Source organism: Rhizobium sp. BK379 (assembly GCF_014193955.1).
GTDB lineage: Bacteria > Pseudomonadota > Alphaproteobacteria > Rhizobiales > Rhizobiaceae > Rhizobium.
Window position 1 is genome coordinate 285232 of the sequence record NZ_JACIAD010000008.1, and the last position, 115343, is coordinate 400574.

Annotated in this window: 108 protein-coding genes and 2 riboswitches (1 of these 110 running past the window's edge); of the genes, 46 read left to right on the plus strand and 62 right to left on the minus strand. The window is 59.8% G+C overall.

Annotated features, from left to right (window positions below; all coding sequences use genetic code 11):
* The first annotated feature begins 460 nt into the window (after nt 1-460).
* From FHT93_RS29465 to FHT93_RS29475, 3 genes are all read left to right on the plus strand, one after another.
* A complete protein-coding gene (locus FHT93_RS29465; protein WP_112544266.1) occupies nt 461-1354 on the plus strand; it encodes a LysR family transcriptional regulator in 894 nt (297 codons plus the stop codon).
* A 101-nt stretch (nt 1355-1455) separates the two neighbouring features.
* Nucleotides 1456-2097 carry a DUF1007 family protein gene (locus tag FHT93_RS29470; RefSeq protein WP_112544268.1) on the plus strand — a complete coding sequence of 214 codons (642 nt, stop codon included), beginning with the start codon at nt 1456-1458 and terminating at the stop codon, nt 2095-2097.
* Nucleotides 2091-3161: a nickel/cobalt transporter gene (locus tag FHT93_RS29475; RefSeq protein WP_113117240.1), complete on the plus strand. Its 1071-nt coding sequence runs from the start codon at nt 2091-2093 to the stop codon at nt 3159-3161. Before FHT93_RS29470 ends, FHT93_RS29475 begins: the two co-directional genes overlap by 7 nt.
* Before the next feature lie 2 nt (nt 3162-3163).
* Here the strand turns inward: FHT93_RS29475 and FHT93_RS29480 are convergent, their stop codons facing one another.
* The 3 genes from FHT93_RS29480 to FHT93_RS29490 form a co-directional block, all read right to left on the minus strand.
* Entirely contained in the window at nt 3164-3370 is a 207-nt protein-coding gene (locus tag FHT93_RS29480; RefSeq protein ID WP_112544486.1) for a hypothetical protein, read from the minus strand.
* Between the two features lie 105 nt (nt 3371-3475).
* Entirely contained in the window at nt 3476-4195 is a 720-nt protein-coding gene (locus tag FHT93_RS29485; RefSeq protein ID WP_113117239.1) for a tellurite resistance TerB family protein, read from the minus strand.
* Between the two features lie 131 nt (nt 4196-4326).
* Entirely contained in the window at nt 4327-4965 is a 639-nt protein-coding gene (locus FHT93_RS29490) for a 2-dehydro-3-deoxy-phosphogluconate aldolase (RefSeq protein ID WP_183850780.1), read from the minus strand.
* Nucleotides 4966-5116: 151 nt separating this feature from the next.
* Between FHT93_RS29490 and FHT93_RS29495 the strand changes: the two genes are divergently transcribed.
* From FHT93_RS29495 to FHT93_RS29510, 4 genes are all read left to right on the plus strand, one after another.
* Nucleotides 5117-5605 carry a CYTH domain-containing protein gene (locus tag FHT93_RS29495; protein WP_037103413.1) on the plus strand — a complete coding sequence of 163 codons (489 nt, stop codon included), beginning with the start codon at nt 5117-5119 and terminating at the stop codon, nt 5603-5605.
* Entirely contained in the window at nt 5583-6491 is a 909-nt protein-coding gene (locus FHT93_RS29500) for a CHAD domain-containing protein (RefSeq protein ID WP_183850782.1), read from the plus strand. Before FHT93_RS29495 ends, FHT93_RS29500 begins: the two co-directional genes overlap by 23 nt.
* 73 nt (nt 6492-6564) lie before the next feature.
* Nucleotides 6565-7038, plus strand: coding sequence for a VOC family protein (locus FHT93_RS29505; protein ID WP_183850784.1), 474 nt, complete (start codon nt 6565-6567; stop codon nt 7036-7038).
* Nucleotides 7039-7113: 75 nt separating this feature from the next.
* Nucleotides 7114-8043, plus strand: coding sequence for a rhodanese-related sulfurtransferase (locus FHT93_RS29510; RefSeq protein WP_183850786.1), 930 nt, complete (start codon nt 7114-7116; stop codon nt 8041-8043).
* Between the two features lie 9 nt (nt 8044-8052).
* Here the strand turns inward: FHT93_RS29510 and FHT93_RS29515 are convergent, their stop codons facing one another.
* Complete coding sequence (locus tag FHT93_RS29515; RefSeq protein ID WP_183850788.1) at nt 8053-10242, minus strand: EAL domain-containing protein; 2190 nt, start codon at nt 10240-10242, stop codon at nt 8053-8055.
* A 193-nt stretch (nt 10243-10435) separates the two neighbouring features.
* Between FHT93_RS29515 and FHT93_RS29520 the strand changes: the two genes are divergently transcribed.
* Entirely contained in the window at nt 10436-10906 is a 471-nt protein-coding gene (locus tag FHT93_RS29520) for a MarR family transcriptional regulator (RefSeq protein ID WP_183850790.1), read from the plus strand.
* Nucleotides 10903-11367 carry a hypothetical protein gene (locus FHT93_RS29525; RefSeq protein WP_113015465.1) on the plus strand — a complete coding sequence of 155 codons (465 nt, stop codon included), beginning with the start codon at nt 10903-10905 and terminating at the stop codon, nt 11365-11367. Before FHT93_RS29520 ends, FHT93_RS29525 begins: the two co-directional genes overlap by 4 nt.
* Before the next feature lie 38 nt (nt 11368-11405).
* Here the strand turns inward: FHT93_RS29525 and FHT93_RS29530 are convergent, their stop codons facing one another.
* Complete coding sequence (locus FHT93_RS29530; RefSeq protein ID WP_113015464.1) at nt 11406-12779, minus strand: GH1 family beta-glucosidase; 1374 nt, start codon at nt 12777-12779, stop codon at nt 11406-11408.
* Nucleotides 12780-13022: 243 nt separating this feature from the next.
* Between FHT93_RS29530 and FHT93_RS29535 the strand changes: the two genes are divergently transcribed.
* Nucleotides 13023-13430: a DoxX family protein gene (locus FHT93_RS29535; protein ID WP_112544289.1), complete on the plus strand. Its 408-nt coding sequence runs from the start codon at nt 13023-13025 to the stop codon at nt 13428-13430.
* A gap of 80 nt (nt 13431-13510) precedes the next feature.
* Here the strand turns inward: FHT93_RS29535 and FHT93_RS29540 are convergent, their stop codons facing one another.
* From FHT93_RS29540 to FHT93_RS29560, 5 genes are all read right to left on the minus strand, one after another.
* Nucleotides 13511-14698: a Gfo/Idh/MocA family oxidoreductase gene (locus FHT93_RS29540; RefSeq protein ID WP_112544291.1), complete on the minus strand. Its 1188-nt coding sequence runs from the start codon at nt 14696-14698 to the stop codon at nt 13511-13513.
* A 27-nt stretch (nt 14699-14725) separates the two neighbouring features.
* A complete protein-coding gene (locus FHT93_RS29545) occupies nt 14726-15781 on the minus strand; it encodes a sugar phosphate isomerase/epimerase (protein WP_007817498.1) in 1056 nt (351 codons plus the stop codon).
* Between the two features lie 249 nt (nt 15782-16030).
* Nucleotides 16031-16978 (minus strand): substrate-binding domain-containing protein, encoded by a 948-nt coding sequence (locus tag FHT93_RS29550; protein WP_112544295.1) that lies wholly within the window; start codon nt 16976-16978, stop codon nt 16031-16033.
* An 87-nt stretch (nt 16979-17065) separates the two neighbouring features.
* The gene (locus FHT93_RS29555; protein WP_183850791.1) at nt 17066-18070 is read right to left on the minus strand and encodes an ABC transporter permease; all 1005 of its coding nucleotides are present in this window, start codon (nt 18068-18070) and stop codon (nt 17066-17068) included.
* Between the two features lie 84 nt (nt 18071-18154).
* Entirely contained in the window at nt 18155-19681 is a 1527-nt protein-coding gene (locus FHT93_RS29560) for a sugar ABC transporter ATP-binding protein (RefSeq protein WP_112544298.1), read from the minus strand.
* 164 nt (nt 19682-19845) lie between these two features.
* Between FHT93_RS29560 and FHT93_RS29565 the strand changes: the two genes are divergently transcribed.
* Both FHT93_RS29565 and FHT93_RS29570 read left to right on the plus strand, forming a co-directional pair.
* Complete coding sequence (locus FHT93_RS29565) at nt 19846-20877, plus strand: LacI family DNA-binding transcriptional regulator (protein ID WP_112544300.1); 1032 nt, start codon at nt 19846-19848, stop codon at nt 20875-20877.
* Nucleotides 20878-20969: 92 nt separating this feature from the next.
* On the plus strand, nt 20970-21356 hold the full coding sequence (locus FHT93_RS29570; RefSeq protein WP_183850793.1) for an ester cyclase: 387 nt from the start codon (nt 20970-20972) through the stop codon (nt 21354-21356).
* A gap of 19 nt (nt 21357-21375) precedes the next feature.
* On the opposite strand, the gene FHT93_RS29575 is transcribed toward FHT93_RS29570, so the two are convergent.
* From FHT93_RS29575 to FHT93_RS29600, 6 genes are all read right to left on the minus strand, one after another.
* The gene (locus FHT93_RS29575) at nt 21376-21996 is read right to left on the minus strand and encodes a class I SAM-dependent methyltransferase (protein WP_183850795.1); all 621 of its coding nucleotides are present in this window, start codon (nt 21994-21996) and stop codon (nt 21376-21378) included.
* Nucleotides 21997-22142: 146 nt separating this feature from the next.
* On the minus strand, nt 22143-23453 hold the full coding sequence (xylA, locus tag FHT93_RS29580) for a xylose isomerase (protein ID WP_183850796.1): 1311 nt from the start codon (nt 23451-23453) through the stop codon (nt 22143-22145).
* A gap of 35 nt (nt 23454-23488) precedes the next feature.
* Entirely contained in the window at nt 23489-24943 is a 1455-nt protein-coding gene (gene xylB, locus FHT93_RS29585) for a xylulokinase (RefSeq protein ID WP_112968733.1), read from the minus strand.
* A 21-nt stretch (nt 24944-24964) separates the two neighbouring features.
* Complete coding sequence (locus FHT93_RS29590; RefSeq protein ID WP_112968732.1) at nt 24965-25990, minus strand: LacI family DNA-binding transcriptional regulator; 1026 nt, start codon at nt 25988-25990, stop codon at nt 24965-24967.
* A 157-nt stretch (nt 25991-26147) separates the two neighbouring features.
* Complete coding sequence (locus tag FHT93_RS29595) at nt 26148-27749, minus strand: DHA2 family efflux MFS transporter permease subunit (RefSeq protein WP_113117226.1); 1602 nt, start codon at nt 27747-27749, stop codon at nt 26148-26150.
* 22 nt (nt 27750-27771) lie between these two features.
* On the minus strand, nt 27772-28974 hold the full coding sequence (locus FHT93_RS29600) for an HlyD family secretion protein (protein WP_112544314.1): 1203 nt from the start codon (nt 28972-28974) through the stop codon (nt 27772-27774).
* A gap of 152 nt (nt 28975-29126) precedes the next feature.
* Between FHT93_RS29600 and FHT93_RS29605 the strand changes: the two genes are divergently transcribed.
* The 3 genes from FHT93_RS29605 to FHT93_RS29615 all read left to right on the plus strand — a co-directional run bounded on the left by FHT93_RS29605 (nt 29127) and on the right by FHT93_RS29615 (nt 31601).
* Nucleotides 29127-29807, plus strand: a complete 681-nt coding sequence (locus FHT93_RS29605) for a TetR/AcrR family transcriptional regulator (RefSeq protein ID WP_113015458.1) — start codon at nt 29127-29129, stop codon at nt 29805-29807.
* 104 nt (nt 29808-29911) lie between these two features.
* On the plus strand, nt 29912-30751 hold the full coding sequence (locus tag FHT93_RS29610; protein WP_183850798.1) for an AraC family transcriptional regulator: 840 nt from the start codon (nt 29912-29914) through the stop codon (nt 30749-30751).
* Nucleotides 30752-30851: 100 nt separating this feature from the next.
* Nucleotides 30852-31601, plus strand: a complete 750-nt coding sequence (locus FHT93_RS29615) for a TerC family protein (RefSeq protein ID WP_112544320.1) — start codon at nt 30852-30854, stop codon at nt 31599-31601.
* Between the two features lie 39 nt (nt 31602-31640).
* Here the strand turns inward: FHT93_RS29615 and FHT93_RS29620 are convergent, their stop codons facing one another.
* On the minus strand, nt 31641-33014 hold the full coding sequence (locus FHT93_RS29620) for a pilus assembly protein TadG-related protein (RefSeq protein ID WP_183850800.1): 1374 nt from the start codon (nt 33012-33014) through the stop codon (nt 31641-31643).
* A 288-nt stretch (nt 33015-33302) separates the two neighbouring features.
* Between FHT93_RS29620 and gltX the strand changes: the two genes are divergently transcribed.
* Complete coding sequence (gene gltX / locus FHT93_RS29625; protein ID WP_113205759.1) at nt 33303-34757, plus strand: glutamate--tRNA ligase; 1455 nt, start codon at nt 33303-33305, stop codon at nt 34755-34757.
* A gap of 22 nt (nt 34758-34779) precedes the next feature.
* The gene (lysS, locus tag FHT93_RS29630) at nt 34780-36276 is read left to right on the plus strand and encodes a lysine--tRNA ligase (RefSeq protein ID WP_183850802.1); all 1497 of its coding nucleotides are present in this window, start codon (nt 34780-34782) and stop codon (nt 36274-36276) included.
* 76 nt (nt 36277-36352) lie between these two features.
* Here the strand turns inward: lysS and FHT93_RS29635 are convergent, their stop codons facing one another.
* Nucleotides 36353-37105 (minus strand): SDR family oxidoreductase, encoded by a 753-nt coding sequence (locus FHT93_RS29635; protein ID WP_113211887.1) that lies wholly within the window; start codon nt 37103-37105, stop codon nt 36353-36355.
* Between the two features lie 132 nt (nt 37106-37237).
* On the opposite strand from FHT93_RS29635, the gene FHT93_RS29640 reads away from it, so the two are divergent.
* On the plus strand, nt 37238-38128 hold the full coding sequence (locus tag FHT93_RS29640) for an AraC family transcriptional regulator (RefSeq protein ID WP_183850804.1): 891 nt from the start codon (nt 37238-37240) through the stop codon (nt 38126-38128).
* A gap of 12 nt (nt 38129-38140) precedes the next feature.
* Here FHT93_RS29640 and FHT93_RS29645 read toward each other — a convergent pair whose 3' ends face one another.
* Nucleotides 38141-38863 (minus strand): hypothetical protein, encoded by a 723-nt coding sequence (locus tag FHT93_RS29645; protein WP_183850806.1) that lies wholly within the window; start codon nt 38861-38863, stop codon nt 38141-38143.
* A 179-nt stretch (nt 38864-39042) separates the two neighbouring features.
* Between FHT93_RS29645 and FHT93_RS29650 the strand changes: the two genes are divergently transcribed.
* The 7 genes from FHT93_RS29650 to FHT93_RS29680 all read left to right on the plus strand — a co-directional run bounded on the left by FHT93_RS29650 (nt 39043) and on the right by FHT93_RS29680 (nt 46971).
* The gene (locus tag FHT93_RS29650; RefSeq protein ID WP_112968722.1) at nt 39043-39951 is read left to right on the plus strand and encodes a LysR family transcriptional regulator; all 909 of its coding nucleotides are present in this window, start codon (nt 39043-39045) and stop codon (nt 39949-39951) included.
* 120 nt (nt 39952-40071) lie between these two features.
* Nucleotides 40072-41232, plus strand: a complete 1161-nt coding sequence (locus FHT93_RS29655; RefSeq protein ID WP_183850808.1) for an ABC transporter substrate-binding protein — start codon at nt 40072-40074, stop codon at nt 41230-41232.
* Between the two features lie 208 nt (nt 41233-41440).
* Nucleotides 41441-42427: an ABC transporter ATP-binding protein gene (locus FHT93_RS29660; RefSeq protein ID WP_183850810.1), complete on the plus strand. Its 987-nt coding sequence runs from the start codon at nt 41441-41443 to the stop codon at nt 42425-42427.
* Nucleotides 42424-43386 (plus strand): ABC transporter permease, encoded by a 963-nt coding sequence (locus FHT93_RS29665; RefSeq protein ID WP_183850812.1) that lies wholly within the window; start codon nt 42424-42426, stop codon nt 43384-43386. Before FHT93_RS29660 ends, FHT93_RS29665 begins: the two co-directional genes overlap by 4 nt.
* On the plus strand, nt 43376-44191 hold the full coding sequence (locus FHT93_RS29670; protein ID WP_183850814.1) for an ABC transporter permease: 816 nt from the start codon (nt 43376-43378) through the stop codon (nt 44189-44191). The genes FHT93_RS29665 and FHT93_RS29670 overlap by 11 nt, the downstream gene beginning before the upstream one ends.
* A 60-nt stretch (nt 44192-44251) precedes the next feature.
* A complete protein-coding gene (locus tag FHT93_RS29675) occupies nt 44252-45679 on the plus strand; it encodes a gamma-aminobutyraldehyde dehydrogenase (protein ID WP_183850816.1) in 1428 nt (475 codons plus the stop codon).
* A 185-nt stretch (nt 45680-45864) separates the two neighbouring features.
* The gene (locus FHT93_RS29680; RefSeq protein WP_183850818.1) at nt 45865-46971 is read left to right on the plus strand and encodes a LuxR C-terminal-related transcriptional regulator; all 1107 of its coding nucleotides are present in this window, start codon (nt 45865-45867) and stop codon (nt 46969-46971) included.
* A 6-nt stretch (nt 46972-46977) separates the two neighbouring features.
* Here FHT93_RS29680 and FHT93_RS29685 read toward each other — a convergent pair whose 3' ends face one another.
* Complete coding sequence (locus FHT93_RS29685; protein WP_183850820.1) at nt 46978-47601, minus strand: YjbE family putative metal transport protein; 624 nt, start codon at nt 47599-47601, stop codon at nt 46978-46980.
* Between the two features lie 183 nt (nt 47602-47784).
* Here FHT93_RS29685 and FHT93_RS29690 point away from each other — a divergent pair, with 183 nt between their 5' ends.
* Nucleotides 47785-47958: a DUF1328 domain-containing protein gene (locus FHT93_RS29690; RefSeq protein ID WP_112544349.1), complete on the plus strand. Its 174-nt coding sequence runs from the start codon at nt 47785-47787 to the stop codon at nt 47956-47958.
* Between the two features lie 37 nt (nt 47959-47995).
* Here the strand turns inward: FHT93_RS29690 and FHT93_RS29695 are convergent, their stop codons facing one another.
* From FHT93_RS29695 to FHT93_RS29705, 3 genes are all read right to left on the minus strand, one after another.
* The gene (locus FHT93_RS29695; protein WP_183850821.1) at nt 47996-48454 is read right to left on the minus strand and encodes a DoxX family protein; all 459 of its coding nucleotides are present in this window, start codon (nt 48452-48454) and stop codon (nt 47996-47998) included.
* 62 nt (nt 48455-48516) lie between these two features.
* Entirely contained in the window at nt 48517-48990 is a 474-nt protein-coding gene (locus FHT93_RS29700; protein WP_113015444.1) for a tetratricopeptide repeat protein, read from the minus strand.
* A 20-nt stretch (nt 48991-49010) separates the two neighbouring features.
* Nucleotides 49011-49985, minus strand: a complete 975-nt coding sequence (locus FHT93_RS29705) for an MBL fold metallo-hydrolase (RefSeq protein ID WP_183850823.1) — start codon at nt 49983-49985, stop codon at nt 49011-49013.
* A gap of 298 nt (nt 49986-50283) precedes the next feature.
* Here FHT93_RS29705 and FHT93_RS29710 point away from each other — a divergent pair, with 298 nt between their 5' ends.
* Both FHT93_RS29710 and FHT93_RS29715 read left to right on the plus strand, forming a co-directional pair.
* On the plus strand, nt 50284-51039 hold the full coding sequence (locus tag FHT93_RS29710) for a sigma-70 family RNA polymerase sigma factor (protein WP_183850824.1): 756 nt from the start codon (nt 50284-50286) through the stop codon (nt 51037-51039).
* Complete coding sequence (locus FHT93_RS29715) at nt 51036-51836, plus strand: anti-sigma factor (protein ID WP_113116367.1); 801 nt, start codon at nt 51036-51038, stop codon at nt 51834-51836. Before FHT93_RS29710 ends, FHT93_RS29715 begins: the two co-directional genes overlap by 4 nt.
* On the opposite strand, the gene FHT93_RS29720 is transcribed toward FHT93_RS29715, so the two are convergent.
* Nucleotides 51833-52501, minus strand: a complete 669-nt coding sequence (locus tag FHT93_RS29720; RefSeq protein ID WP_112968710.1) for a DUF1345 domain-containing protein — start codon at nt 52499-52501, stop codon at nt 51833-51835. The genes FHT93_RS29715 and FHT93_RS29720 overlap by 4 nt on opposite strands.
* 97 nt (nt 52502-52598) lie before the next feature.
* The gene (tal, locus tag FHT93_RS29725) at nt 52599-53564 is read right to left on the minus strand and encodes a transaldolase (protein WP_112544363.1); all 966 of its coding nucleotides are present in this window, start codon (nt 53562-53564) and stop codon (nt 52599-52601) included.
* 446 nt (nt 53565-54010) lie between these two features.
* On the opposite strand from tal, the gene FHT93_RS29730 reads away from it, so the two are divergent.
* A complete protein-coding gene (locus FHT93_RS29730; RefSeq protein ID WP_112968708.1) occupies nt 54011-54994 on the plus strand; it encodes a sugar-binding transcriptional regulator in 984 nt (327 codons plus the stop codon).
* A 20-nt stretch (nt 54995-55014) separates the two neighbouring features.
* Here the strand turns inward: FHT93_RS29730 and FHT93_RS29735 are convergent, their stop codons facing one another.
* Both FHT93_RS29735 and FHT93_RS29740 read right to left on the minus strand, forming a co-directional pair.
* Nucleotides 55015-55887: a bifunctional helix-turn-helix domain-containing protein/methylated-DNA--[protein]-cysteine S-methyltransferase gene (locus tag FHT93_RS29735; protein ID WP_113015440.1), complete on the minus strand. Its 873-nt coding sequence runs from the start codon at nt 55885-55887 to the stop codon at nt 55015-55017.
* A 69-nt stretch (nt 55888-55956) separates the two neighbouring features.
* Nucleotides 55957-56454, minus strand: a complete 498-nt coding sequence (locus tag FHT93_RS29740) for a DUF2244 domain-containing protein (RefSeq protein WP_112544368.1) — start codon at nt 56452-56454, stop codon at nt 55957-55959.
* A gap of 22 nt (nt 56455-56476) precedes the next feature.
* Here FHT93_RS29740 and nth point away from each other — a divergent pair, with 22 nt between their 5' ends.
* Nucleotides 56477-57259 (plus strand): endonuclease III, encoded by a 783-nt coding sequence (gene nth / locus FHT93_RS29745; protein WP_113205749.1) that lies wholly within the window; start codon nt 56477-56479, stop codon nt 57257-57259.
* On the opposite strand, the gene FHT93_RS29750 is transcribed toward nth, so the two are convergent.
* The gene (locus tag FHT93_RS29750; protein ID WP_183850828.1) at nt 57224-57808 is read right to left on the minus strand and encodes a TetR family transcriptional regulator; all 585 of its coding nucleotides are present in this window, start codon (nt 57806-57808) and stop codon (nt 57224-57226) included. The two genes, nth and FHT93_RS29750, sit on opposite strands and share 36 nt — an antisense overlap.
* A gap of 82 nt (nt 57809-57890) precedes the next feature.
* Between FHT93_RS29750 and FHT93_RS29755 the strand changes: the two genes are divergently transcribed.
* Nucleotides 57891-58316, plus strand: a complete 426-nt coding sequence (locus FHT93_RS29755) for a VOC family protein (RefSeq protein WP_113205747.1) — start codon at nt 57891-57893, stop codon at nt 58314-58316.
* 50 nt (nt 58317-58366) lie between these two features.
* Here the strand turns inward: FHT93_RS29755 and FHT93_RS29760 are convergent, their stop codons facing one another.
* A complete protein-coding gene (locus FHT93_RS29760; RefSeq protein WP_113015435.1) occupies nt 58367-59080 on the minus strand; it encodes a sulfate transporter family protein in 714 nt (237 codons plus the stop codon).
* 233 nt (nt 59081-59313) lie between these two features.
* On the opposite strand from FHT93_RS29760, the gene FHT93_RS29765 reads away from it, so the two are divergent.
* Entirely contained in the window at nt 59314-60168 is an 855-nt protein-coding gene (locus tag FHT93_RS29765; protein WP_112544378.1) for a MurR/RpiR family transcriptional regulator, read from the plus strand.
* A gap of 1 nt (nt 60169) precedes the next feature.
* Here the strand turns inward: FHT93_RS29765 and FHT93_RS29770 are convergent, their stop codons facing one another.
* From FHT93_RS29770 to FHT93_RS29810, 9 genes are all read right to left on the minus strand, one after another.
* The gene (locus tag FHT93_RS29770; RefSeq protein ID WP_183850830.1) at nt 60170-61753 is read right to left on the minus strand and encodes an FGGY-family carbohydrate kinase; all 1584 of its coding nucleotides are present in this window, start codon (nt 61751-61753) and stop codon (nt 60170-60172) included.
* Entirely contained in the window at nt 61753-62442 is a 690-nt protein-coding gene (locus FHT93_RS29775; RefSeq protein WP_183850831.1) for an HAD family hydrolase, read from the minus strand. The genes FHT93_RS29770 and FHT93_RS29775 overlap by 1 nt, the downstream gene beginning before the upstream one ends.
* A gap of 91 nt (nt 62443-62533) precedes the next feature.
* Nucleotides 62534-64015 (minus strand): mannitol dehydrogenase family protein, encoded by a 1482-nt coding sequence (locus FHT93_RS29780; RefSeq protein ID WP_183850833.1) that lies wholly within the window; start codon nt 64013-64015, stop codon nt 62534-62536.
* Between the two features lie 106 nt (nt 64016-64121).
* Nucleotides 64122-65120, minus strand: coding sequence for an ABC transporter ATP-binding protein (locus FHT93_RS29785; protein ID WP_112544385.1), 999 nt, complete (start codon nt 65118-65120; stop codon nt 64122-64124).
* Between the two features lie 18 nt (nt 65121-65138).
* Nucleotides 65139-65969: a carbohydrate ABC transporter permease gene (locus FHT93_RS29790; RefSeq protein WP_112544387.1), complete on the minus strand. Its 831-nt coding sequence runs from the start codon at nt 65967-65969 to the stop codon at nt 65139-65141.
* A gap of 1 nt (nt 65970) precedes the next feature.
* A complete protein-coding gene (locus FHT93_RS29795; protein WP_112544487.1) occupies nt 65971-66843 on the minus strand; it encodes a sugar ABC transporter permease in 873 nt (290 codons plus the stop codon).
* Between the two features lie 134 nt (nt 66844-66977).
* On the minus strand, nt 66978-68288 hold the full coding sequence (locus FHT93_RS29800) for a sugar ABC transporter substrate-binding protein (RefSeq protein ID WP_112544488.1): 1311 nt from the start codon (nt 68286-68288) through the stop codon (nt 66978-66980).
* Nucleotides 68289-68433: 145 nt separating this feature from the next.
* The gene (locus FHT93_RS29805; protein WP_112968698.1) at nt 68434-69387 is read right to left on the minus strand and encodes a sugar-binding transcriptional regulator; all 954 of its coding nucleotides are present in this window, start codon (nt 69385-69387) and stop codon (nt 68434-68436) included.
* Between the two features lie 98 nt (nt 69388-69485).
* Nucleotides 69486-70064, minus strand: a complete 579-nt coding sequence (locus FHT93_RS29810; RefSeq protein WP_183850835.1) for an exopolysaccharide biosynthesis protein — start codon at nt 70062-70064, stop codon at nt 69486-69488.
* A 260-nt stretch (nt 70065-70324) separates the two neighbouring features.
* On the opposite strand from FHT93_RS29810, the gene FHT93_RS29815 reads away from it, so the two are divergent.
* Nucleotides 70325-71236 (plus strand): ROK family protein, encoded by a 912-nt coding sequence (locus FHT93_RS29815; RefSeq protein WP_113015431.1) that lies wholly within the window; start codon nt 70325-70327, stop codon nt 71234-71236.
* Between the two features lie 52 nt (nt 71237-71288).
* Here the strand turns inward: FHT93_RS29815 and FHT93_RS29820 are convergent, their stop codons facing one another.
* From FHT93_RS29820 to FHT93_RS29840, 5 genes are all read right to left on the minus strand, one after another.
* The gene (locus FHT93_RS29820) at nt 71289-73202 is read right to left on the minus strand and encodes a family 20 glycosylhydrolase (RefSeq protein WP_113015430.1); all 1914 of its coding nucleotides are present in this window, start codon (nt 73200-73202) and stop codon (nt 71289-71291) included.
* Between the two features lie 181 nt (nt 73203-73383).
* Nucleotides 73384-76530 (minus strand): efflux RND transporter permease subunit, encoded by a 3147-nt coding sequence (locus FHT93_RS29825; protein ID WP_183850837.1) that lies wholly within the window; start codon nt 76528-76530, stop codon nt 73384-73386.
* Between the two features lie 25 nt (nt 76531-76555).
* Nucleotides 76556-77695 (minus strand): efflux RND transporter periplasmic adaptor subunit, encoded by a 1140-nt coding sequence (locus FHT93_RS29830; protein ID WP_183850839.1) that lies wholly within the window; start codon nt 77693-77695, stop codon nt 76556-76558.
* 50 nt (nt 77696-77745) lie between these two features.
* Complete coding sequence (locus FHT93_RS29835) at nt 77746-78354, minus strand: TetR family transcriptional regulator (RefSeq protein WP_112544399.1); 609 nt, start codon at nt 78352-78354, stop codon at nt 77746-77748.
* A gap of 148 nt (nt 78355-78502) precedes the next feature.
* Nucleotides 78503-78934: an OsmC family protein gene (locus FHT93_RS29840; RefSeq protein WP_112544401.1), complete on the minus strand. Its 432-nt coding sequence runs from the start codon at nt 78932-78934 to the stop codon at nt 78503-78505.
* Between the two features lie 190 nt (nt 78935-79124).
* Between FHT93_RS29840 and FHT93_RS29845 the strand changes: the two genes are divergently transcribed.
* The 4 genes from FHT93_RS29845 to FHT93_RS29860 all read left to right on the plus strand — a co-directional run bounded on the left by FHT93_RS29845 (nt 79125) and on the right by FHT93_RS29860 (nt 82423).
* Nucleotides 79125-79865: a FadR/GntR family transcriptional regulator gene (locus FHT93_RS29845; protein WP_112544403.1), complete on the plus strand. Its 741-nt coding sequence runs from the start codon at nt 79125-79127 to the stop codon at nt 79863-79865.
* 61 nt (nt 79866-79926) lie between these two features.
* A complete protein-coding gene (dgoD, locus tag FHT93_RS29850) occupies nt 79927-81075 on the plus strand; it encodes a galactonate dehydratase (RefSeq protein WP_112544405.1) in 1149 nt (382 codons plus the stop codon).
* A 95-nt stretch (nt 81076-81170) separates the two neighbouring features.
* A complete protein-coding gene (locus tag FHT93_RS29855; RefSeq protein ID WP_113145444.1) occupies nt 81171-81566 on the plus strand; it encodes a DoxX family protein in 396 nt (131 codons plus the stop codon).
* A gap of 77 nt (nt 81567-81643) precedes the next feature.
* Complete coding sequence (locus tag FHT93_RS29860; protein ID WP_183850841.1) at nt 81644-82423, plus strand: SDR family NAD(P)-dependent oxidoreductase; 780 nt, start codon at nt 81644-81646, stop codon at nt 82421-82423.
* Between the two features lie 85 nt (nt 82424-82508).
* Here FHT93_RS29860 and FHT93_RS29865 read toward each other — a convergent pair whose 3' ends face one another.
* Both FHT93_RS29865 and FHT93_RS29870 read right to left on the minus strand, forming a co-directional pair.
* Nucleotides 82509-83726, minus strand: coding sequence for an adenylate/guanylate cyclase domain-containing protein (locus FHT93_RS29865; RefSeq protein WP_113118094.1), 1218 nt, complete (start codon nt 83724-83726; stop codon nt 82509-82511).
* 71 nt (nt 83727-83797) lie between these two features.
* A complete protein-coding gene (locus tag FHT93_RS29870) occupies nt 83798-84820 on the minus strand; it encodes a LacI family DNA-binding transcriptional regulator (RefSeq protein ID WP_183850843.1) in 1023 nt (340 codons plus the stop codon).
* Between the two features lie 94 nt (nt 84821-84914).
* On the opposite strand from FHT93_RS29870, the gene FHT93_RS29875 reads away from it, so the two are divergent.
* From FHT93_RS29875 to FHT93_RS29885, 3 genes are all read left to right on the plus strand, one after another.
* Complete coding sequence (locus FHT93_RS29875) at nt 84915-86102, plus strand: phytanoyl-CoA dioxygenase family protein (protein WP_183850845.1); 1188 nt, start codon at nt 84915-84917, stop codon at nt 86100-86102.
* Nucleotides 86103-86184: 82 nt separating this feature from the next.
* Complete coding sequence (locus tag FHT93_RS29880; RefSeq protein WP_183850846.1) at nt 86185-87006, plus strand: SDR family oxidoreductase; 822 nt, start codon at nt 86185-86187, stop codon at nt 87004-87006.
* 108 nt (nt 87007-87114) lie between these two features.
* Nucleotides 87115-88026, plus strand: coding sequence for an SMP-30/gluconolactonase/LRE family protein (locus FHT93_RS29885; protein WP_112968687.1), 912 nt, complete (start codon nt 87115-87117; stop codon nt 88024-88026).
* A gap of 2 nt (nt 88027-88028) precedes the next feature.
* Here the strand turns inward: FHT93_RS29885 and FHT93_RS29890 are convergent, their stop codons facing one another.
* From FHT93_RS29890 to FHT93_RS29915, 6 genes are all read right to left on the minus strand, one after another.
* Nucleotides 88029-88310, minus strand: a complete 282-nt coding sequence (locus FHT93_RS29890) for a MurR/RpiR family transcriptional regulator (protein ID WP_183850848.1) — start codon at nt 88308-88310, stop codon at nt 88029-88031.
* Between the two features lie 71 nt (nt 88311-88381).
* Entirely contained in the window at nt 88382-89131 is a 750-nt protein-coding gene (locus tag FHT93_RS29895; RefSeq protein ID WP_183850850.1) for a ThuA domain-containing protein, read from the minus strand.
* 16 nt (nt 89132-89147) lie between these two features.
* On the minus strand, nt 89148-90230 hold the full coding sequence (gene ugpC, locus FHT93_RS29900; RefSeq protein ID WP_183850852.1) for a sn-glycerol-3-phosphate ABC transporter ATP-binding protein UgpC: 1083 nt from the start codon (nt 90228-90230) through the stop codon (nt 89148-89150).
* Between the two features lie 19 nt (nt 90231-90249).
* A complete protein-coding gene (locus FHT93_RS29905; protein WP_183850854.1) occupies nt 90250-91161 on the minus strand; it encodes a carbohydrate ABC transporter permease in 912 nt (303 codons plus the stop codon).
* A 1-nt stretch (nt 91162) separates the two neighbouring features.
* Nucleotides 91163-92050, minus strand: a complete 888-nt coding sequence (locus FHT93_RS29910) for a sugar ABC transporter permease (protein ID WP_112968682.1) — start codon at nt 92048-92050, stop codon at nt 91163-91165.
* Between the two features lie 87 nt (nt 92051-92137).
* Nucleotides 92138-93430, minus strand: coding sequence for an extracellular solute-binding protein (locus tag FHT93_RS29915; protein WP_183850856.1), 1293 nt, complete (start codon nt 93428-93430; stop codon nt 92138-92140).
* Between the two features lie 202 nt (nt 93431-93632).
* On the opposite strand from FHT93_RS29915, the gene FHT93_RS29920 reads away from it, so the two are divergent.
* From FHT93_RS29920 to FHT93_RS29930, 3 genes are all read left to right on the plus strand, one after another.
* Complete coding sequence (locus FHT93_RS29920) at nt 93633-94637, plus strand: Gfo/Idh/MocA family oxidoreductase (RefSeq protein WP_183850858.1); 1005 nt, start codon at nt 93633-93635, stop codon at nt 94635-94637.
* Nucleotides 94638-94647: 10 nt separating this feature from the next.
* A complete protein-coding gene (locus tag FHT93_RS29925) occupies nt 94648-95646 on the plus strand; it encodes a LacI family DNA-binding transcriptional regulator (RefSeq protein WP_112544434.1) in 999 nt (332 codons plus the stop codon).
* A gap of 105 nt (nt 95647-95751) precedes the next feature.
* Entirely contained in the window at nt 95752-97995 is a 2244-nt protein-coding gene (locus FHT93_RS29930; protein WP_183850859.1) for a glycoside hydrolase family 2 protein, read from the plus strand.
* 25 nt (nt 97996-98020) lie between these two features.
* Here the strand turns inward: FHT93_RS29930 and FHT93_RS29935 are convergent, their stop codons facing one another.
* The 4 genes from FHT93_RS29935 to FHT93_RS29950 all read right to left on the minus strand — a co-directional run bounded on the left by FHT93_RS29935 (nt 98021) and on the right by FHT93_RS29950 (nt 102375).
* Nucleotides 98021-99136 carry an ABC transporter ATP-binding protein gene (locus FHT93_RS29935; RefSeq protein WP_112968678.1) on the minus strand — a complete coding sequence of 372 codons (1116 nt, stop codon included), beginning with the start codon at nt 99134-99136 and terminating at the stop codon, nt 98021-98023.
* Between the two features lie 3 nt (nt 99137-99139).
* A complete protein-coding gene (locus FHT93_RS29940; protein ID WP_112544440.1) occupies nt 99140-100087 on the minus strand; it encodes a carbohydrate ABC transporter permease in 948 nt (315 codons plus the stop codon).
* Nucleotides 100084-101037 (minus strand): sugar ABC transporter permease, encoded by a 954-nt coding sequence (locus FHT93_RS29945; protein ID WP_112544442.1) that lies wholly within the window; start codon nt 101035-101037, stop codon nt 100084-100086. The genes FHT93_RS29940 and FHT93_RS29945 overlap by 4 nt, the downstream gene beginning before the upstream one ends.
* A gap of 78 nt (nt 101038-101115) precedes the next feature.
* Nucleotides 101116-102375 carry an ABC transporter substrate-binding protein gene (locus tag FHT93_RS29950; protein WP_112544444.1) on the minus strand — a complete coding sequence of 420 codons (1260 nt, stop codon included), beginning with the start codon at nt 102373-102375 and terminating at the stop codon, nt 101116-101118.
* Nucleotides 102376-102686: 311 nt separating this feature from the next.
* Between FHT93_RS29950 and FHT93_RS29955 the strand changes: the two genes are divergently transcribed.
* Entirely contained in the window at nt 102687-103739 is a 1053-nt protein-coding gene (locus FHT93_RS29955) for a substrate-binding domain-containing protein (protein WP_183850861.1), read from the plus strand.
* Here FHT93_RS29955 and FHT93_RS29960 read toward each other — a convergent pair.
* The 7 genes from FHT93_RS29960 to FHT93_RS29990 form a co-directional block, all read right to left on the minus strand.
* On the minus strand, nt 103736-104983 hold the full coding sequence (locus FHT93_RS29960) for an adenylate/guanylate cyclase domain-containing protein (RefSeq protein WP_183850863.1): 1248 nt from the start codon (nt 104981-104983) through the stop codon (nt 103736-103738). The two genes, FHT93_RS29955 and FHT93_RS29960, sit on opposite strands and share 4 nt — an antisense overlap.
* Before the next feature lie 93 nt (nt 104984-105076).
* Complete coding sequence (nrdF, locus tag FHT93_RS29965; RefSeq protein WP_112968676.1) at nt 105077-106051, minus strand: class 1b ribonucleoside-diphosphate reductase subunit beta; 975 nt, start codon at nt 106049-106051, stop codon at nt 105077-105079.
* A gap of 16 nt (nt 106052-106067) precedes the next feature.
* Nucleotides 106068-108236 carry a class 1b ribonucleoside-diphosphate reductase subunit alpha gene (gene nrdE / locus FHT93_RS29970; protein WP_183850865.1) on the minus strand — a complete coding sequence of 723 codons (2169 nt, stop codon included), beginning with the start codon at nt 108234-108236 and terminating at the stop codon, nt 106068-106070.
* Entirely contained in the window at nt 108215-108616 is a 402-nt protein-coding gene (nrdI, locus tag FHT93_RS29975; RefSeq protein WP_183850867.1) for a class Ib ribonucleoside-diphosphate reductase assembly flavoprotein NrdI, read from the minus strand. The genes nrdE and nrdI overlap by 22 nt, the downstream gene beginning before the upstream one ends.
* Nucleotides 108617-108629: 13 nt before the next feature.
* On the minus strand, nt 108630-108851 hold the full coding sequence (nrdH, locus tag FHT93_RS29980; protein WP_007820342.1) for a glutaredoxin-like protein NrdH: 222 nt from the start codon (nt 108849-108851) through the stop codon (nt 108630-108632).
* Between the two features lie 262 nt (nt 108852-109113).
* Nucleotides 109114-109341, minus strand: a riboswitch (cobalamin riboswitch).
* 176 nt (nt 109342-109517) lie between these two features.
* Complete coding sequence (gene metE, locus FHT93_RS29985) at nt 109518-111842, minus strand: 5-methyltetrahydropteroyltriglutamate--homocysteine S-methyltransferase (RefSeq protein ID WP_183850869.1); 2325 nt, start codon at nt 111840-111842, stop codon at nt 109518-109520.
* 106 nt (nt 111843-111948) lie between these two features.
* Nucleotides 111949-112154: riboswitch (cobalamin riboswitch) on the minus strand.
* A gap of 40 nt (nt 112155-112194) precedes the next feature.
* Complete coding sequence (locus FHT93_RS29990; protein ID WP_183850871.1) at nt 112195-114498, minus strand: heavy metal translocating P-type ATPase; 2304 nt, start codon at nt 114496-114498, stop codon at nt 112195-112197.
* Between the two features lie 70 nt (nt 114499-114568).
* Between FHT93_RS29990 and FHT93_RS29995 the strand changes: the two genes are divergently transcribed.
* Complete coding sequence (locus FHT93_RS29995) at nt 114569-114991, plus strand: helix-turn-helix domain-containing protein (RefSeq protein ID WP_112544459.1); 423 nt, start codon at nt 114569-114571, stop codon at nt 114989-114991.
* Nucleotides 114992-115029: 38 nt separating this feature from the next.
* Nucleotides 115030-115343, plus strand: the start of a protein-coding gene (locus tag FHT93_RS30000) for a TIGR03862 family flavoprotein (RefSeq protein ID WP_183850873.1). Its footprint extends 898 nt past the window's final position; only the first 314 of its 1212 coding nucleotides appear in the window; it begins with the start codon at nt 115030-115032; the stop codon falls past the right edge of the window.

Sequence of the window (115343 nt, forward strand, 5' to 3'; positions counted from 1 at the left end):
GAACCAGCCGGTGGAGACCCCGGATCCTTGGCGGCGCTTGATGCGCAGATAGTGAACCAACGCCGCGAATGCGGTATGGGTTCGGCTTTGTCTGCCATGGATTGGAGGGAATATCCCTGCCGCACTTCCGGCAATGAAGGTGTGCCTCTTCAGTAACCCCCGCTGATGGAAAGCAGGGAGAGAACAAAAAGGCCCGCACCGTCGTTGCTTCAGGCGTCCTCGCATTTTCCGGTTGGCCGGAATAGCGACTGGAGGGGTTAATTCCAGGTACCTTACCGATTTCCTCACCAATTCGAGGGTTCGGCGGACACCCATGGGCACGTGCGACTTTGGGCTGAGTGGGAAATAAGAATATTCGCCTTCACAATCAAGAGAAATTTTGCCCTGCGGCCCAAAAAAGATAATTGAACGATGAAGGACAATTTGTTCAACCTCATTCAACAGATTTGGAGGACCGCCCATGGACACCCTGACCCGCATACGTGCCTTCATCGATGTTGTTGAAGCAGAAGGCTTTTCCGCCGCGGCGCGTCGTACCGGGCGCTCCAAGGCGCTGCTCTCGAAATACGTGCGTGAACTGGAGGATGAGCTCGGCGCGCTTCTGCTCAATCGCACCACCCGGCAATTCTCCATGACCGAGGCCGGCCATACCTATTATCGCACCGCTTCCGACATCCTGAAGGAGATCGACAACCTCGCTGATCTCGTGCGCGAGAACAACGCGCAGCTGAAGGGGCGCCTCAAGGTTTCCGTGCCACGCACTTTCGTCGATGCCGATGTCGGACAGTCCCTGATCGATTTCGCCAAGGAGAATCCGAACCTGCAACTGGAGATCGCCGCCGACGACCGTTTCGTCGACCTGATCGAGGAAGGCTTCGACGTCGCCGTCCGCGTCACCAAACTCGAAGATTCGGGTATGATTGCCCGCAAGATCTCCGATTTCCGCGTCCATATCTGCGCCACCCCGGAATTCCTCGAACGCTACCCAAACATCGAGCACCCGAGCGATATCTCCAACGTGCCCTTCATCGTCGATACCAATTCCCGCAACCAGGCAAGCATCCGCTTCTACAATCCCGACAGCACCTCCTTTGCGGTCGCAGTTTCCGGCCCGATGGAAGTCAACAGCCCGCACGCGACATTGCGCGCCGCGCTGTCGGGGATCGGTATTGCGCTGATTCCAGACTTCATCGCTCGCAAACCGATCGAGGACGGCAGGCTGGTGACCTTGTTCAATGACTATATTCCGACTGACCGTGGCATCTATGCCGTCTATCCCCACCGGCGCTATCTGCCGGCAAAGGTCAGGATCTTCGTCGACTACCTCTCTAACTGGTTCAAGAAACATCCCTGACCTCAGTGGATGGACGTGCCCAAGCGTCGCAGGTCCGGTCCCAATTCCGTCCCATTTTCTGGTGAGAAAATCACCCCAACCGAACAGGGCAGCGGGGCAGCATGAAACGATCGACACTATTGACGGCTGGGCTTTTGTCACTGGCCCCCGCCACCGCCTTCGCCCATCCGCATATTTTCGTGGAAGCAAGGCTCGAGGTTGTCGCAGCCCCTGACGGCAGCATTCAGGAGTTGCGCAACGTCTGGCGCTTCGACGAGGTCTTCTCCTCCTCCGTCGTCATGGACTTCGACAAGAATACCGATCTGAAGCTGGAGCCGAACGAGCTTGCCGAAGTGGGCAAGACCGTTCGGGATTCGCTTGCGGATTACGACTATTACATGAACCTGACGATCGATGGGAAAAACATAAAAGTCGAAAAGCCCGAAATCATCCATGTCGACTACAAGGAAGGGCAGCTGCTGATGTTCTTCGCCGTCAAACCGGTGGAGAAGATGCCGCTGAAAGGCAAGCTGACTTTCGGCGTCTATGATCCGACGCTCTATACCTCGATCGACTTCCCGACCGACAACGAACTCGCCGTGGTCGGCGACGGCTTCAAGACCTGCAAACACGCGGTCGTGCGCCCGGACGCAGACGAGGTAATTTCGGAAAACAAGCAGTCGCTGACCGACGCTTTCTTCAACGATCCAACCGGCACCAATATGTCGAAGCTCTTCGCCACACGGCTGGAGGTCACATGCTGATAAAGCGCCTGCCCCTTGCCCTGCTTGCGCTCGCCGTCGTGGCCACTGCCGCCCATGCGCAATCACCGCTTGGCATCGGCACGGCGGAGCCGAGCTTCCAGCCGACAGGCGGGCCGCTGGCACCTCTTTTCCTGTACGTGAACTACGAGCAGCAAGCCTTCTATCGCGCGCTGACCGGCGCACTGAAAGCCATGCGCGAAGACCCCTGGCAACTATCCTCGCTGATCGGTCTTTCTTTCGCCTATGGCGTGTTTCATGCCGCCGGCCCGGGCCACGGCAAGGCGGTCATCTCATCCTACATGATCGCCAACGAAGTCGAGCTTCGACGTGGCGTCGTCATTTCCTTCATCTCAGCCTTCGTCCAGGGCGTCATGGCCGTCGCACTCGTCGGAGCCGCGTGGCTGGTGCTGCGCGGCACCGGCATCACGCTGACCATGGCAACACAGGCCATGGAAATCGCAAGCTTCGTGATGGTCATCCTTTTTGGCTGCTGGCTGCTTTTCCGCAAGCTACGCTCGATGGCTGGCCAACTGCCGCGTCGCCGGCTCATGGCAACGCCGGCGGGGCCCGTCAGCATGATGCTGGACTGGAAGGACAATGCGAGCGAACGCCAGAGCGCCAGTTTCAGCTTCAACGGGAAGGCGCAGGCCGTGGACCCAGGCCATACCTACGTGCCGGGCATGGTCTGCGAGACCTGCGGCAATTCGCACCTGCCCGACCCCTCGCTGGTCAGCGGCGACAAGTTCAGCGCCCGTGAGGCGTGGTCTGCCGTTATCGCCGTGGGCTTACGCCCCTGCTCCGGCGCATTGCTGGTCATGACCTTCTCGCTGTTGAACGGGCTTTATCTTGGCGGCGTGCTCTCGGTCGTCGCTATGTCGCTTGGCACCGCCATTACCGTTGCGATTCTTGCCACGCTCGCCGTGACGGCCAAGAGCACGGCCGTACGCCTCTCCGGCCGTGGTTCGTCCGCCTCAATCTGGATCGGCAATACGATCGAGATAGCAGGCGCGCTTCTTGTGATCCTGATGGGTATATTGTTGCTCGGAGCCTCCCTGCAGGGATAGTCTCACGGCTTTCTGCTGCGCTGGTAGCGTGCCCGCAGCCAGAATATGCCGAAGAAACACATTAGCAGGCAGACGCCGACGATGACTGCCAATATCGGCGAAAAACTGCCGATCCACAGCACGATGGTCGGCAGGAAATAGATCACCAGCCCCGCAGAAACCAGAATGATAGCGGCTGCAATCGCCTGCGAACGGCTTTCCGGGCTCATGGCCATGGGTCACTCCTCTTGTCCGGGAGTGGATAGGCCAGCCGCCTCGCAAAGGCAACCGGCCCTGACGTCACCGGACCCGCAGATTGCTGCGAGCTCCCGGGATCACTGCGAGAGAGTGACCTTGGCAGATGAAACCGTCGCTTCGATGTGATCGACCAGCTGATCGGGCAGGCCAAGCCGGCCCGCAAGCAGATCGAGATAGCCGCGTTCGGCCCGTGAATCCGGCTCGATCGTCAGGCGCGAGGCGGTGTAGAGCTCGACTTTCTGCTCCTCCGTCACCGCCGCAGCGACAAGCGCATCGATATCGGTCGGCTCCGAAAGCTCACGTTCGATGAAGCTCGCCGCCTCGCCGCTGACGTCGGCGGCCTTGACCTTGTCCATGATGAGGACGCGTTCCGCATCGTCGATATGACCGTCGGCCTTGGCGGCAGCGATCATGGCGCGGATGAGGACGAGCACGAACTCATTGCTGGTCGCTGGTGAGGCCTTACCGAAGCCGGATTCTGCAGGCGGAGGCAAGAGAACGGGATTGTTTGCCGTCGGCGCATCGGAGGGTGCTGCAGGCGCCTGCCCTGCCTGATAGTTCTTCCAAGCCTGATAGCCGAGGCCCGCAATGGCTGCGAGACCGCCGATGGTAACGGCATTGCCTGCGATACTGCGGCCGGTCTTGGTACCGAGAAGCACAGCGGCAAGCGCACCGGTCTTTAATGGATTATCCTTCGCCACCTGGATCGCGTCGCCGGCACGGTCGCGTACGCTGCCGCCCACACCCGGGATTTGCGATCCCAGAAACTGGTCGAGTAGTTTCTTCGCGTCGAACATGTCCTCTGCTTCTCCCTATTTTAGAGGCTGGAGGAGAACATAGGTTTGCGACTGCCGAAATACAAACGAGGGCGGCATGGCCACCCTCGTTCAAAACCTGCAAGCTTTCAAAACCGGACGGCCTCGAGAACTCAGCCCTTCAGCGCAAAAGCTTCGGAAGCAAGCTTGGTAATGCCTGCCCAGTCGCCAGCAGCAACCAGTTCCTTCGGCGCGACCCATGAACCGCCAACGCAGATGACGTTCGGCAGCGACAGATAGTCATTGGCATTCTTGAGCGAGATACCGCCGGTCGGGCAAAAGTACGTGCCGGCGAGCGGCGACGACAGCGCCTTCAGATAGGCAGCACCGCCGGCCTGCTCGGCCGGGAAGAACTTCAGCACCTGATAGCCTTCTTCGCGCAAAGCCATGACTTCGCTTGCTGTCGCAGCGCCCGGCAGCAACGGCACCGGTGAATCGGCTGCGGCATCCAGAAGCTCCTGGGTCGTGCCTGGGCTGACGATGAACTTGGAGCCAGCCTGTACCGCGGCTTCCCAGTGAGCAGCATTGAGGATCGTGCCGGCGCCGACTTCAGCACCTTCCACTTCAGCGGCGACCGCGCGCACGGCATCGAGAGCAGCCGGGGTGCGCATGGTGATCTCGATGGCCTTGAGACCACCTGCAACGAGTGCGCGGGCAAGCGACACGGCCGACTTGGCGTCATCGACGATCAGAACCGGAACGACGGGCTGGAGTTTCAGAATAGAAAGGAGTTTCTCTGTCTTCTCGCCCATGGCCACGGTTCCCTTAAACGATTGAGATCGGCTTTCGAATAGCGCCCTCACAAGGGCTTGTCGAGATAAAACCAGCCCGTGCGACAAGACGGGTATTAAATCACTATAAATTGGGGTAGCGTACCCCGACCGTCACAAAAGGTTCATTCGTATGGCGAAAGAGATCGAACGGAAGTTCCTCGTACGCGGCGAAGCATGGCGCTCCGCTGTCGAGTCCAAATCGGTCCTGAAGCAGGGCTACGTCGCCTCGATGGACGACCGCTCCGTACGAATTCGCATCCTTGACGAGAAGACTGCGCGGCTGACGATGAAGATCGGCCGCAGCACCCTCACCCGCGACGAATTCGAGTATGAAATCCCCGTCTCCGACGCCGAGGAACTGCTGGAAAACGCCATCGGCATCGTCATCGAAAAGACGCGTTACCGCGTCCCCTATGAAGGTTTCGTCTGGGAAGTCGATGTCTTTGGCGGCGCCCATCGCGGCCTGGTCATCGCCGAAGTCGAGATGCAGGCCGAAACTGACAATCCTCCCCTGCCCGCCTGGCTCGGCCGCGAAGTGACGGGCGACTTCCGCTATTCCAATCAGGCGCTTGCTACAGAATTCGAGCACGACAGGCATGGGCTATCGCATACGGCCTGAGGCCGATTTTACCGACGAGTTCCGAAGCGCGGCCGAGGAGCAACTCACGCGTGCCATCACCGTTCTGCAAGAACAGCCGGAAGGCGCCCATGAGGCGATTCACGCTTTTCGTAAGAACATCAAGCGACTGCGTTCGCTCTATCGCCTCGTGTCCTGTGACGTGCCGGATTTCCAGAAGCGAGAGAACGCGCGGTTGAGGGACACTGCCAGGTCGCTCTCCACCATCCGCGATGCCGCAGCGATCGTCGATACCGCGCGTTACCTGCAGGACAATGCCCGCAACCTGGAAGAAGCCGAGGCGCTCGGTCGCATCGTTTCTATCCTGGAGGCCCGGCGCGACTGGATGGCGGAGGCTGAGAGCGGCCTCGACCAACGGCTGCACGACGCTGCCGACGCTTTACGGGAAGCGATCGCGGCACTCGATGATATCACCTTCGACAAGAGCCATCGCAAGAATGCCCGAATGCTGGCAAAGAGCTGGCGCCGGACGGCGTCGCGCGCCAGAAAAGCGCTGGATGCCTGTCATGAAGATGCGACAGCCGATGACTTTCACGAACTGCGCAAGCGCACCTACGACTATCGCCTCTACCACGCGCTTCTGCGCGATCTCTGGCCGAGTGCGATGAAGGCCAAACGCGACTTCGCCAAGGACCTCGTCGAACGGCTCGGACACATCAACGATCTCTCCGTACTTTCGGGTCTCGTTGAGGCAGAGCCGCAGCTCTTCACCCGCAACGACGATCTCGCCCATCTGCTGGATGCCATCATATTCCGTCAGCAGGAGGATCGGCGCGAAACGTTGCTCAGCGCCGAAACGCTCTACGGCGATGATCCCGATGACGAAGCGCAGCGTCTCGAGATCCTCTGGGTATCGATCCGCAATTGATGCATTTCGCCTGTTGACCTCAACATTGGTTGAGATCCTAGCCTCAGTCGGTCAATCAACCTCTGAGGACGATATGTCTGCTGACAAGGCCACGAAACCGCAAATCCAGGGCATCTACGAAACCCATCTCACCGTCGCCGATCTGAAGACTTCCATTGCTTTCTATCGCGATATTCTGGGCCTGGAGTTCGCCGCCGAATTTCCCGAGCGCCGCATTGCCTTCTTCTGGGTGAACGGCAAGAGGAACGCCATGCTCGGCCTCTGGGAAACTGGCACCGGCCCCTTGAAGATGCGCTTGCACTTGGCCTTCCGCCTGTCGCAGGAAGAAATGATGCAGGCGCCGGCGCTGCTGATCGGCAAGGGCCTGACGCCACACGGCTTTCACGGGGAGCCAATCACCGAACCGATCGTCATCGGTTGGATGCCGGCATTGTCACTCTATTTCAACGATCCCGACGGACACTCCATCGAATTCCTGAGCGTGCTCGATGACGAGCCGGATGCCGCTTTCGGCATGCGCTCCTATACCAAATGGAAAGCGCGCTGACAGACTATGGCGACACGGCAGCGGACTTGCGTAATATCATTGCGCAGGCCCGGCATATTCTGTATTTCCACGCGCATGACCGACAATGCGATCCAGACAAGCCCGTTCCTAGTGGCAGCACTTTACCATTTCGTCTCGCTGCCGCGTTACGAAAGCCTGCAGCCGCCGCTACAGGCGCTCTGTGAAGAGAATGGCGTCAAGGGCACGCTGCTCCTCGCCCATGAAGGCATCAACGGGACGATTGCAGGGCCGGATGCCGGCATTCGGAGCGTGCTCGCTTTCCTGCGTGCCCAGCCGGAATTTTCCGTGCTCGAGCACAAGGAAAGCCATGCTTCGAAAATGCCTTTCCTGCGGATGAAGGTGAAGCTGAAAAAGGAAATCGTCACCATGGGCGTCGAGAATATCGATCCCAATAAGGTGGTCGGAACCTATATCAATCCCGTTGATTGGAACGCGCTGATCTCCGATCCCGATACGATCGTCATCGACACCCGCAACGACTACGAGACGGCAATCGGCGTCTTCCGCGGCGCCGTGGACCCCAAGACCAAGACCTTCCGCGAGTTTCCGGATTGGGTGCGCAATAATCCCGGCCTCCATAACAAGCCGAAGATCGCCATGTATTGCACCGGCGGCATCCGCTGCGAGAAGGCAACGGCCTTCATGAAGGAACAGGGCTTCGAAGAAGTCTATCACCTCAAGGGCGGCATCCTGAAATATCTGGAGGAAGTGCCACAGGAAGAAAGCCTCTGGGATGGTGCCTGCTTCGTTTTCGACGAGCGGGTTTCAGTCGAGCATGGCCTGAAGCAAGGCGAACACAAGCTTTGCCATGCCTGCCGCAACCCGATCACGGCAGAAGAAGTCACCTCGCCCCATTACGAGGAAGGCGTTTCCTGCAGCAATTGCTATCACAGCCGCAGCGAAGAAGACCGCCTGCGCTATCGTCAGCGCCAGCACCAGATCGCACTCGCCAAGAAGCGCGGACAGAAGCACATAGGTACTTAACGCGACGGTTTAGCCGGCGATCCGGCGCAAGACCCGTGCTTCACGGTGCTCCTGCAATCGGTCATTGATGTGGTCGGCAGTCATCGGTTTGCCGAAGAAATAGCCCTGCAGACTGTCGCAGCCAAAGAGGCGCAGCGCAACCGCCTGCTCCTCCGTCTCGATGCCTTCGGCCGTGACCGGAATATCCAGCGCGCGGGCAAGTGCTACTGTCGCCTGCAGCATCTCCCGCTGCCGGCTGTCGCCGGTAATATCGGTGACGAGTGAGCGGTCGATCTTGATGCGATCGAAGCCGAACTGCCGCAAATAGCCGATCGAAGAAAAGCCGGAACCGAAGTCGTCGAGCGCCACCTTGACGCCGAGCGACTTCAATCGCTCGATCGATTGGCGCGTGCGCTGCGGGTTCTGGATCATGTAGCCTTCGGTGATCTCAAGCGTGACGCGGCTGGCCTCGATGTCCGTCTGCTTCAGTACATAGCGAACATAATCGGTGAAGGCCGGATTGCGGAACTGGCCCGGTGACACATTGACCGAGATCTTCAGTTCCGGCCACTGTTTTGCCGTTTCGCAGGCCTTGCGCAGCACGAAAAGGCCGAGGGATTCGATGAGACCGCTGGTCTCGGCGATCGGAATGAAAACCTCGGGCGAAACCGGACCATGGCCTGGCCGGTTCCAGCGCACCAGCGCTTCCACGCCATTCATCTCATGCGTCGCGGCATCGACGAGCGGCTGATAGGCAAGCGTGAGATCGCCGCTTTCGATCGCCATGCGCAGATCGAGCTCCAGCGCGTTGCGCTGCGCGCGATCGGTATCCATGGCCGGATCGTAAAGTGTCATGCGGGCGCGGCCGGCTTCCTTCGCCTTGTACATGGCAAGGTCGGCACGGCGTACCAGCTCCTCCCGGGCGATCGAACCGAGCGCTGACATGGCAATGCCGATGCTGGCGCCGACCACGACGATACGGCGGCCGACTTCGAGCGGTTCAGCAAGGAAATCGAGGATCTGCTCCGCAAGCTGCAATGCGGCCGCATTCTCCGCATCCGAAAGGAAAGCGATTGCAAACTCATCACCGCCGATGCGGGCGAGCACCGCGTCCTCGGGGATCAGCACGTCCAGTCCTGCCGCGACAGCGCGGATCAATTGGTCGCCGGTGCCGTGCCCGTAGCTGTCGTTGACTTCCTTGAAGCCGTCGAGATCGAGATAGAGTAGCAGCACGTTCCGCTTCGTCTGCCGGGCTTCCGCAACGAAGCGGTCGACGGCAAGCCCCAGGCCGTCGCGGTTGGAAAGACCGCTCAGGCGATCTCGAAGTGCTTCTTCACGCGCGCTGTTTTCCTCGGCCTTCAGCCGCCGGCCGGTCATCCAACCGATTATGAGGAGGACGACGAAGAACAGGCCGACAAGACCAAGCGCCTGGATGACCATGGGCCTCACCTGCGCGTAACCAATATCGCCGGGCGAACGCGACACCCAGACTAGCTTGCCGAGAACCGCCCGAGCAGGGTCTGCAATTTCCACCGAATAGGCCGCGGCAAAATCTGCGGGCACCAGTCGTAACCCGTTCAGGACGTAAGTCGTGCCGAGAGCGGAGATCTTGTCCTCGTCGAGATGCCGGGCGAAAACCAGATAGCGATGCTGACCGTCGGGCATATCAAGCTCACCCGACTTCTGCCGCACAAGCGCGATACCGACAGCGGCAATACCCCTGGCAGTCTTGATGAAACCGGTGGCCTGCGGCTTCTCGCCGGCATCAGGTGCGCGAACCTTGTCCAGAAGCCGCCAAAGCGAGGGGGAGAAGAAATCGTCTACCGGCATCTGCATTGGCAAACCGTCCTGATAGGCCATGACGGTTTTCTTCTGGTCATCAATGACGATAGCCATGTCGAAGAGAGGGCTGTTGAGGGACATCTCGCCGTAATTGCTGACCGTCCACGCCATGCCCTCCGGCGCGTAGACATTGGCAGCCGCATCATCCCAGGCGGCATAATCGTCAAGCGTCGCGGCAAGCTGGTCTTCGAAGGTCTTGAGTGCGCCGACGGTGGTTTCGCGCGAACGCTCGTCGTCGAGCACATTGGCATTTTCGGAGACGCGTTCCAGCGCCGTCAAAACCATGATGGTGACAACTGCAACAATGACCGCGAAGGAAAAAAGCACGCCAGTGACCGTGGTATGGCGGCCTAAACCCGATCCATTGTTTTTTGACATCAAGACTGCCGGCAACTCACACAACTCCCAGTTCCAGAAATCTTCGCAGTCAAGGGTCAAGAAACGCTTAAAATCATGAGAACAATCGAGAATCCGGCTCAGGATTTACTCGAATGCCGCATATTTTTGCAGATTGACAACCGGTTTCCAACAATGGTAACTGGTTTCCACAATGCAAATGGAGAACGGCATATTGAAACGGACGATCGAAGCAGACCTGCTGACGGATATCATGCTGATGATCTTCCGCATCAACGGACGACTATTGGACGGTGGCGACCGGCTCGGCGCACCACTCAAACTTACGAGCGCCCGCTGGCAGGTGCTCGGAGCGATCTCGCTGTCTTCCGGTCATGTCGCGGTGCCCGCCATCGCGGAGATGATGGGCATGACCCGTCAGGGAGCCCAAAAGCAGGTAAACAAGCTGGAGGAAGACGGCTTCGTCGAAAGGCGCCCCAACCCGCGCCATCAGCGCTCGCCCTTCTATGTGCTGACGCCCCAGGGCGCTGAGAGCTACGCGAGGATATCAGCGCTTCATACCGGCTGGGCCAATGCGCTGGCCCGCGGACTAGACGCACCGGAATTACAGGCGGCACTCGATCTTCTGAGCAGGTTCGACCAAAGGCTGGCGCTGGACGCCACGGAAAGCGAGGAACGGAAATGAAAACCTTCGTTCATGCCGGCGCGGGCACAATCGCCATGATCCTGATTGCGGGCTTTCTGACCGCAACACTGATTTCAGAGCTTCTATTGGATGCGACCGCAATTCTTGCCGTCAAGAAAGCAATTCTTGCCGGTCTCTGTCTGTTAATCCCGGCGCTCGCAATCACTGGCGGCAGCGGCTTTTCACTCGCCCGTGGCCGCCATTCGCCGGCTATCGACGGGAAGCGCTGGCGGATGAAGATCATTGTCGCAAACGGGCTGCTGGTCCTCTTGCCCCTGGCAATCCTGCTCTACCGTCGCGTGGATGAAGGCCTGCTTGACGGTGTTTTCTACGCCATGCAGACCCTTGAACTGCTGGCCGGCTCCACTCAGTTGACGCTACTTGCCCTCAATTTCCGCGACGGGCGGAAATTGAGCAGAGGAAAACGTCTCGCTGCGGCAAAGAGGTTGAACGCGATCTGAAACGGCAGGGCATCGATGCCCTGCCGAAATGCTTGGCCTCAAACGGCCTTGTGGTTGCCCTTAGGGAACTGGCTGGCGAGTTCGCGATACCACTTGCCACTCTTCTTGACCGTACGAACCTGCGTTCCATAATCGACATGAACGAGGCCGAAACGCATGCGATAGCCTTCCGCCCATTCGAAATTGTCCATCAGGCTCCAGGCAAAATAACCGCGCATCGGATATCCGTCCTTGATCAGGTCGGCGACGACATTGAGATGGTCACTGACATAGTCCAGGCGCATCACGTCATCGACCTCGCCATTGACGACATCGGTATTGTCGCAGGCGCCATTCTCGGTGATGTAGCATTCCGGAAGGTCGTAGCGGCGGTAGAGATCCTCGACGAGCAGCTTGAGGCCCGGCGAATAGACCTCCCAGCCGATATCGGTCTTCACGTCGCTGGCCGGAGGTGCTTCCACCGTCCAGGGGAAATCGCCCTTGCGGCTGGCATCATCGGCAACGCGCTCCGGCTTGTAATAGTTGAGGCCCCACCAATCGAGCTTCTGGCTGATGATCTTGAGATCGCCGTCCTCGATCACGGGCATACGATCGCCGAGCGCTTCGACGAATTCCTTGGGATACTCGCCCTTAAAGACCGGATCAAAGAAGGCGCCGTTGTGGAACTGGTGCGCGCGCTCGCCGGCAGCAAGATCGGCAGCGTTATCGGAGCCCGGAATGATCGAAGAAGCGTTGAGCACCAGACCAACAGGCACATTGGGCGCTTCCGAACGGATCGCTTCGACGCCAAGGCCGTGCGCCAGGTTCATGTAGTGCATGGCGTGAAGCGCGGCCTGCATGTCGCGCTCGCCCGGTGCATGAATGCCATAGAGGTGGCTGAGCCACACGATGCACCACGGCTCGTTGAAAGTGGCGACGCTGTCGAGACGGTCGCCAAGGCGGCTCATGACAGTCTTGGCATAGCGCTGATAGGCATAGGCCGTCGAACGTGCCGTCCAGCCGCCGTCGCCGGCAAGCAGCAGCGGCAGATCCCAGTGGTAGAGCGTCGCAAAGGTCTTGATACCGCGCGCCTTGCAGCCATCGACGAGCCGATCGTAGAAATCGAGGCCTTTCTCATTCACCGGACCCGTGCCGTCGGGGACGATGCGCGGCCAGGCGATCGAGAAACGATAGGCATCGACGCCCATATCCTTGATAAGATCGAGGTCCTGCTCCAGCCGGTTATAGTGGTCGCAGGCAACATCGCCGTTGTCACGGTTATGGACGCGGCCGGGCATGTTGCAGAAGGCATCCCAGATGGACGGCTTGCGGCCATCGGCCTTGCTGGCGCCTTCGATCTGGAAGGCAGCGGTGGCAACACCAAACGTGAAATCGCCAGGGAAGCGGGCGGCGAGCGCTTTCGGATCGATCATCTGTAAATCCCATCTCTCAGGTTGTGGACTGACCGTTTACGCGGGGTTTAGCCAAGCCTGACAGCAAAGTACAGGCCGGCAGAAGGAAAAACTGCAACGTTGCAGGAAGAATAACCAGACAGCGGCGAGCCTGCTACAGAACCCCGTACTGGAAGGTCATAACGCCAATGTCAGCAGTCGTGATTTGCTGTCGCGATGGCGATCCTTACACGGGAAAGGGCATCACAATATGAAAGGAACCGAATGCTTTCTTCGATCCATCTGCTGCAGCCGCATCTGCTGAGCCTGCTGCGCATCGTCTCGTCCCTCGTGCTTTTCAGCTACGGAACGCAGAAGATTCTGCATTTCCCGGCTGCAGCAAGCGTGCCGCCCGTCGGATCGCTGCCCTGGATTGCCGGCCTCCTCGAACTCACGCTCGGCTTTCTGGTACTCATCGGCTTCCAGACCCGCATCGCAGCTTTCGTGCTTTCGGGTCTGATGGCCTTTGCCTATTTCATCGGCCACGCATCGAAGAGCTTCTTTCCGGCACAGAACGGTGGTGTCGCCGCCATCCTGTTCTGCTTCGTTCTGCTTTATATCGTCGCTGCCGGCGCAGGCCCGTTCAGTGTCGATAACCTGCTGAAGCGCGGCCGTACTGAGGTTGCGGCCTGATTGCCACAAAACGTAAACGCCGGGGCGATATCGAACCGCCCCGGCGTTTTTGATCATACGGACCTGATCGGCACGTAAACTCAGACCTTGACCCAGGCGCCGTTGCGCTTGGATGAAGCCACGCAGGCTTCGACGAAGGCGACACCCTTCACACCGTCATCGACGGTCGGGTAGACCACGGCCTTGTCGACCGCCTTGCCCTTCTTGTGCGCGTTGATGGCATGTGCGGCTTCCGTGTAGATCGTCGCGAAAGCTTCGAGATAGCCTTCCGGATGGCCCGACGGGACGCGGGAAACGCGGGCAGCGGCCGCACCGGAGCCGGCGCCGTTGCGGGTGATCAGCCGCTTGGATTCGCCGAACGGCGTGTACCAGAGATAGTTCGGATCGGCCTGAACCCATTCGATACCACCCTTGGTGCCGTAAACGCGCACCTTGAGGCCATTCTCATGACCCGGCGCCACCTGGCTGCACCAGAGCATGCCCTTGGCCGGCTTTTCCGAACCCTTGGCCTTGAAGCGCAGCATCACATGGGCGTTGTCATCGAGACGGCGGCCCGGCACGAAGCTGTCGAGATCGGCAGCAAGGCTGTCGAGTTCGAGACCCGTGATGAAGGACGCCAGGTTATAGGCATGCGTGCCGATATCGCCGGTCGAGCCGCCGACGCCGGACTGCGCCGGGTCGGTGCGCCATGCAGCCTGCTTCTGGCCGGACTGCTCGATTGCTTCCGTCAGCCAGTCCTGCGGATATTCGGCCTGGACGATACGGATATCGCCGAGCTCGCCATTGGCAACCATTTCGCGCGCCTGACGAACCATCGGATAGCCCGTGTAATTATGCGTCAGGATGAAGAGCGCGCCGCTCTCGTCGGCAACCTTCTTCAGCTTCTTGGCATCGGCAAGGTTTGATGTCAGCGGCTTGTCGCAGATGACATGGATGCCGCGGCGCAGGAATTCCTTGGCAGCGTCATAATGCACGTGGTTCGGCGTCACGATCGAAACGGCTTCGATGCCGTTCTTCAGTTTCGCTTCGCGGATCGCCATTTCCCGGTAGCTGGAATAGGTGCGCGACGGATCGAGACCGAGATCGCGACCGGACTGGGCAGCCTTTTCCGGCGTCGACGAGAGCGCACCGGCGATCAGGTCATACTGATCGTCGATACGCGCCGCGATGCGGTGAACGGCGCCGATGAAGGCCCCTGCCCCACCGCCGACCATACCGAGCCGGATGCGCGGCTCGCGGGCCTGTTCGGATGATGCTTCGATTGCCATGATTTTCTCCTCGAAATCCTGATCCGCTTACGACAGACCCAGCATGCGCCGGTTGGCTGCCTGATCGGTGCCGCCGGCAGCGAAATCGTCGAAGGCCTTTTCGGTGACGCGGATGATGTGGGCCGCAACGAACTCAGCGCCTTCGCGGGCACCATCTTCCGGATGCTTCAGCGCACATTCCCATTCGACCACGGCCCAGCCGTCGAAATTATTGGCGGTCATCTTCGAGAAGACGGCGCCGAAATCGACCTGGCCATCACCCAGCGAACGGAAGCGGCCGGCACGTTCGACCCAGCCCTGATAACCGCCGTAAACGCCCTGACGTCCGGTCGGGTTGAACTCGGCATCCTTGACGTGGAACATCTTGATCCGGTCTTTGTAGATGTCGATGTTGTCGAGGTAATCGAGGCACTGCAGCACGTAGTGCGAGGGATCGTAGAGCATGTTGGCGCGCGGATGGTTGCCGACGCGCTCCAGGAACATCTCGTAGGTGATGCCGTCGTGCAGGTCTTCGCCCGGGTGGATTTCGTAGCAGACGTCAATGCCGTTTTCATCGGCGTGATCGAGAATCGGCTTCCAGCGGCGGGCAAGCTCGTCGAAAGCGGTCTCGACGAGACCGGCCGGGCGCTGCGGCCAGGGATAGATGAAAGGCCAGGCAAGCGCGCCCGAGAAAGTCGCATGCGCCTTGAGGCCGAGATGCTTGGAAGCGGTCAGCGCATACTTGACCTGCTGCACCGCCCATTCCTGACGCGCCTTCGGATTGCCACGCACTTCGGGTGCTGCAAAACCGTCGAAGGCTTCGTCATAGGCCGGGTGCACGGCAACGAGCTGGCCCTGGAGATGGGTGGAAAGTTCGGTAACCTCGACGCCGTTTTCACGCGCCTTGCCTGCGAATTCGTCGCAGTAATCCTTTGATGTCGCCGCCTTCTTGAGGTCGATGAGCTGGCTTGCCCAGGTCGGAACCTGCACGCCCTTGTAGCCGATATCGGCTGCCCATTTGGTGATCGCGTCCCATGAATTGAAAGGCGCGGTATCGCCAGCGAACTGTCCGAGGAACAGGCCTGGTCCCTTGATCGTCTTCATGTCAGTTTCCTCCCTGAATATCGATCGTAAACGTTTTCGAGAAATCTTAGCGCGCCGTTCGATAACGAAAAGGCGCCTCCCCGCCAATGCGAGAGATTTAAGCGGGTGGGCCGAAATCAACGCGGTCTGGACCTAATCACGCTCGCCGCGGATCGGCAAGAGGTACGTGCCGCATTTTGGCTTCAACTTGTCCCAAGGCATGAAAAATGCGCCCATCCTCTCGAATGGGCGCATGCGTGAAAGCCGATATCAGAACGGAGAATCCGGGAAGTAGAAGTTCTTGGCATTGTCCTTGGTGACGAGCGTTGCGTCGAGGATGTAGTTGCCGTGAACCGGAACCTGATCGTAGAGCGCAGCAGCCGTCAGTTCCATGGCCGTACCGACCATTGCCGGCGGATAGAGAACGTCGACCGGGATCAGCTTGTCGCCGTCCATGACCTTCTTGATCATGTCCTTGGAGCCGGCGCCGGCAACGACATACTGAATGTCGGTGCGCTTGGCCTGCTCGATGGCCTGCAGAACGCCGACAGCCATGTCGTCATCCTGGCACCAAACAACGTCGATCTTCGGATACTTGGTCAGATAGTCCTGCATGACCTTGAAGGCATCGTCGCGGTTCCAGTTGCCGTACTGGCGGTCGAGAACCTTGACCTTGGAGCCTGCAATGCCCTTGTCAAAGCCGTCCTGGCGCTGCTGGTCGATCGGGATCGGCAGGCCGCGGATGATGACGACCTCGGCTTCCGGGGTCTTTTCGGCAATGTACTTGCCGGCGACTTCGCCGAGCGCCGGGTTGTTGCCGGCAACGTAGAGGTCACGCACGGAATTGTCGTTGCTCGACGGTGCACGGTCGACGAGTGCAACGAACTTGCCCTTGCCCTTGACTTCCTTGATGGCGTTGACGAGCGGATCCGGATCCGACGGCAGGATGACGAGCGCATCGATGCCCTGTGTGTCGAGGTCCTGCACGGCATTTGCCTGCGTTGCGGCATCCGGCGAGGTCTTGACGATGACGTTCAGGCCCGGATGCTCTGCCATCAGCTTCTTGGCAATGCGCTCGGCGTGAAACACGACGCCCGACGTCCAGCCATGGTCGGCGGCCGGAATGGACACGCCGATCGTATAATTCTTGTCCTGGGCGTAGGCTGCGCCGGCAAAAGCCACCCCCGCAACAGCCAGACCCAACATGAGCTTGCGCATGCTATTTCCTCCCAAAAATATCAGGGACTTATTCAATCCGGGCCGGGTGCCCTGGATATCCCGGCCAATCCGAGAAGCAGGCCCGTCTTACGATTTGCGCACCAGCGACCGCTGCACCAGCATGGCGATGATGATGATCGCGCCCTGGATCGCACCGATGAGATATTCGCTGATGAAGTTCGAAAGCAGCATGATGTTGCCGACGAGCTCAAGAATGAAGGCGCCGCAGATCGTGCCCCAGACGCGGCCCGCACCGCCCTTCAGGGCCGTGCCGCCGACAACGACAGCCGTGATTGCCTGCAGCTCCCACAGAATGCCCGTCGTTGCCGAAGTCGAGCCGAGACGCGGCACATAGAGCAACACGGCGATCGCCACGCAGAGTCCCTGAATGACGAAGGCGATTGTGCGCACCCGGTTGACTGCGATGCCGGAGTAGCGAGCAACATCGCTGTTCGAACCGACTGCCACGACGTGACGGCCATAGCGCGTACGGTAGAGAATGAAAGCGGCAATGGCGGTAACGACCAGGATAACGACGATCGGAACCGGGACACCGAAGATACTGCCGAAATAGGCTGGCCGATAAAGCGTCTGAATATCAGCCGAACGCAATGTGATTGCTCCGCCCTGCGACAGCCACGTCGTCAGACCGCGATAGATGCCCATCGTACCGAGCGTGGCGATGAAGGGCTCGATCTTGCCGACAGTCGTGATGAGGCCGTTTGCGAGACCGCAAAGCGCACCGGCGACTATGGCGAAGACGACGGCAGCAGTCAGCATAAGCACCGGATCGGCAATGACGTCGGAATTGATGAGCAGGATCATCAGGCTCGCGACGAAGGCCACCATGGAGCCCACGGAAAGGTCGAGGTCGCCTGCCGAGATCACGAAGGTCGCACCGACAGCGATGATGGCGATGAAGGCACAACGCGTTGCAACGTTCGTAAGATTGGTGATGCCGATGAAATTCGGATTGACCAGTGCGCCCACGATGAGGAGCAAGGCCAGTGCGGCGAAGGGGGCAACCGCGCGCAGATCGACGTCACGCCAGGATCTGCGCCGGATCTCCCTGGTCTCCTCGTTAACACTCATGTCCAAAACCAACCTCCCGTCCCATGATTGCTGGGCATCTTGTTTGTCTCGCGCGCGGTCCGCTCGCGTCGCGCCTCGCCGGCATCAGGCAGCCGCTTGACGCTTCAGCCCCGCGGCGTAACGCATGATTTCCTGCTCGGAAATTTCATCGCCTTCGAGGATGCCGACGATCCGGCCTTCGCGCATCACGGCAACCCGCGTGCAAAGCCCGATGACCTCAGGCATTTCCGAGGACACGACGATGATCGACCGCCCGTCGCGGGCGAGCGCCGAAATGAAATGATAGATCTGCTGCTTGGTGCCGACATCGATGCCGCGCGTCGGCTCGTCGATGATGATGATCTGCGGCTCGGTCTCCATGACCTTGGCGAGAAGCAGCTTCTGCTGGTTGCCGCCCGACATGCGGCCGGCAATGATATTGCCGTCGCGTACGCGGATGTCGAAGCGCCGCTTGGCCTTGGCAAGCGCTGCCGCTTCGCTGTTCGGGCTCAGATAGCCATGGCTGACATGGCGTTCGAGCGATTGCAGCGTCAGGTTGGCGATCATGCCCGAGCCAAGCAGCAGCCCTTTGGACTTGCGGTCCTTGGTCATATAGGCAAGGCCGGCGCGATTGGCGGCACGCGCATCACCCGAAGACACGCTTTCGCCGTGGATGACGACCTCGCCGGAAAGGCGCGAACGCAGACCGGCGATCGCCTCCATCAGCTCGGTACGACCCGAACCGATAAGTCCGGAAAATCCGATCACCTCGCCCTTACGCACTTCGAAGCTCGCATCCTGCACGTAGCCGGTCGAAACCGAACTGACGCGAAGCACGACTTCCTCGTCGACATTGGGCTCGACCTTGGCCGGATAGAGGCTCGAAAGCTCGCGGCCGACCATGAGCTGCGCAATAGATTCACCATCCAGCATGGAGGTAGGAGCCGTCTTCACCCACTGGCCATCGCGAAGGACCGTGACCCTGTCGGTCAGCTCCATGACCTCGTCAAGCTTGTGGGAAACGAAGACGAAACTGGTGCCCTGATCGCGCAGCTTACGCACCTGCTTGAAGAGCATATTGATTTCCTCGCGCGACAAAACGGCGGTCGGCTCGTCCATGAAGACAACGCGGGCATCGCGGCTGATTGCCTTGGCAATCTCGACCATCTGCTTGTCGGCAATCGACAGCGAACTGATCATCGCGTTCTCGTCGACATGCGAACCGAGCACATCCAACACGCGACGCGTCTCCGAGCGCATGTATTTGCGGTCGAGCACCCCGAAATGCGTGACCTCGCGACCGAGGAACAGGCTTTCAGTGACCGTCAGATGTTCGGCCAGATTGAATTCCTGGTGAATGATGACAATGCCGAGCGCTTCGGCTGCGCCGTTCGGAGGCAGCACCACTGGCTCGCCGTCGAGCAGGATCTCGCCGGAAGTTGGCTGCTCGAAGCCGGAGAGAATCTTGACGAGAGTGGATTTTCCGGCGCCATTTTCGCCCATTAGCGCATGGATTTCACCGGCACGGAGATCGAAGTTGACACTGAAGAGAACCTGCACGCCGCTGAAAGACTTGCAAATGCGCCTGGCGGACAACACCACCGGTGCAGCCTCTGCGGTATCCACGGTCATGATTTCCTCCTGCGGCTCCCATCCGCTTATGTTGGCATATGTAAACCTTTACATCAGGCATGTAAAGGTTTACATCGTGGATTTACACAGATCTGTTGTGCGGTGACTTTGACCTGTCGACAAGTCTGTGTAGTGTGCGGCGAAGACAGCCCAAGGCAGACCACGTGTCGAATTCCACGCCCGCTACAATCGAAGACGTCGCCCGGATCGCCGAGGTTTCCATCGCGACGGTATCGCGGGCGATCCACATGCCCGAAAAGGTGGCCAATTCCACGCGCCTGAAGGTCAATCAGGCGATTGCCATCACCGGCTATACGACCAATGCCATGGCGCGCAGCCTGCGGCTCGGTCGTTCCAACATGATCCTGGTCGTGGCGCCCGATATCGGCGACCCCAACTTTTCCAACATCCTCATCGGCCTGGAAAACGAGGCACGGGCCCATGGCTACGGTGTCCTGATCGGCCATACGCAAAATGATGCGCAGCGCGGCCTGGAATATCTGAAATTTTTCAATTCGAACCAGGCGGCCGGCCTGATCCTCTTTACCGGCATATTGCCGTTCGGCCATCAGATGGTTACGGCGCAGCTACCGCCGAGCGTCGGCGTCTTCGAACCCGTCTTCAATGGTGGCATCCCCTATGTCGGCGTCGACGACATTGAGGGCGCAAGGAAAGCCGTCGACCTGCTTCTGGCGGAAGGTCACCGCAAGATCGCCTTCATCGGCGACTCCCGCACCCGCCTTGCCTACAGCCGCCGCCGGCAGGGCTATGACGCGGGCCTGGATGCTGCCGGCGTGCCGAAAGACACGCGTATCGTGCTGGAAGGCGATGGCACGATCGAAAGCGGCCGCCATGCTGTGGAGCAGCTTTTCATGCGCGACACGCTGCCGACCGCCTTCATGTGCGTCAACGACCAGACAGCGATCGGCGTCATGATCGGCTTGAACGCCCGCGGCTACAATATCCCGCAGGATTTTTCGGTCACCGGCTTCGACGACGTGCCTCAAGCCGTCTTCATGAGCCCGTCGCTGACCACCATCCGCCAGCCGCGCACGGCAATCGGCAAACAGGCCATGGCACTGCTCCTGGAACTGCTGGGTGACGGCCGTCCCGCCGAGAAAGAGATCTTGCTGCGGCCGGATCTCGTGGTGCGCAATTCCGTCTCCGCACCGCCACGCAACTGGCAGAAGCGCTAGCCTCGAAGCTTGAAGCCATCGATCTGTCATTGCCCGAACGCCACGCCGTTCTAAGTTGACAACGGACCCTTTCGTTAGGCGAGGCAAACGAGATGACGCAAGATCAACTGGCCGACAGATACCAAGGCTATATTGCCTGCCTGAATGGCCAGGATTGGGCCAATCTCGGAAATTTCGTCCACGAGGACGTTCGTTACAATAGCACGCGCATCGGCTTGTCCGGCTATCGTGAGATGCTCGAAGGTGACTTTCGCGCCATCCCGGATCTCTTCTTCGATATCCAGCTGCTGATCTGCGAGCCGCCGCGCGTGGCAAGCCGCTTGCAATTCGACTGCACGCCGAAGGGAGAGCTTTTTGGCCTACCAGTCAACGGCAGGAAGGTGCAGTTCGCCGAAAATGTCTTCTACGAGTTTCTGGATGGAAAGATCGAAAACGTCTGGTCCGTCATAGACAAGGCCGCCATCGAAGCCCAACTTTGAAGCTGTCGGGTTTCGCGGGTTATGCGACCCGCTGGAACGTGCTGAACTGGAATCTCTGCACACTGTCCCAGGGTGTCGAATGATCATGGCGGCGGCTATCGATCAGTTTAAATCCGGCACCCAGCAAACTTGCGAGGCTCTCGGCACTGTGTCGCGCAACCGGCAGGCCGCTGCACTTTTCCGGTCCATCAAGGGCGAAAGTTCCCATGATCAAATGCCCGCCGATTTTCAGCGCGCGTTTCAACCGCTCGATATAAGCCGCTTGCTCGACCGCGTCGGTTAGGAAATGAAAGGCCGCACGGTCATGCCAGATGTCATAGGCCTCCGGTGGCTCCCAATGGGTAGCGTCACCAGCAATCCAGGTCACCCGGTTGCCCGTGGCGCCAAGCCGCTTTTGCGCCTTGTCGAGCGCAGCCGCCGAGAGATCGAGTACGGTCACATGGCCCAACCCTTCGGCAAGAAGGCTGTCGACGAGCCTTGAAGCTCCGCCGCCCACGTCAACGATGGCATCTGATTGCTTTGCCTGAACGAGATGGATCAGGTCTAGAGAGGGTGCTGGGCTTTCCTGAAACCAGCTGACATCGGCCTCGCCCTTGGTCGAATAGACGTTTTCCCAATGCAGCCTACGATCGTCAGACATGAAGCGCTCCAACCATTTTCGGCATCGCCGCTGATGCATGCCAGATTTCTATGGGACCGACCAGCACAATGAGCCGTATTCACCTTCGCAAACGAAAGAGCCGGGAAGCTTTCGCTCCCCGGCTCCTCAAAAAGTCCAACCACTAATCAGACGTAGCGGTTGACGATGTTTTCGAGCAATTCCTGCTTGCCGGACTTCGGCTGCGGGTTGACGTCCTTGCCTTCGACCCACTGTGTAATCTCTTCCAGCGAATATTCGCCGCGGAAGAGCTTCTGGCCTTCAGCCGAATTCCATCCGGCATAGCGGTCTGCGAGCGGCTGCGACAGAGCCTTGTCTTCGAGCATCTTGGCAGCAGCCTTCAGGCCGCGGGCGCAGCAATCCATGCCGCCGATATGGCCGATCAGCAGGTCTGCCGGATCAAGCGACTGACGGCGCAGCTTCGAATCGAAGTTGGTACCGCCCGTCTTGAAGCCGCCGCCCGCCAGAACGTAGTAATAGGCCAGAGCCATTTCCGGAACGTTGTTCGGGAACTGGTCGGTATCCCAGCCGGACTGATAGTCGTTGCGGTTCATGTCGATCGAGCCGAAGATGCCGAGCGCATTTGCGAGCGCCAGCTCATGCTCGAAGGAATGGCCGGCGAGGATCGCATGGCCCTGCTCGATGTTGAGCTTCACTTCGTTTTCGAGGCCGTGCTTCTTGAGGAAGCCGTAGACCGTCGCGACGTCATAGTCGTACTGGTGCTTGGTCGGCTCTTGCGGCTTCGGCTCGATCAGGATCGTGCCCTTGTAGCCGATCTTGTGCTTGTACTCGACGACGAGGTTGAGGAAGCGACCGAGTTGGTCGAGCTCGCGGCCGATATCGGTGTTGAGGAGGGTTTCATAGCCTTCGCGGCCGCCCCACAGAACGTAGTTTTCGCCGCCGAGCTTCTGCGTGGCGTCGATGCAGGTCTTCACCGTCGCAGCGGCGAAAGCAAAGACATCCGGATCCGGATTGGTTGCTGCACCCGACATGTAGCGACGGTTCGAGAAGAGGTTCGCCGTGCCCCAGAGCAGCTTGGTGCCAGTGGCGGCCTGCTTTTCGGCGAAGTAGTCGACGATCTCGTTCAGCTTCTTGGTGTTTTCGGCAAAGTTCTTGCCTTCCGGGCGCACGTCGGCGTCGTGGAAGCAGTAGTAGGGCGCGCCGAGCAGCGAGAAGAATTCGAAAGCGACGTCAGCCTTGAGCTTGGCAGCCTTCATCGTGTCTTCGAACCAGGGACGCAGGAAGGTCTGACCGCCGAAGGGGTCGCCGCCCGGCCAGGTGAAGGTGTGCCAATAGGCAACCGCGAAGCGCAGATGGTCTTCCATGCGCTTGCCGAGAACGATTTCGTCCGGCTGGTAGTAGCGGAAGGCCAGCGGATTGGTGCTGTCTGGGCCTTCGTACTTCACTTTCTGGATGTCGCCGAAAAATCCGGTGCTCATTTGGGTTCTCCTTGGGTTCACTTCTTATGGATGGATCAATGGACCAGCGACTTGATCGCCGGGTAGGTCGCGCGATAGCGCTTGTAGGCATCCTCATAGGCGCCGCTGAGTGCGGCGACCGGTTCGATTGTACCGGCCGTAACCGGCGGGGTGCAGACGGCAACCGGATCGGCGCCTGTTGCAGCAATGAGGCCAAGGCGGGCAGCACCAAAGGCGGCACCGAAATCGCCATCCGCCGGCAGGTCGACGGGAACGCCGAGCGCAGTGGCGATAGAGGCCAGCCAGTAGCGCGAACGCGAACCGCCGCCGATCGCCGTGACGCGGGAAATATCCGTGCCCGCAGACCGCAGCGCTTCGAGATTGTCGCGGATCGCGAAGGACACGCCTTCCAGCACTGCCTGCGTCAGCACCACACGGCTGCTTTCATGTCCGAGGCCGATAAAGGCGCCGCGGATGACTGCATCATTGTGCGGCGTGCGCTCGCCCGAGAGATAGGGCAGGAAAGTCACGCCGGTCGGCGCCTTCAGGCTTTCGCCAAGTTCGCTGGTGAGATCGGCGGCCGATTTTCCGGTAACCGACGAATGCCAGTTCAGCGCATCGGTGGCCGACAGGATGACGCCCATCTGGTGCCAGGTGTTCGGCAGAGCATGGCAGAAGGCATGGACGGCGCTTTCCGGCTTCGGCAGGTAGGCGGCATTGGCGGCAAACAGAACACCCGATGTGCCGAGCGAAACGAAGGCAGCGCCATCGCTGACCGTGCCCATGCCGCAGGCCGAAGCCGCATTGTCGCCAGCACCGCCGGCAACGACGACATCGCCTGATATGCCCCAGGCCGAAGCGAGCGCGGCGCGCAGCTTGCCGCCCTGCTCCGTGCCTTCGACAAGTGTCGGCATCTGTTTTTCATCGAGATTGGTGGCAGCCAGAAGCTCGGACGACCAGGCGCGCTTGCCGGTATCGAGCCAGGACGTACCGGCCGAGTCAGACATTTCCGAAATATGCTCGCCTGTCAGCCAGAGGCGCAGATAGTCCTTCGGCAGCAGAACTTTTGCGACCCTGGCGAAGATCTCGGGTTCGTTCTTGGCAACCCAGGCAAGCTTCGGCGCGGTAAATCCGGGAAATACGATATTGCCGGTCAGCTTGCGGAAGCGCGGATCGGCGTCGAGCGCGGCAGCCTCGATATAGGAGCGCGTATCGTTCCACAGAATGCAGGGACGCAGCACCTTGTCGGAAGCGTCGAGCAGCGTTGCACCGTGCATCTGGCCGGATAGGCCGATGCCCTTGACCGCGGCAAGCTCCTTCGGATGCTTGGCCTTGAGGCCGGCGACGGCCTCTTCCGTGGCGCGTACCCAATGGGCAGGTTCCTGTTCGGACCAGCCGGAATGCGGGCGCGAGACGTCGAGCGAACCATTGGCCGAGCCGATGATCTTCTGATCGCCGTCGATCAGCATCGCCTTGACGCCCGAAGTTCCGAGATCGAGACCCAGATACATGTGGTGTTTCTCCCTTTGCCGTTACGGCAGATTGTCTTTCAGGAATATGTCGAGGCGAATGCGCTCCTGCGCATCGATGACGGCAAGCCCGTCCGCCTTTGCCTTGAGAACACGGATCGCGCTGCGCACCTCATGGCCGGCATCCTGGTTGAGGATTGCGTCGATAGTGCCATCGAGAACGGCAGCGCGAGTATGTGCCGTCAATTCATGGGCAATGACCGTCAATGCCCTGTCGGCAGCCTTTTCCTTCAGTGCGCGGATCAGGCCGCGATTACCGGCACCGAGGCTGTAAATGCCGATGATGCCGTCGTTCTTCCCAAGTGCATCCGCAATCAGCATATGGGCAACTTCAGGGTCATCCCGGCCTTCGAGCACCGGCAACAGATGCAGCGCCGGAAACTCCTGCGCCATGACGGACGCAAAGCCCTCCAGGCGCTCACGATGGTCGCGCACCAACATGGAACCCGCCAATACGGCGATCTCGCCTTTAGCGCCGCCAAGGAAACGGCCGAGCAGGCGGGCGGCGGTGCGCCCTGCTGCGATATTGTCGACGCCGGCATAATGATGACGCAGCGATCCCGTCAGATCGGAAACCAGTGTGACGACGGGAATTCCGTCATGGACCAACCGATCCACAATCGCCTTCACCTCAGGCGCGTCGGTGGCCACCAGCGCGATCCCCGAGGGCTTTTCGGCCGCGACTGTTTCAAGCTCGCGCACGAGTGCCTGCGGGTCGAAGGCGGGCACCTCGACGATCCGAATGTCCGTACGCTCGGCGGCCGAGCGCGCAATCGCCGCGCGGATTTCGGCATTCAAGCCATGCATGAAGGAATTGTCACTGGCGGGCAAAATGAAGGTCAGCGGATAGACGCGGCCCTTGGCGAGATTTGCAGCTGCCACGTCGCGCACATAGCCGAGATCGCGGATCGCGGTTTCCACCTTCTCCCGCGTCACATGGCGCACACCCGGCCTCTGGTTCAGAACCCGGTCCACAGTCGCAAGACTAACGCCCGCCGCAGCGGCGATATCATGAACGGTTGGCCTCATCACTCCTCCTGGAGGAGACCATTAGCGCCAAATTTGATGTACGTAAATCAAAAAATGATTGCGTGGCGAAACACCTGCTCATGGATCGGGAAAACCCGGGCGCAGAAAAACAAAAAGGCCCTCCGAAGAGGGCCTTTCTTGCAATGACGGCCGGAGGTCAGTGGCCGCCACCGCCTCCCCCGCCGCCTTGCGGCGCGGGTTTCTTGATCATGACGACGCCAAGGATCATCGCCAGGAAAAGCACTGTCAGCATCAGGAAGATATCGCTGAAGGAAAGGATCATTGCCTGCTTGGTCGCAAGGCCGACCATCTGCTTGACCGCGACATTAGCGCCATCCAGGCCCCAATTGTTGAAATTGGCGGTCATATTGTTCATCTGGTCGATTGCAGCCGTATTGCCCCAATGAACGTTCTCGCGCAGCCGCTCGTAATGCACATCCTGCCGGGTGGTGAGCACGGTGTTGATGACAGCAAGGCCAACGGCGCCGCCAAGGTTACGCGTCAGGTTGAAGAGACCCGAGGCGCCTCGGATACGCTGCGGCGACAGGGTGCCGAGCGCGATATTGTTGATCGGCACCATGCACATCATCAGGCCGAAGCCGCGCAGGATCTGCGGGATGAACAGCTCGTAGAAGTCCCAGTCCTGCGTCAGATGCGTCATGATATAGGTACCTGCCGCAAAGCTGACGAAACCGATCGCCATCATGAAACGCAGGTCGAGCTTGGTCGACAACCGGCCGGCGATCGGCGCGGTGAAGAACATTGCGAGGCCCGACACGAACATCGTCTCGCCGATCATCTGTGAATCGTAACCACGGATGCGGCCGAGATACACAGGATAGATATAGGTAAGACCATAGAGGCCGATGCCCATGACGAAGGAGAAAACCGAGCCAAAGGAGAAGTTTCGGTTCGAGAAGGCCGTCAAATCGACCACCGGGAACTCCACCGTAAAGGCCCGATAGAAGAAGACGATGCCGGCAACAACCGATGCGACGGCTCCCATGACGATATAGCTATCGTTGAACCAGTCGTTCGAATTGCCTTCTTCCAGCACATATTCCAGTGCGCCAAGGAAAACACCCATAGACAGCAGGCCGTACCAGTCGAACTTCTTGAAGAGCGACAGTTCCGGTTTGTCGAAATCGATGAAATTCCAGGTGACGATCGTGACGATGATACCTGGCACGATATTGACCAGAAACAGCCAGTGCCAGGAGAAGGCATGGCTGAGGTAACCGCCGACAGTCGGGCCTATGGTCGGCGCCAGCGTGGCGATGAGGCCAATGATCGGCGAAACGATCGCACGCTTCGACGGCGGGAAGATTGTGAAGGCGGCCGCGAAGACCGAGGGGATCATGCCGCCGCCGATGAAGCCCTGAATGACACGGTAGACGATCATCTGGTCGATGTTCGTCGCCGTTGCGGCCAGGGCGCTCGCCATCGTGAAACCGGCAGCCGAGATTGCGAAGAGATACCGTGTCGAGATGATACGCGCCAGCGTGCCCGACAGCGGGATCATGATGACTTCGGCGATCAGATAGGCCGTTTGCACCCAGCCGATTTCGTCCGAACCGGCAGATAGGCCTGCCTGGATTTCGGCGAGCGAAGCCGACACGATCTGAATGTCGAGGATCGACATGAACATGCCGAGCACCATCGCGAAGAAAGCGATGAGCCTTTTGGGATCCATGCGATCGGCGGCATGCGCAGGTGCTGCCGGGATCGAACCCGCCGTTGCTGTCGCGCTCCCTGCCATGGGACTACCTCCGCCCTAGGGCTTACTTCACCGGTGCCGTACGGGTGTCGACGTCGACGACAACGCTGAGACCGGCGCGCAGGCGACCGCTGTCAAGCGCATCCTGCGGCAGGGCGATGCGAACCGGCACCCGCTGGATGATCTTGGTGAAGTTACCTGTCGCATTTTCCGGCGGCAGCATCGAGAAGACCGATCCAGAGGCCGGCGCGATCGATTCGACAGTGCCGACGACAGGATAGTCGCTGTAGGCATCGACATGGACGTTGACCTTCGAACCCGGAACCAGATGCTGGATCTGCGTTTCCTTGAAGTTGGCGTCGATATAGAGCTGGTGCGTCGGCACCAGCGCCATCAGCCGCTGACCGGGCGAAACGAGATCGCCTTCCTGAACCGAACGGTTGCCGACCACGCCGTCATAAGGTGCTTTCAGAATGGTGAAGGAGAGATCGCGTGCGGCCTTGTCGCGCTGGATTTCCATCGTGCGGACAGAGCCTTCGGCTTCCTTGCGCTGAGCCTCGAGGATCGTGATGTTGGCCTGCGCGAAAACGATGTTGGCATCGCCGCCGGCAAGATTTGCCTTCGCCTGATCGAGAGCCGTATTGGCATCATCGAGATCTGCGGTGGTGCCGACCGACTTCGCCTGCAGGTCGCTCTGGCGCTTCTGCTTGATCTCCGCGCCGCGCACTGTGGCTTCGAGGGCAGTCTTCTGGGCCTGGGCCTGCACAAGGCTCGCCTTGGCGCCTTCGATCTGCGCATCGATGCGGCTGAGCGACAATTGCTCGGTTTCGATCTGCGCGTTCGCCTGATCGAGGGCGTTCTGGTAGTCACCGTTATCAAGGGTAGCGAGAACCTCGCCTGCCTTGACTTCCTGGTTGGCGACAACATTCACCTTCGCGACATAGCCGGTGACCTTCGGCGAGATCGTCGCAATGTCACCCTCGATATAAGCGTCGTCGGTCGACACAAGGAAGCGGCCGTTGGTCCACCAGTCGTAGCCGTACCAGCCGGCGCCGCCCAGAAGAGCGAGCACGACGACGGGCAGCACGAAACTGCGGCGCTTCTTTGGAGCAGCCGGTGCGACAGCAGGCGCAGACTGCGCGGGAGCCGTCTGCGGTGCCTCGGCCTTCGGGGCTTCGGCAGGAGCTGCAGCTTCCGCTTTCACCTCTTCGGCGCCGGCATTTTCGCTGACGATGCGCGCGACATTGCTTTTCTGGTTTGTCGACATATACAGGCTACCGATCTGGAGTAAAATAATCGAACTGAACGGTTCGGTTCAGTTGACATAAAGGGTTTTTGACTTCATATCAAGATGCATAGAACCAATCGGTTCGATTTCTTTAAAAGAAAACACGAATTCGCGAAGACGGTTAAGGAGACATGACACTGAAGCCCGAGGATACCGCCGTATTGAGCCCACCCAATCAGGGAGGCCGCTTTGCTGCGGGCGAGGATCCGGCCAAGCGCCAGCAGATCCTCGATGGTGCCAGGCGCGTGTTCCTGAAACTGGGCTTCGATGCGGCCAGCATGAATGATGTGACCCGCGAGGCCGGCGTTTCCAAGGGAACGCTCTATGTCTACTTTGCCAACAAGGAAGAGCTCTTCCACGCCATGGTCGAGACCGAGCGCGCCGCCTTCGTCGCGGCCGTGCGCACGGTCCTTGCTGAGCACGACGACGTCGAGGCGGGGCTGTACGAATTCGGGATAACTTTCGTTACCCACATGACCGAAGACAAGGTCATCGACGCCATGCGTACCGTGCTCGGTGTGCGTGAGCGAATGCCCCTTCTCTGTCAGCGCTTCTTCAAGGGGCCGCAGAACCTGCGCACCATCATGCACGACTTCCTGGAGCGGCATGTGCAAGCCGGCACCCTGAAGATCGACGATATCGATCTCGCCGCCGGTCAGTTCCTCGACCTCGCAAGCGGCAGTTTCTTCAAGTTGCGCCTCTTCGGCAATATGGAAGGCCCGCCGCCGCGCAACGAGATCGAACGCGTCATTCGCGGCGCAATTCATGTCTTCATGGCCGCCTACGGCGTGCGCAAGCGCGAGAACATCTGATCCCATCCTGACCCTGATTGGTTTTCTGCCGGATTTGCGCAATAGCGATCAAATCCGGCCGCACCATTTCCTTTAGGAATGAAGCGGCAACCAGGGGAGAAGAGATGAGCGCTATCGGACGAGCGATATGGTTCATCGAGAGCCATTTCGAAACCGAAATAAACCTCGACGAGATCGCAGAGGCAGCCGGATTATCGCGCTACCATCTGTCCCGCGTCTTCGGATTCGTGACGGGCCATTCGATCAGCACCTATATCCGCGCACGGCGTCTCAGCGTTGCCGCGCTATCGCTCATCTCGGGCTCATCGAGCATTCTCGAGGTTGCCCTCGGCGCGGGCTACGGCTCGCACGAGGCTTTCACCCGTGCCTTCCGCGACCAGTTCGGCATGACGCCCGAGGCGGTGCGCCGACAGGGGCACGTTCGCAATCTCGCATTGATGGAGCCCATCAGGATGAAAACCGCAACTCTCAACGATCTTGAACCGCCGCGTTTCGAAACCCTTCAGCCGATGCTTTTCGCCGGCCTCCAGGAAACCTATGCCTATGGCGGGAATGCCGCGATCCCCTCGCTCTGGCAAAAGTTCAACCAGCATTTCGGCCATATTCCCAACCAGAAGGGCAATGTCGCCTACGGGATCTGTATCCATATCGACGGCGAGGCCGAGAAATTCCGCTATATGGCGGCGACCGAGGTCTCCGATGCCGATGATCTGCCGGAAGGCTTTGCAACACTGAAGCTGCCGGCCCAGCGCTACGCCGTCTTCTCCCACCGCGGTCATGTTTCCGGCATACCGGCCACGATGGACCTGATCTTCGGTAACTGGTGGCCGACGTCAGGCCTCGAACATGGCAGCATGCCCGACATGTTCGAACGCTACGATGAGCGTTTCGATCCCTATACGGGAATGGGGCTGACGGAAATCTGGTTGCCGATCAAGGAATAAAAGCCCGACCGTTTTCGTATATCCCCTTGCGGTGCTTGCGCGACAGGTCCGCAACGATACATTGTCCGCGTCCATATGCGACGCAAGGGGAAATATGCCGATGCAGGATATCATGACGCTCATTCAGGACCCGGCTGCCTGGGTGGCGCTCGTCACGCTGGTGGTGATGGAAGTTGTTCTCGGGATCGACAACCTGATCTTCATCTCCATCCTCACCAACAAGCTACCGCCTGAGCATCGGGAAAGGGCTCGCAAGACCGGTATCGCCCTAGCCCTCATCATGCGTCTTGCCCTGCTTGGCACCGTCGCCTGGATCGTCCAGCTCACCGAACCGCTCTTCGAGCTCTTCGGCCATGGTTTCTCCTGGAAGGATCTGATCCTGATCGCCGGCGGTCTTTTCCTCGTCTGGAAGGCCACCAAGGAAATCCACCACAATGTCGATCCGGAGGATCATCAGGAGAACTTCATCGCCGGCGCGACAGGCACGAGCTTCGCCTCAGCGATCGGCCAGATCCTGCTGCTCGATCTCGTCTTCTCGGTGGACAGCATCATCACCGCCGTCGGCATGACCCCGCACCTGCCGATCATGATCGTCGCTGTCATCGCCGCCGTCACGGTCATGCTCGTCGCCGCAACGCCACTCGCCAATTTCATCGAGCGCAACCCAACGATCGTCATGCTGGCGCTCGCATTCCTCTTGATGATCGGTACGACCTTGATTGCAGACGGTATGGGTTTCCACGTGCCGAAGGGCTACGTCTACGCCGCCATGGCCTTCTCGGCCCTCGTCGAGGTGCTGAACATGTTCGCGAGAAACGCCCGCAAACGAAAGCGTGAAGGCGGCCACTAAGGTCGCCCCTCGGTTCAATCTTCGCTGAGCGGCTCCGCCTCACTGAGTGAGGCGGAGATTTTTCTCAGCACCGGCGGCTTTGCTGAACAGGACCGACATCGCCTGCTTCATGTCGTCGCCGGGCTTCACTTCGAAGAACAGATCGTCGGAAGCACATTGCTTGAGCTTCGGGCCGATCTGCGTGCCGAAAGTCGGATTGATCGCCCGGTTCCAGATCGGATCCGTCGGGATCGGAAGATAGGTCGTGTAAAGGATCGCGAGCTTGATGTTCCGGCTTTTCAGCTGCGAACAATACTTCAAGTCGATCGGTTCGAGACAGCGGTCGGCATCGGCCCATCCGAGGTAACCAGTGCAGCCTGATGGTTTGCGGCTGTCGCCCAGACCGTCGGTCACGAAAAAAATGACAGTCTGGCGATCGCTGGTACTGGTGCCGGTGCCGCCATTTCCCTTGATCTCGTTGCCCATATTGGTCAGCGCCGTATCGAAGCTCGTCAGCGCATCCTCGTTGTAACCATGATGGTCGGTCGTCATCAGCGTCACCTGCCCAACCGCATTGGCGATACTTGCCATGTCGATGGTCGGTGCCGAAACCTTCATGATGCCATAACCCGGTTCCTTTGCCGCCTTGCCGAAGCTGTAGGCGGCAACGCGAAACTGGTCCGGTGAGGTGCGCAGACTGGTGACGTCATCCATGAGCGCCTTGGCAGCCTGCGCCACGACGTCGATGCGCAGCGTCACGTCATTCTGGCGGGCAATATAGAAATTGCTTCCCTTGTCATCATGCACGACACCATCGCTGCCAGTCCAGGACATGTGACAGGCAAAAGCGCAATTGCGGCCGGCCGCATCCTGGGCGTTGGCCGAGACGGCGACCAGCTTGTCGATATCCCCTTGCGTCGCACCGATTCCCATCGACGGCGTATTGTCGAGCAGCATGTAAAAGTCGGTATAGACGCGGCTCTCCGTGCCATAGATCGCTGTTGCCACACCGGTAACCGTCATCGTCTCCTGACCGAGAACCCGCATGAAAGTCGTCGGAACCTGTGCCGTGAAGGTCACCTTGGAGCTGATATCGCCACCCGACTTGATAACCTTGACGTCAACGTCGAGCGAAGCCGCGCCAAGATGCACGTCGCGCTGCGACAGGAAGAGCGTCTTGCCGTCAGCATCGCCGACAGTGACTTCGCCGTCCTGCTTCATCTGCTGGGCCGCAAGCAGGGCCGGCGATTTTGCCGCTATCGCGCCGAGCGCTGCCGCATCCGCAGCGCCCATCAGATCCGAGTGAATTTCGAGAACACTGCCATAATCGACTGCAATGCCGGCAGCACCAAGCAGCGGGACGATCGCCAGGGCCGTCAGGACACCGAAATTACCACAGCGATCGGCGAGGAGACGCATCAAGAAAACACGCATAATATGACTCATAAAAACAATGGATTGTTCAATGCCTGAAGTAATGCACGCGAGAGCTTAATATATTGCCCAACGGCCTCGCGCGGGCGGGTCCGCAGAAGCCCGCCAAAAGCGGTTTTTCTTGACGTTCCCCTTTGAATATGGCCTAAGCGCAGCCATACGGATAATCGGCGGAATATGCGGGCAGATGCCCTTCTCCAGCCGGCTTCCGAAAGATATCTGCGTTCTCCAGGCCGACGTCGCTTTCCCTGAAAAGCCGCTCGGCATTCATTGACGGGCACATAAAAAATGACAGCTTCCGGCGTCCGCGTCCGCATCGCTCCCTCGCCGACCGGCGAGCCGCATGTCGGCACCGCTTACATCGCTCTCTTCAACTACCTCTTTGCCAAGAAGCATGGCGGCGAGTTCATCCTGCGCATCGAGGATACCGATGCGACGCGCTCGACACCTGAATTCGAGACGAAAGTGCTGGATGCGCTGAAGTGGTGCGGGCTGGAATGGAAGGAAGGTCCCGATATCGGCGGCCCCTACGGCCCCTATCGCCAGTCCGACCGCAAGGACATGTATCAGCCCTACGCCCAGGAATTGCTGGACAAGGGCCATGCCTTCCGCTGTTTCTGCACGCCCGAGCGGCTGGAGCAGATGCGCGAAAGCCAGCGTGCCGCCGGCAAGCCGCCAAAATATGATGGTCTCTGCCTGACGCTGAAGGCCGAGGAAGTCACTTCGCGCATGGCCGCCGGCGAAACCACCGTCATCCGCATGAAGATCCCGACCGAAGGCTCATGCGACTTCACCGACGGCGTCTATGGCGACGTGTCGATCCCGTGGGATTCCGTCGACATGCAGGTCCTCATCAAGGCCGACGGCATGCCGACCTATCACATGGCAAACGTCATCGACGACCATCTGATGAAGATCACCCATGTGGCACGCGGCGAGGAGTGGCTGGCCTCCGTGCCGAAGCACATCCTGCTCTATCGCTATTTCGGCTGGGACCAGCCGGTATTCATGCATCTGTCGCTGATGCGCAATGCCGATAAGTCGAAGCTGTCGAAGCGCAAGAACCCGACCTCGATCTCCTACTATTCCGCGCTCGGCTATATCCCGGAAGCGCTGATGAATTTCCTCGGCCTGTTCTTCATCCAGATTTCCGAAGGCGAAGAACTGCTGACCATGGACGAGCTCTCCGAAAAGTTCGACCCGGAAAACCTGTCCAAGGCCGGCGCGATCTTCGACATCCAGAAGCTCGACTGGCTGAATGGCCGCTGGATCCGCGAAAAGCTCTCGGAAGAGGACTTCCGCGCCCGTGTCCTCACCTGGGCGATGGAAAACGATCGTCTGATGGCTGGCCTGCGCCTGTCGCAGACGCGCATTTCCAAGCTCGGCGAACTGCCCGATCTCGCAGGCTTCCTGCTGAAGTCCGATCTGGGTCTGCAGCCGTCCGACTTCGCCAAGATCAAATCGCCGCCGGAAGAGATTCTCGAGATCCTCAATACCGTCCAGCCGGATCTCGAAAAGATCCTGGAATGGAACGTCGAGACAATCGAAGCTGAACTGCGCGCCATCGCCGATCGCATGGGCAAGAAGCTGAAAGTCGTCGTCGCTCCGCTCTTCGTTGCCGTTTCCGGCTCGTCGCGCTCGCTGCCGCTCTTCGATTCCATGGCGATCCTCGGTCGCTCCGTCGTGCGTCAGCGCCTGAAGCTTGCCTCGCAAGCAGTCGCCGCCCTCGTCGGCTCGAAGTAAGAACAGTCAGAGGATCCAGACAATGGCTGACAACAAGACCGAAAACACCCTTTCCTCCGACGCAACGGAAGTGCGCGCCCAGAAGTTGAAGCTGCTGCGCGAGCAGATCGGCGACGTCTACCCGGCGCATTTCCACCGCACGCTGACCAATGCCGAGCTGGCCGCGAAATACGAGAGCCTGGAACCCGACGTCGAGACACAGGATGTCGTGACGGTCGCCGGCCGCGTCTACTCGTCGCGCAACTCCGGCATGTTCATGGACATCCACGATGCCGGCGGCAAGATCCAGATTTTCAGTCACAAGGACACGACCCCGGAAGAAGCCCGTGCGCTGCTGCCGATGATCGACATCGGCGATATTATCGGCGTCACCGGCGTTGTACGTCGCACCAAGCGCGGCGAACTGACCATCAACGCCCAGAAGATCGAGATGCTGACCAAGTCGCTGCTGCCGATGCCCGAAAAGTGGCACGGCCTCTCCGACATAGAACTGCGTTACCGCAAGCGCCATCTCGACATCATGACGAATGAGGAATCGAAGCTCCGTTTCCAGCAGCGCTCGAAGATCCTCTCCGGCATCCGCCGTTTCATGGAAGACGACGGTTTCATGGAAGTCGAGACACCGATGCTGCATTCGGTCTACGGTGGTGCGACCGCCGAGCCGTTCAAGACGCATCACAACACGCTGAAGCTCGACATGTACCTGCGCATCGCGCCGGAACTGTTCCTGAAGCGCACGTTGGTTTCGGGCCTCACCGACAAGGTCTTCGAGATCAACCGCAACTTCCGCAACGAAGGCGTCTCCACCCGGCACAATCCGGAATTCACGATGATGGAGTGCTACTGGGCCTATGCCGATTACGAGGACATCATGGACCTCGTCGAGCGGTTGTTCGAGAGCTTAGCGCTCTCCATCCACGGTACGACGGAATTTCCCTTCGGCGACAAGACGCTGTCCTTCAAGGGTCCGTTCAAGCGCGTGCCGATGCCCGACGCCGTCAAGGAAGTGACCGGCATCGACTTCCTGGCGATGAAGACCGACGAGGAAGCGCGTGCCGCCGCCAAGGCTGCCGGCTTCGCGGTCGAGAAGGATTGGACCTGGGGCGAATGCCTTGCCTTCATCTTCGAAGAAAAGGTTGAGCAGACGCTGATCCAACCCTCGCACGTCACGCATTTCCCGAAGGACATTTCGCCCTTCGCCAAGGAAGTGCCGGGCGAGCCCCGCCTCGTTGAACGTTTCGAGACCTATTGCAATGCCTGGGAACTGGGCAATGCTTTCTCCGAACTCAACGATCCGGAAGAACAGCGCCGCCGCATGGTGGAGCAACTCGAGCAGGCCCATGCCCGCGGCGAGAAGGAAAAGCAGCTCGACGAGGAATTCCTCGATGCGATCGACCAGGGCATGCCGCCCGCCGGCGGTCTCGGCATCGGCGTCGACCGCCTGATCATGCTCCTCACCAACGCGCCGTCGATCCGCGACGTCATCCTGTTCCCGGCCCGCCGCGCCAAGGCCGACTGAGAAACGCACAACCTGAACAAGGAAACGGAGCGCCCGAAAGGACGCTCCGTTTTGCTTTTTCCTGAAACATTCCGCCTCAGATCATGTAGCCGCCGGCGACCTCGATTGTCTGCGCATTGATCCAGGCACCCTCCTCCGACGCCAGCATGGCGATCACCCGGCCGACATCGTCGGATTCTCCGATACGGCCGAGTGCCGTCTGCGAGGCAAGCAGCGCTGCAAATTCCGGGTTTTTGTCCAGCGCGGCATCAGCCAGATTGGTGCGAATAGCGCCCGGCGAGACCGCATTGGCGCGGATCCTGCGGTTGCCGAACTCCTTCGCCTGATACCGCGTCAAGGTCTCAAGCCCAGATTTGAGAGCGGCATACGGCGCCACACCGGCCGTTGCGACACGCACCGAGGCGCTCGTCACATTGAGGATCACGCCACCATCCACCATCAGCGGCAACAGCGCCTGCGTCAGGAAAAACGGGCCCTTCAGGTGCACGTTCATCAGCGCGTCGAACTGGTCGGTCGTCACCGTCTCTATCAGATTGAACATGCCGAACCCGGCATTGTTGACGAGGCAATCGAAATCACTGCGGCCCCAATAGGTGGAAAGCAGTCGCTTGACCTCCTCAACGAAGGACGGAAAACTTGCGGCATCGCCGACATCCAAAGCCAGCGCGACCGCCTGGCCGCCCGCAGCCTTGATCTCGGCCACAGCTTCATCGGCGCCGGGCTTGTGGCTGTTGTAGGTGAGGATAACCCCCATGCCGCGCCGCGCGCATTCCTGAGCTGCCGATTGACCGATGCCCCGGCTGCCACCGGTAATGATTGCGATTTTCATCTGTGTCTCCTTGCTTTCGATGGCCGGAAGCTAGGGGAAACGGGAGGCCTCTACTCCGCCGGAAACTGCCTCGTTCTTGCCTATTCCTGCTTTTGTCTTGCGCGCAATGACGAGCTAGGTCAGGATTCCCCCATGCAGACAATGTTCGAAGAGATGCGCCGCCTGACGGCCCGCGCCGAAAACCGCCCGACGGAAACCGGCATACCCGGCATATTGATGGTCAAGGGAGAGATCCCTGAGCACAGACTCGGGGCGATCTATGAGCCGATGGTCAACCTGATCGTGGATGGCAGCAAGACGCTCACCATCGCCGGCCAGGACTATTATTACGACCCCACCACCTATTTCGTCATCTCGGTGGATATGCCCGCAACTGGCAAAGTGCGACAAGCCGGTCTCGACAGACCTTATATCGGTGTCAGTCTATCGCTCAATCCGGCAAGGGTCGCATCCCTTCTCATCGACCTCCCGCCACAGACCTATCAGGAGGGGCAAGGCGGCGGTTATTCCGTCTGCCGCATGACGCCGGAACTTCTCAGTGCCTGGCTGAGAATGCTGCAGCTCATGGAACGGCCGCAGGATATCCCGGCTCTTGCGCCTGCCTATGAACGCGAAATCCTCTATCGCGTGCTGCAGGGGCCACAAGGCTGGATATTACGTGATATTGCGGCACCCGACAGCGCACTCTCGCGGATAAGACTCGCCATCCGCTGGGTACGCGATCACTACGCAGAGGCGGTCGAGGTCGAAAAGCTTGCCGGCCTCGCCTCGATGAGCGTGTCCGCCTTTCATCGCCATTTCAAGGCAGTGACGGCGATGAGCCCGATCCAGTTCCAGAAACGCATCCGATTGCTGCAGGCTCGCCAGCTTCTGATTGGCCAATCCGGAAATGCATCCTCGGTCGCCTACACCGTGGGCTATGAAAGCGCCTCGCAATTCAGCAGGGAATACGCACGCTTCTTCGGCCAGCCGCCGGCGCGCGATGCCTCACTGATAAGGGAAAATATCAAGCCTGCCGCCTGATCGTTTTCGGAACTAGTGGCCGCTCTTGACAGGCGGCTCCTCTGCGGGAGCGTCTACTGCCGGAGTGGCTGCATCCTTGGCAGCCTGCTCTTGAGCAGACGGTTCCTCAGCCTCCTTGGGAGCAGCGCCCTTTTCCGGCTTGCTCTCTTTCTTGGTGGAGGCGACGGCCACTGGATCGATGCAATCGGCCGGGTCCTTGAGGCTCGCATTCAGCGTTGCGATCCGATCGTCCGGCAACTCGATGCGTTCGCCGTAGAAGAGGCCCTGTTCACTCGCCTTGCCGTCGTAATAACGGGCCGTATAGGGCTTGTCGTCGAGACCTTCGACCATCTTGTCGGGATGCGCAATATAGACCACGTCGGCGCCGATCGCCCGGCCGCGAATGTCCGAGCGCAGGGTCGGACCGTTCTCGTCGAGGACGACGACCTGCACCAGATCGGGCTTTTGCGCTTCATAGACGGCCTGGGCGACGCGCAACGCCGTCTTGACGCGCGTCATGCCGTCGACAGGTTCGGTCTTGATGTATTTGCGGACCCAGACATGATCCTGCTTCTTGATCGTCACGAGATTGACGTCGGTGCAGGCCACGCCATCAGCGGGTTCCTCGTCACCCAGCAGCCTGTCTTTGCCAACATAGACCGCAGCACCGCCGGAAACGCCCGCTAACAGGGCGCTACCACCGATGATCAAAGCCAATTTCCGGGAAGGCCGGAATATGCGCAGTAAGGCCTTCACGCCAACTGCTCCGCCATCTGAAAACTCCAACGCAATACAAGTGACTGTTAAGCTAGGGAAATGACGTTTCCGAATGTTTAAGTGGGCCTTCCGACTTTGTCTCGAAGTGACAAAATACCAAAAAAGGTCCGGCTGCTCCTGCGCTTGCCAGAGCGCTCACGCGCATGCTCTAAAATGCCATGGCTTTCACGCTTCGCCAGATACAATATTTCGTCGCCGTTGCAGAACAGGGCTCGGTCACACGCGCCGCGCAGAACCTGTCGATCTCCCAATCATCGATAACGGAGGCGCTGAAAGAACTCGAAAGCGACCTCGGGGTCGTGTTGTTCGAACGCCACCCGCGGGGGCTCTCGATCACCCACAATGGTCACCAGTTCCTGCGGCACGCCACGAAAATCCTGGCAACGGTCTCCGATGCCCGCACCAGCTTTTCCGCCCAGCAGAACATACCTTCCGGCACGCTCAATATCGGCGTTACTTCGCTTGTTGCCGGCTATGTACTTTCGGACCTGCTGGCCCGCTATCGCCGGGCCTGCCCCGGCGTCGAAGTCAGCGCCATCGAGGACAATGGCAGTTATCTCGAACATCTGCTGGTCGGCGGGGAGCTGGATGTTGCCGTCATGGTGATTTCAAATCTGCGTGATCGCATGGCCCTCCAGGCAGAAATTCTGGAAACATCCCCCTATCGCCTCTGGCTGCCGATGGGGCATCCGCTGGTCTCGGCCGATATTATCTCGGTTGCCGATATTGCCCGCGAACCGCTGATCATGCTGACGGTGGATGAAATCGAGGAGAATACCGGCAAACTATTGACCGCACTCGGCGCCCGTCCACACGTCGCCTTCCGCACTCGCTCGGTGGAAGCCGTGCGCAGCCTGGTTGCCACGGGCGCGGGCGTGGCGCTGCTGCCCGATCTTGTCTATCGCCCCTGGTCGCTGGAAGGCGACCGTATCGAGAGCCGCGACGTTTCCGGTTCTCTGCCCGTCGTGCAGGTCGGCATGGTCTGGCGCAAGGGCTCCAGCCTGCCGCAGGCGGCGCGCGATTTTGTGGCTATCGCCGAGAACATGCGATCGGGAAGATCCCGCTAGGTATCGGAATTTCCGATATCGGCTTTCTGATAAATGAATTTGCGAAACCGGCCTTTCCGCGTCACCTTTTCTTCCGGGAACAAAACGCCGCAAAAGCGGCACCGAACCGGGAGACAGACGATGAAGCATCTTCTGAAATCGTGCACTGCTGCCCTCGCGAGCCTGAGCTTCGCGACGCAGGTTATCGCTGCCGAACCGCTGAAGGAATTGGGCAAGGGAGAAGGCGCCGTCAGCATCGTCGCCTGGGCCGGCTATATCGAGCGCGGTGAAACCGACAAGAATTACGATTGGGTCACCGACTTCGAGAAGGAAACGGGCTGCAAGGTTTCCGTAAAGACCGCCGCCACCTCGGATGAAATGGTGGCGCTGATGAACGAAGGCGGCTTCGACCTCGTCACAGCCTCGGGCGACGCATCGCTGCGCCTTGTGGCCGGCAAGCGCGTCCAGCCGATCAACACCGACCTGATTCCGAGCTTCAAGACCATCGACGAGCGCTTGCAGAATGCGCCCTGGCATACGGTGAACGGCGTCCACTACGGCGTGCCTTATCTCTGGGGCCCGAACGTACTGATGTACAACACGGACACTTTCAAGGATAAGGCGCCGACGAGCTGGAACGTCGTCTTCGAAGAGCAGAACCTGCCTGATGGTAAGTCCAACAAGGGCCGCGTCCAGGCCTATGACGGCCCGATCTATATCGCCGATGCGGCCATGTATCTGATGGCGCACAAGCCCGATCTCGGCATCAAGGATCCTTACGAGCTCAACGAGGATCAGTACAAGGCCGCCCTCGACCTGCTGCGTGGCCAGCGCAAGCTTGTTTCGCGCTACTGGCATGATGCGATGATCCAGGTCGACGACTTCAAGAACGAAGGTGTCGTTGCCTCCGGCTCCTGGCCGTTCCAGGTCAATCTGATGCAGGCGGACAAGCAGAAGATCGCTTCGACCTTCCCCGAAGAAGGGGTAACTGGCTGGGCTGACACGACCATGCTGCACGCCGACAGCGAGCATCCGAACTGCGCCTATATGTGGATGGAACACTCCCTGAAGGCGAAAGTACAGGGCGATGCCGCCGCCTGGTTCGGCGCCGTTCCCTCGGTTCCGGCAGCCTGCAAGGGCAACGAGCTGCTGACCGACACCGGCTGCAACGGCAACGGTTACGATCACTTCGAAAAGATCAAGTTCTGGAAGACCCCGATCGCCAAATGCACGACCGAGAGCGAATGCGTGCCCTATCATCGCTGGGTATCGGATTATATCGGCGTGATCGGCGGGCGGTAACGCCAGGCCGATCAACGTAAGTGCCTTTCCCAACTCCTCGCGAAGTCGAGGGGCCGGAGTGGCACCGCCGCATTCCTGCTGAAACGCCGAAAGGTTTGAGAGTGGGCGCCGCAGGTTAAGCCCCTCCCCCTTGTGGGGAGGGGTTTGGGGCAGCGCGTTTAGAACGAAGGCCAATGCCTCCCTCGAATGATACAGGTCCGGAGCTTCCATGACGTCAGCCGTCCGTTTCCAGAAGGTGTCTCGCCATTTCGGCGCGGTGCGCGCCGTCGATGGCGTTGATCTTGAAATCGTGCCCGGCGAGTTCTTCGCCATGCTCGGCCCGTCCGGTTCCGGCAAGACAACCTGCCTGCGCCTGATCGCAGGCTTCGAACAGCCGACATCGGGACATATCGAAATCTTCGGCGAGACCGCCGAAGGCGTTCCGCCCTATCGCCGCAACGTCAACACCGTCTTTCAGGACTACGCGCTCTTCCCGCATCTCGATATACTCGACAACGTCGCCTACGGGCTGATGGTCAAGGGCGTCGGCAAGAAGGAGCGGATCAAGGAAGCCGAAAAGGCGCTGGAACTGGTGAAGCTGCCCGGCTATGGCAGCCGCCGTCCCGGCCAGCTCTCCGGCGGCCAGCGCCAGCGTGTGGCGCTCGCCCGTGCACTCGTCAACAAGCCGCGGGTACTCCTGCTCGACGAACCGCTTGGCGCCCTGGACCTGAAACTGCGCGAGCAGATGCAGGAGGAGTTGAAGAGCCTGCAGCGCGCGCTTGGCATCACTTTCATCTTCGTCACCCACGACCAGGGCGAGGCGCTCTCCATGGCCGACCGCGTCGCGGTCTTCAACAACGGCGGCATCGTCCAGCACGGCACGCCTCAGGACATTTATCGGCGTCCGAAAACACGTTTCGTTGCCGATTTCGTCGGCTCGTCGAATGTCATCGCCCCCGATGTCATGACAGCCCTTGGCGGCGAGAAACGCTGGGCGAGCCTGCGGCCGGAAGCAATCCACATCGCAGCTGACGGCATTGAAGCCAGAGTCGAAAATGCCAGCTTCCTGGGTGCGGCGACCCGGCTTGCCGTCGAGACCAGGGGATCGCGTCTTCACGTCATGCTGCCGGCTGGCAGCGACGTGCCCGATATCGGCACCGCCATCCGCCTTTCCTGGCAGCAGGGCGACGTGCACTATATGGATGATGCGGCATGACGGCGCTGGCAATCACCAAGCCCGAAACTTCGATCCTGCCGCAACGTGGTGGTTTCTTCGGCCGCCTTTCGGACAGCTTGTGGCGCCACCCGAAACTGCTGCTCTTCCTGATGCTGACCCCGCCGCTTCTCTGGCTCGGCATCATCTATATCGGCTCGCTGATCGCGCTGCTGCTGCAGAGCTTCTTCTCGATCGACGATTTCTCGGGGATGGTGAATTACGAGTTCACCCTCGACACCTATGCCCAGCTTCTAAACCCCAGCAATTTCGACATCATCATCAGAACAATCCTGATGGCGGCGCTGGTGACGGTCGCCTCGGCCCTCGTTGCCTTTCCAATCGCCTATTATGCGGCCCGCTATGCGCAAGGAAAATGGAAGGCCCTCTTCTATCTTGGCGTCATGATGCCGCTCTGGTCGAGCTATCTCGTCAAGATCTACGCCTGGAAATTGATCCTCGCGAAGGAAGGTATCCTCACCTGGTTCTTCGAGAGGTTCCATCTGTCCTGGCTTCTCGACGGCGTACTCGCTTTGCCCATCGTAGGCGGCAATTCGCTCTCCGTCAGCTATCTCGGCACCTTCATCGTCTTCGTCTACATCTGGCTGCCCTATATGATCCTGCCAACGCAAGCAGCCCTCGAGCGCGTGCCCGGCAACCTGATCGAGGCCTCAGCCGATCTTGGCGCTACGCCACGCCAAACGTTCCGAACCGTGCTTTTCCCGCTGGCGCTGCCCGGCATCGTCGCAGGCTCGATTTTCACCTTCTCGCTGACTTTGGGCGATTACATCATCCCGCAGATCATCGGCTCGTCCCGTCTGTTCATCGGCCAGGCGGTCTATACGCAGCAGGGAACGGCCGGCAACGTACCGCTCGCTGCTGCCTTCTCCGTAGTGCCGATTGCCATCATGGCGATGTATCTGTGGCTCGCCAAACGCATGGGAGCCTTCGATGCGCTCTGACCGCGGGCAGAAATCACCCCTCGTCCTGAAGATCGCAGCCGCCGGCGGCCTGCTCTTCCTGCATTTGCCGATCTTGCTGATCTTCGTCTATGCCTTCACGACGGAAGAGAAGAGCTACCAGTGGCCACCGCCAGGCCTGACGCTGCAATGGTTCGGCATCGCCTGGAACCGCCCGGATATCTGGTCGGCTCTTGGCCTCTCGCTGCAGGTTGCCTGCATCGCGACCGTGATTGCGCTGATCCTCGGCACACTCTGTGCGGCCGCCGTGAGCCAGACGAAATTCTTTGGCCGTGAAGCGATCTCGCTGCTCGTCATTCTGCCGATCGCGCTTCCCGGCATCATCACCGGCATTGCGCTTCGCTCCGCCTTCAGCCTCTTCGACATCCCCTTCTCGGTCTGGACGATCGTGCTCGGTCACGCCACCTTCTGCGTTGTCGTCGTCTACAACAACGCCGTTGCCCGCTTCCGGCGGACATCGGCCTCGCTGATCGAAGCCTCGATGGATCTGGGTGCCGACGGCTTCCAGACCTTCCGCCATGTCATCCTGCCGAATATCGGCACCGCGCTTCTCGCCGGCGGCATGCTCGCCTTCGCCCTGTCCTTCGATGAGGTGATCGTCACCACCTTCACCGGCGGCCAGCAATCCACGCTGCCGATCTGGATGCTCGAAGAGTTGATCCGCCCCCGTCAGCGCCCGGTCACCAATGTGGTCGCCATGGTCGTCGTGCTCGTCACCTTCCTGCCGATCCTGGCAGCCTATTACCTCACTCGCGACGGCGACCAGATCGCCGGCGCCGGCAAATAAACCGGAGCGGGATGCGGAACCCCCTCCGCCCCACTCGATCAACCACAAGGGAGAACGCCCATGGACACGCAAATGCTGATCGGTTCCCGCTTCGAAAGCGGCACGGAAACGGAAGAGCACATTCTGAACCCGAAGACGGGCGAAACGGTGCTGAACCTTGCGGAAGCCTCGCTCGGCCAGATCGACGCCGCCGTGGATGCGGCCGAGAAAGCCTTTGTCGCCTGGTCGCAGACGACACCATCCGAACGCTCTGCCTACCTCCTGAAAATTGCCGACGCCATTGAAAAGGATGCGCAGGGCTTCGCCACGCTCGAGGCGCTGAACTGCGGCAAACCGATCAATGCAGTTCTGAATGATGAAATCCCGGCCATCGTCGATTGTTACCGCTTCTTCGCCGGTGCCGTGCGCAATCTGCACGGACCGGTCTCCGGCGAATATCTTCCCGGCCACACTTCGATGATCCGCCGTGACCCTGTCGGCATCGTCGGTTCGATTGCACCCTGGAACTACCCGCTGATGATGATGGCCTGGAAGCTCGCACCCGCCATCGCCGGTGGCAATACCGTGGTCTTCAAGCCGTCTGAACAGACACCGCTGACAGCGCTGAAGATGGCAAAGCTCCTTGCCGATATCCTCCCCGAAGGCGTGGTCAACATCGTTCTCGGCCGTGGCGAGAGTGTCGGCAACGCCCTGATCAACCATCCGAAGATCAACATGGTATCGATCACCGGCGACATTGCGACCGGCAAGAAAGTGCTGCAGGCCGCTGCCAAGACCGTCAAGCGCACCCATCTGGAACTTGGCGGCAAAGCGCCGGTCATCGTCTTCGACGACGCCGATATCGATGCAGTCGTCGCCGGCATCCGCACCTTCGGTTACTATAATGCCGGCCAGGACTGTACAGCCGCTTGCCGGATCTACGCTGATGCGAAGGTCTACGACAATTTCGTCGCCGACCTGACATCGGCCGTCTCCAGCATCCGCTTCAACCAGGCTGACGACACCGAGAACGAAATTGGCCCGTTGATTTCCAAGCGCCAGCGCGACCGTGTTGAAAGCTTCGTCACCCGCGCCTCCGAACATAGGCATATGGAAATCACCACCGGCGGCAGGATCTCTGGCGATAAAGGCTTCTTCTTCGCGCCGACGGTCGTCGCGGGTGCAACGCAGGAAGATGAGATCGTCCGCCGTGAAGTTTTCGGACCCATCGTCTCTGTCACCCGCTTCACCGAGGTAGAGGATGCGGTGAACTGGGCAAACGACAGCGATTACGGCCTCGCCTCATCCGTCTGGACCAGGGATGTCGGCCGCGGCATGAAGACTGCTGCTCGCCTGCAATATGGCTGCACCTGGATCAACACGCATTTCATGCTGGTCAACGAGATGCCGCACGGTGGCCTCAAGCAATCAGGCTACGGCAAGGACATGTCCGTCTACGCTCTGGAAGACTATACCGCCGTCCGTCACGTTATGATCAATCACGGATAGTTGAACGGCAAAATCTTGATCTGATTCAAAAGTCACTGTCGCCATCAGTGACTTTTGTCACTTTGTCGTAATACAACTGCAAATACTATTTCTAAACGTGGAATTGCCGTTTCACACTATTTGTCGGCTCGCGATAAGTGTGCTTCCTTGTCGGATGAAAGAGATCAGTCAGGCATTACCTACTCATGGCGACGCGCATTGATATCTCCGAGCTTGAAACGGCTTTAGACGGGTTGCTGGAATCCGCTCTTATGCCGGCAAGCTGGGAGCGCACGCTGGAGCAGATCAGCCGCGCCACCGGTTCCATCGGCACGCATATCATGCCGGTGCGCGGGAAATTCCCCGCCGGCTTCCTGACGACCCCGAACTTGCTGGAGGCCTTCAAGGTTTATTTCGACGAGGAATGGTATCAGCGTGACTTCCGCGAACGCGGCCTGGCGGTTGCGATGGCCAAGAGTGTCGTCATCGAACACGACATCGCCGGCGAGGAAGAATTCAAGCACGAGAGCTTCTACACCGAGTTCCTGGCCCGCTTCCGCTTCCGCTATTCCGCCATGGTGGGCTTCACCTCCGGTGATACGATGCTGAGCCTCAACCTGCAGCGCCGAATTCAAGACCAGCCCTTCGATCGCGATGATGAGCGCGTGCTTGTGAAGATGCAGTCGAGGCTGACTGCCGCCGCCGACATCATCCGCGCGCTGCATGTCGCCAAGATCGACAGCATGAGCGAGGCATTCGAGCTCGCCGGCACCGCCGTGGTCTTTTTCGACCGTTTTGGGCGCATCACCAGGCTGAACCAGCGGGCAGAGATGCTGCTCGACGACAACATCCGGATTGCCGATCGCGAACTCGTCACTCTCCGCCAGGAAGAGACGGGGCTCCTGCGACGCCACCTGCAGGCAACCCTTTCGAAGGAACCGCTCACCAATCCGGCCGCTTCCACGCCGGTCCTGTTTTCCCGTCCCGGAAAGGCGCCGCTGATAATCCGTGCCCAGCGGCTGAACGGTATACCTGCCGAACTCTTCTCGCATTCCGCCGCAGTCGCGATCATCACGGATCTCTCGGAGCGAGTGGCCCCAAGCCGCGACTTGCTGCGCCGGCTCTTTTCGCTCACGCCTCAGGAAACGACGGTCGCGCGCCTGCTGATGGATGGTTCATCGCCACGCCAGATCGCCGAGATATCCGGCCTGACCTATGAGACGACGCGCGGCTATGTGAAGAAGGTTCTCGCCAAGACGGGCACACAGCGCCAGTCCCAGCTCATATCGCTGCTATCAAGCCTGAAAATCTAGACCCGGCTATTGGGCCTGACCATAAATCGCGAACAGCTCCATGCCGCCTTCCCATATCATGTCGAGCGCCACATAGACGATGATGGCGAGGCCGATCCAGCCGATCCAGCGGAAACGGTTAAGCAGTCTTGCCACGAGGCTGGATGCGACACCCATCAGGATGACGGAAAGGATAAGGCCGAAGATCAAGGCGTGCATGTTCGACTTCGCGGCACCGGCGACGGCCAGGACATTGTCGAGCGACATGGAAAGGTCCGCAAAGATGATCTGGCCGATCGCCTTCCGGAAAAGTTTAGGCCTGTGAGCGTGGTGGCCGGCTTCCTCCTGAGCCCCCTCTTCGCCCCTCTCCCGCAACTCGCCGAACATCGTCCAGCAGATCCACAGAAGCAGCAGGCCGCCGACGAGCGTGATGCCCTTGATGAAGAGCAACTGGGCGGCGATAACGGCAAAAACGATGCGGACGACGGCGGCTGCGGCAATGCCGGCGACGATCGCTTTCCCGCGCAAATCGGCGGAGAGGCCGGCGGCTGCCATGCCGATGACGATCACATTATCCCCCGACAGGATGATGTTGATCATGATCACTTGGAGATAGGCGGATATGACCTGGGGGTCCAGAAAGGCATTCATGGACGATGGCTTTCGTCGATGGGGCAAATCGATGACGATCCCTTCAAACAGATCGGGACCTCTTTGAAAAGCCTTTGCGAGGCAAAGTAATGCGCCTTCAAGGAAGGGCGTTCCATTTTAGCAATTTGGAACAAAATCGGCTTTGGCGCGTCTTCTCCCGGCAATCACGGAAGGAGGATATCCATGTTAAAATGGGCTCTGATATTTCTGGTAATTTCGATCGTCGCCGGCTTTTTCGGCTTCTCCGGCATCTCCGCGGCGACCGCGACGATCGCGCGCGTACTCTTCGGCATATTCCTCGTTATCTTCCTGATTTTCCTTATCCTCGCGTTGATGGCAGGACAGGCGATCTTCTGATCGCGGGTGTGACGGCGGTGCTGGAGACTTCCGTTGGCTAGAGCACCGCCTTGAGCCAGGGATGCAACTCCTTCACCTGTCGCTTCACGAGATTGTCGATTGATATCGATCCAGCGCCCCTCACCGCCAGGACGAGCATGCCGCCGGCCATTGCAAGATCCTTCTCGAAATGCAGCAACTCGTTCTGGCTCGCAAAGTTGGTATGAAACAGAAAGGCCGTAGCGAGGCAGAACAGCCCTAGCGCCGCCGAGCCGAGCCGGCTCAGCAGGCCGGCGGCAACGGAGAGACCGGCGCCGAGCTGCAGGGCGACGACACCAAATGTCACGATCGCCGGCAATCCGAGCTTCTGAAAGGCAGCGAGCGTAGCAGTCATATCGGCCGCAAGCGTCGCGCCTTCATGCAGGAAGATCAGGGCCAGCAGGAACCTGCCAAGTAGAAGAATGAGATCGGCCAGCCGAACCCGGCCCGAAGCGTTTTCCGCTAAAGCGTTTTCCATTGTAACCTCCTCTTCGAAGAAAGCAGGCGGTAGACCCGCCTGCCTTGCAGTCTACATGCCGTTTAGTTGCCTCCTTTCGCTGCGATGGCATCTTGCAGGTCCTCAAGCTCTTCGCAGCCCGTAGGGCAGAGCTGCTTGAGCACGGACACCTGCTCCTCGGCCTTCGCCATGTCGCCGGTCTCGATATAGAGTTCGCCGAGATATTCGCGGGCCGCTTTGTGATCCGGCTGAAGTTCCAGCGCCTTGGTGTAATAGGTCAGCGACGTCTTGAAGTCGCCGGTCTTGCGCAGCGTGAAGCCCATCAGATTATACACGTCTGCCTGCTGGTTATCTTCAGCGAGGTCGCGGAGCTCCTGGAGCGCGCCGGCATAGTCCTTGGCGTCGATCTTGGCACGCACCGAAGTAAGGTCCGGTGCGTCCGTCGATTCCATGTTGTCGACGGCAAAAGCCGGCAGCGCACTGATCGCCGTAAAGCCGGCGGAAGCGGCACAAAGGCCGATGAAGGTTAGAACCACGTATTTGCTGGTCTTGATCATGATCGTCTCCTTGGAGCCTTTCAGGCCTGGATTGTCGGGGTAAAGCCATAGGCGCTTCCGTCCTTGACGAAGGTGCCTGAGCCGGGGAACGGAAAGTGCGAACCGCAGATCGCGATATTGTCTGCGATGACGCGATCGATGAGACGGCGGCGCGTATCTATCGCCGTCGGTCCGTCCTGATCGTAGCTGCCCTGCCAGTCGGGATGCGGCGCGAGCAGCGCAGGCACGTACATGATGTCTGCGGAGACGAGCAGCTGCTTGTTTCCGGAGCTCACCAGATAGGTCGAATGACCAGGCGTATGGCCGGGCGCCGACAGCAGCCGGACGCCGGGCGCGACGTCGGCCCCGTCATCCACCAGCTTCCAGTTCTTCCATTTCGGGAAGACGGCGGCGATGCGCTTGCCGGCCGGCTTTCTGCCTTCGGCAAGCTTCTCGACGCGGCCGGGCTCCGTCCACCAGTTGTATTCCATCGCGTTGACGATGAGTTCTGCATTCGGGAAAACCGGGTTGTTCGTTCCCTTTTCCATCAGGCCCCAAACATGATCGGGGTGGAAATGCGAGATCATGATCGTATCGATCTTCTTGTAGTCGATACCGGCCGCCGCCATGTTCGCCGGCAGATGCGTGGCATTCTCCTGCCACTGACCGACGCCGGAGCCGGCATCCATCATGATCGTGCGACCACCGACCTTCAGCACGACCACCGTCAGCGGGATCGGCATGAATTCGGTCGTGAGCCCGGCCTTGGAAAGCGCCTCCTTGGTGTCTTCGATCGAGGCGTTCTTGATGAAGGCTGGGTCGTGCGGCTTTTTCCAGATACCGTCATAGATCGCCGTGACCTCGATATCGCCGACCTTGTATTTGTAGAAGCCGACTGTCGGTTCCAACGGCGTCTCGGCAAATGCCGGCATGACGAATTCGATCTTCGAAGACAGACCGAATGCGGCCGCAGCGGCAGCCGATCCCAGGACGGCGCGACGTGACATTGACAACATGATTATGCCTCCTCTTGTTGATGGCATTTCGACTGGCGAAGACTGCGATTGCTCTGACGTCCCCGCTGACGAACTAGATCGAAGGCACCGGATGCTTATTCCCGATTTCCCGGAAATTTCTTTCAACCCATTGGAAAAACGACATTATTTTTACTACCCAGAGCTGACATCGATCCCAGCGCAAATAAATCGAGATTTTCTGGAATAAAACTGCGCGCCGATCGGTCTAGACTGCAGGAGGCCGCATCCAATACCTGCGGCTCTCACGTCCCAATCGGCTGCTGTTGAGGCAGGGAGGATGATGACAAACGCTCAGATCACCTATCCCGTCGGATCGATCGACTGGACTTTCCTGCTCGGCGGCCAGGCGCCGCGCGCCCATGTTCGACCATCACCGCTACAGGTGCTGTTCGCCGGCGTGACGCGACTGTTCCATCTCATGGCTGCAGAGAAATCCGGCAGCGAACGGATTGCCGCAAAGATCGACGCGGCGACCCAGCATGAATTCATGCATCGCTTTCAGGACGTGATTATCCCGCATCTCGACGCGGCCTATAATTTCGCCCGCTTCCTTAGCCGCGACGCCGAGGCCGCGCAGGATATCGTCCAGGAAGCCTTTCTGCGCGCCTACCGCAATTTCGAAACATATCGCGGCGGCGATCCGCGCTCCTGGCTGTTTGCGATCGTCAGGAATTGCTGCCACGTCTGGCGCCAGCAGGATCGCCGCAAGGCCCGTTTCGAACGGCATCTGGACGAGACCGGCGGTGCCGATCCCGATGAAGACGAAGGCTATCAAGTCGCATCGGAAGAGGATTCTCCGGAAACAGCGATGATCCGGCAGACGGAGCAGCAGCGTGTTCGCGACGTCATCAGCAAGCTTCCCGAAACGATGCGGGAAATCATCGTGCTGCGTGAACTCGAAGACCTCTCCTACCGACAGATAGCAGAAATCATCGATGCGCCGATCGGCACCGTCATGTCGCGCCTTGCCAGGGCGCGGCGCGAGTTCGCCGACATCTGGGATGCATGCAACAAGAGCGAGGCGGAAGGATGAGCGAAGCCCATCAAAATGCCTGCGCCGAATGGCGCATCATGCTCCACGGCTTCGTCGACGGCGAACTCGATGGCGTCCATGCCGCGCAATTCGAGGGTCATCTGGCGACCTGCGAGAGCTGCCGGACGGAGATGGAAAGGGTTACGGCGGTGAGAAAGATCATCGACCAGGACGGCGTCCGATGGAGGCCGCCCGAAGCCCTGCGTTCACAAGTCTTGTCCATGCTGTCCTTCGAACAGACAGCGGCCGCCTCCAGCTTGCCTCGAGCACACCGGCCGCCCTTCTGGCGCCGCGCCTTTGACCTCGCGCGGCAGTGGAGTTTCATTCCCTCGCTGGCGGTCTTGGCGGCAAGCGCTTTCCTGTTCATCAACACTCCATCGCAGACCCTCATCCTGCAGGACGAGATCATGGCAAGCCATGTCAGGTCGATGATGGCCGACCATCTGACCGACGTCCTGACCTCGGACCAGCATACGGTGAAGCCCTGGTTCAATGGCAAGATCGATTTCTCGCCGCCAGTCAGCGATCTCACGAAGGACGGATTTCCGCTAGTCGGGGGCCGCGTGGACTATATCGGCGGCCGTGCCGTTGCCGCCCTTGTTTACAGGCGCCACGGCCACGTCATCAACCTGTTCATCTGGCCCACGGCTTCGGGCACCCAGACGACGACAGAGCGCGACGGCTACAACATGGTACAATGGTCGGATGGCGGACTGACGTTCTGGGCGATTTCAGATGTTGCTTCGGGTGACCTCGCAGAGTTCGAGAGATTTTTCCGATCCGCGGAGAGACTCTAAAGCAGGCTTGCGCCGACATTGATCGCAAGTGCGAGAATGGTGGTGTTGAACAGGAACGACAGCAGCGCATGCAGCAGGGTGAACTTGCGCATCGTCGTCGATGTCACGGCCACATCGGCCGTCTGTGCCGCGACACCGATCGTGAAAGAGAAATAGAGGAAGTCCCAATAGGCGGGCTCCTCGATTCCATCAGGGAATTTAAGCCCTTCGCACTTATCCGAACCGCCATAGAAATAGTGGGCGTAATGGATCGTGAAAAGCGTGTGCAGGAAAAACCAGGAGATCAGAATAGTCAGGATCGCAGCAGCAGCGCGCCACAGCGCGACATCCGCCGGTGCATCCTTGATCGAATGAAGCTCGATGCCGATTCCGGCAATGCTGGCGAGAGCCGCTGCAATCGATAGGAAAAGCAGGAAAGTATCGGAAAAGTCGAGATCTTCGGATCGTTTCCTGATGCTTTCAACGGTCGCCCGAAGCATCTTGCGCCAGCTCAGCCCGATGAAGATGATTGCCGAGGCATTCCAGCCAAACAGGATATTGCTGGCGCTGACCTCCCGCGAGGTCAGCAGCAGAAAGACTATGAGACCACCGAGCACCGAAAGGATGAAGCTTGCGTGCTTGTAGGCAAGCGAGACCAGCGAATTTCCGTCATCCTCGTCAGCCACGTCAATCCTCCGAGCCTCTATGCCCTTGATATCAAGATGAAAAAGGCGCGGATGCCATCGGCACCCGCGCCTTTCATCAAAGTGCGGCTTGGCAGCCTTATGCAGCAGCAAGCTGCAGTTCCTTGCGGACCTGGCTGCGCAGTGTGCCGAGATCCTTTGCGAATGCGCGGATGCCTTCTGCGAGCTTTTCCGTCGCCATCGCATCTTCGTTCATCATCCAGCGGAAGGTCTTTTCATCGACCGTGACCTTCGGGGCCGGCTTGATCGTTTCGGGCGATAGCTTGCGCTCGAGCTTACCCTGGTCGTTGGACAGTTCATCGAGCAGGTTCGGAGCGATGGTCAGACGGTCGCAACCGGCCAGCGCTTCGATTTCGCCGGTGTTGCGGAAGGAGGCGCCCATGACGACGGTCTTGATGCCATTGGCCTTGTAGTAATTGTAGATGTCGCGAACGGACAGAACGCCCGGATCTTCTTCGGCAGTGAAATCCTTGCCGGTCGACTTCTTGTACCAGTCGAGAATGCGGCCGACGAAGGGCGAGATCAGGAACACGCCGGCGTCAGCGCAGGCAATAGCCTGGGCCTTGGAGAAAAGCAGGGTCAGATTGCAGTCGATGCCTTCCTTCTGAAGGATTTCGGCGGCGCGAATGCCTTCCCAGGTGGAAGCGAGCTTGATGAGGATGCGGTCCTTCTCGATGCCGCGCTCCTTGTAGGCGGCGATGATGCTGCGCGCCTTCTTGAGCGAAGCTTCGGTATCGAAGGAGAGGTCGGCATCGACTTCAGTCGAAACGCGGCCGGGAACGAGCTTTACGAGGGCAGAACCGACGGAGATAGCGAGGCGATCGGCAACGGCTGCGGCCGCTGCATCGGCGTCACCGCCGAGCTTCTTGCCCCAGGCGATCGCTTCCTTCATGTCATCGGCAAACATCTCGGTACCGAGTGCCTTGAGAACGATGGATGGGTTGGTCGTGCAATCAACCGGCTTCAGGCGAGCAACAGCCTGAATGTCACCGGTATCGGCAACGACGGTTGTGATCTCGCGGAGTTGGTCAAGCTTGGACGTCATGGTCAAAATCCTTTTTGAACTTGGACTGCGGACCGGCGCGAGTTCCGCCCGGCAAAGAGGTGATCTGAGGACCGATGGTTTGCATGCTGCAGGCGAAAAGACGCGCCACCGTCACGGATGAGTCATAAACGTGAGAGACATTGGCGGTGTTCCCAGGCGCGTTGGTCCAACCGCCGGAAAACGACAAGCGCCTTACAAGCGCTGCCGCGTGCGGCTGATGGGCCGATCGTGACTTTCCGCATGCCCGCACATTGCCCTCCTCGGACGGACAAGAACGACATTGTCGACCATGACTATCGCCGCTCCCGCAACGAAAAGTCAAGGACATTTGTGCATTTCAATTGACATAAGTGTCACACCCGGCATTATCGCGGGAACAAAGCCGATGCCCCAATCTTATGCCATCGATGGCAAAGATCTAGGGCGAAATCGGCGCGGGAGGAGATGTGGTCAAGCTGAAACGCGGCACGCACACTGCTTATTCCGAAGCCTCCTCACTCCGGCTGCGGGCGGCATGGCTCTATTACAACGAGGGCCTGACCCAGAAGGATGTTGCCGAACAGCTCGGGATCAGTCGCACGACCGTCATCCGGCTGCTCGACGAGGCGATGAAACGCAGCGAAGTACAGATCTGGATCAACGACTCGATCGGCGACTGTGTGGAGCTTTCGGTCAAGCTGGAACGGGCCTATGGCCTGGACGAGGCGATCGTCGTGCCGGAGCCCGCCAAATGTGATGTGAATTCACTGGCAAAGAATGTCGGGCTGGCGCTGGGCCAGTTCCTGTCGGAGGCCATTCCGGACGATTATACGATAGGCGTCGGTTGGGGCCGCACGATGACGGCTTCTCTTGCAAGCTTCCGCCCGCCGCGCCGCGACAACTGCAAGATCGTTTCCCTGCTCGGCGGTATCGTCGCCGTTCACCAGACGAATCCAATCGACTACACTTGGCGCCTCGCCAATCAGCTCGGCGCGGAGTGTTATATGTTTCTCGCCCCGTTGCTCGTCGATTCTATCGAAACCAAACGCAATCTCATCGAAAAATGCGGGCTCGATACGATCTACCGGCTGGCGGAAAACCTTGATCTCGCGATCGTCAGCTGCGGCGATATCGGTCCGCATTCGACCTCGCTCTCCGAGGGGTGGATTTCAAAGGCCGAGCTGCAGCAGCTGATCGATGCCGGCTGCGTCTGCGACACCATGTTCAACTTTCTGGACAAGGACGGCAACTCCGTCGATCACTCGATCAATCAGCGGGTGATGTCGGTTGATCTCGATACACTGAAGGAAGCAAAACACATCGTACTGTCCTCCGGCGGCGCCCATCGTGCCGTCGCGATCCGTGCAACGATCAAGCGCATCGGCTGCAATACGCTCATAACGGATGAAAGTGCCGCAAAGGCATTGCTGGAGCTCGCCGAAGCCGCCTGAGCGGCTTCGGTATATTTCGTTCAGGCGTGTGCCGATTCCCAGCCGAGCATGGCCCGCTTGCGGGTCAGACCCCAATGGTAACCGGTCAACGCGCCATTTTTCCCAAGTGCGCGATGGCAGGGCACGACGAAGGAAATCGGATTGGCCCCGACTGCCGCACCGACGGCGCGCATGGCAGTCGGTCGGCCGATGTCCTTGGCAATGTCGCTATAGGTCACGGCCTTACCGAAGGGAATTTTCAGAAGGCTCTGCCAGACGTTGACCTGGAAATCCGTTCCGATCAGCACGACCCGCAACGGCTGGTCGGATGTCCAGCGGCCCGGTTGGAAGATGCGTTCGGCATAAGGCGCCGTCGCCTCGCGGTCTTCCACATATTCCGCATTTGGCCAACGGCAGGTCATATCCTCCAGGCAAGCCTTCTCATCACCGGAATCGCTGAAGGCGAGACCCGCAAGGCCGCGGTCCGTGACCATGACGAGCGCCGTGCCGAAGGGACATGTGTGGAACCCGTAGCGGATCGTCAGTCCGCCGCCCTTCGCCTTCCATTCGCCCGGCGACATTGCCTCATGCGTCACGAACAGGTCGTGCAGGCGGCTCGGGCCGGACAGACCGACCTCGATCGACGTTTCAAGCAGCGGCATTTCTTCCTGGCGCAAGAGCCGCTTGGCATGGTCCAGCGTGACGGCCTGCAGAAAGGCCTTGGGCGAAAGGCCGGCCCAGCGGGTAAAGGTCTTCTGGAGTTGCGTCGGCGATTGGTTCAGCCGCGCGGCGATCGCTTCCAGCGACGGCTGGTCGCGATATTCCTCGCTGATCAGTTCAATGACCCGACGGACGGTGTCGTAATCGGGTCCATCAGGGGTGATGTCTGTTTCGAGCTTCGCGATCATGTTCATCGTTTTTCTCCTTTACAAAGGAGATAATCAAGGCCGGCGAACCAAACCACCCGTTTCTTGCGTGATCTCTCAGAGACGCTGTTTTACCGTTGCCAGCGCGCCCTTGAAGGCCTTGGCGAAACTTTCGCGATCGTCAGGATTGAGAAAGGAGCCGACATCCGTGCGCTTGCCCTCGCCGAAAATATGCATGGAGAGAATGCCGATCTCCTGATGCCGGCGCACGAGGAAACGCGTCCAGAACGGATTGAAATGATGCTCGATCATGCGGCCGGACGGAGAGAACTTGCGCACGGAGACATCCGTACGCGAAACAGTTACCTCTTCCCGCACCCTGCCGGAGCGATAGTTCAGCCAGAAAGCCCCGTAGAGAAGTACGAAGTCCAGGCCGAAGAAAAAGCCGATCGGCCAGGCGCCGGTGACGATGAAGAACATGCCGTACATGAAGCAGATCGCACCCGATATGGCGAGCAATAGCTTGAAACCCTTCCGCCCAAGCGAGCGATAGGGAAAGAGTTCGGCCGCAAAAACAGGCTGCTCGTTTCGGCTGTCGGCGTTGCTTTCCATCATGGCGACTGAGTATAGATTTTCCATGGCCAATCCGAAACTCAAATCCAATACCAAACCGTCGCTAAACTCGAATGTGATCACCCGCCGCAAGCCGGCGGTGCCGGTCAAGACAGCCTACTCGCTGGCCGAGCGTGAAGAGATCTTTCGCCGCTTTTCCGTCCAGCGGCCGGAACCGCGCGGCGAGCTGGAACATAGCAATCCCTTCACGCTCGTCGTGGCAGTCGCCCTCTCCGCCCAGGCGACGGATGCCGGTGTCAACAAGGCGACCCGCGCGCTGTTCAGGATCGCCGATACGCCACAGAAGATGCTCGATCTCGGCGAAGAAAAGGTCCGCGACTACATCAAGACGATCGGCCTCTATCGCAACAAGGCGAAGAACGTCATTGCGCTCTCGCAAATGCTGGTCGACGAGTTCGGCGGCAAGGTGCCGGAGACGCGCGAGGAACTGGTGCGCCTGCCGGGCGTCGGCCGCAAGACCGCCAATGTCGTCCTGTCAATGGCCTTCGGTCAGGCAACGATGGCGGTCGACACCCATATCTTCCGGATCGCCAACCGCATCAGGCTCGCGCCCGGAAAGACGCCTGACGAGGTTGAAGACCGGCTGATGAAGGTAGTGCCGAAACAATATCTCTACCACGCTCATCACTGGCTGATCCTGCACGGCCGCTATACCTGCAAGGCCCGTCGGCCCGAATGCGAGCGTTGCGTGATTGCCGACATCTGCAAATCGCCGGAAAAGAGCAGCGATATCCCGGCGCCGCTGGTCGAGCTACCGCCGCAGCTGATCGGCGAGACCGTCGAGTAGGGCAGCTATTCCCCGCTCATAATCTTCACGACTGCCGCCTGCTTCGATGGCGATCGCAGCGCGATCGAAAGCTGCCGAGAGCATGGCGGTCAATGGCTCGAGCAAATCGCTGGCACTGGCCTGTGGCAACAAGGCTTCGAGCCCTGCCCGCAATGTCGCCTCGGCATTCTCCGCGTCGATCTTTGCTGTCGCGGGCAGGCCGATCACGGCCGGTGCCTCGAGCAGAAGCAGCCGTGTTCGCCCTTCCATTTCCATTGCATCGAAATAGGCCGCAGCACCTTCAAGCAGCGCTTCACGCGGTGCGGTTTGCCGCGTTGCGCGCCGCTCGATCTCGTCGGCGACACCGGCCGCCTCCCTTTCGATCACCGCCCGGAAAAGCGCTTTCTTGTCTTCGAAGTGATGATAGAGCGCACCGCGCGTTACACCCGCCTCTGCGACGATCTCGGGCGTCGCCGTCTCGGCATATCCCTTCTCGACGAAAAGCCGGCGCGCGGCATCCATCAGCGCCTGTCTCGTTTGCTCGGTTCTCTCGCGGTTACTGCGACTCATGATCTCGGTTTACATACAATCAGCATGTATGTTAATAACAAAAACATACAGAATGTACGTAAAATCCAGAAAGAGGAACGTGATGAAATCGACGAGCTATTATCCCGTGATCATGACGGATGATGTTGCCGGGACGTCTGCCTTCTATTGCCGTCATTTCCGTTTCCAGCCTCTCTTCGAAAGCGACTGGTATGTCCATCTGCAATCGATCGAGGATGAGCATGTGACGCTTGCCGTGCTCGACGGTAGCCACGAAACCATCCCGGCCGCCGGCCGCGGCAAGATCTCCGGCCTTCTCCTGAATTTCGAGGTCGAGGATGTGGACGCGATTTACGCCATTTGCACGGAGGCAGGGTTGCCGATCCTGCGCACGATCCGAGACGAGGATTTCGGCCAGCGCCACTTCATTACCGCCGATCCCAACGGCGTCTTGATCGACGTCATCAAGCCGATCCCGCCAAGCGCCGAATATGCGGCGATGTATGAAGCGCCAGCGCTGCCCGGCTAAAGCAATTCACCAAAGGTGTAGCGCGGTTTTCGTTCGGATTTGCGTGAAAGCTAGGCTCGGAAATCGGGATCGCGCGCGGAGATCAACTTGTGCAGGTGCACCATCATGCCGGCGGCAAAGAGAGGCGTGAGCAGGTTGACGATCGGGATCGCCAGAAAGAGTGCAATCACCAGGCCACCGAGAAAGACGGTTGGACCATGTTTGGAGCGAAACAGTCGCGCCTCCGGAGGAGAACGGAAGCGCATGGCCGCAAATTCAAAGAATTCCCGCCCGAGCAGGTAGCCGTTCACAAGAAAGAAGGCCACGAGATTGACGCCGGGAATGAAGAGCAGCAAGAGGGCGATAATATTGCCGACGATCACCACCCCCAGGAACTTGATTGAGCTTGCCATCGCAGGTCCGAGCGGCATGGCCTTGCCGGCCACATCCTGCGGATAGTCCCGCTTCTCGATCACCTCGGCGACATCGTCGAGAAAGAGGCCGGCAATCAGCGCAGTCACCGGCGAAAGCAGCAGCGCCAGCGCGAGCGCAAGTCCGATCCCGGCGGCGACAAGGAAAACGAAGCTGAGCCAGCCGGCCCAGTCGGGCATCTCGGGAAAGAACCCGGTCACCCAGGGAAATACGAGACTGATGAACAGGCCGCGCAAGGCGAACCACAAGCCGATCAGCACCAGCACGGTCAGCCCCAGAACCTTCCAGAAAGCCGACCGGGTCTCCGGCGCAAAAAGGTTGAGGAGAGAAAGGCGAGCGGCGTCAAGGATCATTCTCTGGCGTCTCCGTTACGCAGCGTGATGTAGGAAGCCCGCGGTCTCGCGGCAAGTCGGTTGAAAATTACATGCTTGAATAGAAAACTTGTCGAAAATTACATGCTAATATATAGTTCGTAACGTTCGATATACGTGTGGGCCTAAGAAGAGCTTCCGGACAATATTAAAAAACAGGGATTCGGCTCCACGAATCCACGGGAAGCCTCTGAGGATATGGGGGAGGCTGCGACGTGGAAGATTTTGTAGACAAGCTTAGGCAATACGCGAAGTCCGGCACGCCCGCCGAACGACGCATCGCGAAATATTTTACTGAACATTTGAACGACCTGCCGTTTGAAACCGCTGCATCGGTTGCCGACCGGCTTGATCTCTCGCCGATGACGGTCGGCCGTTTTTTGCGAGCGCTCGGCTACCAGGGACTGGACAGCGTGAAGGTGGAAATCCGCGAAACGGCAACGACCTCTCCGGTCCAGTTCCAGAGTTCGATGACGGAACTGCAAACCGACGCATCGGATGGTAAGCCGCTCGCCGTTCTCGTGGCGGAGCAGATACAGGCACTGCATCACATCTATCATCTGACCGCCCAGCCGCATTGGGGCGAAGCCGTCGCGATGATCGGCGCATCCAAAGAGGTCTTCGTCGCCACCCACGCAAGACTGTCAGGCTTCTCCAGCCATTTCTGCCAGCGACTGACCCAGGCTCGCGACAGTGTGCGTGCGATCGACGGCGCAGGTAATCGCTTCGCGGAGCTTTTCGCCCGTGCCTTCGTCGAGGATGCCGTGCTCGTCATCATAGATTGTCGGCGCTTCGCCAGGTCACGGCTGCTTGCGCGCACTGCCCGGCGTTACGGTTATAAAGTGATCCTGATTTCCGCTCAGCATGCGGACTGGCTGCCGGAACAGTCGAATGTCGTCCTGCCGTTACCGCCTGCCCGCGCGCCTGATATGGATAACCTGCCGCCGCTGATCGCCCTGCTCGACTGCCTGTCCGAGGCGGTCATTTTGAATGCTGGCGAAGAGGCAAGCCAACGCCGCCGCCGCATGGTGGAATTTGCGACCATCCTTGGGGAAACGGCTAACCGCTGAATTATTCGACCGCTTCCAGTTCGGCCCGGTGGCGGTACATCGCGAGAAAGCGGCGATAGTCGCGGTCGTAAAGCGCCTGTTTGCTCCTGTTGGGAAGACGCTCGGAGCCGCCGGGATACATCTCCCTCCCCGCCGCCGCCAAATCCTTGTGCGAGCCGCAGGCAACTGATGCAGCGATCGCAGTGCCAAGCAGGACCGCCTCGTTCATGTCAGGCACGATGACCTTGCAACCCGTCACGTCCGAATAGAGCTCCATCAGAATGGGGTTCTTCACGTGCCCACCAGCCACATGCAGCGTATCCGGCATGTAACCGTGATCTCTCATCTTTTCGAGAATGTGACGGATACCGAGCGCAATGCCGATGGCGGTCCGCCAATAGAGCGCGCAGAGACCGTCGAAGGACGTATCGAGCGTCAGCCCGCTGACGACACCGACAGCATGCGGATCAGCCAATGGCGACCGATTGCCGTGAAAATCCGGAAGGACGAAGATCCGTGCACCGAGCGCGTCACCCGCTTCTGCTCTCAGTTCCGCGATGCGGCCGACGATCTTCTGATGCAGCGCCGCGGTTGGCTCACCGCCGGTCGCGTGCATGCGCACGATATGATCGAGGAGTGCACCGGCCGCGGATTGACCGGCCTCGACGAGCCACGATTGCGGAAAAACCGCCTCGTAATAGGGCCCCCACATTCCCTGGCTTGGCTTTCGCTCGGGGGAAAAGGCAACGACGCAGCTCGATGTCCCGGCAATGAGCGCAAGCTGCTGCTCGAGCTTCTCCGGATCGCCGGCATAGCCGCTGAGTGTACCGAGCGCGCCGGCATAGGCATCGATCATCCCGGCCGAAACATGGCAATTGGAGGTCAGGCCCAACGCTTCGGCAGCATCCGGCGTCAGTTTGCCGACGCTTTCTCCAACCGCCACCGAGTCCTCCGGCAGCCTGCCACGAAGCAGCAAATCCTCAAGGCCGATCTGCTTCAGGAAGTCTCCCTGCCAGCCCCTTTCCTTATGGGCTAGATAATTCCATTTGGCCGTCAGCGTGCAGCGGGATCTGGCAAGCGAGCCGGTTGCCTTCCACGTCAGGAAATCGGCAAGGTCGAAAAGGTATCCGGTGTTCGCCCAGGTCGCCGGCAGCTCCTTCTTCAGCCACATCAGCTTCGGCATTTCCATTTCCGGCGACATGACGCCGCCGGAATGTTCCAGCACTTCATGCTTCGTCGCCGTACAGAAATCTGCCTCCTTCAGCGCCCGGTGATCGAGCCAGACGACCGTATCGAAGCGCCTCTCACCGCTGGTGGAAACACTGATCTGCCTGCCTTCGGTATCGCGCACCACAAGCGAACAGGTGGCGTCGAAACCGATCGCGCCGATTGCGGCAGCCTCAATGCCGGACTGGCCCAAGGCTGCACGCACGGCAATACAAACGGCCGACCATATATCCTCAGAATCATGCTCGGCATGGTTCTCGCGCGGCCGGTTCATGAGGATTGGATGTTCAGCCTTGGCAAGCAGGCGGCCATGCGTGTCAAAGACACCGGCGCGTGCGCTGCTCGTGCCGATATCCACCGCAACCACATGATCACGCATCAATGCTGAGTCCCGTCCAGCTTTTGTTTGCGGACAAGTTGTATCAATTCCGGCATGGCGTCAAACACGACTTCCGGCGAAAGACGATCGAGTTCCTCGCGATATCCAGCGAAATTTGCATGCGAGCCGCCAGTGAAGGCAAAGACTGTCATGCCCGCCGCCTTGGCTGCAGCAATACCTGCCGGACTGTCCTCGATAACGACACAGTCACGCGGCTCCACACGCATCTGGTCGGCAGCATAAAGGAAGAGATCCGGCGCCGGCTTGCCGCGCTTGACCATGCTGGCACTGAAGATGTTCGGCAACTTTGGCAAGAGCCCGGTGACCGAGAGCGATAGCCTTATCCGTTCGACCTGGCTGGACGAGGCGACACAGCAGGGAATGCCAAGTGCATCGATCGTCTCGTCAATGCCTGGCATGGCTTTCAGCTCAGTGCGGAATCGGGCGTAGAGACTGGTGCGGATGCCTTCCAGGAATTCCTCGTGGGCATGCACGTTGAACTCCGTCTCCAATATGTCGATCAGAGTTGCCAGGCTCTTGCCGAGGAAACGCTCATAGGCCTCGTCCTCGGTAATCGTCACGCCGAGATCGGCCATCGCCTTGACGAGAACGGAGATCGAAATCGGCTCGCTGTCGACGAGTACGCCGTCGCAATCGAAAATGACCAGCCGTGGTTCAGCATCAGCCATGAAAGACCCAACCTGAGTTCAGTTCGGAAGAGACCGTCCTGCTTTGTACGCAAGGCCGGGATGGCGGCAGAAACGCCGCCATCAGGATTTCTTACACCGCGAGTTTGCCGTCGAGATAGAGCTGCAACGTTTCCTTCGTGCCCTTTTCCCACAGGGTTTTCAGCGCATGGGCGAAACGTTTGCGGAAAACATCGGATTTCGCCACTTCGCCGAAAATATCGTCGAAGACGAGGAAGGCGGCTGGATCGTCTTTTGCCTTGACGGCCGCCTCATGCAGGCGCTCAGCGCTGGCATCGTTGAAGACGATCTCCTTGCCGCTGTCGCTCTTGCCGAAGAAGTAGCGGCACCAAAGCGCGGAGACGAGCGCAAGGCCGACGACATCCCGGCCCTGGCTGAGATTGTCGAGCGTCGACGGCAGGATGAATTTCGGCTGACGGTTGGAGCCGTCCTGCGCCAGACGCGGGATCGTGTCGGCAATCTTGGGATTGAGGAAGCGGCGCTCGATCAGCTTGAAATAATCGGCGAGCGACGTATCCGGCACCGGCGGCACGATAGGGATGATTTCCTCATTTTCGAGCTTGGCGAGGAAGGCGCGTATCAGATCGTTTTCCATCGATTCATGCACGAAATGAATATCCATCAGTGCCGCCGGATAGGCGATCGCCGCATGGCCGCCGTTGAGGATGCGGATTTTCATGTGCTCATAGGGCGTGACGTCAGGTACGAAAGTGACGCCGACCTTTTCGAGCGCCGGACGCCCCATCGGGAACTTGTCTTCCAGCACCCACTGCTTGAATTCTTCACAATAGACCGGCCAGTTGTCCTCGATATCGAAATTCTCCTTCAAGAAATCGATCTCGCGCTGGCTGGTGGCCGGCGTGATGCGGTCGACCATGCCGTTCGGGAAGGAGACATTTGCCTTGATCCAGTTCGCAAAAGCCGGATCGGAGAGCTTCGCCGTGCCGACAACCGCATTCGTGGTCACAACGCCATTATGGGGAATGTTGTCGCAGGACATGACGGTGAAGGGCGCGATGCCCTTGTCCTTGCGTGCCTTCAGACCGGCAACGATCAGACCGAAGACCGTTTTCGGCGCAGACGGGTTCTGCCCGTCGGCGGCAATCGCCGGATGCGCCGGATTGAACTTGCCGGACGCGTCGATGAAATAGCCGCCCTCGGTGATCGTCATCGAGACGATGCGGATCTCGGGATCGGCGAGCTTGGCGATGACAACGTCAGGTTCGCCGACGGGCAGGATATCGATCATCGGCGCGGTCACACGCGCCGCCGTCCTGTTGTTGTCCTGCTCGACGACGGTCGTCAGGAAATCCTGCGCGGCAAGCTTGTCGCGCATGGCCGCGTCTGAGGGCAGAACGCCGGCGCCGATGATTGCCCAATCATGGTCGCTGCCGGCATTGAAGAGATCGTCGAGATAGATCGCCTGATGGGCGCGATGGAAATTGCCGACGCCGAAGTGCACGATGCCGGCTTTCAGCGACGCCCGATCGTAAGCCGGAATGGCCGCGGTCTTTGCCGCCTCGTCGAGCGTTGCCAGCGATAGTTTGCACGTCATGTTTCAGTCCTCTTGAAGGTCTTTCGAAAGAGCCCTAAGCCCTCCCGTTAGCACGGGCCGGACGAGATTGTCCGCTCCGCATGTCTGCCCCCAGCCGGCGGTCGCTTCAGATAGCAAGGCCGCTCTCATTGAATTTATGGATACGCGTCTTGTCCGGCGTCAGGTAGACCGTGTCGCCGGCCTTGGACGCAAAATCGCCGTTGCTGCGCGCCGTCACCATCCCGATACCTTCGACATCGACATGCAGGAACGTGTCGGAGCCGAGATGTTCGGCCACCATCACCCTGCCCTTCCAGTCGCCGCTTTCGGTCGACAGCAGCACATGTTCCGGACGGATGCCGATCGTGTGCGCATTCATCTGCGCAGCATTCTGCCCCTTGATGAAATTCATCTTGGGCGAGCCGATGAAGCCCGCAACGAAGAGGTTTCGCGGGCTGCGGTATAACTCCAGCGGCGAACCGACCTGTTCGATATTACCCCTGTTCAGCACAACGATCTTGTCGGCCATGGTCATCGCTTCCACCTGATCATGGGTGACGTAGACCATGGTCGTCTTGAGTTGCTGGTGCAGCTCGCTGATTTCAATGCGCATGTTGACGCGCAGCGCAGCATCGAGGTTCGACAGCGGCTCGTCGAAGAGGAAGGCTGAAGGCTGGCGCACGATAGCGCGGCCGATGGCGACACGCTGACGCTGGCCGCCCGAAAGCTGGCGCGGCTTGCGATCCAGATAGTCGCCGAGATTCAACACGCGGGCGGCATCATCCACCTTGCGGTCGATCTCTGCCTTGTCCATGCCCGCCATCTTCAGCGGGAAGGCGATGTTATTGCGCACGCTCATATGCGGATAGAGCGCGTAGGACTGGAAGACCATCGCCAGACCCCGTTCGGACGGAGCCTTCTCGGTCGCGTCCTTGCCATCGATGACGATCTTGCCGCCCGAGACATCCTCGAGGCCGGCTATCAGCCGCAACAGAGTGGACTTGCCGCAACCGGACGGGCCGACGAAGACGACGAACTCGCCATCGCGGATATCGAGATCGATCGAAGGGATGACCTTGGCTTCGCCGAAGACCTTCGAAACCTTTTGAAGGGTAATGCTGCCCATGTTTCTCTCCCTATGATCTTATTTCACCGCGCCGAAGGTCAGGCCGCGGACAAGTTGTTTCTGGCTGAACCAGCCGAGGATGAGGATCGGCGCGATCGCCATGGTCGAGGCCGCCGAGAGCTTGGCGTAGAACAGGCCTTCCGGGCTTGAATAGGAAGCGATGAACGCCGTCAGCGGTGCGGCCTTGGAGGCCGTCAGGTTCAGCGTCCAGAAGGCTTCGTTCCAGGCAAGGATGATGTTCAAGAGCAGAGTCGAGGCAATGCCGGGCACGGCCATCGGCGTCAGCACGTAGACGATTTCCTTGACGAGCGAGGCGCCGTCCATGCGGGCGGCTTCCAGGATTTCGCCGGGAATTTCCTTGAAATAGGTATAGAGCATCCAGACGATGATCGGCAGGTTGATGAGCGTCAGCACGATCACCAGGCCGGTCCGTGTGTCGAGCAGGCCCGAGTTGCGGAACATCAGGTAGATCGGGATGAGCGCGCCGACCGGCGGCATCATCTTCGTCGACAGCATCCACATCAGCACGTCCTTCGTCCGCTTGGTCGGCGCAAAGGCCATGGCCCAGGCGGCCGGAATGGCGATGATGAGACCGATCAGCGTTGAGCCGAAGGAGATCACGACGGAATTCATGAAGTGGCTGAGATAGTTGGAACGGCTCTGCACTTCCGAATAATTCTCCGTGGTCCAGTGGAAGAACAGGAACTGCGGCGGCGAGGCGATGGCATCCGCCTCCGACTTGAAGCTCGTCAGGAATGTCCAGAGGATCGGGAAGAAGATCAGGATGCCGAGCGCCCAGGCGATCGCGGTCATGATGACCTTGCGTTGGGTGGTAACCTTTCTAGCCATCTCAAGCCTCCAGATTCTTGCCGACGAGGCGCACGAGGAAGATCGCAACGATATTGGCAAGCACGACCGCGACGATACCGCCCGCAGAAGCCCCGCCGATATCGAACTGCAGCAGCGCCTGCGCATAGACGAGATAGGTGAGGTTGGTGCTCTGCGTGCCGGGGCCGCCATTGGTGGTGACCAGGATTTCGGCGAAGACCGAAAGCAGGAAGATCGTCTGGATCAGGATCACCACCGTGATGGCGCGGGCCATATGCGGCAGGATGATGTAGATGAATTTCGAGATCGCCCCGGCGCCGTCCATTTCGGCGGCTTCCTTCTGCTCTTCATCGAGCGACTGCAGCGCGGTAAGCATGATGAGCGTGGCGAAGGGAAGCCACTGCCAGGCGACGATCAGGATGACCGAAAACAGCGGCACGGTCGCCAGCCAGTCGATCGGCTGCAGGCCGACAGCCTTTGCCATATAGGCGAAGAGACCGTTGACCGGGTTCATGAACATGTTCTTCCAGACAAGGGCCGCCACTGTCGGCATGACGAAGAAGGGCGCAATGACCAGGATGCGTACGATGCCCTGGCCATAAATCGGCTGATCGAGCAGGAGTGCAAAGAGAATACCGCCGACCACGGTGATGACAAGTACGCCGGCAACCAGCACCAGCGTATTGATGAGCGCGGCGAAAAAGGCCGGGTCGGTAAGGAAGTATTGGTAGTTTAAGAGACCGACGAAACTCTCCATGCCCGGGTTGAGCAGATTGTAGTTCAGCAGGGAGAAGTAAATCGTCATCGCGAGCGGGACGATCATCCACGCGAAGAGCAGCACCACGGACGGTGCAATCATAAAACGTGCTGCGGAGCGAGTGTGAAACGTTGCCATGGCAAACCACCGGTCTGATCTGAAGCGGAAACGGCTGAGAAACAGCTTTGAAAAAAGCGGCCGCCGATGCAGTTCGGGCAATCGGCGACCCAGAGGTGCGGAATGTCAGACATTCCGTACGTTCTCAGGAGGTTTTACTTGATGTAGCCCGCCTTGGTCATTTCGCGGGTAGTCAGCTGCTGCGCGCTCTGCAGAGCCTGGTCGACCGAGATCTGGCCGGCAAGAGCCGCGGAGAACTGCTGGCCGACGGCCGTACCAATGCCCTGGAATTCCGGGATCGCCACGAACTGGACGCCAACATAGGGAACCGGCTTGACAGTCGGCTTGGTCGGGTCAGCGGAGTTGATGCTATCGAGCGTCATCTTCGCGAAGGAAGCGGCCTTCTGGTAGTCGGCATTCGCATAGAGCGAGGTGCGGGTGCCGGGAGGTGCGTTCAGCCAGCCTTCCTTTTCGGCGACGAGGTTGGTGTAGTCCTTGCTCGTTGCCCAGGCGATGAACTTCTCTGCTGCTTCAGTCTTCTGCGAGCCTGCCGGGATGGCGAGGTTCCAGGCCCAGAGCCAGTTGCCGCGCTTGCCGAGGCCCTTGTCCGGAGCCAGCGCAAAGCCGACCTTGTCGGCAACCTGCGACTGCTTCGGATCGGCTACGAACGAAGCAGCAACCGTTGCGTCGATCCACATGCCGCACTTGCCGGTCTGGAAGAGCGCCAGGTTTTCGTTGAAACCGTTGGAAGAAGCGCCGGGAGGGCCGGCTTCCTTCATAAGGTTGACGTAGAAGGTCAGCGTGTCCTTCCACTCGGGCTGATCGAACTGCGGCTTCCACTGTTCATCGAACCAGCGAGCGCCGAAAGAGTTCGACATAGCCGTCAGGAAGGCCATGTTTTCGCCCCAGCCGGCCTTGCCGCGCAGGCAGATGCCGTAGATTTCCTTGTCCTTGTTGGTCACCTTCTTCGCAGCATCTGCGATGAAGTCCCAGGTCGGCGCGTCGGGCATCTTCAGGCCGGCGGCGTCGAACAGGTCCTTGCGGTACATGACCATGGAGCTTTCGCCGTAGAACGGAGCTGCATAGAGCTTGCCGTCCTGGCTGATGCCGCTGCGGATGGCCGGCAGCAGATCGTCCACGTCATAATTGGCGCCGAGGTTGTCGAGCGGCAGGAGCCAGCCTTTCTTCGCCCAGATCGGAACTTCATAGGTGCCGATCGTGAGCACGTCGTACTGGCCGCCCTTGGTCGCGATGTCGGTCGTGACCTTCTGGCGCAGTACGTTTTCTTCGAGGGTTACCCATTCAAGGTCGATGCCGGGATTCTTCGCCTTGAAATCATCCGTCAGCTTCTGCATCCGGATCATGTCGCCGTTGTTCACGGTCGCGATCGTCAGCGTCTCGGCCGAAGCCATGCCGGCAAACGCCATTGCTGAGCAGGCGCCCAGCAGGAGAGTTCTCAATGTCATATCTTCCTCCCAGAAGATGAGTGTGAGCATTCGCTTTGCTCATGGGCAATTACTCATCAAAGGGAAAAATTTGTCAATTGGCAATCGTTGCTGCGATGCCGAACAATCGAGTTATGTTATTGAACCAAAAAGGAAATATTTTTGCTCAGCTAGTGAGCAAAAACTCAGCAGTCTCTTCGTCGGTAATCAAACCGTTCACCTGATGGCCGGTGATGGCAGCTCGGATCGCCTTGAACTTGCGTTTTCCCTTGGCGATCCCGATCACAGTCGAGGAATCGCGTGGCGGGATCGGAGCGGATGCGACGCGTTCATTGATCGGGTTGTCGAGCAGCTTTCCGTCGGCGTCGAAAATCCAGCCGCAGATCTCGCCTGCCGCGCCCCCACGCATCAGTTCCATCATCTCGTCTTTTTCCAGGAAACCATCGACGCAGAGCGGGCCATCGATGCCGAGTTCGCCGATACCGACGAAGGTTACATCCGCCTGCGCGCTGATTGCGAGCGTCGAGCGCACGAGTTGCTGGCCGTGCAGAAGCTCCCGCTCCTCCGCCGACGTGACGAGAACAGGCAGCGGCATCGGAAAGTGCCGCGCCTTGACGGCGTCGGCCATGCTGAAGATGACGTTGTAGTAAGCGGCTGAACCGTCAGGGGCGATATTGCCTGTAAGCGACACGATCCGATGATTGGGACATTCGATCGCCGGCAACTGGTCCACAGCCGCTTTCAGCGTTCGCCCCGTGCCGACGGCAAGTACGATCGGATCTGGACGTTTCAGCCAGCGCTCGATTTCGGAAGCAGCCGCCTCGGCAATTCCGACCGTCGTCGACGATGAACCCGGATCGCTGGGAACGATCTCGACATGCCTCAGACCGAATTTCTTGCGCAACTGATTTCCGAGTTCGAGGCAGGCGGCGATCGGGTGGTCGAGCCGCACCTTGATCAGCCGTTCGGCCACGGCAAGCGAAACGAGCCGCTGCGCCGACTGGCGCGAAATACCCATGGCGGATGCAATTTCATCCTGTGTGCGGCCGGCGACATAATAAAGCCAGCCGGCGCGCGCCGCATCGTCCAGCCGCCCTGATGTCTCCGATCTTTTTACCATCTATCGCCGCCAATTAATTTTTTTGAGTCTATCTGGCGCAGATCAAAACAAAAATCGGGCAAATGTCGAGGGCGTTGAATAAGCAAGCAGTCGCTTCCTTATCCAAACCACCGCATGACGATGTAGATGGCCGCCTTGACGAGACCGTAGATCACCCCGCCGGCAACGACGAGCGAGACGGCTGTCATCGCAAAACCGAGAAGTGAAAACAGCCCGTCCCGACCGAGAATCGCAAAGGCAAAGAGCGAAATCGCAATCGCCGGCAGGATATTGCCGAGCGGCACCGGCAGCACGAGAACAATCGCCAGCACCAGACAGCAGAAGCCCGCCAGATATTCCGCCGGCGGCTCGACGAAAATGCTCAATCGTGGCTGCAGCATGCGCTCTGCCCAGGCGAGCCAGGGGTGAATGCGCCCGACGATCGTCTCGAAATCCTCTCGCCGCATGGAGCGCGCCGCAATCGCCTTCGGCAGCCACGGCTTCAGGCCGAAGGTCAGTTGTGCGGCAAGGAAGATCAGTGGCGCGCCGAGCAGCGAGGAGGTGCCGGGCGGCGTCGGAAAAGCGTTCGGCAACGCAAAGATCAGCATCAGCGCACCGATCGCCCTGTCGCCCATCGTCTGGAACAGGTCGCCGATCGATACGCGTTCGCGGCTTCGGTCCGCTGCCATCTGTCGCAAAATGGAGGAGAGCCGCCGACCTTTTGGACGTGGCCTGCGGACGGTGGTTCTGCGAGTTTCGGTATTTTCGATTGTCATGAATCCGGCATCGGAAGGTGAATGATGGAAAGCTTGCCCATGCAATATGCCAATAGCATGACCTTGGCGGACGAAATTGTCGCCTCATGGCGATCAGGCTTAGTTCATTTATCGAATAATCCTTGTAATTCGCCGCCAGGAGTGCGAGCAGACGCCAAGCACAGACAATTTGCAGGCATCAGATGATTATTTCATTCGATATCGGAGGCTCCGCCATCAAGGGCGGGATTGCGCGTTCGGAATCCGACATCATACCGCTTGGCCGCCGCCCGACCCCGAAGGATGACTTCCCGGCCTTCGTCGAGACGCTAAGGAGCATTATCGCTGAGGCTGGCGAGCGCCCCTCGCGCATTGCTCTCTCGATTGCCGGTGTCGTCGACCCGGATACGCAGCGCCTCATCGTCGCCAATATCCCCTGCATCCACGACCGCAACCTTGCCGCCGACCTCGAGCGTGAGCTCGGCCTGCCCGTGCTGATCGCCAATGACGCCGATTGTTTCGCCATGGCGGAAGCCGAACTTGGCGCCGGTCGCGGCCACCGCATCGTCTTCGGCGCCATTCTCGGCACGGGCGTCGGGGGCGGCGTCGTCTCGGATGGTCGTCTCATCAATGCCTCAGGCGGCTTTGCCGGCGAATGGGGCCATGGCCCGATCATCGCATCACATGCCGGCACTCCGCCGGTCGCCATCCCCGCCTATGCCTGCGGCTGCGGCCAGAAAGGCTGTGTCGATACCGTCGGCGGCGCTCGCGGTCTGGAACGCCTGCATAAAACGCTGCACGACCGCGATTTCTCCAGCGAGGAAATCATCACCGACTGGCGCAACGGCGAGGAAAAGGCCAATCGAACGATCGACGTCTATGTTGATCTCGTCGCCTCGCCGCTGGCGCTCGCCATCAACATCACAGGCGCAACCATCGTGCCCGTGGGCGGCGGCCTCTCGAATGTCGAGCCGCTTCTGGCGGAACTGGATCACGCGGTGCGCGCCCGCATCTTGCGTAAATTCGACCGCCCGCTGATCGTGCGCAGCGAATGCCGTATCGAGCCGGGCCTGATCGGTGCTGCTCTTTTGGGCCTCAAGGCCGAAGCCGCATAGCGCAGTTCCAATAAAATCCTGCCGCGACTTTGGATTGCGGCAGAACAGATTTCTAAAGCGTCGGCCACATCCGGACGATCGCGGCAAAGCGCAGCCAATCCTTTCGCAGAAAGGGCGTCCAGGCTGCTTCCGCGACAGCCGACAGCCGCGGAAAGACCAGCCGGTTGAAATAGCTCCGCGAGGCGAAATTCTCGCCCCAGATGCAGGCCTGGATACCGCGCATCCGCTCCCTGAGCTCCTCCGGCAATTCGCCTTCGGCTTCGTAGGAATAGGTCTTTTCCGGTGGCGTGAAGCCGGCCCAGCCCGCGCCGGGCTCTCCCCAGTCTTCGGCCTGCGCCATGTCGAGATAGTAGGCCTGCCCAGGCGTCATGACGATATCATAGCCCTCACCCGCAAGCTCGATACCGACCTCCGGCTTCTCCCAGGCCATCAGCAGCGTGCCGTCGCGATCGACACCACCGCCATGCGAGACCTCGTTCCAGCCGACAAGTTTCTTGCCGCGCTCGACAAGCATCGCCTTGATCCGCCGGAGGAAATAGGATTGCAGCTCGGCCGTGCCCGCAAGCTTCTCACGCTCCATCAGCATTTTGCAGAGCGGCGAGGCAAGCCAGGAACCATGCGGCACCTCATCCCCGCCGATATGGATATATTGGGACGGAAAGAGCTGGAGCATCTCGTCGAACACCTTGCCGAGGAACTCGTAGGTGAATTCGACCGCCGGATTGAGCGCATTGTTGGGATTGTTCGGCTCGGGGTGATAGCCGCCCGGCGCCTCCTGTCTCTCGACGAGTTGTGGCAGGGAGAGCAGTGCTGCGGTGCTGTGACCGGGTATATCGATCTCCGGCACGACGTCGACACGCAACATGCCTGCATGAGCAACGATTTCCCGGACATCATCCTGGCTGTAAAATCCCGAACGGGGCTCCGCGCCATCGCCGAATTGCGGTAGAAGCACTTCGTCAGGTCCGTGCTTTGCACCGATCTTTGTAAGCTCAGGATAGGCCTTGATCTCCAGCCGCCAGGCTTCGTCGTCGGTCAGATGCCAGTGGAAAATATTGAGCTTGTTCCAGGCGAGGATATCGATCAGCCGTTTGACATCTGCAACCGGGTAGAAATGCCTGCTGACGTCGAGATGACAGCCGCGCCATTCGTAGCGCGGCTGATCGGCGATGGTGCCGAACACCGGAAACTGGAAGGTTTCCGGCTCGTGACGTGCTCCGTGCAGCAGTTGCGCAAGACTGATCAACCCATAAAGCAGGCCGCTCGCATCGTCGGTGCCAAGAATAATCTCCTTCCCCGTGAAACGCAGTTCGTAGGCCGCATCCATGATCGAGGATTCCCCTTTGAAGCGGATCTGCCGTCCTCCCTCAACCGGCTGAAGCGCGAAAGGCACGTCGTCGTCAGGAAAGAGCCGTTGGTAAAGCGCGAGCACTTTCGCCACGGCCCTGGTATTCTTGGCACTGGTGCCGGCTGCCGGATAGAGTGCGATGGGCGGCATATCGCCCGGCCGTAACGCCTGGTGCAAGGGCCAGGGCAGCAGCGAATACGGCTCGCTCACTTCACCCTTCGGCAGAAGCTCCGGCAACGCCCCCTGTTCCATGCCATCAAGCATCAGATCGCCAAAACTGACGGGTGCATGCCGGCCATCGCCAAGTGTGAGGTAGGCGGACTTGATGCCGGCCGTGACATGCTTCGGGCCATTCGTCAGCCCTTCCATTGTGAACCGCCAGCTGCCGCCCGGCTTGACGATGAGACCCTCGGGCGGAGAATATTCGTGAAAATTTGCAACGCGCCGCTTGAGCGTGGCGCCTTCAGCCACGTGCTCGTCCGCCACGCGGGTGAGGGACGTACAGGCGAGCGTAAAACCGGAGAGCGGTTCGGCGGAAAGATTGAAGAGCGTGAAGGTAAAGCGTCCAAAGCTTCCTTCGACAGGACTCCAGCTCGCTTCCAAACGGTAATCGGCCACAGTCAGATCCTCCCTCCGATGAATATAGGGCGATCTTTACTCCCGTTCAGGCCATCGTCTTCTCGCGCGCCTTCGCGCTACTGTCGCAGACGTCGAGGCCGCTGGAGACAACCGGCAACCTGACGAAACTAGTGGTCTGAAGCTGAAACAAAAATGGCGCGGCCTCGACCGCGCCATTGTCTCATTCGGCTGCCAATGCCGGCGGATGATGAATGGTCCCATCCGCCTCTTCCTGGTTGGCATTGGCATGTTCGTCATTTCTGGCCTTCGGTTCGCGGCCGAAGAACAGGGCATAGCCGGCCGGCAGTACGAGGATGGTCAGTACCGTGGCGACGAGGATGCCGCCCATCATGGCGTAGGCGAGCGGACCCCAGAAGACGCCACGCGAGATCGGGATCAGTGCCAGCACGGCCGTCAGCGCCGTCAGCATGATCGGCCGGAAGCGGCGTACCGCAGCACCAACGATCGCTTCCTGCCGGTGCATGCCCGCCTTGATATCCTGGTCGATCTGGTCGACGAGGATGATCGAGTTGCGGATGATGATGCCGAGCAGCGCGATGACGCCGAGGATCGCCACGAAGCCGAAGGGCGCACCGCTGATCAACAGGGCCGAAGCCGCGCCGATGATGCCGAGCGGACCGGTGGCGAAGACCAGCATCGCCTTGCCGAAATGCTGCAGCTGGGCCATCAGCAGGATCATGATGACGACGAGCATAATCGGTGCCTTCGCGGCGATCGAGGCCTGGCTTTCAGCCGAATCCTCGGCCCCGCCCTGGATCTCGATCTTGTAGCCGGCCGGCAGGCTGTCGCGCAGGTCCTTCATGTCGTTGTAGAGCTTGGTCACAACGTCGTTCGACTGGACGCCGTCAGGAAGCGTTGCCCGCACCGAGATCGTCGGCAGGCGGTCGCGCCGCCATTCGACACCCTGCTCCATTGACGGCACGACCTTGGCGATCTGCGAGACCGGGACGAAGCCGCCGAAATCCGTCGGCACATAGACCGAATTGACAGCAGAGAGCAGTGATCGGTTCGCATCCGGCTCGCGAGCGACGATCGAAACCGTTTCCTCGCCATCGCGGAAATCGTCGAGCGGTGCGCCGGACATGGCGGTCTGCAGCATCTGGCGGACACGCTGCGAAGTGACCCCGAGAGCACGGGCACGATCCTGATCGATGACCAGTTTCATGGCAGGCACCGGCTCGAGCCAGTCGTCGTGAATGGCACCGAGCATCGGATCTCTGGTGAAGCGGTCCTTCACCTGATCGGCAATCTTGCGCACTTCCGTACGATCCGGACCCATGACGCGCATCTGCACCGGCCAGCCCGTCGGCGGACCGAGGAAGAGACGGTCGACCTTGCCGCGGACGGACGGGAAGTCTTCCGCCAGGATCGTCCGGAGCTTGGTAATAAGACGCTCACGCGCTGGCTCGTCATTCGCCATGATCAGGAGCTGCGCGTAGTTCGGGTTGCGCAGCTGCTGGTCGAGCGGCAGGAAGAAGCGCGGCGCGCCTTCGCCGATATAGGTGGCGATAAACTTCTTGTCCGGATCGTCCATCATTTTGGCTTCCAGCGCCTTGGCCTGGACTTCCACTTCCTTGATGCTGGTCCCCTCAGGCAGCCAGAGATCGACGAGGATTTCCGGACGCGAGGACTGCGGGAAGAAGTTCTGGGGAATGAACTGGAAACTCCAGAGGCTCGCAACGAACGTGCCGAGCGTCAGCGCAAGCACGATGACGCGATGGCGCACCGCCCAGCCGACCGTGTGGCGCAGGCCGCGATAAAAGCGCGTGTCGAACACGTCGTGATGCTCGCCCGCATGGTGACGCTGCTTCAGGATCATGTAGCCGAGCCACGGCGTGAAATAGACCGCTACGAACCATGAGGTCACCAGCGCGATGCCGACGACATAGAAGAGCGAACGCACATATTCGCCGGCCGTCGATGCCGCAAAGCCGACCGGAATGAAGCCGGCGGTCGTGATCAGCGTACCCGTCAGCATCGGGAAGGCGGTCGAGGAATAGGCGAAGCTCGCGGCATCGATCTTGACGAGGCCCTCCTCGAGCTTTCGCTCCATCATTTCCACGACGATCATCGCATCGTCGACGAGCAGGCCGAGCGCGATGATGAGCGCGCCGAGCGAAATGCGCTGCAGATCGATGCCGAGCTCGTACATGATGGCAAACGTCGCAGCCAGGACCAACGGAATGGCGATGGCGATGACAAGACCCGAGCGCCAGCCGATCGACAGGAACGAGACGACGAGCACGATGGCAAGGGCTTCGCCCAGCGCATGCATGAACTCGCTGACCGCATCGGTCACGACATCAGGCTGGTTGGAGATCTGATCGACGGCGACACCGTAGGGCAGCGAGTCCTCGAAGCGCTTGTAGGTCGCTTCAACATCCTTGCCGACATCGGTGACCTTGTAACCCTTGGCCATGACGACGCCGACCTGCACACTATCGTGACCGTTAAAGCGGTATTTGCGCTGATAGGGGTCTTCGAGCCCGGAAGTGACAGTGGCGATATCGCCGAGGCGTGTCACCTGATTGCCGGAGCGCAGGCGCAATTCCCTGATGTCTTCGACCTTGTGGACATTGCCCTCGACCGAGATGCGCACCGAGCGCAGACCCGTATCGACATTGCCTGCCGGATCGACGGCATTCTGGCCCTTAATGGCGTTCTGCAGATCGGGGATCGTCAGGCCGCGTTCAGCAAGCGCCTTGGAGGAGACGTCTATATAGATCTTTTCCGGCTGGTCGCCGATGATGACGGCCTTCTCTACACCGGGCGTCGTCAGCAGCATGTCGCGCGCCTGGATCGCGAACTTCTTCAGTTCCGGATAGGAATAGCCATCGCCGCTGATCGAATGCAGCGTGATGAACGTGTCGCCGAATTCATCGTTGAAATAAGGGCCGAGCAGACCTTGCGGCAAATCGCTGTTGATGTCGCCGACCTTCTTGCGCACCTGATAGAAGGCGTCGGCAACATCAGCCGAATTCGTATCACCCTTCACCTGCACGGTGATGATCGTGCTGCCTGCCCGCGTATAGGACTTCACCCAGTCGAGATGCGGGGTTTCCTGCAGCTTGCGCTCGATCTTGTTGGTGACCTGATCTTCCATGTCCTGCAGCGATGCTCCAGGCCAGAGCGCCTGCACCACCATAACGCGGAATGTGAAATCCGGGTCTTCCTTCTGGCCCATGCGGGTCAGGCCGAGCACACCCGTGATGAGGATCAGCCCGAAAAGGAAGCGCGCAATGCTCGGATGACCGATTGCCCAGCGCGAAAGGTTGAACGGGCGCTTTTCCGTAGTGGCGTTGTCCATGATCCTGTCCCCTCTCCCTGGCCGTTCAGCGGACGGCTGCGTCCGTTTCAGCCGAAGCCGATTGCTGGTCGGGAAGCTTGACCTGCAGGTTTTCGCTCATGAATTGCGTGCCGGCGGCGACGACGAGATCGCCGCTATCGAGCCCCTTGGCCACACGCACACCATCGCCGGTGAAATCCGCGACCTCGATGTCCCTGACGTGAACAGTTTCCGTACCACGATCGACAGTCCAGACGACCTGCTTGCCGTCCTTCTGCGCCAATGCGCTCAGCGGAATGGAAACATAGCTGTCGCTATTGCTGACACTGGCCTCGATGGACGCCGTCATGCCGAGTAGTACACGAGGATCATTCGGCAGGCTGACACGCACTGCAAAGGTGCGGGACTGCTGGTCGGCGCTGCCGGAGACTTCGCGAACGGTGCCGTCGAGCACCAGCTTGCTGTCGGCCCAGAAACCCGCCTTCACGGTCTTGCCCGGCTTGAACTGGGCGATATCGTTTTCAGGCACCGCGATCTGCACTTCCTTCTCGCCGTCGACAGCGACGGTGACGACAGGTGTTCCCGAGCCGACGACCTGCCCCACATCGGCATTGATGGTGGTCACGATGCCATTATGGTCGGCCTTGAGCTCGGTATAGCTCACCTGATTCTTCGCCTGATCGAGCGCAGAGACAGCGGCATCGCGAGTCGAAATTGCCTGATCATGGCTGAGAGACGCCTGCTCGACCTGCGATTTCGGCGCGACATTCTTGTCGAAGAGCTGTTCGGCGCGACGATTGACGAGATCGGCGGTTTCAACCGCCTTTTCGGCAGCAGTGAGATTGGCTTCGGCGGTCTTCACGGCGAGTTCGTAATCGGTCGAGTCCATGCGGGCGAGGATATCGCCGGGCTTTACCCGTTCGCCGATATCGACGAGACGTTCCGTAATCTTGCCGTTGACTCGAAACCCGAGGTTCATTTCCGTACGCGCCCTTACCGAGCCGGAATAATCGAGCGTACGGGTATCGCCGGCCTTGGCGATCTCGACCACCTTGACCGGACGGATGACTTCCTTGACCTCTGCCTTTTCTTCCGTGCAGCCAGCGACGCCGAGCCCGACCGCACCAAGGAGCGCGAGGCTCATGACGGACGGCACGCGGTTGCTGTAGGTCTTGAGCGAAAACATCTTTCGCACTCCTGATTATCTAGGGTTTTCTTGGGCGACCTTGGCCGCGCTTATTTTCTAAGTGCCCTGATCGCAAATTCGATCAGTTCGTCCACGGCCGCACGGTTTGTCTTGGCAAGACATTGGGCAACCATTTGCGGGTGGCAGAGATTAATGGTCGCCGCTCCGAAACAGCGGGAGGCGACCTCGGGGTCTTGGTCGGCGAATTCACCGGAAGCGATGCCTTCGCGGATAACGTCGGCAATCAATGCGTGAATGGAGTCGATGTGCTTCTCGATGACATGCCAGTCGCGTTCGATCGCGACGATCACCATCTCATGCACTTTCTGCTGATCGAGCATCGTGTCGAGCGTCAGCTGGTACTGGCTGCGCACGTACTGGCGCAACCGGTCGGAAGCGCTGATCTTCTGACGGCAGACATTGGCTGCAAGCTCATAGCTCATCGCCAGCATGCGTCCGCAGATCGCCTGGTGGATCTCAACCTTGGAGGCGAAGAAACGGTAGATATTGGCAGGCGACATGCCAAGGTCGCGGGCCACATCCGCGACGGTCGTCTTGGAATAGCCGTAGTGGCGGAAAAGCCGCTCGGCCGCATCCAGGATGCGGGTGATATTTTCCTGCCGTGTGACGTCCAGCGTGGTTTCCGCGAGGTCATTCATGGGTTCAGGCCCGATATTTACGACTGACGAATTTTGAATTTCGTCAATCGTAAAATATCATCCTTCACTTGTCAATGATTTTGCGATGCAAACAATAATGCCGCAGCCCGGGCAGGCTGCGGCATTAGTAAGAAAATAGGCTTGAGGATCAGACGAGCTTGACGTCGAGCGTGATCGGAACGGCAGAAAGAGCCTTGGAAACCGGGCAGCCGGCTTTTGCCATCCCGGCCAGTTCTTCGAATTTTGCCTGGTCGGCGCCGGGAATGCTGCCCGACAGCGACAGGTGGATGGCGGTGATGGCAAAGCCGCCTTCCACGCTTTCCAGCGTCACCTTGGCGGAGGTTTCCATATGGTCAGCCTTCAGTCCGGCTTCGCCGAGGATCAGCGACAGCGCCATGGTGAAGCAGCCCGCATGGGCAGCGCCGATAAGCTCTTCCGGGTTGGTACCGGCAACGCCTTCGAAGCGGCTTGCAAAGCCGTAGGGATAATTGCTCAGCGCGCCGCTCTGGGTCGTGATCTGACCTTTTCCGTCCTTGAGACCACCTGACCAATGGGCCGAAGCTGTACGATTGATCTGCATGCCGTCCTCCTGCTCGATTGAATTTTGAAGCGTTGCGCCGCTCCGCCGCGAAGAGCGTTCTGCCCTTCCGACCGGCAATATAGTCCTCTATCCGCGGAAGACGACACCAGATTGAAGGCAAATCATCATACAAGAAGATTGCCTGTGTATGATGATTAAGGTAAGAGACTTGACCAAGAGGAACTTTCCGATGCAGCCCGCAACAAGACGCGATGAGAAAACCGCAGCGGCCGAGCGCCGGCCGCGCGTCCGCCGTAGCGTTACGGCGGCGATTGCCGAGGATATCTGCGCCAGCCGCTACCCTGCAGGCACGCTATTGCCACGCGAAAACGACCTCTGCGAGCTCTATGGCGTCAGCCGTACCGTGATCCGCGAATCCCTGAAGGTTCTGGAATCCAAGGGGCTCGTACGCGGCAAACCACGCATCGGCACCACAGTTTGCGACAAGGACGAGTGGAACATTCTCGATCAGGACCTACTGGAATGGATGGGGCCGCATCTCGGCGATTTCGACCTGCTTGCCAGCATCCTCGAAGCCCGCCGCACGATCGAACCAGCAGCGGCCGAATATGCCGCAAGTCGCGCCAGCACGCAGGAAATCGCCGATCTCGAAGGGGCCTGGCAGCGCATGCAAGCGGCGAGCGATGATGCCGAGGCCTTCACCGAGGCCGATCTGCTCTTCCATACCGTGCTGCTCAAGGCCAGCCACAACCAGGTCTTTCGCCGTCTCTCCAGCGCCATCCACGCTGCGCTCAAATACGCGCTGCACGCCTCCAACGTCGCCATGCCCGATCACCGCGAGGCCCTGGCCCTGCATGGCAAGGTGGTCGAAGCCCTGCGCCTGCGCGATGCCGCTGGCGCGCGCGATTGCGTCAACCGGATTCTCGACCTCGCCAAACGCGACCTGACCGCCGCCGGCCGGACGAAATGATAAGATATCAGCGGCCACGGCCGTCGATGGGAACACGAAGCGAAACGAAAGTGCGACTGTCATGAAGATCACCAAACTGACCACCTATATCGTCCCGCCGCGCTGGCTGTTTCTGAAGATCGAAACCGATGAAGGCGTCGTCGGCTGGGGCGAACCCGTTGTCGAGGGTCGCGCGCTGACCGTCGAGGCGGCCGTCCACGAGCTCGCAGACTACCTCATCGGCAAGGATCCCTTCCTCATCGAAGACCATTGGACCGTGATGTATCGCGGTGGCTTCTATCGCGGCGGCGCCATCCATATGTCGGCGATATCCGGCATCGACCAGGCACTCTGGGACATCAAGGGCAAGGCGCTCGGCCAGCCGATCCATTCGCTGCTCGGCGGCCAGGTGCGTGACCGCATCAAGGTCTATTCCTGGATCGGCGGCGACCGCCCCTCCGACGTCGCCCGCAACGCCAAGGACGTCGTTTCCCGCGGCTTCAAGGCGATCAAGCTCAACGGCTGCGAGGAAATGCAGATCGTCGATACCAACGAGAAGATCGACAAGGCGGTCGAGACCATCGCGACGATCCGCGAGGCGATCGGCCCGCATGTCGGTATCGGTGTCGATTTCCACGGCCGTGTCCACAAACCCATGGCAAAGGTTCTTGCCAAGGAACTCGAACCCTACAAGCTGATGTTCATCGAGGAGCCGGTTCTCTCCGAACACCGCGAAACCCTGAAGGAAATCGCCAACCATTGCTCGACGCCAATCGCGCTCGGCGAACGCCTCTATTCCCGCTGGGACTTCAAGTCGGTCCTGTCGGACGGCTACGTCGACATTATCCAGCCGGATCTGTCCCACGCAGGCGGCATTACCGAATGCCGCAAGATCGCCGCCATGGCGGAAGCCTATGACGTGGCGCTGGCACCCCATTGCCCGCTCGGCCCCATCGCGCTTGCCGCCTGCCTGCAGGTCGACGCCATCTCCTACAATGCCTTCATTCAGGAACAGAGCCTCGGCATCCACTACAACAAGGGCAACGACATTCTCGACTACATCTCCAACAAGGAAGTCTTCCAGTATGCCGACGGCTTCGTCTCCATTCCGCAGGGGCCCGGCCTCGGCGTCGAAGTGGACGAGGCCTATGTCATCGAGCGTGCCAAGGAAGGCCACCGCTGGCGCAATCCCATCTGGCGCCACGAGGATGGCAGCTTTGCCGAATGGTAAGCGAAAGGGCCGCGAAAGCGGCCCTTTTTTCGGTCTCCGTGTAGGATATCGGGCACTTCATTCGTCATTGTGAAAGCTCAAGAAGGAGATTTCACATGGCCAGAGCAATCGCAATCATTGTTGCCCGCATCATCTTCAGCTTCATCTTTTTCATGGCCGCCGGCTTCAAGTTCGCCGATATCGGCGCGACGGCCGCCTACATCACTGCGGCAGGCTTTCCGGCGGCCACATTCCTTGCCTGGATCGCCGCCTTTTTCGAAATCGCACTGGCGCTTGCCTTCATATCCGGCGCCTTTTTCACAGAAGCGAGCCTGCTTGCCGGGATCTACGTGATCTTCCTGGCCTTTGCCTTCCATGGCCCCTCGCAATGGCAGCAGAACCAGGCTGAATTCGGCTTCTTCGTCGATCACTTCACCTTCTTGGCCGGTCTGCTCTTTGCCGCCGTTCATGGACCGGAACGGTGGGCGCTTCGCCATAGCCTCCTGAAATAACCTCAACGCCACACGCTCCGGAACCAAGAGCCGCCCCGATCATTGCTTTTACAGGCAACCGCAAAGAGGAGCGGCTCATGGAGTTGCAGGGAAAGATCGCATTGGTGACCGGCGCAGGCTCCGGGATCGGCAAGGCGACTGCGCTGAAGCTCGCCGCTGAAGGCGCCAGGGTCGCGGTGCTGAGCCGCACCGAGAGCGAGGTGCTACAAACCTGCCAGGAAATCATCGCCGCTGGCGGTCAGTCAATCGAACTGACCGCCGATACGAGCGACGAGGCCCAAATGCGCGCGGCCGTCGACAAGATGACAGAGAGTTTCGGCGGCATCGACATCGTGGTGGCCAATGCAGGCATCAATGGCGTCTGGGCGCCGATCGATGACCTCAAGCCCGAAGAATGGGATCGGACCATGGCCGTCAACCTGCGCGGCACATACATGACACTGCATCTCACCGTGCCCTATCTGAAGATGAACGGTGGCTCGATCGTCGTGGTCTCGTCAATCAATGGCACGCGTACCTTCACCACCCCGGGCGCCACCGCTTATACCGCGACCAAAGCCGGCCAGGTCGCCATCGTTCAGCAGCTTGCACTCGAGCTCGGCAAACACGGCATTCGCGTCAATGCCGTCTGCCCCGGCGCGATCGACACCAGCATTTCCGCCAACACAACATCGCGCCATCGCGAGGAAACCGAAGTGCCCGTCATCTGGCCGAAGGGCGAAATCCCGATCACTGGCGGCAAGGCAGGGTCTAGTGACGATGTAGCCGAGACGATCCTCTTCCTTGCCTCCGAGCGCGCCCGGCATATTACCGGCACGCCTGTCTGGATCGACGGCGGACAGGGATTGCTGCGTTAGGCCGCTTCTGCGTCGTGCGACGATTGCCTTTGCTCGACCAGATCATCAGCGCGCATATATGCAGTTGCAGCAACGGCCCTGCCGGTCACCCGTTTAGCCGCGCGCTTTCCAGCGTGTAAAGCAATTGCGGCCGTTTGACACCGCGCAGAGCATAGCGGCCGATACAAGCGAGGACGTTGCGCTCAGCTTCAGGGATTGCCGCTTCGAAATCCGACGACATCAGCACATTGAGATCGACTGAACGGCAGATCGAGGCGATGCGGCTCACCTCGTTGACCGCCGGCCCGATGACCGTGAAGTCCAGACGGTCCTGGCTGCCGATATTGCCGTAGAAGACATCGCCGATATGCAGTCCGATATAGACATCAGTTGTTGGCCGCCTGTCCACCTCGCGTGCAGCGTTGAGTACTGCAAGCTTCTGGCGGAGCAGGCGCTCTGCCGTCAACGCGGCAGAACAGCTTTCCGCCGGCTCCTCACCCTTGAAGATAGCAAGCACCCCGTCGCCGATCAGCTTCAGAACATTCCCACCGGCCTCATGGATCGCTGTTATCACCGCCTCGCTATATTCATTGAGCAGCGGAATGATCTCTTCCGGCGGAGAATTGTCCGAGATCTTCGTGTAGTTCAACAGATCGGAGAACCAGAGGGCTGCCGAAATACGCTCGGTCTTGCCGCGCGAGATCTTGCCGTCCATCACCTGGCGGGCCGCATCCTCACCGAGATAGACCTCGGCGATCGTGCGGGCGATACGGGCAAGAGCCACGCATTTGATCGCCAGTCCCAGCACCGGCACCAGTTTGCGCAGGATCGCAAGATCCTGGTCGGAAAAGCCTTCGGGATGTTTCGTCGAGAAATGCGAGAAAAAACAATCCATCTCGCCGATCGTGCCGGCCTCGGCAAAGCGATGCGCCATGGCGACGTAATCGGTGTGACCGAGCTTGTAGATCTGGTCCAGCATGATGAAATCGGTCGGATCGCCGAAGCCGATCCGGCGCCGCACCTCTCGATCGCCACTGGTCCAGAGATGGTAGAAAGCCGAACGACGCCAGGTATCCAGCCCCTGGCCCTCACCCGAAGGGCCATATTCGAACTCGCCCTCGAAATCCTCAACGCTATCCCAGCGAAATGCGCGGCCTTCATGCACGGGATGAAGCGTGTCCATCAGCGCCATGGCGCGATCGAGCCGCATGCCGGCATTGCGGCAGGCTTCGCAGAAGCCGGCAAGCAGCTCCGCCTCGGTCGCACCGTTCAAGCCCTGTTCCGTCACCCATGCTGCGATTGTGCCGACGTCGCTGTGATCCATGCGCTCTCCTCACGATCCGCAAGCTGTAACGTGAATCTGCCGCAGATGAAAAGACAATCAACCCGAACAGACTATTGGCTTGTCGGCATATTATAGGGCGTAACGATTTCGACGGCCGAAAATGACACCGGCGCCGTCCGGCTGACGGGGATAGTATAGGCCATGATTGCACGGAAAGCGGCGCGCGCATCGGTTCTGAGATCGTGATGCAGCACGAAATCGATCCGCCGTTCGGCTAGTAAAGCGCGGTTGTCGGCATCGAGATCATGCGCCACGAAGACCGAGACCGGCCTGCCGGCAGCCTTGAAAGCCGTAAGCACCGCGCGATTGCCGCCGCCGACCGAATAGACCGCATTGATCGAGGGATCATCGGCAAGGGCCTTGGCAACGAGCGTACCCGTCGCGGCATCCGTGCCATGCCCCTCGCTCACTTCGATAATGCCGATTAGAGGATAATGCGCACGGATCACCCGGCGAAAGCCGATCTCCCGCTCCTCCTCGCCACGAAACCGGCCGCTTGACAGCGTCACCAGTGCCTTGCCGCCGGCGGCACCGAGCAACCGACCGATGAGATAGGCCGCCGTCTCCCCTGCTGCCCGGTTATCGGCGCCGGCATAGGCCGACCGGGCCGAATTCGGCAGGTCGGTGACGAGGGTGACGACCGGGATATTAGCGGTATCGAGCCTTGCGACGGCGGCGACGATATCAGGCACATCAGGCGCCTTCAGCACAACGCCATGTGTGCCACGCAACCGGATCCGGTCGAGAAGCTGTACCAGCTCCGCCGCTCGCATCACCTCGGCAAAATGAAACCGGCAGCGGAAGACGGTCGGCAGGAAGGTCGCAACCTCCCCTTCGAACGCGGCCCGCACCGCCGTGCTGAACCTGTCAGGCGTTTCCATGACGATATCGATCGTGAGCTTGCGGCCAGCCACATCGGCACCCACCTGTTTCTCGAGCTCGACGATTGCCGCCTTGACCCGCATCTCGGTCTGCCGCCGCACGCCGGGCCTGCCGTTCAGCACGCGATCGACTGTGGCAGTGCTGAGACCTGCCTGAAAAGCGATATCCTTGACGAGAAAGGGATGAGCCATGCTTGCTGTTCTGATGGATTTTTGATGGATTCCTGATCTATATCAGGATCGCCGGCGGCGTATAGTCCCTTCATCGGACACGGAGGAGCACCCGATGAAATCAGACAACCAGCAAAAACTGCGCGCCAACCGCGTCTGGCTCACCGAAGACGCCTGCGATCTCAACGATTTCCGCGCACTCGCCGAAAAGACCACGGCCCTTGCCGACTATCCCTCGGCCTCAGCCGTCGAGAAGAACGTTCTGATCTATGACAGCCGCAAGGTGATCGAGGCAGCCTCGACGCCGGAAGGCCGCCGCGCCATTCTCGCCGAAATCTGCGAAGCCTTCGGCATCGGCCCCGGCGTCGTCGTCTTCAAACATGCCTACGAAGACACCGGCATCATCGACCGGGCGAGCACGATCTTCGACGAGATCATCGAGGAGCAGCACCGCAGCTCGACCGGCGGCGGCGACCATTTCGCCAAGCCTGGCGCAAACGACCGCATCTGGAACTCGCTCGAAAAGCACTGCCTTGCCGACCCCGAGAATTTCGCCCGCTACTACGGCAATGCCATCGTGGCGCTGGCAAGCGAGGCATGGCTCGGCCCGCACTACCAGATGACGGCGCAGGTCAACCGGGTGAACCCGGGCGGTGCCGCGCAATCGGCCCACCGCGACTATCACCTCGGCTTCCAGTCCTCCAAGGTGATCGAACAGTTCCCGGCCCATATTCACCGCCTTTCGCCGGTGCTGACCTTGCAGGGTGCGGTCGCCCATTGCGACATGCCGCTCGAAAGCGGCCCGACGCTTTTCCTGCCGCACAGCCAGACCTATGAGCCCGGCTACCTCGCGCTCAAGCGCCAGGAATTCAAGGATTATTTCGACCAGAACCATATCCAGCTGTCGCTGAAAAAGGGCGATGTCGTCTTCTTCAACCCCGCCCTCTTCCATGCCGCCGGCACCAACCACTCGAAAGACATCAAGCGCGTCGCAAACCTGCTGCAGGTCTCCTCGGCTTTCGGCCGGGCGATGGAAACCGTCAACCGCGAACGCATGAGCGCAAGGCTCTTCCCCGCCCTCAAGGCACTGAAAGCCAAGCTTTCAGCCGACGAGATCGCCAATGCCGTCGCCTCCTGCGCGGAGGGCTATTCCTTCCCGACCAATCTCGACCGCGACCCGCCGCTCGGCGGCCTCGCGCCGAAGACCCAGGCCCAGCTCATGCACGAGGCACTCGCCGAAAACTGGAGCGACGACGCCTTCAGCAAAGCCCTTGCCGAACAGGCAGCCAGGAAGCTGAGCTGACGCGGCCATCACAATACCATCATCCAAGAGCCCCTTGCCGCTGGTAAGGGGCCATTCGCATGTCATCAGGAGGAAAAAACACATGAGCACGGATTACGCTCGCCTCGACGGCAAGATCGCCATCGTCACCGGCGGCACACAGGGCCTCGGCGCCACCATTACCCGCCTCTTTGCCGAACGCGGCGCTAAGGGCATCATCATCTGCGGCCGCAACGAGGCCAAGGGCAAGGCGAAGGCGGAGGAGATATCGGCAAAGACCGGCGCGAAGGTCGTCTACGTCAAGGCCGATCTCGCCAAGGTCGAGGATACCAGGAATGTCGTCCATGTCTGCGACCAGACCTTCGGCCGCGTCGATGCGCTGGTCAATGCCGCCGCCATCACCGACCGCGGCACGATCCTCGATACCAGCCCTGAGCTCTTCGACACCATGTTCGCCGTCAATGTCCGCGCCCCGTTCTTCCTCATGCAGGAAGCGGTCAAGGTCATGCGCCGCGAGAAGATCGAAGGCACGATCGTCAATATCGGCTCCATGTCCGCCAAGGCCGGCCAGCCCTTCATCGCTGCCTATTGCGCCTCCAAGGGTGCGTTGGAAACGCTGACCAAGAACACCGCCTATGCGCTGCTGCGCAATCGTATCCGGGTCAATGGCCTGAATATCGGCTGGATGGCCTCCGAAGGTGAAGATCGCATCCAGAGGGAATTTCACAAGGCCGACGACGACTGGCTCGCCAAGGCTGCCGCAAGCCAGCCCTTCGGCCGGCTGGTCGACCCGGAAGAAGTGGCCCGCGCCTGTGCCTATCTCTCCTCGGCCGAATCAGGCCTGATGACCGGCTCCGTCATCTGCTTCGATCAGTCGATCTGGGGCGCTTATGACGGCTCGCCGCATCCAGTCGCCGCGCTCTGACGTGCCTTTGTGACGCTCCAGAGCCCGGCGCCTTTCCGCCTCCGGGCTCTGGCAGATTGCTTCGTTTCCCGCTACGAAGAAACAATATCGATCTGGGAGGAATCGGGCATGGCTGGAAGCGAGCTTTATGACATCAGGGATGAGCGCTTTGGAGCGCTGATCGCCGGCAGCGCGGTGCTGGAGGAATTGTACAGGGGCTGCCGCTGGGCTGAGGGACCTGTCTGGTTTTCCGATCTGAACTGCCTGATCTGGAGCGACATTCCGAACGAACGCCTGATGCGCTGGGTACCGGATGGCTCGGTCTCCGTCTTCCGCTCACCGTCCAACTATGTCAACGGCAATACCCGCGACCGGCAGGGCCGCTTGGTCTCCTGCGAACATGGCGGTCGCCGTGTGACCCGCACCGAACCTGATGGACGCATCACCGTGCTGGCCGACAGCTTCAATGGCAAACGGCTGAACTCCCCGAACGATGTCGTTGTGAAGTCCGACGGCTCGATCTGGTTCACCGATCCGAGCTACGGCATCATGTCGGATTACGAAGGCCACAAATCTCCGGAAGAGCAGGAAAGCCGCAACGTCTATCGCATCGATGCCGCAACCGGCGATATCGAAGCTGTCGTCACCGACTTCATCCAGCCGAACGGGCTGGCCTTTTCGCCGGACGAGCGCCAGCTCTTCATCGCCGATTCCGGTTCTGCCAATCACGATGTCCCGCGCCACATCCGCGTCTTCGACGTCGTGGATGGCCGCAAGCTGACAAACAGCCGCTACTTCTGCTCGATTGACAACGGCATACCGGATGGTTTCCGTTTCGATGTCTCGGGGAATCTCTGGACCAGTGCCGCCGACGGTGTGCACTGCTTTGCCCCAGACGGGACGCTGCTCGGCAAGATCAAGGTGCCGCAGACCGTCTCCAACGTCACTTTCGGCGGCCCGAAGAAGAATCGCCTCTTCATCACCGCGACGCAATCGCTCTATTCGATCTACACGACGACGAACGGCGCGCAGTACCCGTAAGCCTATGCCTTGCGCGCTGCAGCTTTGAGTGCCTGCTGGAAAACCTGCTTCATCTCGGCAAAACCATCAAAGCCGAGATGATGCGCGAAGCGGATGACGCTGGTCTGCGAAACATTGCAGCGCTCGGCGATCTTCTGGCTGCTTTCGAAAGCGAAGACATCAGGCCGCTCGGCGGCAAGCCTCGCCAGTGCATCCAGCCGCTGCGGCAGATCGCGATGGATGGAAACCCAGAATGCCTTGCTGAGAAAGGCATCTCCGTCGGCCTTCATCGAAACAGTCTGCATTCCAGCCTCCATCGTTTACCGCCCGTGGAGGCCAGGATCATCATGGCCCCAGCCCCCACTGGAGGAACTGTTTAAGCCTTCACCTTGTCCGGCCGCCCGTGCAGCGGCTCCTTGCGGTGCCAGTTTTCGAGGATGCGGCCGTCGGTGTGCTTCTGCTGCGCCCAGCGGATGCCGTTCGAGATGACCTTGTGCACGGTCTTGTCGTGATAGATCGGATAGGTCTCGTGGCCGGGGCTGAAGAAGAAGATGCGACCGCGGCCGCGCTGGAAGGTGCAGCCGCTGCGGAACACTTCACCACCCGAATACCAGGAGATGAAGACCAGCTCGTCCGGCTGCGGAATGTCGAAGGGCTCGCCATACATTTCCGAGGCATTGACCTCGAAATAGGGCGGCAGGCCCTCGGCGATCGGATGCGAGGGGTTGACCACCCAGACGCGCTCCAGATCTCCCTCAGGCGTCTCGCGCCACGAGAGATTGGCATTGGTGCCCATCAGCCGGCGGAAAAGCTTTGAGTGATGGCCGGAATGCAGGACCAGAAGGCCCATCCCCTTCAGCACCCGCTGCTGTACGCGGTCGATCAGCCCGTCGCTGACTTCCTCATGCGCCATATGGCCCCACCAGAGCAGCACGTCGGTATCGTTGAGCACCGAATCCGGCAGGCCTTCATCCGGATCGTCGAGCGTGCCGCGGCGGATATCGAAATCGGGATGGGCGATACCGGCAGCGATCGCGCCGTCGATACGATCGGGATAAATATCCTGGACCTCCTTGTGGACCTGCTCGTGGCGTCCTTCGTTCCAGATCGTGACCTTGATTGTCATGCTATTCCTCGATGTTTCAAATTTGAGCCGAACGGAGAACCCGGCCGGCGGAATCGAACAGATGGCAAGCGGCGCGTTCCGCTGTGAGCGAAACGCGATCGCCGGGCCGAATGGTCATGTCGCCTTCTGTGCGCACGACGATCGGCTGCTGCTGCGACCCGACCGTCAGATAGGTCTCGACACCAAGCCGCTCGACGATGACGACCTCGGCCGAAAAATCGCCCTGCCCCTGCGGCGCGAGCTTCAGATGCTCCGGCCGGATACCGAGTTTCGCCTCACCCTGCGGCACGGAACCGTTTGCATCCGTCAAATCGATCGCAAGCCCGAGCGGGCTTTCCAGATGCACCTTGCCGGCATCCCGGCGTGTTGCTGTCATCGGCAGCACGTTCATCTTCGGCGATCCGATGAAGGTCGCGACGAACTCGTTTTCGGGCTGATGGTAGAGTTCCATCGGCGCGCCCTGCTGAGCCACGAGACCCTTGTTCAGAACGACGATGCGGTCGGCCATCGTCATCGCCTCGACCTGGTCATGCGTGACATAGACCACAGTCGCCTTCAGTTCGCGATGCAGGCGCTGCAACTCAGCGCGCATCTGCACGCGCAGCGCAGAATCGAGGTTCGACAGCGGCTCGTCGAACAGGATCAGCGACGGCTTCTTGATGATCGCACGGCCGATCGCCACGCGCTGGCGCTGACCGCCGGACAGTGCTCCCGGCTTGCGGCTGAGATAGTCAGTCAGTTGCAGGATCTCCGCGACGCCTTCCACCTGCTTCTTGATTTCGGCTTCCGGCACGTTCTTGAGGCTCAGCGAAAAGCCGATATTTTCAGCGACCGTCATATGCGGATAGAGCGCATAGGACTGGAATACCATGGCGATGCCGCGCTTGTCCGGCGGCACGTCGTTGATGCGCTGGCCGTTCAGCACCAGATCGCCCTCATCGATGCCTTCGAGGCCGGCGATCATACGCAACAGCGTGGACTTGCCGCAGCCCGACGGGCCGACGAACACGGCGAATTCGCCATCCTCCACCGTGATATCGACGCCCTTGATGACTTCGAGCGCGCCGTAGAATTTGCGAACGTTTCTGAGATTGATCATTCGTTTCTCTTTCTTGATCTCAGCCCTTCACACCGCCCGAGAAGGTCTGGACGAGGAAGCGCCGCGCAAAGCCGAAGGCGACGACGGCAGGCAGCAGGTAAATGAAGGCGAGCGCCGTCAGCAGGCCGTAATCGATCTCGTTGATGCGCAGGAAGGCGCGGAAGAGGCCGAGCGGCAGCGTCTGCAGCTCTGGCGACGACAGGAAGATCAGCGGCAGCAGGAAATCGCCCCAGGCCGACATGAAGGCGAAGAGACCGGCGGCCGCGAGCCCAGGCATGGCAAGCGGGATCAGCACCCGGCGGATGCGCTGCATCATCGTCGCCCCGTCCATGACGGCCGCTTCCTCATAGTCACGCGGCAGGCCGTCGAAGAAGGTCTTCATGATCCAGAGCGCCAGCGGCAACTGCATGGTGGCGAGCACCAGCATGATACCGAGATAACCGTCGATGAACCCGGTCCAGCGCATGATATCGCGGGCATAGCTTCCGAAGATCGGGCGCAGGAGCGCGCCTTCCGCATTGTTGAGCGTCAGCAAGAACTTGTAGAGCGGCACGACGAGTGCCGTCGGCGGCAACACGCGGATCAGCAGGATCGCGTAGAGGAAGGGCAGCTTCCACCAGGCCCGCGTGCGCGACAGCGCATAGCCGCCGAGCCCCGCCAGAACCATGACGATAAGCGTCGCTCCGCCGACCACGAAAAGCGAGTTGAACAGCCACTTCGCCCCATCCTCTTTGGTGAAGACGCGCACATAGTTTGCGAACGTCCACTGCTCCGGCCAGCGCAGGAAGAGCTGCGCATTGCCGTCGAAGGAGGCGAGCAGCACCCAGAAGAAGGGCACGGCGCAGAAGATCGAGATGATCGACAGCGTTGCGTAGGCAAGCAGGTCGGAGCGGGTCTTGTTGGCCCCTTCGCTTGGGGAAATAGCGGTCATGTCAGACCTCCACTTTCATGGCTCGGACATAGCCGATACCGAGGATCAGCGAGATGATGAGCGCGACGACCGCGACCGCAGCACCGTAACCGAGCTGGAAGGCCGTGAAGGACTGGTTGTAGATGTAGATGCTGACGACCTCCGTCGCCCCGCCCGGGCCGCCGCGCGTCAGCGCGTAGACGAGACCGAAGACGGCAATGGTGGAGACGGCCGAAATCAGCATGTAGAGCAGGATTGTCGGCATCATTAGCGGCAGGGTGATGCGGCGGAACATCTGCGACGGTGTCGCGCCATCCATGCGCGCCGCCTCGTAGATCTCGGCGGGGATGGTGCTGAGGCCCGCCGTAAGCAGGATCATCGCGGTCGCGATACCGCGCCAGGTGTTGACGATGATGATCATCGACAGTGGGAAGGCGTTCAGCCAGTCAGCGGGATCAATGCCGAAGAAGGCAACGATGCGCGAGAGCGTCGCATGTTCGCCGCCGGCCAGCATCGAGATCCACATGAAGCCGGCAACGACTTCCGGGGCGGCATTCGGCAGAAGAATAATCGAAGAGAAGAACTGGCGGAACCGGATCGGCCGGCGCAGCGCCATTGCCGAAATCAGCCCGAGCACGAACTGCCCGATGACGGCAGAACCCATGACGAAGACGAAGGTGACGAACAGCGAATTCCAGAACTTCGCATCGTTGAAGAGGCGCACATAGTTGCGGATGCCTACGAAGCGCGGCCGCAGGGCCGCAGCTCCCGTCAGCGCCTCATTGGTGAAGCTCAGATAGACGGAATAGAGGGCGGGATAGATCACAAAGGCCAGAAGCAGGACCAGCGACGGCAGCAGAACCAGCAGGAGTTGGCGCTCGGTTCGCTTTTCATGAGAGTTTCGGGCCATTGAAGCTCACAACCTTATCAAATGAAATCGGGAAGACGCGGCGAGAATGCCGCGTCCCCGTCTTGGCGGGAGGAAGATATCAGTGGCTTACTTGACCATGTCGTCGCCGAGCGTTTCCTTGACGTAGTCGACAAGGATCTTCTGGGCGCCGGCCGCATCGGTTTCCTTACGCAGCAGGGCTTCGGTGGCGCGCGCCACACCTTCGGCAACCGTGCCGAAGCCGGACGCCTGCTTCAGGAAGACGCCGTTACCGGCAGCCGCATGGATCGGAACGAGTTCGGTCAGCTTCTGGAATTCCGGATCCTTGGCAGCATCCTTGCTGGCCGGGATGTTGCCGATGCGGGCAGCATAGGAAACCTGTGTTTCGACCGAGCCGATTTCCATCAGCGCTTTCTTGGCCAGTTCCACATTGGCGGACTTGGAGTTGACGGCCCACGGAGCAGCGAGGTTGGCAAGCACGTACTGGCCGCCGCTCTGACCCGGAACGGTCCAGGTGCCGACGATCTTGGTCACGTCAGGGATCGGGTTCTTGCTCTCGCGACCCCAGTCGAAAATGTAGCACCAGGAACCGCAGGTGGTGGCGGCAAGCTTGCCGGCCGGGAACATTTCATACTTCGGCACGACCCAGGGCTCCGGTCCGAGCAGCGGCTGCACCGGCATCAGGTCCTTGTCGATCAGCGTCTTGTAGACGTTGAAGACATCCTTGACGCCTTCGCCGTTCAGGTCGAGCTTGCCATCGGCACCGACGAGTTGCGGCGTCTTGGAACCGACGAGCAGGTGCTGGAAGCCTTCGTCGAAGGCGCCGCTGCCCCAGGAAACGCCGGCCGGGAAGAGTAGGCCGTAGGAACCGGTCTTCTGCTTGACTTCGGCGGCGCGATCCAGGAGCTCCTGCCAGGTCTTCGGCTGCTCGGTGGAGATGCCGGCCTTTTCGAGAACGTCCTTGCGGAAATAGATTTCCTGAATGCCGAGCATGAACGGCATCACATAGGTTTCGCCGTCAGGGCTGACAGCAAGCTGCTTGGCGACGTCATAGAAATTGGCATAGCCGTCCCAGGCCTTGAACTCGGTGGAAACGGGCGCGAGGTAGCCGGCTTCGACCATGTCGGCAACGGCAGCCGTCGTCGGGATGGAGAAGAGGTCGGGTGCATTGCCGGCGCCGAGTTCGGTCAGGAGCTTGGTGAGATAGTCCTTGTCCGGCGCCGGATATTCGACGACCTCGACGGTCACGCCGTATTTTTTCTCGATCCGCTCGACGGTCGACTTCATCGCGTCGATGCCGGCCTGGCCGTGATTGGCGATACGAATTGTTTCAGCATGAGCCAGCGTCGAAACCGCGCTGAGCAAGATGGCGCACAGGCCACTGATAACCGTCTTCTTCAACGGAAGTCCTCCCTTTTTTAGAGCCACGGCGCCCTCCAGCACCGGCGAGGAAAATGTACACGCATTCTGAATACTGACAAGATGATTTTTAAAGCCGCAACCAACTCAAATATATAATATTGATTTTGTTTAGTTATTTATAACTTGCACCAATGGTGACGTTTGTGTAATCGTTTGCACAACGATATCAGGGAGGATTTCGATGTCTCAGAAATTGCGCCTCGGCGTCATCGGCGCCGGCTTGAAGGCGGCTGAATATGCTCAGAGCTGGGCGAAGATGCCGGAAATCGAATTCGTGGCGCTCGCCGACACGACCGAAACCTCCAGAAAGCGCCTCATCGACGTCTGCACCGCAACCGGAGCACCGGAGCCGAAAAGCTTCGAAGACTACCGCGACATGCTCGTAAAATGCCGCGATGAACTCGACATGATCTACGTCTCCACCCCGCACGCTTTCCATGCAGAGCAGGCGACTGCCGTTGCCGAAGCCGGCCTCGATCTTTTCCTCGAAAAGCCGATGGTCACGACCGTAGCAGAGGCCGAAACGCTGATCGCGGCGCAGAAGAAAAGCGGCGTCACTATCGTCACCGCTTTCCAGGGCGGCCTTTCGCCGCTTGTGCTCGATACCCGCAAACGGGCTCTCTCCGGTGAATTCGGCGATCTCATCGCCATTTCCGGCATGATCTGGGAAAGTTGGTCTTCCAACTATGACGGCCACTGGAAACAGCAGCCGGAAATTTCCGGCGGCGGCTTCATGTTCGATACCGGCGCGCACATGATGAACACCGTCTGCCTGCTCGCCAATTCCGATTTCGACAGCGTGTCCGCCTATATGAACAACCACGGAAAGAAGGTGGATATCGCCACCGCCGTCTCCGCCCGCCTGAAGAATGGCGCGCTGGCGACGCTGACGGCCGCCGGCGAGGGCCCTCCCGGCTGCGCTTCCTACATCACCTTCTTCTATTCCAAGGCGATCGTGCGCATCGATGCCTGGGGCGGCTGGCGGGAAATCAGCGTCGGACGCACCAGCGAGCCGCGCGAAGAGGCCGAGATTCTCGGCAATCCCATGAAGAATTTCCTCGCCATCCGCGCCGGAACGATGGAAAACTCCGGCTCCGTTGAAATGGGTCTCAGATTCGCTAGGCTCTGGGATGCAATCAAGGAATCGGCAGCAGCCGACGGCACCCCCGTCAGGATTGCCGGATAGGCGCAAAATAATGAGCGGAACGAACAGACGGCGGATCACCTCGAAGGAACTGGCGAAACTCGCCGGTGTGTCCTCCGCGACGATTTCGAGGGCTTTCTCGCCGGATTCCAGGATCGGAAGCGCCACGCGCGACCGCATCCTCGCCGTTGCTCGCGAATATGGCTACCAGCCGAATGCGATTGCCCGCTCGCTGAACAACCAGCGCTCGCGCTTGGTCGCACTCGTGGTCAACGCCATCGGCAACCCCTGCGAGGCCGAGGAGCAGCAGCTCCTCGTCCACCGCCTGCAGGCCCGCCAGCTCCTGCCGATCCTGCTCTGTTGTGCCGATCACTCCGATCGCCTGCAGCTGATGCGGCTCGCCTCCACCTATCAGGTCGATCATGTCGTCATCTTCTCCGACATGGTCTCGATGCAGGATGCGGTCGATATTTTCCACACGACCAAGCCGATCATCGTTTCCTTCGAGCCGCTGGAAAACGAGGATGTTTCCAACATCCGCATCGACGGCGCGGTCGGCGCCGGCGAGATCATCGACAAGATTGTCGGCGACGGAAAGAAGCGCTTCGCCTATCTCTCCGGCACCAAGTCGAGCTGGATCGACAAGCTGCGCCGCAGGTGGTTTGCCGACGCTCTGGCGCGTCATGGCCTTGCCTTCGAAGCGGAAGCCTTCGGCGACTATTCCTATGATTCCGGCTTCAAGGAAGCCGTCCTGCTGCTGCACCGTTCGAAAGTCGATGCCATCATCTGCGGCAATGACGTCATGGCGATCGGCGCGCGCGATGCCGCCCGCCGCGTCCTTGGCAAGAATACGCCCGAGGATATCGCCATTGTCGGTCAGGACGGTATCGCCATGGCCGCCTGGGATTGCAACGACCTGACGACGCTGAGCCTCGACCACGCAGCCTTCATGGATGCTGTCGTCGAAGTGATCGAACGCCACGAGGCCGGCGACGAAGGCCCGCACAGCATCACGCTTGCCTGCACGCCCCGCTGGGGCTCGACCGCCTGAGGGGGCGGTTCATTCATTCGCTTCGAGGAGGACTACCGATGATCACCCTTCCCCGCGCCGCTGCCAGGCGCCACCTCTCCGCTGCCGCCTGCCGGGGAGAATGAGATGCGCTCAGTCGTTTCCTTGAATGAATCCTGGAGCTTCCACGAGGGCTTCGGCCAGAACCTGACGGAAGCCTTCGATGGCGCCGCGATGGTCCATCTGCCGCACACCGCCGTCGAGCTACCTTTCAACTATTTCGACGAGAAGCGTTATCAGCGGGCCTTCACCTATCAGAAGGTGCTGCGCTGGCTGCCGGAATTCGAAGGCCGCGAAGTTTCCATCCTCTTCGCCGGCGCCATGGCTGACAGCGTCGTCTATCTGAATGGCGAAGAGATCATCGCCCACAAGGATGGCTACACGCCCTTTGAAGCTCGTCTTACCGGCAAATTGATCAAGGGCGACAACCTGATCACCGTTAAGATCGACGGCAGCGAGAACCCGGCGATCCCACCCTTCGGCGGCCGTATTGACTATCTGACCTATGCCGGCATCTATCGCGACGTCTGGCTGAAGGTCACCGACAAGATTTCGATCCGCAATATCAAGATCGAGACGCACGATGTCCTCTCGGACAGGAAATCGGCGACAGTACGTGTCGATATCGCCAACCCGCAGGGCCTCGCCTATGCGGCGACCGTCACCGGATCGCTGCGGGACGCGCATGGCAACATTCTGGCGAGTGCTGCCGGCGAGACGATCGGGACCAGCACCACTCTTTCCTTCGGCGGCCTGACCGACATCGAACTCTGGGATCTGTCGAACCCGGCGCTCTATGAAGTCTCCATCGAACTGAAGACGGAACATGGCGCCGACCGGACCACCGGCCATTTCGGTTTCCGCACCGCCAAATTCACCCCGGAAGGCTTCCTGCTGAACGGTCGCCCCGTAAAGCTCCAGGGCCTCAACCGCCATCAGGCCTATCCCTATGTGGGTTACGCCGCCGGCCGCTCCGCGCAGGAGCGCGATGCCGATATCATGAAGACGGTGCTGAAGTGCAATATCGTGCGCACCTCGCACTATCCGCAGTCGAAATGGTTCCTCGACCAGTGTGATCGCATCGGCCTGCTCGTTTTCGAGGAAATCCCCGGTTGGCAGCATATCGGCGATCTCGACTGGCAGCAGGAGTCCATCGAGAATGTTCGTCGCATGATCGAGCGCGACTGGAACCACCCCTCGATCATCATCTGGGGCGTGCGTATCAATGAATCGCTCGATAGCCACGACTTCTATACCGCCACCAACCGCCTGGCCCACGAACTCGATTCCACCCGCCAGACCGGCGGCGTTCGTTACCTGACGGAAAGCGAGCTGCTCGAAGACGTCTACACGATGAACGACTTCATTCTCGGCAATGAGGAACTGCCGGGTGCAAACCGCCCGCGCACGGCCCTTCGCAGCCAGCAGGAAAATACCGGCCTCTCCTACAAGGTCCCGTACATCATCACCGAATTCAACGGCCACATGCATCCGACCAAGATGTATGATGCAGAGCAGCGCCAGGCAGAGCATGTGCGCCGCCATCTGGAAGTACTGAACGCGGCCTATGGCGATCCGGATATTTCTGGCGCGATCGGCTGGTGCATGTTCGACTATAACACGCACAAGGATTTCGGCTCCGGCGACCGCATCTGCTATCACGGCGTCATGGATATGTTCCGCGAACCGAAATTCGCGGCCTACGTCTATGCCAGCCAGTGCGACCCTTCGGAAGACGTCATCATGAAGCCGGTCACTTTCTGGGCGCGCGGCGAGCGCAGCATCGGCGGCGTGCTGCCACTGATCATCCTGACCAATTGCGATGAGGTAGAGCTGAAATACGGCTCGCTGACGAAGCGCATCGGTCCGGACCGCGAAAACTACCCGCACCTGCCGCATCCGCCCGTGGTGCTCGACCACCGCCATTTCACACAGGACGAACTCGGCCGCTGGGGCCTGGAATGGATCGACGGCGAATTCACCGGCTTCGTCAACGGCGAGCCTGTAGCCAGCCTGACGCTCGCGGCCGATCCCCTGCCGACCGCACTGGAAGTCGTGCCCGACAGCACCACGCTGAAGGCGCGCGAACGCGACACGACCCGCGTCATCATCCGCGCGCTCGACCAGCGCGGCCAGCGGCTGCCGTTCCTCAACGATGTTGCAACCTTGACCGTGAAGGGGCCCGGCAAGATCGTCGGGCCAACGGCCGTACCGCTCCAGGGCGGAACGACGGGCTTCTGGCTGGAGGCAACAGGCCTGACGGGCGAAATCACGGTCGAAGCGACCTCGAGCCACTTCGCACCAGTCACGATTTCCGTGGCGGCCGTCTGACGGCCGCCAGAGAATATTTTGCTGGCTAAGCGATCCGCAACTGGCTGGCCGGATCGAAGAAGACCGCCTTGTCGAGATTGAAGGCAAGGCGGGTATTCTGGCCAGGCAGGATGCCGGTATCCGCTCCAAGGCGCGCCACTACCGACTTGCCGCCGAGCTTGGTGACGGCAAATGTATCTGAACCGGCCGGCTCCACGACCTCGATGGCGCAATCGCCATGGACGACCGACTTTGCCTTGCGGTCAGCTCCGTCAATATCCGTCAGTGCTTCCGGACGGATCCCGAAGATGACCTGCTTGCCGGTATAACCTGTCAGGCTGTTGTTGCCGGCATTGACGGGCAGTTTCAGCGGCTCGCCATTCGGCCGCTCCAGCGACACCTGCAACCCGCCGGCGCCATTCTCGACGGTGGCGTTCACCAGGTTCATCGCCGGCGATCCCATGAAATCCGCCACGAACACATTGGCCGGGCTGTTGTAGATCTCCGCCGGCGTGCCGAACTGCTGCAGCACACCATCCTTCAGCACGGCGATCTTCGTTGCCAGCGTCATCGCCTCGATCTGATCGTGCGTGACGTAGACGATCGTCGTTCCCATGCGCTGGTGCAGGCGCTTGATTTCCGTGCGCATGTCGACACGCAGTTTCGCATCGAGGTTGGAGAGCGGTTCGTCGAAGAGGAAGACCTGCGGATTGCGCACCAGCGCGCGGCCCATTGCGACGCGCTGACGCTGTCCGCCCGAAAGCTGCGACGGCTTGCGGTCGAGCAGATGGCCGATCTGCAGCATGTCGGAGACCTGCTTGATCGCCTTTTCGCGCTCTTCCTTCGGCACGCCGCGGATTTCCATGCCGAAGGCGATGTTGCCGGCAACGGTCATGTTCGGATAGAGCGCGTAGCTCTGGAAGACCATGGCGATATCACGCTTGGACGGATGCAGATCATTGATCGCACGGCCATCGATACGGATTTCGCCAGAGGTGATCGCCTCGAGCCCGGCAATCGTGTTGAGCAGTGTCGACTTACCGCAACCGGACGGACCGACCAGCACCAGAAAGCCGCCCTTTTCAAGCTCCAGATCGATCCCCTTGAGAATATCGACGGCGCCGAAACGCTTCTTGAGACCGGAAATTTCAAGGAAAGCCATGGATCACCCTTTGACGGCGCCCGCCATCAGACCGCGCACGAAATAGCGGCCGGCGAGGATATAGACGATGAGCGTAGGAACGGCCGCGATCATCGCCGCAGCCATGTTGACATTGTATTCGACGACGCCGGTCGAGGTATTGACGACGTTGTTCAGCGCCACCGTCATCGGCATGGATTCGCCCGTGCCGGCATAGGCCGAAGCGAAGAGGAAGTCGTTCCAGATATTGGTGAACTGGTAGATGACCGTCACGACGATGATCGGCAGCGAATTCGGCAGCATTATGCGACGGAAGATCTGGAAGAAGCTCGCGCCATCGACCTGCGCTGCCTTCACCAACTCCGTCGGGAAGGCTTCGTAGAAATTGCGGAAGAACAGCGTCGTGAAGCCGAGACCGTAGACGACATGCACGAAAACCAGGTTCACCGTCGGATTGCCGAAGCCGAAGCTGAATCCGGTCGCGTTCTGAAGGGTCGTGCCAAAACGGCCGAGAAAACCGAGAATGGTGGCCATCGGCAGTAGCACGGACTGGAACGGTATGAAGCAGGCAAACAGCATCAGGCCGAAAACCAGCGTATCGCCAGGAAAGCGCCACTTGGTCAGTACGTAGCCGTTGAGCGCGCCGAGAATGGTGGAGATCGCGACGGCCGGCACGACCATCTTGATCGAATTCCAGAAGTAGCCCTTGATGCCGGCGCAGGTGAGGCCGACACAGGTCTCGCCCCAGGCCTTGAACCACGGATCGAGTGTCGGCGACTGCGGCAGCGCCAGCATATTGCCGTTCTGGATTTCGTCCATGGTCTTGAACGAGGTCGTCAGCATGACGAAAAGCGGCATCAGGTAAAGTACGGCAAAGATCAACAGCAGGCCGTAGATGACGACACGGCCGATCCAGCGACCGCTAGTGCCGCCATGCGAAGTTGCGATTTCGGAAGAGGCAATGCTGCTCATCGTCCCTTCTCCCTCAATTCGGAATAGAGATAGGGAACGATGATGGCCGAGATGGTCATCAGCATGATGATGGCGCTTGCAGAACCGACAGCCATTTCATTCCGCTTGAACGTGTATTCGTACATGAAATTGGACGGCAGCCAGGCCGAGCCACCGGGGCCGCCGGAGGTCAGCGCCACCACAAGGTCGTAGGACTTGATCGCCATATGGGCGAGCACGATGAAAGCCGACAGGAAGATCGGTCGCAGCAGCGGAATGATGATCCGGCGGTACATCTGGAAAGGCGAGGCGCCATCGATCTGGGCAGCCTTCATGATCTCGCCGTCGATACCGCGCAAGCCGGCAAGAAACATCGCCATGACGAAGCCGGAGGCTTGCCAGACACCGGCGATGACGACGGTGTAGATGACGAAGTCCTTGTTCTTGATCCAGTCGAAATGGAAGCTCGTCCAGCCGAAATGGTGCAGCGTCTGCTCGAGCCCGAGGCCCGGATCGAGGAACCATTTCCAGGCAACGCCTGTCACGATGAAGGACAGCGCCATCGGATAGAGGAAGATCGGCCGCAAGATGCCTTCACCGCGGATCTTCTGATCGAGAAGAATCGCCAGCATCAGCCCGAGCCCAAGGCAGATGAAAATATAGAGGAAGCCGAAGATCCCCATATTGGTAATCGACGTGTACCACGAGGACGGCGGGTCGCTCTCGAAAGTCCAGCGCCAGAGCCGCTCGTAGGCACGCGTGCCCGTTAGCGCATAGGACGGAAAGGTCTTGGAATTGGTGAAGGAGAGATAGGCTGTCCAGACGATGAAGCCGTAGACGAAAATCACCGTGATGAGAAAACTTGGCGCCAGCACGATCTTCGGCAGCGCATCTTGCAGCCGGCCACGAATGGACGTCCGGCTTGAGGACTTCGACGTCAGTATCGGGTCTGTGGTCGCAACTGTGCTCATGAAATCATCTCCTCCAGCACCCGCAGGGGCTGAGGCTTTCCCGCGCATCGCGCGGGAAAGCCGTTGTCGATGGGAATATTAGCGGGCGTCGTCGATGGCCTGGACGAGCTGGGTAACAGCGTCGTCGGAGGTCTTGATCTGACCATGAACGAACTTCGAGACAACGTCCTTATAGGCGTTGGCGATAGCCGGAGGCGCGCCATAACCCTGTGCCAGCGAGCCGAACAGCGTGCCGCCCTCGTTGGCAGCTTTCAGGTCGGCAATACCCTTCTTGCCGCAAGCGTCGAAATCCGTATCCGGAACGTCGGTACGGGCCGGAACCGAACCCTTGACGACGTTGAAAGCGGACTGGAAGCTCTTCGACAGCGTTGCCGTGGCGAGCGCTACCTGAGCGGCCTTGCGGTCGTCAGGAACGTTGAACATGCCGAACATGTCGGAGTTGTAGATCACGCTGCCGTCGGTGCCCGGGAAGCGGTAGCACAGGAAGTCGGTATCAGGGGTCTTCTTGGCGGCAACGAATTCGCCCTTCGCCCAGTCACCCATGACCTGCACCAGAGCGTCGCCCTTGATGACCATCGCGGTTGCCAGGTTCCAGTCGCGGCCCGAGAAGTTCGGGTCGACATACTGGATGATCTTGGCAAGGTTATCGAACGACTTCTTCATCGTGTCGGACTTCAGCGAAGCCTCGTCGAGGTCGTTGAAAGCCTTCTTGTAGAATTCCGGACCGCCGGTCGACAGCACGATGGAGTCGAACATCGTGGCTTCCTGCCAGTTCTGACCGCCGAGTGCGAGCGGAATGACACCGGCTGCCTTCGCCTTGTCGAGCAGGGCGATCAGGTCGTCGAAGGTCTTCGGCTGCGTGCCGCCGATCTTGTCCATGACGGACTTGTTGATCCACAGCCAGTTGACAGAGTGAACGTTGACAGGTGCTGCGACCCACTTGCCGTCATAGACAGAGAATTTCTGCAGTGCCGCCGGCACAGACTTGTCCCAGCCTTCCTTCTTCGCCGTCTCGGTCAGGTCGCCCATCACGCCAGCCTGGGCGTAGTCAAGCACCGTATAGCCGAGCATCTGCGATGCCGTCGGATAGGTACCGGCCGCGACCATCGCCTTCAGCGCGGTCATGGCTGCGTCACCGCCACCGCCGGCAACCGGGACGTCCTTCCAGGCGTAACCTTCCTTGGAAAGGTCGCCCTTCAGCACGTTGAGCGCCGCGGCTTCACCGCCGGACGTCCACCAGTGCAACATCTGAACTTCCTTGACATCGGCCGCATGGGCGCTGCCGAAACCAGCCATCATCACGACAGCAAGAGCTGCCGAGCTCAAAAACTTGCGCATGAATATCCTCCCGTTCGTAAGTGGGCGGCGAGACCCTCCTCAGCCACCCCGATGTCTTCCGCCCGTAATGACGATCAAACACCGCACCGCGCCTCCCAGCGCGATTGACAATTTAAAACGTTATAAACGCAGCGACGTCAAGCCCTTCCTCGACTCCCGAGAAAAATATGATTAACTCACAGCACCATTGTTTTTATTATACTTTTTTCCAATGCCTAACAAATTGTAAAAATTTAAATCGTTTGCATTGATCGATTGCATGCCGGTTTCATCGTGTTATGGTAGCCGCGATCCAGCACGGAATGTCCTCAGTGACCGAATCGTCCCAACTGCAACGCGGTGAAAATCCGGATGGCGCGCAAAAGCGCGGCAAGCCGACCTTGCGTACCATCGCAACATTGACCGGTCTCGCGGTAACGACAGTTTCGCGCGCACTAAGCGACGCTCCGCAAATATCGGTCGAGACCCGCGAACGCGTTCATCGCATTGCCCGCGAGATCGGTTACCTGCCGGACCGGGCTGCCCAACGCCTGAAGACGGGCCGCACAAACGTCATCAGCATCCTTCTCGATCCGCATCAGGAAGTCGTCGGCTTCGGCACCGCCATCATGTACGGCATCGCCAAGGTGTTGAAGGAGACATCCTATCACCTCGTCGTCGCCCCGAACTTCCTGTCGACGACGGATCTCGAAGCGGCGGAATATATCGTCCGCAACAATTTCGCCGATGGCCTGATCTTCACACGGACGGAACCCTTCGATGCGAGGGTGCGGATGCTGCAGGAGGTCGGCTTCCCATTCGTGTCTCACGGGCGCACGGAGTTTTCGACACCGCATGCCTATGTCGATTACGACAATTATGCTTTCGCCTACGAAGCCACCCGGCGCCTGATCGCCAAGGGCAGGAAGAAGGTTGCAGTCGTCATGCCGCCGAAGCGGCTGACTTTCAGCCAGCATATCCTTCATGGCTTCATGACCGCTGTGCGCGAGGCTGGCGTGGCCTACGAGATACCGGAAGCCGTTACGCTCGATTCACCGGCCAATGAAATTAGAGATTTCTTCCGCGCGCGCGCCACCGCACCCGATGTTCCCGATGGCTTCGTCTGTCCGGGTGAGGTTTCTGCGCTCGCGCTCGTCAGCGCAATGGGTGATGCGGGCAGTATTCTGGCCGAGGACTATGACATCGTCGCCAAGGAGACGTCGCATCTCCTCACGCATCTGCAGCCGAAGATCGAGACCATATACGAGGATCTGGTCGAGGCGGGCGAACATCTCGGCCAGATGCTTCTTCAGCGCATCGGCAATCCGGCAGCAGAGAGCCAGAGCCTGCTCCTGCCGCCGCAGATCAATTTTCCGGTAGCCTAAGCTGCGTCACGACCGGCTGTCGGCTTTTCGCGGAAAGCGAAGACTTCGACCGGCTCCCCAAGCCCGCGCAGAGGAAAAGTGCCGAGATTGTCCATCTCTTCCGTGCAGGTCGCCATCTCAACGAAAGCGCGAGACAACAGTACCGGCCGCCTGACTTCCTTGGTCAAGGTTTCAAGCCGCGAAGCGACGTTGACTGCCGGGCCGATGACCGTGAAATCCAGCCGCCGGCGCGAACCGATATTACCATACATAACGTCGCCGACGTGGACGCCGACACCATAGCGCAGTGGATCACGTCCCAGACGCTGATGTTGCTCATTCACTTTCGCCATCGCCTCCTGCCCTTCACGAATCGCCGTCAGCAGGTCTTCGCAGGCAGAAGGCTTCGACAGCGGGAAGATGGCGAGCAGTCCATCGCCCATGAACTTCAGGATTTCGCCGCCGTGCCGTTCGATCGGATCGGACATGGCATCGAAATAGTCATTGAGCAACTGGATGACGTCGTCGCGCGGCCAGAGATCGGAGATCGCAGTGAAATCGCGCAGGTCGCAGATCATGATCGCCGCACCGACGGTCGTGCCGCTGCCTCGGGTGATGACGCCGGAGAGAATCTGTTCGCTCGCATGCGGCCCGACATAGGTCTGCAGCAGCGTGCGCGCCATGATGTTCTTGAGCCTGATCTCGCTGACGAGAGTAAGAGCCGGCAGCAGATCGCGCAGGAAATCCACGTGTTCGCCGGTAAAACCGCCCGGCCTATTGGTGGAGAACGTAACGACGTGACGCTTGTCGAACGTATGATCGATCGGCCAGGCGATATATTCGGAATAGCCGTCGTCGCGCAGTTCCTGGTAGAAGGGATAATCGTCGCCCTCCCACAAATCCTCCAGGTTCTTCCGCACCTCGTTGGCGCCGTTATGAATCTCGTTGACCGGGCTGTTGAGGAATTGCGGCGTGGTTTCCACCCCGTAGGCAAAGGTGTTGATCTTCGCCTCTTCCATGCCTTCCACCCACAGGATGCGGGCGCCGATCCATTGCGGATGGTTGGTGCGGAAATGCAGGCTGGAGCGGTTCACCGGCACGCCAGCTGCCAGCAGCCGCTTGCACATCTCCACCAGGATATTGTCGATGAAACGCTCGCCGCGGGTCTCATTGATCAGCCAATCGAGAATTCGGCGCCTGCGGATTGGCCAGACACCTTCGGCATCTTCACTTGCCGGATCAGTCGCTTCGAAAGAGGGCCTCATGAAAAACTCCCGCTACGCCACATTCAACGAACACATCGGGCTGAATGTGGGCGATAGCGGGCCGAATGATAAGAGGCTTCGTAAAGATAAACCTCAGAAATCCCAGTCTTCGTCCTCGGTCGCCACCGCCTTGCCGATGACATAGGAGGAGCCGGAACCCGAGAAAAAGTCGTGGTTCTCGTCGGCATTCGGCGAAAGCGCAGACAGGATTGCCGGATTGACCTTGCAGGCTTCGGCCGGAAACAGCGCTTCGTACCCGAGGTTCATCAACGCCTTGTTGGCGTTGTAATGCAGGAACTTCTTGACGTCCTCCGTCAGCCCAACGCCATCATAGAGCGCTTCGGTATATCTAGCCTCGTTGTCGTAGAGTTCGAGGAGCAGATCGAAGGCGAAGTCCTTGATCTCCTGCCGGCGCTCTTCTGAGAGTTTTTCCAGTCCGCGCTGGAACTTGTAGCCTATATAATAGCCATGCACGGCCTCGTCTCTGATAATGAGGCGGATCATGTCGGCGGTGTTGGTCAGCTTGGCGCGGCTTGACCAGTACATCGGCAGATAGAAGCCGGAATAGAAGAGGAAGCTCTCGAGGAAGACACTTGCGACCTTCTTCTTCAAGGGATCGCCGGACGCATAGTGCTCCATGATCAGCGCCGACTTCTTCTGCAGGAACTCATTCTCTTCCGACCAGCGATAGGCATCGTCGACATCGGGCGTGAGGCAGAGCGTGGAGAAGATCGAGGAATAGGAGCGCGCATGCACCGCTTCCATGAAGGAGATGTTGGAAAGCACTGCCTCCTCATGCGGGGTGACCGCATCCGCCATCAGCTTCACGGAGCCGACACCGTTCTGGATCGTGTCGAGCAGCGTCAGCCCGGTGAAGACGCGGATCGTCAGCTGCTGCTCGGCCGTCGTCAGCGTGGCCCAGGAGGGAATGTCGTTCGACAGCGGCACCTTTTCCGGCAGCCAGAAATTGCCGGTCAGACGGTTCCAGACCTCGAGATCCTTGTCGTCCTCGATGCGGTTCCAGTTGATGGCGCGCACGCGGCTGACCGGCTTGACTTGCATGTTCATGGTTTTCTCCGGTCGGTTATAGCGTGCAGGAGACGCAGCCCTGCACCTCGGTGCCGGACAGCGCCATCTGGCGAAGGCGGATGTAATAGATTGTCTTGATGCCCTTCTTCCAGGCATGGATCTGGGCGCGGTTGATGTCGCGCGTCGTTGCAGTGTCGCGGAAGAACAGCGTCAGCGACAGGCCCTGGTCGACATGCTGGGTGGCAGCCGCATAAGTATCAATGATCTTTTCCGCGCCGATCTCGTACGCATCCTCGTAATAATCGAGATTGTCGTTGGTCATGAACGGTGCGGGATAATAGACGCGGCCGATCTTGCCTTCCTTGCGGATCTCGATCTTCGAGACGATCGGATGGATCGATGAGGTCGAGTGGTTGATGTAGGAGATCGAGCCCGTCGGCGGCACCGCCTGCAGGTTCTGGTTATAGAGGCCGGAAGCCATGACGGCCTTCTTCAGCTCCAGCCAGTCTTCCTGCGTTGGAATATGAATGCCGGCATCGTCGAACAGCGCCTGCACCTTCTCGGTCGCCGGCTTCCACTCCTGCCCGGTGTATTTGTCGAAATAGTCACCTGAGGCATATTTCGAATTCTCGAAGCCCTTGAAACTTGCGCCATGCTCGACCGCCAGGCGGTTGGATGCACGCAGAGCGTGATAGGTCACCGTGTAGAAGTAGATATTGGTGAAATCGACGCCTTCTTCCGAACCGTAATGGATGCGCTCGCGGGCAAGATAGCCATGCAGGTTCATCTGTCCCAAGCCGATCGCATGGCTGTCGTCATTGCCCTTCTCGATCGAAGGCACCGAGGAGATATGGCTCATGTCGGAAACGGCCGTCAGCGCGCGGATCGAGGTTTCGATCGTCTTGCCGAAATCGGATGAATCCATCGCCATGGCGATATTCAGCGAGCCGAGATTGCAGGAAATATCCTTGCCCATCGTCTTGTAGGAAAGGTCGTCGTTGAACTCGCTCGCTTCACTGACCTGCAGGATTTCCGAGCAGAGGTTGCTCATGCTGATGCGGCCGGCGATCGGGTTCGCCCGGTTCACCGTGTCTTCGAACATGATGTAGGGATAGCCGCTCTCGAACTGTATTTCGGCGATCACCTGGAAGAATTCGCGGGCCTTGATCTTCTTCTTGGTGATACGGGCATCCGCCACCATCTCGCGATACTTTTCCGTCACCGATATCTCGGTGAAGGGCACGCCATAGACCCGCTCCACGTCATAGGGCGAGAAGAGGTACATATCCTCATTATTCTTGGCGAGCTCGAAGGTGATGTCAGGCACGACGACGCCGAGCGATAGCGTCTTGATGCGGATCTTCTCGTCGGCATTTTCGCGCTTGGTATCGAGGAAGCGCATGATATCGGGGTGATGCGCATTGAGATAGACGGCACCTGCCCCCTGCCGTGCACCAAGCTGGTTGGCGTAGGAGAACGAGTCTTCCAGCAGCTTCATGACGGGAATGATGCCGGAAGACTGGTTTTCGATCTGCTTGATCGGCGCACCGGCCTCGCGGATGTTCGTCAAGGACAGCGCAACGCCTCCGCCGCGCTTGGACAGCTGCAGCGCCGAATTGATGGAGCGGCCGATCGATTCCATATTGTCTTCGACACGCAGCAGGAAGCAGGAGACGAGTTCGCCGCGCTGCTTCTTGCCGGCATTGAGGAAGGTCGGCGTTGCCGGCTGGAAACGGCCGGAGATGATCTCTTCCATCAGATCGCGGGCAAGCTGTTCATTGCCTCTGGCAAGCGCGAGCGCCACCATGCAGATACGGTCTTCATAGCGCTCCAGGTAGCGCTTTCCGTCGAAGGTCTTCAGTGTGTAGCTGGTGTAATATTTGAAGGCGCCGAGGAAGGTTGGGAACCGGAACTTCTTGGCATAGGCTTCGTCGAACAGGTCGCGGACGAAGTTGAAGGAATACTGGTCGAGCACTTCCTGCTCGTAATAGCCTTCAGTTACCAGATAATCGAGCTTCTCCCTGAGATTATGGAAGAACCCCGTGTTCTGGTTCACATGCTGCAGGAAATATTGCTTGGCCGCCATGCGGTCCTTGTCGAGCTGGATCTTGCCCTCATCGTCATAGAGGTTCAGCATCGCGTTCAGCGCGTGATAATCCAGCGCTTCCACGGCCTTGAGCGGCTTGACGCCCGCATCCCGCGTCAGATTTGTCCCCGTGTCCAAAATCGTCCCATCCCGTCTTTGACATTGGCGACATCCTCGGCAGTCCCCAGGAGCTCGAACCGGTAGAGGTAAGGCACCTGGCATTTTTGCGAGATCACGTCGCCGGCAAGCCCGTAGGTCTCGCCGAAATTGCTGTTGCCCGCAGCAATGACGCCGCGGATGTTGGAGCGGTTTTCCGCATCGTTGAGGAAACGGATCACCTGCTTGGGCACGGCCCCTTTTCCGCCATCGCCACAATAGGTGGGCGAGATCAGCACATAGGGTTCGCGAATGTGGATGTCTTCAGCTCCGACGGGAATGCGCGCCGCGCGCAGTCCCAGCCTCTCGACGAAACGATAGGTATTCTCGGACCGGCTGGAATAATAGACGATCAGGCCCACCGCTTTTCTCCGATCAGGAGAGCGCGCTGATCATATCGGGACGGAAGCCCGCCCAGTGATTCTCGCCGGCAACGACGACCGGAACCTGCATGTAGCCCATGCCGCGCACGCGATCGAGCGCGTCGGCATCCTCGGAGATATCGATGATCTGGTAGTCGACGCCCAGACGGTCGAGGGCGCGGTAGGTAGCGGTGCACTGTACGCAGGCAGGCTTGCTGTAAACGGTAACGCTCATCATGTTCCTCGTGATGTCAATGGATTCCAGACGCAAAACTAGGATCGGGCGCCTTGCGGCGTCCGAGGCAATGCTTGGTATTGATCTGACAAAGTTGGCGCTTTACACGCCGAACACTCTCCCCCGCACGATCTGCGCGGGCGGCGGTTTTAATGCTTTCAAAATGACTTCAACCCCGAAGTGTTCAGCGGACATTCGGGGGCAGCGCAACAGGGGCGGATTTGACCCGCCTGCGTATACGCGACCTTCCGGACACCCCGCCCGTGGATACCTCGTTCAAGGCAGGTCTCCTGGCTCGCGGGTCGAAGCACCCTGCCCCCAGCCTTCCCAAAGCTTCATGCCTCAGTGACCTGAAATCGGACAGTTGCTCGCCGCTTACAGTTGCGGGGGCAGCTCCGGCTTTGTCTCGCCGTCATGGCGAAACGCACCGTATTCCCATCTTAGCCCCCGACCCTCACGAATCGAAGGAACCTTGAACACTAGATATAGTACTCGAATCCCGGTTTGCGTCAACGGATGGTTTGTGCATCGCGTTACGGCATGTTTGAAATCGCTGCATTCCTGTGAAAAACGTGGTTAATGAATGGTTAACGAAAGCAGCCTGTAGAGAAGGCCGCGTCGGAAAGAGCCGGCCTATAGCCGGCTCTCCAGGAATCGATTAGGCGCTCAGGCGCGTGTCGGCGCTGCGGCAATACGCAACTGCCGAGCGGCGGCAACCATGTTGACCAGCGCCGGACGAACCTCTTCCCACTTGCGTGTCTTCAATCCGCAATCTGGATTGATCCATAGCTGTCCGTCCGTCAGACGCTTCCGCGCCAGCGTCAGGAGCTCCGTCATCTCGGCGACCTCGGGAACGCGGGGCGAATGGATGTCGTAGACGCCGGGGCCAATCTCGTTCGGATATTTGTAGCTGCGGAAAGCCTCCAGCAGTTCCATCTTCGATCGTGACGTCTCGATCGAGATCACATCGGCATCCATCGCGGCGATGGCATCGATGATCTGGTTGAACTCCGAATAGCACATATGCGTATGGATCTGCGTCTCGTCGGAAACAGCGGATGCGCAGAGGCGAAAACTCTCGACCGCCCAGTCGAGATAGGTCTTCCAGTCGGCCTGGCGCAATGGCAGACCCTCACGGAGAGCGGCCTCGTCGATCTGGATCATCGCAGCACCCGCCTTTTCGAGATCGAGCACTTCGTCGCGGATCGCCAGAGCGATCTGCCGGCTGACATCGGCGCGAGAAAGATCATCACGCACGAAGGACCAGTTGAGGATCGTCACCGGACCGGTCAGCATTCCCTTGACTGGCTTGTCCGTCAGCGACTGCGCGTAGCGCCACCACTCGACTGTCATCGGCTTTGGCCGAGAGACGTCGCCGAAGATGATAGGCGGGCGGACATAGCGCGAACCGTAGCTCTGCACCCAGGCATGCTGCGTAAAGGCGAAACCGGAAAGCTGCTCACCGAAATACTGCACCATGTCGTTGCGCTCGAATTCCCCGTGGACGAGCACGTCGAGGCCGATTTCCTCCTGCCAGCGGATCGCCGCTTCGGTCTCCTTTTTCAGGAACGCATCGTAGTAAGCCTCGCTGATCGTACCCTTTGCGAAGGCCGAGCGGGACTTGCGCACATCCGATGTCTGCGGGAAGGAGCCGATCGTCGTTGTCGGGAAGAGCGGCAGGAGAAGCTTGCGCTCCTGCAGGCTGGTCCGCTCGACAAAACCGCTGCTCCGCGTCATCATCGTCTCATCGATTGCCGCGACCCGCTGCCTGACTTTGAGATCATGCACACGTGGAGAAGCCGCTCGAGAGGCAACGGCCTGAGAGGCTGCAGCAATTACTTGATAAGCCCCGCCGGAACTGCCGAGGGCAGAGAGTTCATCGAGTTTCTGGGTGGCGAAAGCGAGCCACGACGTCAGTTCCTCATCCAGTCCGGTTTCCAGATCCAGGTCGATCGGCACATGCAGCAGCGAGCAGGACGGCGCGATCTGCAGTCCTTCCGCGCCGAAGCGCTGAACCAGTGGCTCGATCTTTTTCAGGATCACGGCAAGGTCCGCCCTCCAGATATTGCGTCCGTCGATGATGCCGAGCGACAGCGTCAAATCGGGGGACGTCTTGAGAAGGGCATCGATCTGCTGCGGAGCACGAACGAGATCGACATGCAGGCCGGAAACCGGCAATGCGAGCGCCGTCGGCAGGTTATCGCCTATATTGCCGAAATAGGTGGCGAGCATGATCTTCAGGTTCGGTACCAGCTCGTGCAGCGCACGATAGGCATGCTTCAATGCTGCCTGCTCTTCTCCTGAGAGATCCAGCACCAGGCACGGTTCGTCGATCTGCACCCAGTCGGCACCGGCAGCGCTCAGTTCCGCAAGCACCCTCGCATAAACAGGTAACAGGCGTTCAAGCAGGCTGATCGGTGCAAAACCTTCCTCGGTTCCCTTGGCGAGTTTCAGGAAGGTGACAGGGCCGAGGATGACTGGCCGTGTGTGGATTCCGAGCGTCTTCGCCTCGATGAAGGCATCGAGTGGCCTGTTTGCGGTCAGCGCGAAGAATTGATCGGGACCGAGTTCCGGCACCATGTAGTGGTAGTTTGTGTCGAACCACTTGGTCATTTCTAGCGCTGGCACGCCATGACCGTGGTGATGCTGGTGGCCGCAATCGGCATGCGCCTCTTCGCCGGTCGAGCCGCGCGCCATCGCGAAATAGGTATCGAGTGCAACAGGCCCGCCCTTCCAGCCATAGGCCGAAGGTATGGCGCCGACCATGACAGTCGTATCGAGCACATGGTCATAGAATGAAAAATCATTGGAGGGGATAATATCGATCCCCTTCTCTTTCTGCAGGGCCCAGTTTTGCGCCCGCAGCCGCTTGCCGACATCGAGAAGCACGCCGGCATCGGACCTGTCGGCCCAATAGCTTTCCAGTGCGAATTTGAGTTCGCGATGCTTTCCGATCCTAGGAAAGCCGAGATTTGCAGTCTTGATGGTCATTTCCTTACCCCGAAGGTTATGGGCAAGGCTCAGGCGCAACGCATCGACGAGGTGTGGCTACAGACGTGCCGTCTCGCGCAAAGCGGCACACCGGGACACCCCGCCCGTGGACGTTATCTATCGCGGCAGGTCTCCTGGCTTGCGGGTCTTCAACACCGTCCAGTCTTCCCAGGCGTCTTCCCAGTGACGTCGAAGGACGGTGTCTATCCGCTTACAGTTGCGGGGGCAGCTTCGGTCTTGGCGTTAGCCTCACCGAATTCCCTCTTAGCTCAGGATCGTCAGATCCAGAGAACCACGATGCGACAAGCATGCACCTGTCGCACCGGATCGTCAAGATGACATAAAGAAATCTTTATATCTTTATGCGAAGAAGGCGAAGTGCATTCATCGTCACCAGCACGGTCGCACCAGTATCCGCGAGGATCGCCGGCCACAGGCCGGTAATGCCGACGATAGTGGTGACCAGGAACACGGCCTTCAGCCCGAGCGCGATGGTGATGTTCTGGAAGATATTGCGCATCGTCCGCTTCGAAAGGTCGATCATGCGGGCAACGTCGCCGACACGCCCATGCAGTACCGCCGCATCCGCCGTTTCCAGCGCGACGTCGGTGCCGCCGCCCATGGCGATGCCGACATCGGCTGCAGCAAGCGCCGGCGCATCATTGATGCCGTCACCGACCTTGGCAACGAACAATCCTTCCTTCTTCAATTCGCCAACAATGCGCTGCTTGTCCTGCGGCAGCAGCTCGCCGCGCCAGTCGATGCCGAGGTCACCGGCAACGGCTGCTGCCGTGCGCTTGTTGTCGCCGGTCAACATGATGGCGCGCACGCCTGCCGCCTTCAGCGTCGCAAGCCCGCTCTTGGCGTCGTCGCGTGGCTCGTCGCGCATGCCGATGAGACCGGCGGCGACACCATTGATGAGCAGGACCGAGACGCTCTTGCCCGCGCCATTCAGCGCCGCGACCCGTTCATCCTGTTCGGCATTCAGCGCCCCGCGCTCGCGCGCGGCCGGCGGCGACAGCAGATCGAGCATCTCCCCACCCACCTTCCCGGTCATGCCCTTGCCGGGCAATGCTTCCACTTCGAAAGCCGGCGGCACGGGCACGGCATCGGCCTTGGCACGGTTGAGGATCGCCAGCGCCAGCGGATGGCTGGAGCCCTGCTCTAGAACCGCAGCACGCGAAAGCACTTCAGCCTCCGAGCGCCCATAGGCGATGATATCCGTGACCTGCGGCTTGCCTTCGGTCAGCGTGCCTGTCTTGTCGAAGGCAACGGCCGTCACCTTGCCGAGCGATTCCAGAACCGCCCCGCCCTTCATCAGCAGACCGCGGCGCGCGCCCGCAGAAAGCGAGGCGGCAATCGCTGCCGGCGTGGAAATGACCAGCGCGCAGGGGCAGCCGATCAAAAGGATCGCGAGTCCCTTGTAGATCCATTCGCCCCATGCTCCGCCCATCAGCAGCGGCTGCAGAACGGCGACCAGGGCCGCCACGACGACGACACCAGGCGTATAGTAGCGGGAGAAACGGTCGATGAAACGCTCCGTCGGCGCCTTCGATTCCTGGGCTTCCTCCACCAGCTTGACGACGCGGGCAATCGTATTGTCTTCGGCGGCGGCCGTGACGCGAATACGCAATGCGGCGTCACCATTCACCGTGCCGGCAAAAACCGGCTCGCCAGCACCCTTGCGCACCGGCGTGCTTTCGCCGGTCACCGGCGCCTCGTCTATCGCGCTTTCACCGGACAGAATGGTGCCGTCGGCGGAAATCCGGTCTCCCGGCCGCACGAGAATAACGGAACCGACCGCAAGCGTCTCGGCCGGCACTTCCTTCACTTCGCCATCCGCCTCGAGCAGTGCGTTCTTCGGCACCAGCGTCGTCAGCGACTGGATGCTGGCGCGCGCCTTGCCGGCAGCAACCCCTTCCAGCAATTCGCCGACGAGGAACAGGAACACGACCGTCGCTGCCTCTTCACCGGCATTGATGATGACCGCGCCAACAGCGGCAATCGTCATCAGCATTTCGATGGAAAAGGGCGTGCCGGAAAGAGCGGCCATGACCGCGCGGCGCGCGATCGGCACCAGCCCCACCAGCATGGCGATGATGAAAGCATACGGAGCAATCGAAGGCACCAGGTGGCCCACGACATAGGCAACGACGAGTGCAAGTCCGGAAAGGATCGTCAATCGGCCCTTCTTGCTCTGCCACCAGGGACCGATCATCGGCCCATGATCATGGCCGTGCAACCCCTCGACTTCCTCGGCGCCATGCGAATGCCCGTGATCGGCGTGATCATGACCAGCATGATCGTGGTCGTGACCTTCGTGGTCGTGATCATCATGCTCATGACCATGGTGATCATGATCATGCCCGTGGTCATGATCGTGGTCGTGATGCGCATGATCATGATCGGTCTTGCTTTCCCGGACAGGAGCCTTGCCCGTGAGCGGAGCAACCGAATAGCCGAGGCCGGTCACCTTTTTTTCGATCGCCTTGAGATCGCTGCTGCCATCGTGGCGCACCGTCATCGTGCCCGCCGTCACCGATACGGAGACGTCTTCGACGCCGGGCACACGCCTGACGGCCGTATCGATCTTTGTTGCGCAGGCGGCGCAATCCATGCCGCCAACCCGGTACCGTGCCTGTGCTGCTTCGCTCATGATTTCGATCCTTGCTTGTAGGCAGTATCGTTCCTACATCCTCTAGCGACTAGAGGTGCAAGAGGAAAATATGAAAAAGATCACCATCGGTGAAGCCGCCCGCCAAAGCGGCGTCAAAGTGCCGACGATCCGCTATTATGAGGGCATCGGTCTGCTATCTGCGCCAAGTCGTAGCGAAGGCAATCAGCGCTCCTACGAACCATCGGACCTCAACCGCCTCGCCTTCATCCGCCATGCCCGCGAGCTCGGCTTCGAGATCGAGGCGATCCGCACTCTCTTGCAGCTTCAGGACGACCCGCATCAGCCCTGCGCTTCCGCCGATGCCATCGCCAAGGCCCGCCTCATCGAGGTCGAGCAGCGCATCCGCAGCCTCAATGCCCTGAAGGCCGAGCTCGAACAGATGGTCGAGGGCTGCGGCCATGGTCGCGTCGACCAGTGCCGGGTCATCGAGGTGCTGGCCGATCACGGCAAGTGCGTGCATCCACATCACTGAGACTTGCGCTCACCGACTGCCCACGCCAAGAAGGCGCAATGAAACAGAAGAAAATCGCGATCATCGGCGGCGGCCCCTCCGGCCTTTCGGCAGCCGAAGTGCTGTCGGCAAGCGGCCATGCCGTTTCCGTCTATGATGCGATGCCGACCTTTGCCCGCAAGTTCCTGCTCGCTGGCAAATCCGGACTTAACGTCACCCATTCCGAAGACTACGAGCGCTTCGCCACCCGCTTCGGCAACGCCAATCCCCGCCTGCGCGCAGCCCTAGACGCCTTCACCCCAGCCGATATCCGCGCCTGGGCAGCGGGCCTCGGCACCGAGACCTTCGTAGGCTCGTCCGGCCGCGTCTTCCC

Coding starts and splice junctions, on each gene's coding strand:
- FHT93_RS29990 (WP_183850871.1), bottom strand. CDS start 114,498: ATGAGCGAAGCAGCACAGGCACGGTACCGGGTTGGCGGCATGGATTGC.
- FHT93_RS29815 (WP_113015431.1), top strand. CDS start 70,325: ATGATTATTTCATTCGATATCGGAGGCTCCGCCATCAAGGGCGGGATT.
- FHT93_RS29485 (WP_113117239.1), bottom strand. CDS start 4,195: ATGTTCGACGCGAAGAAACTACTCGACCAGTTTCTGGGATCGCAAATC.
- FHT93_RS29895 (WP_183850850.1), bottom strand. CDS start 89,131: ATGACAATCAAGGTCACGATCTGGAACGAAGGACGCCACGAGCAGGTC.
- FHT93_RS29785 (WP_112544385.1), bottom strand. CDS start 65,120: ATGGGCAGCATTACCCTTCAAAAGGTTTCGAAGGTCTTCGGCGAAGCC.
- FHT93_RS29770 (WP_183850830.1), bottom strand. CDS start 61,753: ATGCGTGATCATGTGGTTGCGGTGGATATCGGCACGAGCAGCGCACGC.
- FHT93_RS29690 (WP_112544349.1), top strand. CDS start 47,785: ATGTTAAAATGGGCTCTGATATTTCTGGTAATTTCGATCGTCGCCGGC.
- FHT93_RS29700 (WP_113015444.1), bottom strand. CDS start 48,990: ATGATCAAGACCAGCAAATACGTGGTTCTAACCTTCATCGGCCTTTGT.
- FHT93_RS29535 (WP_112544289.1), top strand. CDS start 13,023: ATGCTTTCTTCGATCCATCTGCTGCAGCCGCATCTGCTGAGCCTGCTG.
- FHT93_RS29890 (WP_183850848.1), bottom strand. CDS start 88,310: ATGCAGACTGTTTCGATGAAGGCCGACGGAGATGCCTTTCTCAGCAAG.
- FHT93_RS29840 (WP_112544401.1), bottom strand. CDS start 78,934: ATGCAGATCAATCGTACAGCTTCGGCCCATTGGTCAGGTGGTCTCAAG.
- FHT93_RS29860 (WP_183850841.1), top strand. CDS start 81,644: ATGGAGTTGCAGGGAAAGATCGCATTGGTGACCGGCGCAGGCTCCGGG.
- FHT93_RS29500 (WP_183850782.1), top strand. CDS start 5,583: ATGGGCTATCGCATACGGCCTGAGGCCGATTTTACCGACGAGTTCCGA.
- FHT93_RS29800 (WP_112544488.1), bottom strand. CDS start 68,288: ATGACATTGAGAACTCTCCTGCTGGGCGCCTGCTCAGCAATGGCGTTT.
- xylB (WP_112968733.1), bottom strand. CDS start 24,943: ATGTATCTGGGTCTCGATCTCGGAACTTCGGGCGTCAAGGCGATGCTG.
- tal (WP_112544363.1), bottom strand. CDS start 53,564: ATGACGTCCAAGCTTGACCAACTCCGCGAGATCACAACCGTCGTTGCC.
- FHT93_RS29930 (WP_183850859.1), top strand. CDS start 95,752: ATGCGCTCAGTCGTTTCCTTGAATGAATCCTGGAGCTTCCACGAGGGC.
- FHT93_RS29465 (WP_112544266.1), top strand. CDS start 461: ATGGACACCCTGACCCGCATACGTGCCTTCATCGATGTTGTTGAAGCA.
- FHT93_RS29595 (WP_113117226.1), bottom strand. CDS start 27,749: ATGGCAGGGAGCGCGACAGCAACGGCGGGTTCGATCCCGGCAGCACCT.
- FHT93_RS29855 (WP_113145444.1), top strand. CDS start 81,171: ATGGCCAGAGCAATCGCAATCATTGTTGCCCGCATCATCTTCAGCTTC.
- FHT93_RS29600 (WP_112544314.1), bottom strand. CDS start 28,974: ATGTCGACAAACCAGAAAAGCAATGTCGCGCGCATCGTCAGCGAAAAT.
- FHT93_RS29695 (WP_183850821.1), bottom strand. CDS start 48,454: ATGGAAAACGCTTTAGCGGAAAACGCTTCGGGCCGGGTTCGGCTGGCC.
- FHT93_RS29795 (WP_112544487.1), bottom strand. CDS start 66,843: ATGGCAACGTTTCACACTCGCTCCGCAGCACGTTTTATGATTGCACCG.
- FHT93_RS29525 (WP_113015465.1), top strand. CDS start 10,903: ATGAAAACCTTCGTTCATGCCGGCGCGGGCACAATCGCCATGATCCTG.
- nrdH (WP_007820342.1), bottom strand. CDS start 108,851: ATGAGCGTTACCGTTTACAGCAAGCCTGCCTGCGTACAGTGCACCGCT.
- metE (WP_183850869.1), bottom strand. CDS start 111,842: ATGACCATCAAGACTGCAAATCTCGGCTTTCCTAGGATCGGAAAGCAT.
- FHT93_RS29570 (WP_183850793.1), top strand. CDS start 20,970: ATGACGCAAGATCAACTGGCCGACAGATACCAAGGCTATATTGCCTGC.
- FHT93_RS29555 (WP_183850791.1), bottom strand. CDS start 18,070: ATGAGTGTTAACGAGGAGACCAGGGAGATCCGGCGCAGATCCTGGCGT.
- FHT93_RS29995 (WP_112544459.1), top strand. CDS start 114,569: ATGAAAAAGATCACCATCGGTGAAGCCGCCCGCCAAAGCGGCGTCAAA.
- FHT93_RS29590 (WP_112968732.1), bottom strand. CDS start 25,990: ATGAGGCCAACCGTTCATGATATCGCCGCTGCGGCGGGCGTTAGTCTT.
- FHT93_RS29680 (WP_183850818.1), top strand. CDS start 45,865: ATGGCGACGCGCATTGATATCTCCGAGCTTGAAACGGCTTTAGACGGG.
- FHT93_RS29505 (WP_183850784.1), top strand. CDS start 6,565: ATGTCTGCTGACAAGGCCACGAAACCGCAAATCCAGGGCATCTACGAA.
- FHT93_RS29545 (WP_007817498.1), bottom strand. CDS start 15,781: ATGAAGACGATCAAGGGACCAGGCCTGTTCCTCGGACAGTTCGCTGGC.
- FHT93_RS29470 (WP_112544268.1), top strand. CDS start 1,456: ATGAAACGATCGACACTATTGACGGCTGGGCTTTTGTCACTGGCCCCC.
- FHT93_RS29885 (WP_112968687.1), top strand. CDS start 87,115: ATGGCTGGAAGCGAGCTTTATGACATCAGGGATGAGCGCTTTGGAGCG.
- FHT93_RS29775 (WP_183850831.1), bottom strand. CDS start 62,442: ATGGCTGATGCTGAACCACGGCTGGTCATTTTCGATTGCGACGGCGTA.
- FHT93_RS29875 (WP_183850845.1), top strand. CDS start 84,915: ATGAAATCAGACAACCAGCAAAAACTGCGCGCCAACCGCGTCTGGCTC.
- FHT93_RS29755 (WP_113205747.1), top strand. CDS start 57,891: ATGAAATCGACGAGCTATTATCCCGTGATCATGACGGATGATGTTGCC.
- FHT93_RS29515 (WP_183850788.1), bottom strand. CDS start 10,242: ATGTCAAAAAACAATGGATCGGGTTTAGGCCGCCATACCACGGTCACT.
- FHT93_RS29945 (WP_112544442.1), bottom strand. CDS start 101,037: ATGAGCACAGTTGCGACCACAGACCCGATACTGACGTCGAAGTCCTCA.
- FHT93_RS29490 (WP_183850780.1), bottom strand. CDS start 4,965: ATGGGCGAGAAGACAGAGAAACTCCTTTCTATTCTGAAACTCCAGCCC.
- gltX (WP_113205759.1), top strand. CDS start 33,303: ATGACAGCTTCCGGCGTCCGCGTCCGCATCGCTCCCTCGCCGACCGGC.
- FHT93_RS29540 (WP_112544291.1), bottom strand. CDS start 14,698: ATGGCAATCGAAGCATCATCCGAACAGGCCCGCGAGCCGCGCATCCGG.
- FHT93_RS29560 (WP_112544298.1), bottom strand. CDS start 19,681: ATGACCGTGGATACCGCAGAGGCTGCACCGGTGGTGTTGTCCGCCAGG.
- FHT93_RS29825 (WP_183850837.1), bottom strand. CDS start 76,530: ATGGACAACGCCACTACGGAAAAGCGCCCGTTCAACCTTTCGCGCTGG.
- FHT93_RS29635 (WP_113211887.1), bottom strand. CDS start 37,105: ATGAAAATCGCAATCATTACCGGTGGCAGCCGGGGCATCGGTCAATCG.
- FHT93_RS29865 (WP_113118094.1), bottom strand. CDS start 83,726: ATGGATCACAGCGACGTCGGCACAATCGCAGCATGGGTGACGGAACAG.
- FHT93_RS29715 (WP_113116367.1), top strand. CDS start 51,036: ATGAGCGAAGCCCATCAAAATGCCTGCGCCGAATGGCGCATCATGCTC.
- FHT93_RS29960 (WP_183850863.1), bottom strand. CDS start 104,983: ATGAGGCCCTCTTTCGAAGCGACTGATCCGGCAAGTGAAGATGCCGAA.
- FHT93_RS29620 (WP_183850800.1), bottom strand. CDS start 33,014: ATGCGTGTTTTCTTGATGCGTCTCCTCGCCGATCGCTGTGGTAATTTC.
- FHT93_RS29880 (WP_183850846.1), top strand. CDS start 86,185: ATGAGCACGGATTACGCTCGCCTCGACGGCAAGATCGCCATCGTCACC.
- FHT93_RS29685 (WP_183850820.1), bottom strand. CDS start 47,601: ATGAATGCCTTTCTGGACCCCCAGGTCATATCCGCCTATCTCCAAGTG.
- FHT93_RS29835 (WP_112544399.1), bottom strand. CDS start 78,354: ATGAATGACCTCGCGGAAACCACGCTGGACGTCACACGGCAGGAAAAT.
- FHT93_RS29735 (WP_113015440.1), bottom strand. CDS start 55,887: ATGAACATGATCGCGAAGCTCGAAACAGACATCACCCCTGATGGACCC.
- FHT93_RS29670 (WP_183850814.1), top strand. CDS start 43,376: ATGCGCTCTGACCGCGGGCAGAAATCACCCCTCGTCCTGAAGATCGCA.
- FHT93_RS29905 (WP_183850854.1), bottom strand. CDS start 91,161: ATGACCGCTATTTCCCCAAGCGAAGGGGCCAACAAGACCCGCTCCGAC.
- FHT93_RS29910 (WP_112968682.1), bottom strand. CDS start 92,050: ATGGCCCGAAACTCTCATGAAAAGCGAACCGAGCGCCAACTCCTGCTG.
- FHT93_RS29615 (WP_112544320.1), top strand. CDS start 30,852: ATGCAGGATATCATGACGCTCATTCAGGACCCGGCTGCCTGGGTGGCG.
- FHT93_RS29950 (WP_112544444.1), bottom strand. CDS start 102,375: ATGCGCAAGTTTTTGAGCTCGGCAGCTCTTGCTGTCGTGATGATGGCT.
- FHT93_RS29640 (WP_183850804.1), top strand. CDS start 37,238: ATGCAGACAATGTTCGAAGAGATGCGCCGCCTGACGGCCCGCGCCGAA.
- FHT93_RS29710 (WP_183850824.1), top strand. CDS start 50,284: ATGATGACAAACGCTCAGATCACCTATCCCGTCGGATCGATCGACTGG.
- FHT93_RS29575 (WP_183850795.1), bottom strand. CDS start 21,996: ATGTCTGACGATCGTAGGCTGCATTGGGAAAACGTCTATTCGACCAAG.
- xylA (WP_183850796.1), bottom strand. CDS start 23,453: ATGAGCACCGGATTTTTCGGCGACATCCAGAAAGTGAAGTACGAAGGC.
- nth (WP_113205749.1), top strand. CDS start 56,477: ATGGCCAATCCGAAACTCAAATCCAATACCAAACCGTCGCTAAACTCG.
- FHT93_RS29605 (WP_113015458.1), top strand. CDS start 29,127: ATGACACTGAAGCCCGAGGATACCGCCGTATTGAGCCCACCCAATCAG.
- FHT93_RS29660 (WP_183850810.1), top strand. CDS start 41,441: ATGACGTCAGCCGTCCGTTTCCAGAAGGTGTCTCGCCATTTCGGCGCG.
- FHT93_RS29705 (WP_183850823.1), bottom strand. CDS start 49,985: ATGTTGTCAATGTCACGTCGCGCCGTCCTGGGATCGGCTGCCGCTGCG.
- FHT93_RS29650 (WP_112968722.1), top strand. CDS start 39,043: ATGGCTTTCACGCTTCGCCAGATACAATATTTCGTCGCCGTTGCAGAA.
- FHT93_RS29830 (WP_183850839.1), bottom strand. CDS start 77,695: ATGTTTTCGCTCAAGACCTACAGCAACCGCGTGCCGTCCGTCATGAGC.
- FHT93_RS29475 (WP_113117240.1), top strand. CDS start 2,091: ATGCTGATAAAGCGCCTGCCCCTTGCCCTGCTTGCGCTCGCCGTCGTG.
- FHT93_RS29530 (WP_113015464.1), bottom strand. CDS start 12,779: ATGATCGATCCGAAAGCGCTCGCCGCCCGCTTCCCTGGCGATTTCACG.
- FHT93_RS29740 (WP_112544368.1), bottom strand. CDS start 56,454: ATGATGGAAAGCAACGCCGACAGCCGAAACGAGCAGCCTGTTTTTGCG.
- lysS (WP_183850802.1), top strand. CDS start 34,780: ATGGCTGACAACAAGACCGAAAACACCCTTTCCTCCGACGCAACGGAA.
- nrdF (WP_112968676.1), bottom strand. CDS start 106,051: ATGAACATGCAAGTCAAGCCGGTCAGCCGCGTGCGCGCCATCAACTGG.
- FHT93_RS29940 (WP_112544440.1), bottom strand. CDS start 100,087: ATGAGCAGCATTGCCTCTTCCGAAATCGCAACTTCGCATGGCGGCACT.
- dgoD (WP_112544405.1), top strand. CDS start 79,927: ATGAAGATCACCAAACTGACCACCTATATCGTCCCGCCGCGCTGGCTG.
- FHT93_RS29845 (WP_112544403.1), top strand. CDS start 79,125: ATGCAGCCCGCAACAAGACGCGATGAGAAAACCGCAGCGGCCGAGCGC.
- FHT93_RS29550 (WP_112544295.1), bottom strand. CDS start 16,978: ATGCGCAAGCTCATGTTGGGTCTGGCTGTTGCGGGGGTGGCTTTTGCC.
- FHT93_RS29495 (WP_037103413.1), top strand. CDS start 5,117: ATGGCGAAAGAGATCGAACGGAAGTTCCTCGTACGCGGCGAAGCATGG.
- FHT93_RS29925 (WP_112544434.1), top strand. CDS start 94,648: ATGAGCGGAACGAACAGACGGCGGATCACCTCGAAGGAACTGGCGAAA.
- FHT93_RS29750 (WP_183850828.1), bottom strand. CDS start 57,808: ATGAGTCGCAGTAACCGCGAGAGAACCGAGCAAACGAGACAGGCGCTG.
- FHT93_RS29935 (WP_112968678.1), bottom strand. CDS start 99,136: ATGGCTTTCCTTGAAATTTCCGGTCTCAAGAAGCGTTTCGGCGCCGTC.
- FHT93_RS29510 (WP_183850786.1), top strand. CDS start 7,114: ATGACCGACAATGCGATCCAGACAAGCCCGTTCCTAGTGGCAGCACTT.
- FHT93_RS29610 (WP_183850798.1), top strand. CDS start 29,912: ATGAGCGCTATCGGACGAGCGATATGGTTCATCGAGAGCCATTTCGAA.
- FHT93_RS29480 (WP_112544486.1), bottom strand. CDS start 3,370: ATGAGCCCGGAAAGCCGTTCGCAGGCGATTGCAGCCGCTATCATTCTG.
- FHT93_RS29655 (WP_183850808.1), top strand. CDS start 40,072: ATGAAGCATCTTCTGAAATCGTGCACTGCTGCCCTCGCGAGCCTGAGC.
- FHT93_RS29665 (WP_183850812.1), top strand. CDS start 42,424: ATGACGGCGCTGGCAATCACCAAGCCCGAAACTTCGATCCTGCCGCAA.
- FHT93_RS29790 (WP_112544387.1), bottom strand. CDS start 65,969: ATGGCTAGAAAGGTTACCACCCAACGCAAGGTCATCATGACCGCGATC.
- FHT93_RS29780 (WP_183850833.1), bottom strand. CDS start 64,015: ATGACGTGCAAACTATCGCTGGCAACGCTCGACGAGGCGGCAAAGACC.
- FHT93_RS29760 (WP_113015435.1), bottom strand. CDS start 59,080: ATGATCCTTGACGCCGCTCGCCTTTCTCTCCTCAACCTTTTTGCGCCG.
- FHT93_RS29805 (WP_112968698.1), bottom strand. CDS start 69,387: ATGGTAAAAAGATCGGAGACATCAGGGCGGCTGGACGATGCGGCGCGC.
- FHT93_RS29675 (WP_183850816.1), top strand. CDS start 44,252: ATGGACACGCAAATGCTGATCGGTTCCCGCTTCGAAAGCGGCACGGAA.
- FHT93_RS29870 (WP_183850843.1), bottom strand. CDS start 84,820: ATGGCTCATCCCTTTCTCGTCAAGGATATCGCTTTTCAGGCAGGTCTC.
- ugpC (WP_183850852.1), bottom strand. CDS start 90,230: ATGATCAATCTCAGAAACGTTCGCAAATTCTACGGCGCGCTCGAAGTC.
- FHT93_RS29920 (WP_183850858.1), top strand. CDS start 93,633: ATGTCTCAGAAATTGCGCCTCGGCGTCATCGGCGCCGGCTTGAAGGCG.